The 115,343-nt window shown below is 36.8% G+C and carries 118 protein-coding genes, 1 riboswitch and 1 other annotated feature (2 of these 120 cut by a window edge); of the genes, 80 read left to right on the forward strand and 38 right to left on the reverse strand.

The annotated features are described in order from the left end of the window. The 4 genes from B9N79_RS16450 to B9N79_RS16460 all read left to right on the forward strand — a co-directional run. A protein-coding gene (locus B9N79_RS16450; RefSeq protein WP_048896693.1) for a helix-turn-helix domain-containing protein crosses the window boundary here: on the forward strand, nt 1-778 show its 3' portion. Its footprint begins 95 nt before the window's first position; 778 of the gene's 873 nt are visible here — the last part of the coding sequence; the start codon falls outside the window, past its left edge; the stop codon is at nt 776-778. 76 nt (nt 779-854) lie between these two features. Further along, the gene (locus B9N79_RS26195; RefSeq protein WP_156134354.1) at nt 855-992 is read left to right on the forward strand and encodes a hypothetical protein; all 138 of its coding nucleotides are present in this window, start codon (nt 855-857) and stop codon (nt 990-992) included. A gap of 66 nt (nt 993-1,058) precedes the next feature. Then, nucleotides 1,059-1,499: a GNAT family N-acetyltransferase gene (locus tag B9N79_RS16455; protein WP_040057206.1), complete on the forward strand. Its 441-nt coding sequence runs from the start codon at nt 1,059-1,061 to the stop codon at nt 1,497-1,499. Between the two features lie 150 nt (nt 1,500-1,649). Further along, complete coding sequence (locus B9N79_RS16460; RefSeq protein ID WP_019393946.1) at nt 1,650-1,991, forward strand: DUF1516 family protein; 342 nt, start codon at nt 1,650-1,652, stop codon at nt 1,989-1,991. 37 nt (nt 1,992-2,028) lie between these two features. Here B9N79_RS16460 and B9N79_RS16465 read toward each other — a convergent pair whose 3' ends face one another. Beyond that, entirely contained in the window at nt 2,029-2,931 is a 903-nt protein-coding gene (locus B9N79_RS16465) for an aldo/keto reductase (RefSeq protein ID WP_040057205.1), read from the reverse strand. A gap of 226 nt (nt 2,932-3,157) precedes the next feature. Here B9N79_RS16465 and B9N79_RS16470 point away from each other — a divergent pair, with 226 nt between their 5' ends. Then, nucleotides 3,158-4,045, forward strand: coding sequence for a cation diffusion facilitator family transporter (locus tag B9N79_RS16470; RefSeq protein WP_040057204.1), 888 nt, complete (start codon nt 3,158-3,160; stop codon nt 4,043-4,045). Between the two features lie 28 nt (nt 4,046-4,073). Here the strand turns inward: B9N79_RS16470 and B9N79_RS16475 are convergent, their stop codons facing one another. Then, the gene (locus B9N79_RS16475) at nt 4,074-4,394 is read right to left on the reverse strand and encodes an ArsR/SmtB family transcription factor (RefSeq protein ID WP_019393943.1); all 321 of its coding nucleotides are present in this window, start codon (nt 4,392-4,394) and stop codon (nt 4,074-4,076) included. 146 nt (nt 4,395-4,540) lie between these two features. Here B9N79_RS16475 and B9N79_RS16480 point away from each other — a divergent pair, with 146 nt between their 5' ends. Together B9N79_RS16480 and crcB are read left to right on the forward strand one after the other, a co-directional pair. After that, nucleotides 4,541-4,918, forward strand: a complete 378-nt coding sequence (locus tag B9N79_RS16480; RefSeq protein ID WP_040057203.1) for a fluoride efflux transporter FluC — start codon at nt 4,541-4,543, stop codon at nt 4,916-4,918. Then, complete coding sequence (gene crcB, locus B9N79_RS16485; protein WP_040057202.1) at nt 4,915-5,277, forward strand: fluoride efflux transporter CrcB; 363 nt, start codon at nt 4,915-4,917, stop codon at nt 5,275-5,277. Before B9N79_RS16480 ends, crcB begins: the two co-directional genes overlap by 4 nt. 26 nt (nt 5,278-5,303) lie before the next feature. On the opposite strand, the gene B9N79_RS16490 is transcribed toward crcB, so the two are convergent. Beyond that, a complete protein-coding gene (locus tag B9N79_RS16490; protein ID WP_040057201.1) occupies nt 5,304-5,801 on the reverse strand; it encodes a GNAT family N-acetyltransferase in 498 nt (165 codons plus the stop codon). Between the two features lie 138 nt (nt 5,802-5,939). Between B9N79_RS16490 and B9N79_RS16495 the strand changes: the two genes are divergently transcribed. The 9 genes from B9N79_RS16495 to B9N79_RS16535 all read left to right on the forward strand — a co-directional run bounded on the left by B9N79_RS16495 (nt 5,940) and on the right by B9N79_RS16535 (nt 14,884). After that, the gene (locus B9N79_RS16495) at nt 5,940-6,782 is read left to right on the forward strand and encodes an SPFH domain-containing protein (protein ID WP_085118695.1); all 843 of its coding nucleotides are present in this window, start codon (nt 5,940-5,942) and stop codon (nt 6,780-6,782) included. A 4-nt stretch (nt 6,783-6,786) separates the two neighbouring features. Next, the gene (locus B9N79_RS16500) at nt 6,787-6,957 is read left to right on the forward strand and encodes a type II toxin-antitoxin system antitoxin (protein WP_019393938.1); all 171 of its coding nucleotides are present in this window, start codon (nt 6,787-6,789) and stop codon (nt 6,955-6,957) included. Between the two features lie 49 nt (nt 6,958-7,006). Continuing rightward, nucleotides 7,007-7,114: riboswitch (TPP riboswitch) on the forward strand. 78 nt (nt 7,115-7,192) lie between these two features. Next, nucleotides 7,193-7,813 carry a thiazole tautomerase TenI gene (gene tenI, locus B9N79_RS16505; RefSeq protein WP_040057199.1) on the forward strand — a complete coding sequence of 207 codons (621 nt, stop codon included), beginning with the start codon at nt 7,193-7,195 and terminating at the stop codon, nt 7,811-7,813. After that, nucleotides 7,800-8,927 (forward strand): glycine oxidase ThiO, encoded by a 1,128-nt coding sequence (gene thiO, locus B9N79_RS16510; RefSeq protein ID WP_158512786.1) that lies wholly within the window; start codon nt 7,800-7,802, stop codon nt 8,925-8,927. Before tenI ends, thiO begins: the two co-directional genes overlap by 14 nt. Before the next feature lie 3 nt (nt 8,928-8,930). Beyond that, entirely contained in the window at nt 8,931-9,134 is a 204-nt protein-coding gene (gene thiS / locus B9N79_RS16515; RefSeq protein WP_019393935.1) for a sulfur carrier protein ThiS, read from the forward strand. Between the two features lie 2 nt (nt 9,135-9,136). Next, nucleotides 9,137-9,904 carry a thiazole synthase gene (locus B9N79_RS16520; protein WP_019393934.1) on the forward strand — a complete coding sequence of 256 codons (768 nt, stop codon included), beginning with the start codon at nt 9,137-9,139 and terminating at the stop codon, nt 9,902-9,904. Next, complete coding sequence (locus tag B9N79_RS16525; RefSeq protein WP_019393933.1) at nt 9,904-10,923, forward strand: thiazole biosynthesis adenylyltransferase ThiF; 1,020 nt, start codon at nt 9,904-9,906, stop codon at nt 10,921-10,923. Before B9N79_RS16520 ends, B9N79_RS16525 begins: the two co-directional genes overlap by 1 nt. A gap of 209 nt (nt 10,924-11,132) precedes the next feature. Then, the gene (locus B9N79_RS16530; protein WP_046216703.1) at nt 11,133-12,884 is read left to right on the forward strand and encodes an ABC transporter ATP-binding protein; all 1,752 of its coding nucleotides are present in this window, start codon (nt 11,133-11,135) and stop codon (nt 12,882-12,884) included. Continuing rightward, the gene (locus B9N79_RS16535) at nt 12,881-14,884 is read left to right on the forward strand and encodes an ABC transporter ATP-binding protein (protein WP_046216704.1); all 2,004 of its coding nucleotides are present in this window, start codon (nt 12,881-12,883) and stop codon (nt 14,882-14,884) included. The genes B9N79_RS16530 and B9N79_RS16535 overlap by 4 nt, the downstream gene beginning before the upstream one ends. A gap of 30 nt (nt 14,885-14,914) precedes the next feature. On the opposite strand, the gene B9N79_RS16540 is transcribed toward B9N79_RS16535, so the two are convergent. Next, nucleotides 14,915-15,538: an NAD(P)-dependent oxidoreductase gene (locus tag B9N79_RS16540; RefSeq protein ID WP_019393930.1), complete on the reverse strand. Its 624-nt coding sequence runs from the start codon at nt 15,536-15,538 to the stop codon at nt 14,915-14,917. 287 nt (nt 15,539-15,825) lie between these two features. After that, a complete protein-coding gene (locus tag B9N79_RS16545; protein WP_019393929.1) occupies nt 15,826-16,041 on the reverse strand; it encodes an alpha/beta-type small acid-soluble spore protein in 216 nt (71 codons plus the stop codon). A gap of 266 nt (nt 16,042-16,307) precedes the next feature. On the opposite strand from B9N79_RS16545, the gene B9N79_RS16550 reads away from it, so the two are divergent. Continuing rightward, a complete protein-coding gene (locus tag B9N79_RS16550) occupies nt 16,308-16,526 on the forward strand; it encodes a hypothetical protein (protein WP_019393928.1) in 219 nt (72 codons plus the stop codon). Between the two features lie 365 nt (nt 16,527-16,891). Here the strand turns inward: B9N79_RS16550 and B9N79_RS16555 are convergent, their stop codons facing one another. The 4 genes from B9N79_RS16555 to B9N79_RS16570 are packed head-to-tail and all read right to left on the reverse strand — an operon-like array spanning nt 16,892 to nt 21,795. After that, entirely contained in the window at nt 16,892-18,055 is a 1,164-nt protein-coding gene (locus tag B9N79_RS16555; RefSeq protein WP_040057194.1) for a YheC/YheD family endospore coat-associated protein, read from the reverse strand. Beyond that, on the reverse strand, nt 18,052-19,383 hold the full coding sequence (locus B9N79_RS16560) for a YheC/YheD family endospore coat-associated protein (RefSeq protein WP_040057193.1): 1,332 nt from the start codon (nt 19,381-19,383) through the stop codon (nt 18,052-18,054). The genes B9N79_RS16555 and B9N79_RS16560 overlap by 4 nt, the downstream gene beginning before the upstream one ends. After that, on the reverse strand, nt 19,376-20,449 hold the full coding sequence (locus B9N79_RS16565) for a YheC/YheD family endospore coat-associated protein (RefSeq protein ID WP_019393925.1): 1,074 nt from the start codon (nt 20,447-20,449) through the stop codon (nt 19,376-19,378). Before B9N79_RS16565 ends, B9N79_RS16560 begins: the two co-directional genes overlap by 8 nt. A gap of 17 nt (nt 20,450-20,466) precedes the next feature. Beyond that, nucleotides 20,467-21,795: a YheC/YheD family endospore coat-associated protein gene (locus tag B9N79_RS16570; protein WP_019393924.1), complete on the reverse strand. Its 1,329-nt coding sequence runs from the start codon at nt 21,793-21,795 to the stop codon at nt 20,467-20,469. 215 nt (nt 21,796-22,010) lie between these two features. Here B9N79_RS16570 and B9N79_RS16575 point away from each other — a divergent pair, with 215 nt between their 5' ends. From B9N79_RS16575 to B9N79_RS16585, 3 genes are all read left to right on the forward strand, one after another. Beyond that, complete coding sequence (locus B9N79_RS16575) at nt 22,011-22,376, forward strand: YlbF/YmcA family competence regulator (RefSeq protein WP_019393923.1); 366 nt, start codon at nt 22,011-22,013, stop codon at nt 22,374-22,376. A 118-nt stretch (nt 22,377-22,494) separates the two neighbouring features. Further along, nucleotides 22,495-23,370: a Cof-type HAD-IIB family hydrolase gene (locus B9N79_RS16580; protein ID WP_026009688.1), complete on the forward strand. Its 876-nt coding sequence runs from the start codon at nt 22,495-22,497 to the stop codon at nt 23,368-23,370. 102 nt (nt 23,371-23,472) lie between these two features. Then, the gene (locus tag B9N79_RS16585; protein WP_040057192.1) at nt 23,473-24,972 is read left to right on the forward strand and encodes a coproporphyrinogen III oxidase; all 1,500 of its coding nucleotides are present in this window, start codon (nt 23,473-23,475) and stop codon (nt 24,970-24,972) included. A gap of 30 nt (nt 24,973-25,002) precedes the next feature. On the opposite strand, the gene B9N79_RS16590 is transcribed toward B9N79_RS16585, so the two are convergent. Continuing rightward, nucleotides 25,003-25,188: a YhzD family protein gene (locus B9N79_RS16590; RefSeq protein ID WP_019393920.1), complete on the reverse strand. Its 186-nt coding sequence runs from the start codon at nt 25,186-25,188 to the stop codon at nt 25,003-25,005. A gap of 256 nt (nt 25,189-25,444) precedes the next feature. Here B9N79_RS16590 and B9N79_RS16595 point away from each other — a divergent pair, with 256 nt between their 5' ends. Then, complete coding sequence (locus B9N79_RS16595; RefSeq protein ID WP_019393919.1) at nt 25,445-26,419, forward strand: 3'-5' exoribonuclease YhaM family protein; 975 nt, start codon at nt 25,445-25,447, stop codon at nt 26,417-26,419. Nucleotides 26,420-26,518: 99 nt separating this feature from the next. Beyond that, the gene (locus B9N79_RS16600) at nt 26,519-26,707 is read left to right on the forward strand and encodes a sporulation YhaL family protein (RefSeq protein WP_019393918.1); all 189 of its coding nucleotides are present in this window, start codon (nt 26,519-26,521) and stop codon (nt 26,705-26,707) included. 42 nt (nt 26,708-26,749) lie between these two features. On the opposite strand, the gene B9N79_RS16605 is transcribed toward B9N79_RS16600, so the two are convergent. Then, nucleotides 26,750-27,628 (reverse strand): peptidylprolyl isomerase, encoded by an 879-nt coding sequence (locus tag B9N79_RS16605; protein ID WP_019393917.1) that lies wholly within the window; start codon nt 27,626-27,628, stop codon nt 26,750-26,752. A 238-nt stretch (nt 27,629-27,866) separates the two neighbouring features. Here B9N79_RS16605 and B9N79_RS16610 point away from each other — a divergent pair, with 238 nt between their 5' ends. Beyond that, a complete protein-coding gene (locus B9N79_RS16610) occupies nt 27,867-27,950 on the forward strand; it encodes a YjcZ family sporulation protein (RefSeq protein ID WP_019393916.1) in 84 nt (27 codons plus the stop codon). A 123-nt stretch (nt 27,951-28,073) separates the two neighbouring features. Here B9N79_RS16610 and B9N79_RS16615 read toward each other — a convergent pair whose 3' ends face one another. Then, nucleotides 28,074-28,253, reverse strand: a complete 180-nt coding sequence (locus B9N79_RS16615) for a hypothetical protein (protein WP_040057191.1) — start codon at nt 28,251-28,253, stop codon at nt 28,074-28,076. A gap of 347 nt (nt 28,254-28,600) precedes the next feature. On the opposite strand from B9N79_RS16615, the gene B9N79_RS16620 reads away from it, so the two are divergent. Further along, on the forward strand, nt 28,601-28,942 hold the full coding sequence (locus tag B9N79_RS16620) for a DUF1878 family protein (RefSeq protein ID WP_019393914.1): 342 nt from the start codon (nt 28,601-28,603) through the stop codon (nt 28,940-28,942). Here the strand turns inward: B9N79_RS16620 and B9N79_RS16625 are convergent. Together B9N79_RS16625 and B9N79_RS16630 are read right to left on the reverse strand one after the other, a co-directional pair. Beyond that, nucleotides 28,936-29,532, reverse strand: coding sequence for an HTH-type transcriptional regulator Hpr (locus B9N79_RS16625; RefSeq protein ID WP_040057190.1), 597 nt, complete (start codon nt 29,530-29,532; stop codon nt 28,936-28,938). The genes B9N79_RS16620 and B9N79_RS16625 overlap by 7 nt on opposite strands. A gap of 288 nt (nt 29,533-29,820) precedes the next feature. Continuing rightward, complete coding sequence (locus B9N79_RS16630) at nt 29,821-30,204, reverse strand: YtxH domain-containing protein (protein WP_040057189.1); 384 nt, start codon at nt 30,202-30,204, stop codon at nt 29,821-29,823. Nucleotides 30,205-30,295: 91 nt separating this feature from the next. Between B9N79_RS16630 and yhzF the strand changes: the two genes are divergently transcribed. Then, nucleotides 30,296-30,487, forward strand: coding sequence for a membrane protein YhzF (gene yhzF, locus B9N79_RS16635; protein WP_046216708.1), 192 nt, complete (start codon nt 30,296-30,298; stop codon nt 30,485-30,487). Between the two features lie 67 nt (nt 30,488-30,554). On the opposite strand, the gene B9N79_RS16640 is transcribed toward yhzF, so the two are convergent. The 3 genes from B9N79_RS16640 to B9N79_RS16650 all read right to left on the reverse strand — a co-directional run bounded on the left by B9N79_RS16640 (nt 30,555) and on the right by B9N79_RS16650 (nt 32,848). Continuing rightward, nucleotides 30,555-31,079 carry a tryptophan transporter gene (locus tag B9N79_RS16640; protein ID WP_040057188.1) on the reverse strand — a complete coding sequence of 175 codons (525 nt, stop codon included), beginning with the start codon at nt 31,077-31,079 and terminating at the stop codon, nt 30,555-30,557. A 96-nt stretch (nt 31,080-31,175) separates the two neighbouring features. Next, entirely contained in the window at nt 31,176-32,273 is a 1,098-nt protein-coding gene (gene serC, locus B9N79_RS16645) for a 3-phosphoserine/phosphohydroxythreonine transaminase (RefSeq protein WP_046216709.1), read from the reverse strand. A 140-nt stretch (nt 32,274-32,413) separates the two neighbouring features. Further along, the gene (locus B9N79_RS16650; RefSeq protein ID WP_019393908.1) at nt 32,414-32,848 is read right to left on the reverse strand and encodes an HIT family protein; all 435 of its coding nucleotides are present in this window, start codon (nt 32,846-32,848) and stop codon (nt 32,414-32,416) included. Nucleotides 32,849-33,464: 616 nt separating this feature from the next. Here B9N79_RS16650 and B9N79_RS16655 point away from each other — a divergent pair. The 3 genes from B9N79_RS16655 to B9N79_RS16665 all read left to right on the forward strand — a co-directional run bounded on the left by B9N79_RS16655 (nt 33,465) and on the right by B9N79_RS16665 (nt 36,221). Then, the gene (locus B9N79_RS16655) at nt 33,465-34,208 is read left to right on the forward strand and encodes an ABC transporter ATP-binding protein (RefSeq protein WP_040057187.1); all 744 of its coding nucleotides are present in this window, start codon (nt 33,465-33,467) and stop codon (nt 34,206-34,208) included. Then, nucleotides 34,201-35,418, forward strand: a complete 1,218-nt coding sequence (locus B9N79_RS16660; protein WP_040057186.1) for an ABC transporter permease — start codon at nt 34,201-34,203, stop codon at nt 35,416-35,418. Before B9N79_RS16655 ends, B9N79_RS16660 begins: the two co-directional genes overlap by 8 nt. Nucleotides 35,419-35,501: 83 nt before the next feature. Continuing rightward, nucleotides 35,502-36,221: an EcsC family protein gene (locus B9N79_RS16665; protein ID WP_046216710.1), complete on the forward strand. Its 720-nt coding sequence runs from the start codon at nt 35,502-35,504 to the stop codon at nt 36,219-36,221. Between the two features lie 20 nt (nt 36,222-36,241). Here the strand turns inward: B9N79_RS16665 and B9N79_RS16670 are convergent, their stop codons facing one another. Next, nucleotides 36,242-37,627 (reverse strand): hypothetical protein, encoded by a 1,386-nt coding sequence (locus tag B9N79_RS16670; RefSeq protein WP_040057184.1) that lies wholly within the window; start codon nt 37,625-37,627, stop codon nt 36,242-36,244. A gap of 103 nt (nt 37,628-37,730) precedes the next feature. Next, nucleotides 37,731-38,240 (reverse strand): antibiotic biosynthesis monooxygenase family protein, encoded by a 510-nt coding sequence (locus tag B9N79_RS16675; RefSeq protein WP_040057183.1) that lies wholly within the window; start codon nt 38,238-38,240, stop codon nt 37,731-37,733. Between the two features lie 225 nt (nt 38,241-38,465). On the opposite strand from B9N79_RS16675, the gene B9N79_RS16680 reads away from it, so the two are divergent. The 4 genes from B9N79_RS16680 to hemY all read left to right on the forward strand — a co-directional run bounded on the left by B9N79_RS16680 (nt 38,466) and on the right by hemY (nt 44,409). Next, a complete protein-coding gene (locus B9N79_RS16680) occupies nt 38,466-40,598 on the forward strand; it encodes a transglycosylase domain-containing protein (protein WP_040057182.1) in 2,133 nt (710 codons plus the stop codon). Between the two features lie 147 nt (nt 40,599-40,745). Beyond that, nucleotides 40,746-41,771 carry a uroporphyrinogen decarboxylase gene (gene hemE, locus B9N79_RS16685; RefSeq protein ID WP_040057181.1) on the forward strand — a complete coding sequence of 342 codons (1,026 nt, stop codon included), beginning with the start codon at nt 40,746-40,748 and terminating at the stop codon, nt 41,769-41,771. 114 nt (nt 41,772-41,885) lie between these two features. Beyond that, a complete protein-coding gene (hemH, locus tag B9N79_RS16690) occupies nt 41,886-42,821 on the forward strand; it encodes a ferrochelatase (RefSeq protein ID WP_085118698.1) in 936 nt (311 codons plus the stop codon). 151 nt (nt 42,822-42,972) lie between these two features. Beyond that, nucleotides 42,973-44,409 (forward strand): protoporphyrinogen oxidase, encoded by a 1,437-nt coding sequence (gene hemY, locus B9N79_RS16695; protein ID WP_040057179.1) that lies wholly within the window; start codon nt 42,973-42,975, stop codon nt 44,407-44,409. Between the two features lie 38 nt (nt 44,410-44,447). Here hemY and yhfH read toward each other — a convergent pair whose 3' ends face one another. Continuing rightward, the gene (gene yhfH / locus B9N79_RS16700; RefSeq protein WP_082023562.1) at nt 44,448-44,576 is read right to left on the reverse strand and encodes a protein YhfH; all 129 of its coding nucleotides are present in this window, start codon (nt 44,574-44,576) and stop codon (nt 44,448-44,450) included. A 222-nt stretch (nt 44,577-44,798) separates the two neighbouring features. Here yhfH and B9N79_RS16705 point away from each other — a divergent pair, with 222 nt between their 5' ends. The 5 genes from B9N79_RS16705 to aceA all read left to right on the forward strand — a co-directional run bounded on the left by B9N79_RS16705 (nt 44,799) and on the right by aceA (nt 51,100). Continuing rightward, the gene (locus tag B9N79_RS16705; protein WP_040057178.1) at nt 44,799-45,533 is read left to right on the forward strand and encodes an MBL fold metallo-hydrolase; all 735 of its coding nucleotides are present in this window, start codon (nt 44,799-44,801) and stop codon (nt 45,531-45,533) included. Nucleotides 45,534-45,550: 17 nt separating this feature from the next. Next, a complete protein-coding gene (lplA, locus tag B9N79_RS16710; RefSeq protein WP_026009685.1) occupies nt 45,551-46,540 on the forward strand; it encodes a lipoate--protein ligase in 990 nt (329 codons plus the stop codon). Between the two features lie 145 nt (nt 46,541-46,685). Continuing rightward, complete coding sequence (locus B9N79_RS16715; protein WP_046216711.1) at nt 46,686-48,242, forward strand: long-chain-fatty-acid--CoA ligase; 1,557 nt, start codon at nt 46,686-46,688, stop codon at nt 48,240-48,242. Nucleotides 48,243-48,374: 132 nt separating this feature from the next. After that, nucleotides 48,375-49,622: a M48 family metallopeptidase gene (locus B9N79_RS16720; protein ID WP_040057176.1), complete on the forward strand. Its 1,248-nt coding sequence runs from the start codon at nt 48,375-48,377 to the stop codon at nt 49,620-49,622. Between the two features lie 194 nt (nt 49,623-49,816). Then, complete coding sequence (gene aceA, locus B9N79_RS16725; protein ID WP_040057175.1) at nt 49,817-51,100, forward strand: isocitrate lyase; 1,284 nt, start codon at nt 49,817-49,819, stop codon at nt 51,098-51,100. An 87-nt stretch (nt 51,101-51,187) separates the two neighbouring features. Here aceA and B9N79_RS16730 read toward each other — a convergent pair whose 3' ends face one another. Continuing rightward, on the reverse strand, nt 51,188-51,433 hold the full coding sequence (locus B9N79_RS16730; RefSeq protein WP_231573095.1) for an IDEAL domain-containing protein: 246 nt from the start codon (nt 51,431-51,433) through the stop codon (nt 51,188-51,190). Between the two features lie 234 nt (nt 51,434-51,667). On the opposite strand from B9N79_RS16730, the gene B9N79_RS16735 reads away from it, so the two are divergent. The 8 genes from B9N79_RS16735 to B9N79_RS16770 all read left to right on the forward strand — a co-directional run bounded on the left by B9N79_RS16735 (nt 51,668) and on the right by B9N79_RS16770 (nt 66,490). Further along, nucleotides 51,668-52,306, forward strand: coding sequence for a TVP38/TMEM64 family protein (locus B9N79_RS16735; protein WP_019393891.1), 639 nt, complete (start codon nt 51,668-51,670; stop codon nt 52,304-52,306). A gap of 236 nt (nt 52,307-52,542) precedes the next feature. Beyond that, nucleotides 52,543-53,445: an intracellular short-chain-length polyhydroxyalkanoate depolymerase gene (gene phaZ, locus B9N79_RS16740; protein WP_019393890.1), complete on the forward strand. Its 903-nt coding sequence runs from the start codon at nt 52,543-52,545 to the stop codon at nt 53,443-53,445. Between the two features lie 6 nt (nt 53,446-53,451). After that, entirely contained in the window at nt 53,452-54,192 is a 741-nt protein-coding gene (fabG, locus tag B9N79_RS16745) for a 3-oxoacyl-ACP reductase FabG (RefSeq protein ID WP_048896694.1), read from the forward strand. A 206-nt stretch (nt 54,193-54,398) separates the two neighbouring features. After that, nucleotides 54,399-57,866: a helicase-exonuclease AddAB subunit AddB gene (gene addB / locus B9N79_RS16750; protein ID WP_048896695.1), complete on the forward strand. Its 3,468-nt coding sequence runs from the start codon at nt 54,399-54,401 to the stop codon at nt 57,864-57,866. Beyond that, nucleotides 57,863-61,573, forward strand: a complete 3,711-nt coding sequence (gene addA, locus B9N79_RS16755; RefSeq protein WP_040057172.1) for a helicase-exonuclease AddAB subunit AddA — start codon at nt 57,863-57,865, stop codon at nt 61,571-61,573. The genes addB and addA overlap by 4 nt, the downstream gene beginning before the upstream one ends. A 45-nt stretch (nt 61,574-61,618) precedes the next feature. Next, nucleotides 61,619-62,779 carry an exonuclease SbcCD subunit D gene (locus B9N79_RS16760; protein ID WP_048896696.1) on the forward strand — a complete coding sequence of 387 codons (1,161 nt, stop codon included), beginning with the start codon at nt 61,619-61,621 and terminating at the stop codon, nt 62,777-62,779. Then, complete coding sequence (locus B9N79_RS16765; RefSeq protein WP_046216712.1) at nt 62,776-66,159, forward strand: AAA family ATPase; 3,384 nt, start codon at nt 62,776-62,778, stop codon at nt 66,157-66,159. The genes B9N79_RS16760 and B9N79_RS16765 overlap by 4 nt, the downstream gene beginning before the upstream one ends. Before the next feature lie 22 nt (nt 66,160-66,181). Then, on the forward strand, nt 66,182-66,490 hold the full coding sequence (locus B9N79_RS16770) for an HNH endonuclease (RefSeq protein ID WP_019393883.1): 309 nt from the start codon (nt 66,182-66,184) through the stop codon (nt 66,488-66,490). A gap of 24 nt (nt 66,491-66,514) precedes the next feature. Here the strand turns inward: B9N79_RS16770 and B9N79_RS16775 are convergent, their stop codons facing one another. The 6 genes from B9N79_RS16775 to B9N79_RS16800 all read right to left on the reverse strand — a co-directional run bounded on the left by B9N79_RS16775 (nt 66,515) and on the right by B9N79_RS16800 (nt 68,491). Further along, on the reverse strand, nt 66,515-66,736 hold the full coding sequence (locus B9N79_RS16775) for a spore germination protein (RefSeq protein WP_019393882.1): 222 nt from the start codon (nt 66,734-66,736) through the stop codon (nt 66,515-66,517). Between the two features lies 1 nt (nt 66,737). Beyond that, nucleotides 66,738-67,133, reverse strand: coding sequence for a spore germination protein GerPE (locus B9N79_RS16780; RefSeq protein WP_040057169.1), 396 nt, complete (start codon nt 67,131-67,133; stop codon nt 66,738-66,740). Between the two features lie 12 nt (nt 67,134-67,145). Further along, entirely contained in the window at nt 67,146-67,322 is a 177-nt protein-coding gene (locus B9N79_RS16785) for a spore gernimation protein GerPD (protein ID WP_026009683.1), read from the reverse strand. Further along, nucleotides 67,322-67,933 carry a spore germination protein GerPC gene (gene gerPC, locus B9N79_RS16790; protein ID WP_040057168.1) on the reverse strand — a complete coding sequence of 204 codons (612 nt, stop codon included), beginning with the start codon at nt 67,931-67,933 and terminating at the stop codon, nt 67,322-67,324. Before gerPC ends, B9N79_RS16785 begins: the two co-directional genes overlap by 1 nt. A gap of 84 nt (nt 67,934-68,017) precedes the next feature. Then, nucleotides 68,018-68,257 carry a spore germination protein GerPB gene (locus tag B9N79_RS16795; RefSeq protein WP_019393878.1) on the reverse strand — a complete coding sequence of 80 codons (240 nt, stop codon included), beginning with the start codon at nt 68,255-68,257 and terminating at the stop codon, nt 68,018-68,020. A 12-nt stretch (nt 68,258-68,269) separates the two neighbouring features. Next, nucleotides 68,270-68,491: a spore germination protein gene (locus B9N79_RS16800; protein ID WP_019393877.1), complete on the reverse strand. Its 222-nt coding sequence runs from the start codon at nt 68,489-68,491 to the stop codon at nt 68,270-68,272. A gap of 176 nt (nt 68,492-68,667) precedes the next feature. Between B9N79_RS16800 and B9N79_RS16805 the strand changes: the two genes are divergently transcribed. Further along, nucleotides 68,668-69,831 (forward strand): DUF418 domain-containing protein, encoded by a 1,164-nt coding sequence (locus B9N79_RS16805; protein ID WP_040057167.1) that lies wholly within the window; start codon nt 68,668-68,670, stop codon nt 69,829-69,831. A 55-nt stretch (nt 69,832-69,886) separates the two neighbouring features. Continuing rightward, nucleotides 69,887-70,771 (forward strand): fumarylacetoacetate hydrolase family protein, encoded by an 885-nt coding sequence (locus B9N79_RS16810; RefSeq protein WP_040057166.1) that lies wholly within the window; start codon nt 69,887-69,889, stop codon nt 70,769-70,771. 38 nt (nt 70,772-70,809) lie between these two features. On the opposite strand, the gene B9N79_RS16815 is transcribed toward B9N79_RS16810, so the two are convergent. Next, nucleotides 70,810-71,373, reverse strand: coding sequence for a DUF2777 family protein (locus tag B9N79_RS16815; protein WP_040057165.1), 564 nt, complete (start codon nt 71,371-71,373; stop codon nt 70,810-70,812). A 193-nt stretch (nt 71,374-71,566) separates the two neighbouring features. Here B9N79_RS16815 and asnB point away from each other — a divergent pair, with 193 nt between their 5' ends. The 5 genes from asnB (at nt 71,567) to B9N79_RS16840 (ending at nt 77,308) form a co-directional block, all read left to right on the forward strand. Next, on the forward strand, nt 71,567-73,411 hold the full coding sequence (gene asnB / locus B9N79_RS16820; protein ID WP_040057164.1) for an asparagine synthase (glutamine-hydrolyzing): 1,845 nt from the start codon (nt 71,567-71,569) through the stop codon (nt 73,409-73,411). Between the two features lie 501 nt (nt 73,412-73,912). Next, a complete protein-coding gene (locus B9N79_RS16825; protein WP_019393872.1) occupies nt 73,913-75,076 on the forward strand; it encodes an ABC transporter ATP-binding protein in 1,164 nt (387 codons plus the stop codon). Further along, nucleotides 75,077-75,718: an ABC transporter permease gene (locus B9N79_RS16830; protein ID WP_019393871.1), complete on the forward strand. Its 642-nt coding sequence runs from the start codon at nt 75,077-75,079 to the stop codon at nt 75,716-75,718. A gap of 41 nt (nt 75,719-75,759) precedes the next feature. Then, nucleotides 75,760-76,659, forward strand: coding sequence for a glycine betaine ABC transporter substrate-binding protein (locus B9N79_RS16835; protein WP_019393870.1), 900 nt, complete (start codon nt 75,760-75,762; stop codon nt 76,657-76,659). Nucleotides 76,660-76,663: 4 nt separating this feature from the next. Beyond that, nucleotides 76,664-77,308 (forward strand): ABC transporter permease, encoded by a 645-nt coding sequence (locus tag B9N79_RS16840; protein ID WP_182928750.1) that lies wholly within the window; start codon nt 76,664-76,666, stop codon nt 77,306-77,308. A gap of 33 nt (nt 77,309-77,341) precedes the next feature. On the opposite strand, the gene B9N79_RS16845 is transcribed toward B9N79_RS16840, so the two are convergent. The 4 genes from B9N79_RS16845 to B9N79_RS16855 all read right to left on the reverse strand — a co-directional run bounded on the left by B9N79_RS16845 (nt 77,342) and on the right by B9N79_RS16855 (nt 80,058). Further along, complete coding sequence (locus B9N79_RS16845) at nt 77,342-78,202, reverse strand: SDR family oxidoreductase (RefSeq protein WP_040057163.1); 861 nt, start codon at nt 78,200-78,202, stop codon at nt 77,342-77,344. An 80-nt stretch (nt 78,203-78,282) separates the two neighbouring features. After that, a complete protein-coding gene (locus B9N79_RS16850) occupies nt 78,283-78,774 on the reverse strand; it encodes a YajQ family cyclic di-GMP-binding protein (RefSeq protein WP_019393867.1) in 492 nt (163 codons plus the stop codon). A 212-nt stretch (nt 78,775-78,986) separates the two neighbouring features. Continuing rightward, nucleotides 78,987-79,118, reverse strand: coding sequence for a DUF3941 domain-containing protein (locus B9N79_RS25860; RefSeq protein WP_019393866.1), 132 nt, complete (start codon nt 79,116-79,118; stop codon nt 78,987-78,989). 49 nt (nt 79,119-79,167) lie between these two features. Then, on the reverse strand, nt 79,168-80,058 hold the full coding sequence (locus B9N79_RS16855) for a DegV family protein (protein ID WP_019393865.1): 891 nt from the start codon (nt 80,056-80,058) through the stop codon (nt 79,168-79,170). A 223-nt stretch (nt 80,059-80,281) separates the two neighbouring features. Here B9N79_RS16855 and B9N79_RS16860 point away from each other — a divergent pair, with 223 nt between their 5' ends. Beyond that, nucleotides 80,282-81,127, forward strand: a complete 846-nt coding sequence (locus B9N79_RS16860; protein WP_040057162.1) for a YitT family protein — start codon at nt 80,282-80,284, stop codon at nt 81,125-81,127. Between the two features lie 42 nt (nt 81,128-81,169). Here B9N79_RS16860 and B9N79_RS16865 read toward each other — a convergent pair whose 3' ends face one another. The 3 genes from B9N79_RS16865 to B9N79_RS16870 form a co-directional block, all read right to left on the reverse strand. Continuing rightward, nucleotides 81,170-81,652: a hypothetical protein gene (locus tag B9N79_RS16865; protein ID WP_019393863.1), complete on the reverse strand. Its 483-nt coding sequence runs from the start codon at nt 81,650-81,652 to the stop codon at nt 81,170-81,172. After that, nucleotides 81,652-81,798: a hypothetical protein gene (locus tag B9N79_RS26200; protein ID WP_019393862.1), complete on the reverse strand. Its 147-nt coding sequence runs from the start codon at nt 81,796-81,798 to the stop codon at nt 81,652-81,654. The genes B9N79_RS16865 and B9N79_RS26200 overlap by 1 nt, the downstream gene beginning before the upstream one ends. Before the next feature lie 105 nt (nt 81,799-81,903). Beyond that, nucleotides 81,904-82,713, reverse strand: coding sequence for a Cof-type HAD-IIB family hydrolase (locus B9N79_RS16870; protein WP_040057161.1), 810 nt, complete (start codon nt 82,711-82,713; stop codon nt 81,904-81,906). Between the two features lie 213 nt (nt 82,714-82,926). On the opposite strand from B9N79_RS16870, the gene B9N79_RS16875 reads away from it, so the two are divergent. The 13 genes from B9N79_RS16875 to clpB all read left to right on the forward strand — a co-directional run bounded on the left by B9N79_RS16875 (nt 82,927) and on the right by clpB (nt 99,353). Then, entirely contained in the window at nt 82,927-83,232 is a 306-nt protein-coding gene (locus tag B9N79_RS16875; RefSeq protein WP_019393860.1) for a metal-sulfur cluster assembly factor, read from the forward strand. Nucleotides 83,233-83,302: 70 nt separating this feature from the next. Further along, nucleotides 83,303-84,550, forward strand: a complete 1,248-nt coding sequence (locus B9N79_RS16880) for a molybdopterin molybdotransferase MoeA (RefSeq protein WP_085118701.1) — start codon at nt 83,303-83,305, stop codon at nt 84,548-84,550. 426 nt (nt 84,551-84,976) lie between these two features. Further along, nucleotides 84,977-86,044, forward strand: a complete 1,068-nt coding sequence (argC, locus tag B9N79_RS16885; RefSeq protein WP_082023560.1) for an N-acetyl-gamma-glutamyl-phosphate reductase — start codon at nt 84,977-84,979, stop codon at nt 86,042-86,044. Nucleotides 86,045-86,075: 31 nt separating this feature from the next. Beyond that, entirely contained in the window at nt 86,076-87,308 is a 1,233-nt protein-coding gene (gene argJ / locus B9N79_RS16890; protein WP_040057159.1) for a bifunctional ornithine acetyltransferase/N-acetylglutamate synthase, read from the forward strand. Next, nucleotides 87,271-88,113, forward strand: a complete 843-nt coding sequence (gene argB, locus B9N79_RS16895) for an acetylglutamate kinase (protein WP_082023559.1) — start codon at nt 87,271-87,273, stop codon at nt 88,111-88,113. Before argJ ends, argB begins: the two co-directional genes overlap by 38 nt. Further along, nucleotides 88,088-89,248 carry an acetylornithine transaminase gene (locus B9N79_RS16900; protein WP_040057158.1) on the forward strand — a complete coding sequence of 387 codons (1,161 nt, stop codon included), beginning with the start codon at nt 88,088-88,090 and terminating at the stop codon, nt 89,246-89,248. Before argB ends, B9N79_RS16900 begins: the two co-directional genes overlap by 26 nt. A gap of 105 nt (nt 89,249-89,353) precedes the next feature. Further along, nucleotides 89,354-90,424, forward strand: a complete 1,071-nt coding sequence (locus B9N79_RS16905) for a carbamoyl phosphate synthase small subunit (protein WP_040057157.1) — start codon at nt 89,354-89,356, stop codon at nt 90,422-90,424. Next, complete coding sequence (locus tag B9N79_RS16910) at nt 90,417-93,533, forward strand: carbamoyl-phosphate synthase (glutamine-hydrolyzing) large subunit (protein ID WP_046216715.1); 3,117 nt, start codon at nt 90,417-90,419, stop codon at nt 93,531-93,533. The genes B9N79_RS16905 and B9N79_RS16910 overlap by 8 nt, the downstream gene beginning before the upstream one ends. Continuing rightward, on the forward strand, nt 93,533-94,486 hold the full coding sequence (gene argF, locus B9N79_RS16915) for an ornithine carbamoyltransferase (RefSeq protein ID WP_040057155.1): 954 nt from the start codon (nt 93,533-93,535) through the stop codon (nt 94,484-94,486). Before B9N79_RS16910 ends, argF begins: the two co-directional genes overlap by 1 nt. Nucleotides 94,487-94,611: 125 nt before the next feature. Next, on the forward strand, nt 94,612-95,262 hold the full coding sequence (locus B9N79_RS16920) for an SDR family oxidoreductase (protein ID WP_046216716.1): 651 nt from the start codon (nt 94,612-94,614) through the stop codon (nt 95,260-95,262). Between the two features lie 107 nt (nt 95,263-95,369). Continuing rightward, entirely contained in the window at nt 95,370-95,549 is a 180-nt protein-coding gene (locus B9N79_RS16925; protein ID WP_019393850.1) for a YjzC family protein, read from the forward strand. Nucleotides 95,550-95,629: 80 nt separating this feature from the next. After that, nucleotides 95,630-96,670 (forward strand): nicotinate-nucleotide--dimethylbenzimidazole phosphoribosyltransferase, encoded by a 1,041-nt coding sequence (cobT, locus tag B9N79_RS16930; protein ID WP_082023558.1) that lies wholly within the window; start codon nt 95,630-95,632, stop codon nt 96,668-96,670. Nucleotides 96,671-96,758: 88 nt separating this feature from the next. Then, a complete protein-coding gene (gene clpB, locus B9N79_RS16935; protein ID WP_040057153.1) occupies nt 96,759-99,353 on the forward strand; it encodes an ATP-dependent chaperone ClpB in 2,595 nt (864 codons plus the stop codon). A gap of 24 nt (nt 99,354-99,377) precedes the next feature. Here clpB and B9N79_RS16940 read toward each other — a convergent pair whose 3' ends face one another. Beyond that, nucleotides 99,378-99,581, reverse strand: a complete 204-nt coding sequence (locus tag B9N79_RS16940; protein WP_019393847.1) for a YjzD family protein — start codon at nt 99,579-99,581, stop codon at nt 99,378-99,380. Nucleotides 99,582-99,825: 244 nt separating this feature from the next. Between B9N79_RS16940 and B9N79_RS16945 the strand changes: the two genes are divergently transcribed. The 4 genes from B9N79_RS16945 (at nt 99,826) to B9N79_RS16960 (ending at nt 102,846) form a co-directional block, all read left to right on the forward strand. After that, nucleotides 99,826-100,560, forward strand: coding sequence for an alpha/beta fold hydrolase (locus tag B9N79_RS16945; protein WP_019393846.1), 735 nt, complete (start codon nt 99,826-99,828; stop codon nt 100,558-100,560). A 112-nt stretch (nt 100,561-100,672) separates the two neighbouring features. Then, nucleotides 100,673-101,521 (forward strand): NAD-dependent epimerase/dehydratase family protein, encoded by an 849-nt coding sequence (locus B9N79_RS16950; RefSeq protein WP_048896697.1) that lies wholly within the window; start codon nt 100,673-100,675, stop codon nt 101,519-101,521. A 113-nt stretch (nt 101,522-101,634) separates the two neighbouring features. Beyond that, nucleotides 101,635-102,591, forward strand: a complete 957-nt coding sequence (locus B9N79_RS16955; protein ID WP_040057152.1) for a BMP family ABC transporter substrate-binding protein — start codon at nt 101,635-101,637, stop codon at nt 102,589-102,591. 63 nt (nt 102,592-102,654) lie between these two features. Then, nucleotides 102,655-102,846 carry a ComZ family protein gene (locus tag B9N79_RS16960; RefSeq protein WP_019393843.1) on the forward strand — a complete coding sequence of 64 codons (192 nt, stop codon included), beginning with the start codon at nt 102,655-102,657 and terminating at the stop codon, nt 102,844-102,846. A 47-nt stretch (nt 102,847-102,893) separates the two neighbouring features. Here B9N79_RS16960 and B9N79_RS16965 read toward each other — a convergent pair whose 3' ends face one another. Beyond that, nucleotides 102,894-103,157 carry a hypothetical protein gene (locus tag B9N79_RS16965; RefSeq protein WP_019393842.1) on the reverse strand — a complete coding sequence of 88 codons (264 nt, stop codon included), beginning with the start codon at nt 103,155-103,157 and terminating at the stop codon, nt 102,894-102,896. Nucleotides 103,158-103,495: 338 nt separating this feature from the next. Between B9N79_RS16965 and B9N79_RS16970 the strand changes: the two genes are divergently transcribed. From B9N79_RS16970 to B9N79_RS16985, 4 genes are all read left to right on the forward strand, one after another. Continuing rightward, nucleotides 103,496-104,434, forward strand: a complete 939-nt coding sequence (locus tag B9N79_RS16970; RefSeq protein WP_019393841.1) for a beta-ketoacyl-ACP synthase III — start codon at nt 103,496-103,498, stop codon at nt 104,432-104,434. Nucleotides 104,435-104,493: 59 nt separating this feature from the next. After that, nucleotides 104,494-105,729, forward strand: a complete 1,236-nt coding sequence (gene fabF, locus B9N79_RS16975; protein ID WP_019393840.1) for a beta-ketoacyl-ACP synthase II — start codon at nt 104,494-104,496, stop codon at nt 105,727-105,729. Nucleotides 105,730-105,837: 108 nt separating this feature from the next. After that, nucleotides 105,838-106,620: a DUF2268 domain-containing putative Zn-dependent protease gene (locus B9N79_RS16980; RefSeq protein WP_019393839.1), complete on the forward strand. Its 783-nt coding sequence runs from the start codon at nt 105,838-105,840 to the stop codon at nt 106,618-106,620. 254 nt (nt 106,621-106,874) lie between these two features. Further along, the gene (locus tag B9N79_RS16985; protein ID WP_019393838.1) at nt 106,875-107,624 is read left to right on the forward strand and encodes a YjbA family protein; all 750 of its coding nucleotides are present in this window, start codon (nt 106,875-106,877) and stop codon (nt 107,622-107,624) included. Nucleotides 107,625-107,649: 25 nt separating this feature from the next. Here B9N79_RS16985 and trpS read toward each other — a convergent pair whose 3' ends face one another. After that, nucleotides 107,650-108,636: a tryptophan--tRNA ligase gene (trpS, locus tag B9N79_RS16990; protein WP_040057151.1), complete on the reverse strand. Its 987-nt coding sequence runs from the start codon at nt 108,634-108,636 to the stop codon at nt 107,650-107,652. 56 nt (nt 108,637-108,692) lie between these two features. Beyond that, nucleotides 108,693-108,895: a binding site (T-box leader), on the reverse strand. Nucleotides 108,896-109,436: 541 nt separating this feature from the next. Here trpS and B9N79_RS16995 point away from each other — a divergent pair. From B9N79_RS16995 to B9N79_RS17020, 6 genes are all read left to right on the forward strand, one after another. Beyond that, entirely contained in the window at nt 109,437-111,062 is a 1,626-nt protein-coding gene (locus B9N79_RS16995; protein ID WP_040057252.1) for a peptide ABC transporter substrate-binding protein, read from the forward strand. 103 nt (nt 111,063-111,165) lie between these two features. Further along, nucleotides 111,166-112,101 (forward strand): ABC transporter permease, encoded by a 936-nt coding sequence (locus B9N79_RS17000; RefSeq protein WP_019393835.1) that lies wholly within the window; start codon nt 111,166-111,168, stop codon nt 112,099-112,101. 3 nt (nt 112,102-112,104) lie between these two features. Then, nucleotides 112,105-113,022 (forward strand): ABC transporter permease, encoded by a 918-nt coding sequence (locus B9N79_RS17005; protein ID WP_019393834.1) that lies wholly within the window; start codon nt 112,105-112,107, stop codon nt 113,020-113,022. Between the two features lie 13 nt (nt 113,023-113,035). Continuing rightward, nucleotides 113,036-114,112: an ABC transporter ATP-binding protein gene (locus B9N79_RS17010; RefSeq protein ID WP_040057150.1), complete on the forward strand. Its 1,077-nt coding sequence runs from the start codon at nt 113,036-113,038 to the stop codon at nt 114,110-114,112. After that, nucleotides 114,096-115,037: an ABC transporter ATP-binding protein gene (locus B9N79_RS17015; RefSeq protein WP_094041285.1), complete on the forward strand. Its 942-nt coding sequence runs from the start codon at nt 114,096-114,098 to the stop codon at nt 115,035-115,037. The genes B9N79_RS17010 and B9N79_RS17015 overlap by 17 nt, the downstream gene beginning before the upstream one ends. A gap of 156 nt (nt 115,038-115,193) precedes the next feature. Beyond that, a protein-coding gene (locus tag B9N79_RS17020) for a GNAT family N-acetyltransferase (RefSeq protein ID WP_040057148.1) crosses the window boundary here: on the forward strand, nt 115,194-115,343 show its beginning. Its footprint extends 423 nt past the window's final position; 150 of the gene's 573 nt are visible here — the first part of the coding sequence; the start codon lies at nt 115,194-115,196; the stop codon falls past the right edge of the window.

Here is a 115,343-nt window from a genome sequence, read left to right on the forward strand (position 1 = left end):
ACAAGTAAGTAAGTTTGAAAAAGGAGAAGGCATCCCCTCTAGTATCATTTTATATCGTCTCTCTCAAAGGTTAGGGGCGCCGATGGAATACTTTTTTGAAGAGAATTTAGAAGAGTATATTCAACCTGTTAAGAAACTTATTCGGTATTATGTGGATGAGATGAATTATAAAATGGTTTTTGACATTATTACAAAAGAAAAAAGAACTGAAATGTATAAATGTGATTTAAATTATCAACAGTTCTTAATTTGGCATGAAGGTATCTGCCGGCAGCATATGTTCCGTAACTTTAGAAAGGCTAAAGATTTGTTATTAGAGGCTATAGATCTTTCGGGAGCTACTAAAGTTTCTCCCTCTAATAGGAAAACTGAAATATTAAATAGCTTAGCTATTATACATGGTCATAAGGGAGATCTAGATACAGCGATCCATTTTCATAATCAGGCAATTAAAGAATGGGAAAGTCTAGATCATGTTGATGATCCTACAGTTTATCAAAAGCTTTTATTCAATGAAGCTAAAACTTTAGGAGAAGCGAGAGAATATGAGAAGTCACTTGAAAGAGCTGAAAAGGGACTTGAAGTCTGTCTACAAAACAACTCTTTGTACATTTTTGCGGAGTTACTCTATGAAAAGGGAGAAGCACTCCGTAACCTAGGAGAAAGTGCAGAGGCTTTAAAACTATATCGTCAGTCTGAAAATGTTCTACGATTACAAGAGAACTTATCATTAGCTGATATGGTTCGTGACGATATAAGAGAACTTTATGGAGAATAATGTTTCAAATTTAAATTAGGATAGTTTGAGTACTTTTAGTTTTAAATAGATATTAAAAGAAGAAAGGGAGAGTTTCATGATTAAGAAAATTGTATATGCAGCCTTTTTTACAGCATTTGCTGCTAGTATTATAGTAGGAGGAATTTTAGACACTAACCTTTTAGGAGTAGTAGATCAAAATATTTTTACATTACAAATGCAATACCGTCATTAGAATAATCTGAAAAGAGAGGAGAATTTCCTCTCTTTTTTATACTTACATTTCTACGGAGGATTCATCATGTCTTTTACCTTAAAACCATTCAACAACCTAACCCCAAAGGAACTTTATGCAATTTTAAAAGTACGTATCGACGTTTTCGTTGTGGAACAGAACTGCTTGTATCATGAAGCAGATGATAAAGATCAAGAGTGTTACCACTTATTTAAAGAAGAAGATGGGATTATTGCTGCCTATGTGCGAATTTTACCGAGAGGCGTCTCATATAAGGAAGCATCAATTGGACGAGTGCTTGTTCATAAGGATTTTAGGGGGATTGGCTTAGGATATGAGATTATGGAAAGAGCTCTTAGATTTTTAGAAGAAGAGCTTTGTGAAACAACGATAAAAATTCAGGCTCAAGCTCATCTAGAGAAATTCTATGGAAGCTTTGGGTTCCAAGCCATTACATTACCATATGATGATGAGGGGATTCCTCACGTTGATATGATTAAAAAGTAGATGAATTTCTACTTCTTTTAAAAAGAGTTTAATTCTTGAACAGTTTGTAAAAAATATTATAAAAGCATTGTCACTAGGTAGAAACCTCTATAAAATTAAAATGAACCTAATGTAAAAGTAAAACTTAAGAGAGAGTTGGGGGGAGAAAACGTGGATTTATGGGAAATCTTTTTTAAAGCACACCAAGGATCTTGGGGAGTGCTTGTTGTACTTTATCTTATAAGCTATATCTTTAGTAAACAGAAAATCACACATATGATTTTACGTTTATTTTACGTAATCATGCTTGTATCAGGTATTGGAATGCTTGCACTTGGCGCATTACAAACCGTATTTATCGTAAAACTTGTTATTGCAGTTCTTGCAATTGGACTAATGGAAATGACGATTTTAAGAAAGAGAAGAAATGAACCAACAGGTGCTTTCTTTATTTTATTGATTGTTCTTGTTGCAGTTCTTGTATCAATAGGATATGGATATATTCGCTTCTAAAAAAGCTAGCTTAGCAATCGCTAAGCTAGCTTTTTTATTAAGGCACTTCATGTCCCATTGAGCTTTGTAAGATTTCAAACCATTGCTCAGTTGAAATAGAATAATTTAGAGCATCTACAGCGTTATGAATCCGTTCTTTCTTGCCTGAGCCGACAATTGGCATAATGCGGGCAGGGTGAGCAAGAAGCCATGAGTAGATGACTTTATCAATCTCTGCGATTCCAAGCTCTTCTCCGACTTTTTTTAGAGTAGCGTGAAGACGGAGTGATTTTTCATCTTGTTCAGTAAAAATGCTTCCACCACCAAGCGGTGACCATGCCATTGGAGGAATCCGTTTTTCTTGACAAAGATTAAGCGTTCCATCTAGAAAGTTTTCTAAGTTGGAAGGAGACAGTTCAAGCTGGTTTGTAACAAGTGGAAAGTCAAGGTAAGATTCCAGCATACGAAACTGATGATTTTTAAAGTTTGAAACCCCAAAATGACGCACTTTTCCTTCACGATGAAGAGTCGAAAAAGCTTCAGCAACTTCTTCTGGATTCATAAATGGATCTGGTCTATGAATGAGTAACAAGTCAATATAGTCTGTTTTAAGGGCTTTCAATGAGTTGTGAGCAGATAATAAAATGTGCTCATAACTTGTATTATAATAATGTGAAGTGTGTTGAGGGCGTTGCTTTGATGGTAAGACAATACCGCACTTTGTGACAAGCTCTATCTTGTCTCGAAGAGAAGGTTTAAGAGAAAGGGCTTCCCCAAATCTTTCTTCACAAAGGTAACTTCCATAAATGTCTGCATGATCAAACGTTGTAATACCTTCATTTAAGCAATATTCAATGAGTTCGAGTGTTTCTTTTGATGAGTATTTCCAATCTTCTAACCGCCATAATCCATGAATAATACGAGAAAATGATAAATTTTCAGCAATTTGTATCCTCTCCATAGCTATTCCTCCTTAGCAAGACTCTTTTTTTATTATCTCTGAATCCTTGTTTTCTGACAAATGAAAACTTGTGGACAATATGTTTAACGAAAAAGTGAAAAAGTGAAAAGAATAAATGTGTATGTATCCTTTTCAAGAGAGAGAGAATAGAAACTTGAAGAAGGCAGAAAAAAATGTAATAATTAATATATGAGCATATAATCATATAAAGAAAGGAGAGAGAAATATGGGGCATGATCATAGTCATCGTCATACGAATAACAAGAAAGCGTTAACGTTTTCCTTTTTCCTCATTTCTTTTTATCTAGTAGTAGAAGTAATTGGTGGGATCATGACAAATAGCCTTGCTTTACTTTCTGATGCTGGCCATATGCTAAGTGATGCTGTCTCCTTAGGACTTAGTTTATTTGCGATTAAGATGGGGGAGAAAAAAGCAACAAATACAAAAACATACGGATATAAACGATTTGAAATATTAGTTGCTTTTTTAAATGGCCTTGCTCTTATTTTTATTTCACTTTATATTCTTTGGGAAGCTTTTCATCGTCTTTTAACTTCTCCTGAAGTGATGAGTACAGGAATGATCATCATTTCATCAGTGGGGCTTGTTGTAAACATTGTAGCGGCCTTTCTGTTAATGAAAGGAGATCATCATGATAATTTGAATGTAAGAAGCGCATTTTTGCACGTTTTAGGAGACTTGCTCGGATCAATTGGAGCGATTGTAGCAGCTGTCCTTATTTTACTATTTGGATGGAACTGGGCAGACCCTGTTGCAAGTATTATCGTTGCTTTCCTTGTTATTGTCAGTGGGATAAGAGTGACGAGAGATTCTTTTCATGTCCTAATGGAAGGAACGCCGTCAAACTTAAATACTGAAAAAATTAAAGAGAAATTGCTAACAATAGATGGAATTAAAGGAGTACAAGATCTTCATATATGGTCAATTTCTTCAGATTTTCCTGCTTTGAGCTGTCATATCGTAGTAGAAGATTTTAATCGGTATGAGCAAATTATGACAGAAGTTAAACATATATTGAGTCATGCTTTTCATATTGAACATACGACAATTCAAGTTGATAAACATCAAGATATGTGTGGTCACTGCCATTAAAAAAGAGAGGAATAATGTCCTCTCTTTTTTAATGGTGCTGTGCATGTTCAATTGCTTGTTGTAGCAAATCAATAACGTGTTTGTCATCATGTGAATAGTAAAGGGTTGTTCCTTCACGCCGGAACTTAACTAAGCGTAAGTTTTTTAAAAATCGAAGCTGATGGGAAACTGTAGATTGAAGCAGCGATAGTTTTGCAGCGATATCTGACACAGAGTGTTCGCCTTGAAAAAGTAGATGTAGTATCCGTAGGCGGGTTGGATCTGATAAAGCCTTGAATGTTTGGGATACGATAAAAAGCGTTTCTTCATCAATATCCAAATGAGTTTGTTCTTGCTCATGTTCGCTCATCGTTTTCGCTCCTTTATTAATCTCTTCTTTATTATAAGAAAAGAATGGCAAAGGAACAAACGAAAAAGAAGAAATGTGGATGGTTTACAAAGAAAATAAAAAAGAGGACAATAAAAAATGAAATAACAGAAAGAACGTGATACATATTGAAAAATTCTATAGCTGTAGCTGTTGGAGGGGCTTTAGGGGCATATTTGCGATTTGTTACAACTCTTTGGATCCCACACAGCAGCTTTCCATATCACACACTTTTTCAAAATATAGTTGGAAGTTTTGTATTAGGAGCGCTGACAGCTTATTTTAGTTTGCGAACACGAAGAGAGTGGATTAAGGTAGGGCTTGGCACAGGGGTTTGTGGTGGGTTTACAACATTCTCTACCTTGGCTTTTGATGCCGTCTTTTTAAAAAGTACAGAGGCGTTTCTTCTTTACATTAGCATTTCTCTTGGATTTGGTCTTCTTGCTGTCTTTTTAGGTACTAGGTTTGTAAGAACGTTTGTGAAGGAACGAGGTGTAAGGAAGTGAGTGCCCTTTTTGTTATAGTTGGAGGAAGCATTGGTGCACTTTGTCGCTACTGGCTTGGTCTTATTTTTCTAGCCTGGACTAAAAAATCAAAGATGCCATTATCAATGCTTATCGTGAATGCGCTTGGAGGACTAGGACTTGGCGTATTTTATCATTTTGCTTTTCCTTCATCTTCAACAAGCTCTCTCTATCTTTTGGTAGGAACAGGGTTTTTTGGAGCATTTACGACTTTTTCAACATTTAGTGTTGAGGCAATGGAGCTTCTTCAAAAGAAAGCATACTGTTTGTTTTTTGGTTATATTTTGCTTTCTTTTGCAGGAACAATTGGACTTTTTTATTTAGGATATTACGGCATGTAAAAAGAGCGGGGAAATTCCGCTCTTTTTTAGTGTGAAAGAAATTTATCATATCCATAAAATTCATCTTCTTTTCCTTCAAAGTACATTTCTCCAATCTTTTGAAAGCCTTTGCGTTCAAAGAGCTTTTGCGCTGGCTTATTTAAAGAAGATGTATCTGTTTTTAAATAGGAAATGCCTTGCTCTCTTGCAAGATGTTCGAAGAAGTCCATAAAAGTAGAAGCAACGCCTTTTCCTCTTACTTCCGGATTTACAAGAAGACGGTGCAAGACAAGTGCCTTTTCATCTGAGCGCCATTTTATTTGTTTGTACGGTTTTCCCTCAACCATATCAATCGTCGCTGAGCCAGCAATTTTCCCTTGTTCTTCTTGAACGTACAGAGTGCCGCTACGAATATCTTCTCTAAAAGATTCTTCCGTCGGGTAGGTTTCATCCCACTGGTTGTTTCCTTGAGCATTCATCATTTTAATGGATTGCTTTGCTAATGATGCAATTTCAGGGATATCTGTTAGCTGTCCTTTCCGCACTTATCATCACCTCCGATATTAGGATAACCAAATAAGGGAGGAAACAAAAAAGATTTGCTCAATGATCTAATTTACAATTATATACAAAAGTGATATCATAATGATATAAATTGAATATTAATAAAAAGGAGTGTTGAAATGAAGGAAAAGAAAGCATTTTATATGAATGGATATCTAGGGGTAGTTGTCATTCTTCTTCTTTTAGCTTTTGCTGTTGTTTCATTTGCTGAAGAAAATGTAATTCTTGCTGTTCTTCTTGTTATTGTAGGGGCGGTACTAGCTACAGGCATTACGATTGTGCAGCCAAATCAGTCAAAAGTGATTATCTTTTTTGAAGATTATTTGGGTTCGATTCGTGATAGTGGATTATTCATGACGATTCCTTTTAGTACGAGAAGAACCATTTCTCTGCGCGTACGAAACTTTAATAGCAAGCGTTTAAAAGTAAATGATGTAGAAGGAAATCCAATTGAAATTGCTGCTGTTATCGTATTTAAAGTTGTTGATGCAGCTAAAGCAGTATTTGATGTTGATCAATATGAAGAATTTGTTGAAATTCAAAGTGAAACCGCAATACGTCATGTTGCCACAAAATATCCGTATGATACATTTACAACAGAAGAAATTACGCTTCGTGGGAATGCTGATGAAGTGTCAAAAGAAATGGCGCGAGAGCTTCAGGAGCGTTTAGCTGTTGCGGGTGTTGAAGTAATTGAAACAAGATTAACTCACCTTGCTTATTCAACGGAAATTGCTAGTGCAATGTTACAGCGTCAGCAAGCTTCAGCTATTTTATCAGCTCGTAAGAAAATTGTTGAAGGTGCTGTTTCAATGGCTCAAATGGCTGTTGAACAGCTTGATCGAGATCACGTTTTAGAGCTTGACGAAGAGCGGAAAGTTAATATGGTCAATAATTTAATGGTAGCGATTATCTCAGATAGAGGAACGCAGCCAGTCATTAATACAGGTAGTCTTTACTAGTTTTATGGCTAAGAAAAAAAACTTTCCGCTGCGAATTGACCCAGAACTTCATAAAATCCTTGAGCGCTGGGCGCAGGATGAGTTTCGAAGCGTGAATGGCCACATTGAATTTTTGTTACGTGAAGCAGTAAAACGCGCTGGAAGATTAAAAAATAATGAACACAAAAAAGAATAGGCTTGTCATTTCTTAGTAGTTTGTTATAATGAAGGAAAATTATATAAAACATCATCACTAGGGGTGCTATTGTGAATAGCTGAGACGGAAATACATTTCTGAACTCTTTGAACCGGATCTGGTTTGTACCAGCGTAGGGAAGTGTGGCAAACGTTTTTTAATAATCTAAAAATGTTTATTCAAACCATCCTTACGCTTGTATGGGTGGTTTTTAGTTTTCTAAAGAGGTGAAATTGTGGCATTTTTATATGCAGTAACATCTGGAGAACAACCTTTCGAGAAGATAATTCGAAATATTAAATCTATTGATTCATACGTAGAACTTATTCAAATTAGAGAAAAGAAAAAGACAGCTCAGGAGCTTAATGATCTTATTGATTCCATACTAAAGCAGGGAATATCTCCAGCTAAATTAATTGTGAATGATCGCGTTGATATAGCTTTAGTAAGAGGATTAAGGGGAGTTCATCTTGCTTACCATAGCTTAAGTGTTAAAGATGTGAAGAAAGCTTTTCCACACCTTTATGTTGGGAAGTCTGTCCATTCGCTAGAAGAAGCAAAGCAAAGTGAACAGGATGGAGCTGATTACGTTGTTTTCGGTCATTTATATGAAACCTCTTCAAAAAAAGGAAAAAAGCCTCACGGTGTACAGGAACTAGCTCAGATTGTTGAAGAACTATCTATCCCTGTTATTGGAATTGGAGGCATTAATATAAGCAACATAGGAGAAGTGAAAGAAACGAATGCTGCAGGCATTGCCCTTATGTCCGGTTTGTTTCAAACAGAAGCTCCAGGTGAAACAGCTAGAGCTTGCTGGAATTTATTAAATGGGAGCGAACACTGTGAAAGAGTATGATGTAATAGTCATTGGAGGCGGTGTGATAGGCTGTTCTATTGCATATGAGCTTGCCAAACAACACAAAAAAGTCGCTGTTGTGGAGCAGGGAGAAATAAGCAGTGGTGCCTCACGAGCTGCTGCGGGTATTTTAGGAGCACAAGCTGAAGTTGATGAAGAAGGTCCTCTCTTGCAATTTGCGCTAAGTAGCCGAAAACTTTTTAAAACTCGTGTAAACGAACTGAGAGAACTAACGGGAATTGATGCAGAGCTTATCGAAAAAGGAGTATTAAAAGTAGCAACGACAGAGGACGGATTCGAAGAATTGAAGAGGAAATTTAACACCTATAAAAAATGGGATCCGTCTGTTGAATGGTTAACAACAAGTGAACTGAAAAAAAGAGAAACAATGCTTTCTTCAACAATTAAAGGTGGGATTTTCTTACCGAATGACGGGCAGCTTAATGCTTTTAAATATACAAAAGCTCTTGCATATGGCACAGCTGTTTATGGAGGAAATCTCTATGAACACTGTCACGTTTCTCAGATTATTGAAGAAAATGGGTCTGTTAAAGGAGTTATTACGTCACAAGGTACTTTTGCAGCTTCATCTGTTGTTGTCACAACAGGAGCATGGACAAGCAAGCTACTCCCATATGTAACAGAGAAAAATGTTTATCCTGTTAAAGGAGAGTGTATGCTTTTTAAATCAAACAAACCGCTACTTCAGCGCACCATTTATACACCAGAAGCTTTCTACATTGTCCCAAAAGCAGGAGGAAAACTTCTAGTCGGCGCAACAAGAACACCGCATACATTCGATAGAGCTGTTACGTTCGGGGGGATGAGCAAGCTTTTTGAAAAAGCGAAAGAGCTAATTCCTGAACTTTCTCACTCTGTTTTCTTAAAATCGTGGACAGGTCTGCGGCCTCAAACAGATGATGGATGGCCTTACTTAGGGGAGAGTCCTTATATGAAAGGTTGTTTTTTAGCATATGGGCATTACCGAAACGGGATTTTACTCAGTGCCAAAACAGGAGAATTAATGAGAGATCTTATTAACGGTACTCAGCCAAAAGAGCGCTTTTTTAACGCTTTCTCACCAGAAAGAGCTTACTCTTTGAAAGGAGGATAACAGATGAACTGCAAGATAAACGGTGAAAATATTAAGGTAGAGCCACATATTAGTAATGTTTATGAACTTTTAGCAGCATATGGAATGGAAAACAAAATATTAGTTGTAGAGAAAAATGGGACAATCTTAGAAAAAGAAGAGCACATAAACGAAAATATTCAAGATGGAGACACATTTGAAATTGTGTCATTTGTTGGAGGAGGATAATAATGTTAAAAATCGGTTCTTATTCATTTCAATCACGTTTACTATTAGGTACAGGAAAGTTTCCAAACTATGAGATTCAGAAAAAAGCAGTTGAGGCTTCAGAAACAGAGATTTTGACATTTGCAGTTAGAAGAATGAATATCTTTGATCAGTCACAACCAGATTTGCTAGAAGAGCTTAACGTTAAGAATTATACACTATTACCGAACACAGCGGGAGCGAAAACAGCTGAGGAAGCTGTTCGAATTGCTAAACTAGCCAAAGCTTCTGGGCTTTGTGATATGGTAAAGGTAGAAGTAATCGGTTGTGACAAAACGCTTCTTCCAGATCCTGTAGAAACATTAAAAGCAAGCGAAGAGCTTTTAAAAGAAGGATTTACTGTGCTACCATACACTTCAGATGATGTTGTATTAGCAAGAAAGTTAGAGGAATTAGGAGTACATGCTATTATGCCAGCAGCAGCTCCAATTGGTTCAGGACAAGGAATCCTTAATGAGCTGAACTTAAGTTTTATTATTGAACAAGCAAATGTACCTGTTATTGTAGATGCAGGGATTGGTACAGCTTCTCATGCAGCACGCGCAATGGAACTAGGTGCAGATGGAGTTCTTTTAAATACGGCTGTATCAGGAGCTAATGATCCAGTTTTGATGGCAGAAGCAATGAGAGATAGTATTATAGCTGGGCACAAAGCATTCAGAGCAGGTCGTATTCCAGCGAAGCGATATGCTACAGCGAGTAGCCCAAAGGAAGGGATGACAGTTAGTTAATGACTCGTTACTCAAGACAAGAGCTTTTTGCTCCAATTGGAAAGAAAGGACAAGGGAATATTGCGAAAAAACATGTGCTTATGATTGGAGCAGGAGCACTTGGTACTGGCAATGCAGAAGCACTAGTACGAGCAGGTATTCGTAAACTCACCATTGTTGACCGAGATTACGTAGAATGGAGTAATCTTCAGCGTCAACAGCTTTATACAGAGCAGGATGCGAAAGAGCAAACGCCAAAAGCTATTGCTGCTAAAAAGCGATTAGAACAAATTAATAGTGAAGTAGAAATAGAAGCACATACGATTGATGTTACTTCCCTTGAATTAGAAAGTCTCTTAAAACAAGATTCTGTTGATTTAATTATGGATGCTACAGATAACTTTGATATTCGCTTTATTATTAATGATATGGCACAACGTGAAAATATTCCGTGGATTTATGGAGCATGTGTTGGAAGTTATGGTCTTTCATATACTATTTTACCTGGAAAGACTCCTTGTCTACATTGTTTAATGAAGACTGTCCCGCTTGGCGGTGCAACATGTGATACAGTTGGAATTATAGCTCCTGCTGTTATGATGGTTACGGCTTATCAAGTGGCAGAGGCAATGAAGATTCTTGTAGAAGATTTTGAAGTCGTTAATCGTAAACTTGTTTCATTTGATTTATGGAAAAATCAGCAAACAGCTATTTCCGTTGACAAGCTAAAAAGGGATGACTGCCCGTCTTGTGGTATATCTCCACTCTATCCACATCTGAAGTATGAAAATCAGCTTAAAACAGCTGTACTTTGTGGGAGAGACACAGTTCAGATTCGTGTACCGAAAAGAGAAGAAATAGACTTAATGAGAATTGAGAAAGAATTGAGTTCAACACATACCGTAAAGCGAAATCCATTTTTACTTTCTTTTGAAGAGGGAGACATTCGCATTGTCCTTTTTAAAGATGGACGCGTATTTTTACACGGTTTAAAGGATATTAAAGAAGCAAAGAAAGTTTATCACCGTTATTTTGGATAGATTAATTGACTAAAAATTGAAAAAAATCTAGAATAAAGCTATCTTATATTTAGAAAACGATTTTAGTATAGAAGAGATAAAAGCCATCATCTTCTCATACAATAATAAAGTCGTTTTCTTTTGAAAGATAGGTAAGGACATCGCTATAAAAGACGATGTCTTTTTTTATGGCAGATATTATCCATAAAATAACAGGGAGGAGAGAAGGCATGTTTTCAGTTTTAGGTAAACTATCATGGTTTTTTAAAAAGTATTGGAAAAGGTATACAAGCGTCCTGCTCTTGCTACTTTTAGCAAGTATTTTAGATGTCCTGCCGCCTAAAATACTTGGAGTCGTAATTGATAGCATTGGCGCAGGCACGTTAACCTCTCCCTTTTTAGAAAATAGGATTTTCTTTCTAACAGCGATTGCCATTATCGTTTATATCATTACCTACATTTGGATGCGTCAGCTTTTTGGAGGTGCTAATATTCTTGAGCGCGTTTCACGAACTAAGCTGATGAACCATTTTTTAAAGATGTCTCCTCCTTTTTATGAGCGTAACCGAACAGGAGATTTAATGGCGAGAGCAACAAACGATGTGAAAGCAGTTGCTGCAACAGCTGGATATGGAATTTTAACACTTATTGATTCAACCGTTTTTATGCTTACAGTTCTTGTCATGATGAGTGTAACAATTAGTTGGAAGCTTACAATTGCTGCTGTTCTTCCTTTACCGATTATGGCTTTTTGTATTAGTAAACTCGGTACAAAAATTCATCATCGCTTTATTAGAGCACAAGATGCTTTTGGAAAAATGAATGACAAAGTTCTTGAAGCTGTAGAAGGAGTACGGGTCGTTCGAGCTTATGTTCAAGAAGAACATGAAATAAAGAAATTTCATGAAATGACAGAGGAAGTTTACAACCGAAATCGCGAAGTAGCTCAAATTGATGCCCTTTTGGCCCCACTTGTGAAAATTTTAGTTGGTGTAAGCTATTTAATTGGGCTTGGATATGGAACATATCTTGTCTTTCATAGAGAATTAACACTAGGGGAGCTTGTTTCGTTCAATGTTTATCTTGGAATGATGATTTGGCCCATGTTTGCCATTGGAGAACTCATTAACATAATGGAGCGCGGAAATGCGTCCGTTGATCGTGTAAATCAAATTCTTCAGCAGAAAGAAGATATAAAAAATAATGCTATTCTTCAGCATGTAGAAGTGCCAGCTCCAATTGAATATAAGCATTTATCTTTTTCTTACCCTACATCACCAAAACCTGTTTTAAACAATATCTCATTTACGGTCTATAAAGGAGAAACGATTGGGATTGTTGGTCGAACCGGAAGTGGGAAAACAGCGCTTATTCAACAGCTTCTGCGTCAATATCCGCTTGGCTCAGGAGATCTTTTAATAGGAAATGTACCAATTCAGCATATTGCTTTAGAACGTTTGCAAAGTTGGATTGGATATGTCCCACAGGAGCATGTCCTGTTTTCAAAAACAGTAAAAGAGAACCTCTTGCTTAGTAAAGAGACGGCAAGCGATGAGGAGGTAGAAGAAGCAATAAAATTGGCTGCTTTTGATAAAGATATCCCGTTTTTAAGCAAAGGACTTAATACGCTTGTTGGCGAAAAAGGCGTGGCGCTTTCAGGAGGGCAAAAACAGCGTTTATCAATTGCAAGAGCTCTTTTACGTAATCCTCAAATTCTCATTTTAGATGATTCTTTATCTGCTGTTGATGCAAAGACAGAAGAACAAATTATTCGCAATCTAACGAAGAAACGAAAAGGAAAAACAACATTTATCATTACGCATCGTTTATCAGCAGTTGAGCATGCTGATCATATTTTAGTGCTTGAAGATGGGCGTATTAACCAGGAAGGAACACATAAGGAACTGAAACAACGAGAAGGATGGTACAGAGAGCAGCACATAAGGCAGTATTTAAAAGAAGAAAGTGAGGTGAAAGGATGAAAACAACAAGTCGTTTATGGAACTATGCGTTAACACAAAAGAAACTTATTATACTTTCTCTGCTCATGTTAATTGTAGCAGTTTCCTGTGAGCTTTGCGGTCCATTTCTAGCTAAACGAATGATTGATTATCATATCTTAGGAATTGAAAATGGGTGGGTCGAAGTAGATGAAAAAGATGGAGCGGTTCACTATAATGATGCATGGTATGAAAGGCGGGACAGAGTTCAACAGTACAAAAATAGTGACGTTGCAGAAGTCCTATTAGTTGGGCACACTTATTACTTTGTTCCTGAAGAAGTTCAAAAAGGTGGCGCTCGCTCTGTTGAAGATGGAATCTTAACAGTAAAGAGTGATAAGAAAGAGAGTCAATATAAAGCCGAAAAGTTAACAGGAAATGAAGTCCTTTCTTTTTATAAGGAAGAAACAAAACCAATTGTTTTGTTAATGGGCGTGTACTTTTTCCTTCTTGTTGTAGCATCTGTACTCCACTTTGGTCAGCGCTACTATTTGCAGGTTAGTTCCCATCGCATCATTCAAAAGATGAGAGAAGACGTCTTCTTTCATGCTCAGAAACTTCCTGTATCGTATTTTGACCGTTTTCCAGCAGGACAAATCGTTTCACGCATTACAAATGATACAGAAGCAATTAGGGAACTTTATGTGACCGTTCTCGCCACGTTTGTAACAAGCATCGTCTATATTATAGGAGTTTTTGTTGCGCTGTTTATTTTAGATCCGAAACTAGCTTTTGCCTGTTTTGTTATCTTTCCTATTCTTTTCATTTGGGTTGTTCTTTATCGTAAGTTTGCTTCTCTCTACAATTACCGAATTCGCACAAGAATTAGTGAACTGAATGGGTCTATTAATGAATCAATTAACGGAATGACTATCATTAGAACCTTTGGAAAACAAATGATGTTTCAAAAAGAATTTGAGAATATTAATAGAGATCATTTTACTTATCAAAACAAACTCAACTCTTTAAATGCCTTAACATCGTATAATCTTGTGGGCTTTTTACGAAATATTACGTTCGTTCTTATTATCTGGTATTTTGGAGGAGGATCTATTAATGGAGGAAGCATCATAACAATTGGAATTTTATATGCTTTTGTTGATTATATTAATCGCCTCTTTGAGCCTCTTACAGATATTGTTAATCAGCTTTCGAATTTAGAGCAAGCCCGTGTTTCTGCCTCGCGTGTGTTCGAATTTTTAACAGAAGAAGCGGAGAAGTATGAAGTTGGAAAAAGAAAGAAGTTTGTAGGAGAAGTAGCTTTTCATAACATTTCATTTGGCTATAAGGAAGGAGAGGAAGTGCTACATAACATTACGTTTAAAGCACAGCCAGGAGAAACAGTGGCGCTTGTTGGACACACTGGATCAGGTAAAAGCTCTATGATGAATATCCTTTTCCGCTTTTATGATGTTCAAAAAGGGAAAATTACCATTGATGGAGAGGATATATCAACGATCTCGAAACAAGAACTTCGAAAAAACATGGCTATTGTTTTACAAGACCCCTTTTTATTCAGCGGAACAGTTAAGGGAAACATCACGCTTAATGAACAAAATATTGATGATAAAAAAGCCTTTCTTGCTATTAAAGCTGTAGGGGGAGAAGGCATTGTACGAAAGCTAAAAGGCGGAATGAATGCACCTGTCACAGAGAGGGGGACGATGTTTTCAACAGGAGAAAGACAGCTTCTATCATTTGCTCGCGCTCTTGCTTTTAATCCGTCTATCCTAGTTCTCGATGAAGCAACAGCAAATATTGATACTGAAACAGAAAGCGTTATTCAGCATGGACTTGACGTATTAAAGGAAGGAAGAACAACGTTTATTATTGCTCATAGACTTTCAACAATTAAAGAAGCAGATCAGATTCTTGTTTTAGATAAAGGAAAGATTGTAGAGCATGGAAATCATGAAGAACTGATGAAAAAAAGAGGCATCTATTATGGGATGTATAAAACACAAAAAGGAGAAGCAAGTTAAAAAAAGGAAAGCCCATTGGCTTTCCTTTTTTTAATAGCAAATACCAACACGGCAGTAAGGGTAATTGCTTTCTAATAGCTCGTTATAAACAAATTTCGCTGTATCACCTGCTGTAATGAGCTTTCCGTCTTTTGGTAGCATGTTCTTCTCAGCTCGAATTACTTGGTCTGTTTCGTCTCCATCTGGAAGATATGTTGGACAAACAATAGTCCACTTTAAAGAAGTATCAGCGAGAGCTTTATATACTTTTAGATGTTCTTCAGCTGCTCGAGTTGTTTTCCGTTTTGATTCACTTGATTGGAACCGATACAAAGCAGGTTGCAAGCGAGATTGTAATATCCCTGCTGTCCCAACTGTAACAATCTTAGAAATATCATATTCATACATTGCTTCAATAATATGAGGTATTGCAACACTTAATGTTGTAGCACCATCTGTATTAAGCGCACTTAATATAGCATGAGTATCTCTTATTGTATTTTTTACATCTTGACTATTTTTAGCATCGCCTTTCACTATTGTAAGAGACTTATGAGCTTGTTTTATGCGATTTTCATCTCGAACAAGTGCAGTAACTTCATGTCCTTCTTCAATAAGTTTATTGAGCAGGGAAGAACCAACTCGACCAGTTGCTCCGAATAAGGCAACTTTCATTTTATTCACCTCTTTGACTTAAATTTAATGTTTGTCAGCTTATCATACAGCCAAGAAGAATGATGTAAAAGAAAAGGCTCTTTTCTAGAAGTAAAATGTTTATTATGTATACTGATGTCGAATCTACACTAAGATTGTACTACTTTGTTACTTTTTTGTACATTTTTAGGGGGACTGAAAATTGACGATTAACGGTAAATCCAATATAAGTAAAAACAAAAGGAGCCCTAAGCAACCTTAGGGCTCCATATCCAATATCATTCATTTGTAGAGGGAAATCTTTAGATTTATTTGTAGCTTCCACCAAGTTGTTGCTCAGCCATTTGTACTAAGCGTTTTGTGATTTCGCCACCAACAGATCCGTTAGCACGAGAAGTTGTGTCTGCACCTAATTGTACGCCAAATTCGCTAGCGATTTCATACTTCATTTGTTCAAGAGCTAATTCTGCACCAGGTACAACCAGTTGATTAGTATTGTTGTTACGAGTTTGGTTTTGTGGCATTATTACTCATCTCCTTAAATTTGTTTAAAATGGTTGGGTTCACTGGAATTGAACCAGTCTAATAGAGGAACCAACTTCCTGTAACCCAGTGTGTAAATGTTTGTTTCTGTAAGTTTGTACTCCTATTATGAGAGACTATAAACAATACTATGCATATCTTTTATTTGGTAAATATTACAATAATGAAAAGGGTGAATTTTACTAAGAGTAATGTGAAACATTTTCGAACATATTAGAGGTAAATAAGGAATTGTGAGGAGAAAATGATGTGTCCACTTTGTAATGGATTTAAAGAATGTGATTATATTTGTTCAACATGTGGTCATCTTTTAAAAGACATGGGAAGAATAACAGATTATTTAGATGAATACAGCGCATACGTAGACTTTGATGATACTAAAAATGTTGATGGAAAAGTAAGTCATGCGTGCTGTCATCTTCTTTATTGTGAAAATTGTAATCATGAACAAAAGGTATTTCTTTAGGTTAAAGTACACTTTACATTAAACAAATCATACTTCCAGATAGGAGATAACTTCTTAGTATTGTTTACATTTGGGGGATAACGCTAAGCTTGTCCTTAATAAGGTAAGAAATATTTCTTCACTCAGAACATGTCTTGCAAAATAAAAAGAAATGTTTTTATCAATTACAGTATTATTCTATGTTTGGTTATTGTTGTATATATAGGCACAAGAAAGAGGAATATCCTGCTTTCTACAACTTTTATACGTTTGGCATACTGTTTGTAAATATGCTTTGATTTTAAAGTTGTTATCTATGTATAGGCTAAAAGAGAAAAAATTCTCTTTTAGCTTTTGTTATCTAGCATAAAGATGAAGAGAAAAAACTATAAAAATGAAAGTTCGATAAATAAATTGTGCAAGTTTTCTGCACCTTTTGTTCGGATGTGTTCTTCATCAAAAATCATCGGTTTTGCATTTAGTTCAAGTACATAATACCGATTGTCAGGTGTTTTTAACATATCGATTGAAAATTCTCCAACAAAAGGGTGATGTTTTATAAGCTGTTCTCCACAGTAGTGAGCAATCTCCTCTACTTGCTTTATGTTAATCTCTTGGTGAATATCTTCAAATGGAATAATTTTCCCGCCTTTTGGAACGTGAGTTGTCAAAGATTGAGTTCCAGCTTGCCTAACGCCAATTCCACTTATAAGGAACTTATTAGCCGATCGGTGCATAAGAAGGCGGAGGTCATATCGTTTGTCTTGAAAAGAAGCCGAAGGAAGTGCTTTTTGCAGAATGACTTTGTTATGTTTATGAGCAAGTTCTTTTTCGTGAAAATCGTTAAAAGTTTGATATGTTCGTGTTTCGATAAAGTCTTCAACAATATAGACATTTTCTTTTATCTCTACTACGAAAATTCCTTTTCCCTTTCGGCCGTGAATTGGTTTTACGTAAATTTTCTTATGTGTTTTTAAAAAATGTTGTGCTTCTCGCTTTGATGTAAAGAACAAAGTAGGAGGAATATGACGTTTTAAAAAAGGATGAGAACTTAAAATATCATGCATATCTTCCTTTGAAAAAAACGCTTTATTGAAGAATGGAATGTTATATTTCTTTAAAGTTTTAAATAAGCGCTGAACCGTTTTTTTCTGCTCATATTTTCTAGAAGAAATACGGTTATATACAACGTCAGGGAGCGGCACTTTTACTTTTTTCCATTTTTCTTGATAGAGAATATAGCCAGAAATAGATTCGTCTTTAAAAGACTCGGCAGTGAAGAAGAATGGAAATGCACGACTGTTAGTGAGAACGGTATGAAGATGAAGAAAATATTCATATGGTACTTCTTTGTTTGTTTTAAGTTGGCGAGGCGAGATTAGAATACCGATAAGAGGACCGAGACGATTTTGATACAATTTAACAGAAAAAGAGTAGGAAAAAGGGTCACCATCATATGCTTTTTGTAAAAACTTTTTACCAAATAAAAGAGAAGAAGCTTCTTTGTGGAAAAAGCATTCTTTCTCTTTATTATAATAGAGAAAAGTCATAGGATTACAGCCTCTGTTCTTTCCAAAGATTCCTTCGTTAAGAAAATAGCAAAAGAGTACAGCATTTGACGTGTTTTTACGTCTTGCTCATGAAGGATAGGATACTTAAAAATAGAACGCCCTGGTCGCGAATTTGCTTCGAAAAGATATAATTCTTCATTTGCATCCATTCCAAAATCAAACCCAATCTCCCCAATCGTTCCATCTAACGTTTTTTGAAGATGTTTGCTAAGCGTTAAAGCAGCTTCTGTAAGTTTCTTCTCGACCGCTTCAGTGCGTTCTTTAAAAACGTCTTCTAGTCTTTTTACATAGCCACCATTTCTAAGATGTGTTGTGATCGCATCTTCTCCACTTACTTTAATTGCTATTGCTGTAACTTCCCACTTTCCATCCTCATTTCGGTTTGTATGAACTCGAAAATCAAAAGGGCTATTATTGTAAGATAATAATGACATTTTCTTCTGAATAATATAAGGTTGTGTCAATTTATGTTTTTTTAAGAAGTTAGTGAGCTTTTGAAAAGAAGAAAAAACTTCGTTTTGACCTAAATCCTTACTTTCACAATGATATCCTTCACTTGTTGCTTCAATAACAAACATTCCTTTTCCTAAGCTTCCATGAATAGGTTTTACATATACATGGCCATAAGAGCTAAGCATTACTTTTAAATCAGAAGGGGTTGAAAAAAGCCTTGTTGGCAAGAGCCATCGACTCTCTAATTTTCCTAACGATTGATACGTATCCCATTTGTTAAAAAAGGTCGGGTTAAACCAAGGAATATCATATTCTTTTTGAAGTTTTTCTTTTACTTTAAGAAGTGTATTGTCTTTTTCAATTTTACGATTTGGAAGGCGATCATATATAACATTTGGAAATGGAACCTTATGTTTGATCCATCCGTTTCTACTGTAGAAGTATCCTGTTACAGTTCCATCAGTGAAATCTAAATCAGAATGGCGAAAAATAAAAGCAGAACACCCTTTTTCCTTTGCACTTGTTAAGAGTTTGGCAAAAAACAGTGAACGTTGAGCAACTGGACGAAGCATAGAAGAGGTGAATCCAGCTGTGAAAATACCAACGAGAGGGCCGATATATAGAACATGATCTTTCACAAAGAGATGAAGCGTTACTTTTAATTTCGGGAAGGACAAAGCTGTTGCAAGATCTTGTGAAATTAATAAAGTAGGTTTTTCATGAAAATGAATTTGACATGATACCATTTTTGTTCCGTATGCAATTCTTTTAATATTGTTCTTTTTAAACCGTATAGGAGCATACACGATTTGTGAGGAAGCTGTTGTAAGATGAATGTCTACTTTTTCAGGCACGCTGCTCAACTCCTTTTCGCTGTTCTAGAAAGCGTATATAAGCAAATGGTCTATCATAAATTTGCTCAAGTTCTTTTTTTGTTAAAATTGAAGAAATTTTTCTGCCTGGTTTTGAATTTATATCAATTACAAAGAGGTGACCATCTTTTGTAAATGCAATATCAATTCCAAGTTCAAAAAGAGGGCCAAAAGCATAATCAAGCGTCTTAGGCAAAGTTTCCACAATATCTTCTAATGCTTTTTGCACAGATAGCCTAGTTTTATGGTCGTAAAGGTAGAGGCTGTCAATGAAAGACGAAATCTTTCCACCTTGACTTAAGTTTGTTAACAGCGTTCCTTTTTTGCCTTTTCGAATAGCTCTCACACTCTCAATCCAGGTCTCATTCTTTTTCTGTACAAGAAGGCGTATATCAGATGGTGAACCGCTCCATTGCATATTGAGGTATGGTTGAATAAGGTAACTTTCTGTAAGGAGTTTTCCGTATAGCCAACTTATAAACTCATCATGGGCTGAAAAAGAATTCACGTTCACTTTGCCACTATGTTGCGTATAAACGTGAATTTTCTCTTGGAGTGTAATAAACAAAATCCCTCTTCCGCCGCTTCCACAAATCGGTTTTAACACAATCTCTCGGTCCGTTTTCAATCTCTCATATACATCAGCCGGTGTGTTAGGAAATGTTGTATATGGAATGTGAAAAGAGAGGCTTTGATGCTGCTGTAAAGTGCTGAAAACCTTCTTTTTATTTGGGAGACCATAGCCAAGAAATAATATATCATGTTGATTTTTTAGCATTCTCATGTTTCGTTTAGCTCTCTTTGAACTTCTGTCATTTTTATAAAAGCATCTGTCATAAAGATAAGAGGGGATAGGAAATACGTCTTCAACAAAATCATGTTCTGAATTGTCATAGCGAAGTCCATGAACATTTTGGTCTTCTACCGAATAGCTGTCAGGCGTAAAGCGATAAAAGGTGATGTTGTGAAGATGAGCACGTTTAGCAAGCTTATAGGCGTAGTCTTTTTCTTGTTGAAGAGATAATGTGATAAAACCTAATGAAGTCATTGTCTTCACTCCTTTTACTAAAAACCGCTTAACCTGCAGCAGTAACGCACAAGTGCTTTTGTAGATGGTCTTGTTTGGCCGTTTTCGGTTAGAAAAAAGCGCTTGGAAGGCTTTGTGTTTACTTCAATAAGCCAAAGCGATCCATCTTCATCAAGTGCTAAATCAAGACCGAATTCTCCATACAACCCTTCATTTTGGGCGCAGAGGCAGTGACAAATTTCAAGTGAAAGTTCGCGTAGAAGTTCAAGTAGATGTTTCATTTCACGATGAGGATAAAAGGTTTGTAAAAGGTCTTTAATTGGCATAAGATCTCCACCCTGTGAAAGGTTGGAAACAAAGCTGCTTTTTTTAGAAACACGAGCTACCATTGAAGTAATACCCCATTTATCTTCTTGTTTTCTATGACACAAGATTCGAAAGTCAAATGGTCGGTTATCAAGCTTTTTTAATGAAAGAGTTTCTTGAAGTAAATAGTTTCTCTTCTTGAATTTTGGATATAAATTTTTATATAACTTAGTGAAATTATCATATATTTCTCTTTCACCTGTTTCAGCACAATCAACAAGGTATGTGCCGCTTCTTTCTTGTACTTTAAAAATCTTCTTCCCTTGACTTCCATTAATAGGTTTTAAAAATAGAGACCGATGAGCACTAAGAGCGTTCATCAAATCCTCTTTATTTTGAAGATAATAAGTCATAGGAAGGAAAGGTGTTAAATGCTCATATTGTGATAAATGCTCATGTACAAACCATTTGTCAAGAAAGCGATGATTGAAAAAAGGAATGCCCAGGGATGAGGTGTCTTCTTCAAATTTTTCAAATACTGCTTCATTTTCTTTTTTTCGACTATGAACTCTATTGTGTATAACATTTGGAAGGGGAACATGGTCATATTCAAAATCTTCATCTTTTATTACATAGCCAAAGCATTCTTGACTGTTCCAATGTTTAAACGTAGTTACAAAAAACAACCCACCTATTTCACAGCAATAATCGTGCATTTCTTTACAAAAGTCGGATAGAGAAGGCGGAATAGATCCTTCCTTTGATAAGTTGGTCACAACTGTAATAACAGGACCAAAGAAAATCTCTTCATTGATAATTTTTATTTGAAGAGAGAGAGAATTAATTGGCAAACGAAGCATTGTAAAAAGGGAAGAAGAGAAATAGACCGTATCCTCTTTGCTTTCAAAAACAGCCACCTTTGCTTTTGCTTTCTGCTTTCCTACGTAAACGTTTGTATAGTTAGATAGCTGCTGTTGTTGTGCAATATGGCTTGGTATCCAAACCGTATTTTGAAGCTCTTTTGTTGATGATAATTGAATCGCTACAGTTATTGGTTTCATTGTCAATCCTCATTTAAAAAGAAATTAGGCGAATGTTGATATATCGTATGAATAAAACAAACTATCGGTGAGAAGAAGAAAGGAAAAAGAAGCAATTTCCTTTCTTGTTTTCACTGTTTAGTGGGAAAAAAACCTCAAAGGCTGAAATGTATAAAATAGTTTGTTATAGTAGAGAAGGTAAACAAAAGCCTAAACTAAGGTAGGAGGATTTTTTTATGACTAATGTATACGATGTAGCGTACGAATTAGAAAAAGCAGTACGTGAGAGTGACGATTACAAAAACTTGAAAAAATTATATGATGAAGTGAACGCAGACGAATCAGCAAAACGTCTTTTCGATAACTTCCGTAACATGCAACTTGAATTGCAACAAAAGCAAATGACTGGCCAAGAAATTTCTGAAGAAGAAGTTCAAAAAGCTCAGCAGACTGTTGCAATCATTCAACAGCATGAAGCAATTTCAAAATTAATGGAAGCAGAACAACGCATGAGTGTTCTTGTTCAAGAGCTAAACAAAGTTATTATGAAGCCACTTGAAGAGCTTTATGGTAATCCAGAAGATTCAAATTCTGTTCAATAATAGAAAAGAGGAGTCGCAGAAGCGGCTCCTCTTTTCTTATGAAGCATAAACGCGCCATATACATCATATTCATTACTAATCAGTCAGCAAGCAGACACCGAGGAAAGAAGGAGATGTAGTGATGTATCGCTTATTAGCATTGAATATTGATGGAACGATTTTGAACAATCAAGGACGTTTGACAAAGGAAACTAAAGAAGCTATTGATTATGTTAAGGATAAAGGAGTCTACGTAACAGTTGTGACAAATCGTCATTTTTCATCCGCTAAAAAAATCGCTAAAACATTGCGTCTTCATAAAAATCAACTCATAACTCACAGTGGAGCATTCATTGCTTCAAATGTCGATAAACCAACATATGAGCGTAGAATATCTGAAAATAAAACGTTTAACCTTGTTCAAGTGCTTGAAAACTTTGATTGCCATACGAGAATTCTACATGAGAAATTTTCACTCGGAAACCGAGTGAAAATTCATAATCAAGTGATGGCCAAGGCTGTATTAAAAAGTAATGAACCACTTTTTTATCCTATTCAATTTGTAGAATCACTAGGGGAAACACTTCGAGACAATCCAGTTTCTGCACCTAAAATCGAGCTTTATTTTCAAAGTCAGTATGAAAAAGAACAGGCAGAGCGTACGATTGCGTCGGCTTTTGATATTGAATGGATTTCATATCCAAATGAGCCTCGAGCATATATAGTTGAGAAAGGGACTTCAAAAGAACATGGGGTCTATTATGTTGCAACACAGCTAGGCATCTCGCTTGAAGACGTTGTAGCAATTGGAAACTGCTATGATGATCTTGGTCTTGTAGAGTCTGTGGGCCTTGGAGTAGCAATGGGGAATGCACCAGATAAGGTAAAAAAGGCTGCAGGGTGGATAACGCGTTCAAATAATGAGAATGGAGTTGCTTACATGGTAAAAGAATTGTTCCGTAAGCAACCCCGTATTGGCTATCTAGAGAAGATTGCTTCTCTTGATAAGCATTGACCTTTCATAGCTCTTTCGCTAAACTGAAAGAAGCTTAATAAAGAGAGCAGAAGTGGTGCATATTGTACCACTTTTTTCTATCTATAATGAAAGGTGATTACTTTGAACATTTTAATTAAAGGCCTTAATGATGAGCGTTTTGGGCGTCCATTGCAACTTATTAGCGACTTGTTTTTCGAAGAAAGTTTTGTAACATTTGAAGAAGAAAAAGAAGCTGAGTATAAGATTCATTTTGCCATTAAAACAGATGACAAAGTGAGCGTAGAAGGAACAATCTCTGAAAATGGAAATGAAAAAGCTTTTTCTGCTTCTTTTGAAAATAAATTTGAAGAAGAAAGCGAAAAAGAGCATTTTAAAATGGTAAAACGAGCTGTTTCTTATGTATATTTAATGCTTTTGCAGCATGTTACAGAAATTGAACAGCCGTGGGGAATTCTAACAGGAATTCGTCCAACAAAACTTTTACATAACAAGCTTCGAGAAGGGATGACAAAAGAACAGGCACATGAAGAGCTGAGACGAGACTATCTCATCACAGATGAAAAAATTCAGCTTATGCAACGTATTGTGGATCGCCAGCTTTCTATTGTGCCTGATTTATATGCATTAAAAAAGGAAGTAAGTATTTATATCGGTATTCCGTTTTGCCCAACAAAGTGTGCCTACTGTACGTTTCCGGCGTATGCGATTAACGGCCGTCAAGGATCTGTTGATTCTTTTTTAGGTGGTCTTCATTATGAGATGAGAAAAGTGGGCGCATGGCTTACAGAACAGAATATTCCCATTACAACCATTTATTATGGTGGAGGAACACCAACGAGTATTACCGCTCGTGAAATGGACATGCTTTATGAAGAAATGTATGAAGCGTTCCCCAACTTAAAATCCGTTCGTGAAGTAACTGTTGAAGCAGGAAGACCTGATACTATTTCAGAAGATAAGCTCGATGTGTTAAATAAATGGAATATTGATCGAATCAGTATTAATCCACAGTCATATACACAAGAGACGTTGAAAGCAATTGGACGTCATCATACAGTAGAGGAGACAATTGATAAGTTTCACCTTGCTCGCTCATTAGGAATGAAAAATATCAATATGGATTTAATTATTGGGCTTCCTGGAGAAGGAACAGCAGAGTTTCAACATACACTCGGGGAAACTAAAAAGCTTTTACCTGAATCTCTTACAGTTCACACACTATCGTTTAAAAGAGCTTCTGAAATGACCAAGAACAAGCAGCGCTATAGAGTAGCGGATCGGGATGAAATTACTGAGATGATGAAAATGGCAGAAAACTGGACAAACGAAAATGGATATGAGCCATATTACCTTTATCGTCAAAAAAATATTTTAGGAAATTTAGAAAACGTAGGCTATGCATTTAAAGGACAGGAAAGCATTTACAACATTATGATCATGGAAGAACAGCAGTCCATTATCGGCCTTGGCTGTGGGGCATCAAGTAAATTTGTTGATCCTACTACAGGGAAAATTACAAGGTTTGCAAATCCAAAAGATCCAAAATCATATAATGACAGCTATGAGCATTATACAAATGAAAAAATTCGTTTGCTTCACGAACTCTTTGATAGAAAATAAGAAAAGTCCCTTCTTTATAGAGGGACTTTTTTAGCGATTAAATAGCACAAGTTTACCAAGAGATGAAACACATCGGTATGTTTTATGCTCATAGTTCAAGTCTTGAAGACGTAGGGCCCCTATTTTCTTCGCCTCTTTTTCATTTTCTGCCTCAAAGGTTTCATCAAGAAGCTTCTCACCAGAAGACTCATAAACGGTTAGTGTATAAGCTTTCATAACATTCCTCCTTTTTTCTTATGTATGTATTTTTACTTCCCGGTATGACGGGGTTAGTAAACTACCTGAAATGAGAGAGAAGTGAAAAAGTTGCTTATTTTTATTTTTGAAAAAGCTTTATTATTATTGTAGAAAATTTTTATTCAGCATGAAAGTTTAGAGGAACAATGCTAAAATGAAAGAAGATTTCTATTCGTTACCAGTTTCGATTATAGTAGAAGTGAAGGGAAAAGAATAAAGAAAGAAGGGGAATATTATGCAAACATCTCGCTTATTGGACATTGATAAATCAACAAAAGGATTTGAGGGCTATGCACTTGTAAAAAATGCTTGGGACGCGACAAGTTCAAATGGTTCGCCTTATTTTAATATTACGCTTACGCAAAAAACGAAAACGATGGACTGCAAGCTCTGGGAAAATAAGTTTGCAGGGAAAAGTATTGAAGAACTTAAAGCACTATTTGTACCAGGGAAAATGGTTTATGTAAAAGGAAGCGTATCTGAATTTAGAGGCAATTTACAGATGGCGATTACGAATTTTAGAAAAGCGGAAGAGACGGAAGTAAACATAGGAGAATTTATTGAAACAGCTCCTGAATCATTGGAAGATTTGCAAAATGAATATGAAGCATTTTTAGCAGAAATCCATCATCCTGTGATCCGAACGCTTTGTACAGATCTTTATGAAGAAAATAAACAGCGCTTTCTTAACTTTCCAGCTGCAACGTCTCTTCATCATAGTTTTGTTGGAGGCCTTCTTTATCATACTGTTTCAATGCTTCGTCTTGGAAAAAGCATTGCCTCACAATATCCACAAGTAGATAAAGATATTTTATATGCCGGCATTGCGCTTCATGATTTAGGAAAAGTTGTTGAACTTTCAGATGCTGTTGCTCCGCAGTATACTTTAACAGGCAACTTCCTTGGCCACATTACAATTGTAGCGATCTTGATTGATCGTAAGCTACAGGAGTTAAAGGCTCAAGGAGAAATCACAAAAGAAGATGCTCAAAAAGTAATTGAACTTCAGCACGTAGTATTGGCTCACCACGGCAAGCTTGAATATGGTTCACCTGTTCTAGCACATACGTTAGAAGCAGAAATTATTCACCAAATTGATATGATGGATAGCCGGATTAATATGATTATTCATGGTTTGCATGATAAGCAAGAAGGAGAGATACATAAAATACATCCGATTGGTAATTATTATAAACCTTTTTCATCTTAAAACTAATCCTCCTTTGTCATATTTATGGACAATAGTACATATATGACTAGTAGCAGAGATTTTAGAAAAAGAACTGCTAAACAGGGCAGGAGGGATAAGATGATCTCATTACCATTTTGGATTTATATTGTTGTAGCCGGTATTTTCTTTAGTGGCTTCATGGCAATAAGAGCAGCTCGAAAAGATCACGAACAAGAGCAAGGATTTATTGCTCAAGAAGGTGAAGCATATATGGAAAGATTGAAGGAAGAAAAAGAAAGAAGAAAGACAATTTCATCATCAAGCTAAAAAGGATGAGCAATTATGCTCATCCTTTTTGTAGATAAAATATTATTTTTCACTTTCTTTAGAAGAGCTGTCTTCTAGATTAATTGCATCTTTTAAATCTTTGTCTTTCACTTCGACATTTTCTTCTTTTAGAATTTTATTAACGGCATTTTCCATATCACTTTCATCGATTTTAGAAAGTTTGACCTCTTGTTCAAGTTCATCTTTCATTTTATCGAAAGAAGGCACTTCTTTTTTATCGGTCAATTTAATAATGTGGTAGCCATATTGAGTTTTTACAGGATCACTAATTTCGCCCACTTTTAACTTTTGGGCTGCTTCTTCAAATTCAGCTACCATCTGTCCTGACTTAAAGTAGCCTAAATCACCGCCACTTTGAGCAGAACCATCTTGAGAATATTCTTTTGCAAGCTTAGCAAAATCTTCTCCATCTTTTAGTTTCTTCTCTACTTCTTGGGCTGTTTTTTCATCTTTGACAAGGATATGACTTGCCTTAAGCTCAGGCTTTTTCGCTTTATAAGCTTCTTTTAGTTCCTTATCTGTTACTTTAATGTCTGCTGTTGCAGCTTTCTTACGTAATAAGTTAATTTTGACCGCATTTCTAAATGTCTTCTCACCATTTTCAGACATAGCTGTTTCAACTGATTGAGCGCCATACGAATCTTTTAACGTCTCAATTTCATTATCAATTTCTTTTTTCGACACTTTGAATTTTGAACTTAATACTTTTTCATCGACAAGTTCGCGGATTGCTTGATCTCCAACTTGATCTTTCATCATTTCATAAAGATCGTTTTGTGTTATATTGCCAGCATCTGTTTCAACAATTGTTTTGGAATCTGCGGAGTTTCCGTCATTGCTACATGCTGCTAATCCTAAAATTGTGGCTGCTGCTGTGAGCGCAACAAAACTTTTCTTCATAAAATTATACACTCCTACTTTTTGATTTTATTTACAGTATGTCCAAAATATATATCCATTTTCTCATTGTATCGAAAGAAAATAAAAAAGAAAAGAAAAAGTGAAATCTTTTGTAAAGATATCCATTTTTTGGAGGTCAATTTCCTTGGATAAAATATGTGAAAATAGCTAAAATGCCCATCCCACTTTTTTTCATCATGCATAGAATACAGTATTAGCAAGCAAAGGAGGTGCTGTTATGGGTAACGCATATGGAAGTGGTTTTGCGTTAATTGTAGTATTGTTCATCCTTTTAATCATCGTTGGTGCTGCTTGGTTCTAAAATATTATGATGTAATACAATCATTTGTCCTCTCTTATTCGAGAGGACGTTTCTTAAAAGAAGAAAAAACGCATAAAAGGAGCTGCATTTCTGCACCTTCTTTTATGCGTTTTTTCTTGTGAATTATGTGTACAACAGTTCAACATATGACGAGACAAGTAGAATAGTGATCATCACATTAATGAAGCGAAACACTTTAGGCTGACGCTCTGCTGGAATTTCTTTTTGAATACAGAGCGAGTTCGTGAGCGCATTAATGTAGAATAAGATAATCACTGCGAAAACGATAAAAATCGTACCCATTTTCAAACATTCCCCCAAACCAAAGTTAAAAGCCTATATTAAAACTAATAGCATTGTTCGTAAAGCTTTTTTTATATATGCTAGCCGTATAATCATCCTTTTCTATCTTAACACTGTTAAGGAGTTTACAAAAGTTATCAGATTACAAAACTAGGATATCTTTGTAATATACCCTCTTTAGAATTGTCTTGAACAGTTAAATCCTTTACTATAAAAGGGAGCACATAAATCGTAAGTTAGCTGGTCCATAAAGCGCTTGAAGATTAAAAGGAATGCTGTAAAATAAAGGTATAAAATAAACGGAGTTAGCTTTACATATCGTCTCAATTTGTCAAAGGAGCAGGGGTATGGAATCTTTGGAAAATCGTATTGAACGTTTGGAGTTATATTTAGAGCTATTGTTAAAAGTAACAGATCTTGAATCACAGCCGTTTTATAAGCTTGTGATAAGCAAAAATCTTAATAAGAAAGAACTTGCGGAAGTTTATTCAATTTGTGAAGAACTTGATAAGAAATATGAGGAGCAAAAGAAACAAGGACTTATTGACTTCGTTCCTTTGCTCACACAGTTCGTCGGACAACTACCTTATAAATTAAATCCACATGAGACAATTTATGCTTTACAACAACAAAAGCTGTATCCTGGTCTTATGGACAAACTAGCAAGCTTAGTTAGAAGGGTCTATTGAACAACCGCTTTTTCGATTTCAACAATATTTTCTTTTTTTCTTAACTTTCCATCTTTTTCGTCCATTTCTTCATCAATGTTATGGAAAGAGTGTTCAAAAATTTCCATGAAGTCATCTCCATACACTTTACGTACGATTGTCATAAGCTCAATAAATTCAGGGAATTTTCCGTAACATTCTTGAAGGGGAAGAGCACCTTGGAAAAGCGTACTTTCAGTCGGGTTGTAGTTTTCCATTAAATTTGTCAAAATGCCGTTTCCTTCATCTGTTAACTCAATATACGTATTTCTTTTATCATTTTCCCTTTTTGAAAATTGTAGTAATCCTCTTTCTTCTAACTTCTTTGAAAAGTTAAATGCAGTTGATACATGCATAACGCCAAACTTAGCAATCTCTGAGATTGAAGCACCTTTAAGATTGTATGCAATCCACAGGATATGATGCTCGTTAATGTTCAAATCATACGGTTTGATCCATTGCTGCCAATCTTTTTCGACCGCTTTCCATAGAGCTTTGCTAAGCTGTGCCATGCGTTGGCTGAACACTAAAGCTTCCTTCATTGTGAATTCTTTCTCATTTTGTAATTTCATCTCTCCACCCACTTTTCAATCAACTTTTTATTTATATTCTATTATGCCAATAAAATAATAAATTATAAAGATATAAATTTGCAAAAAAACAAAATTTTTTAAAAAAAGGAGTTAAAATTGCTTTAGAGAGGTATGACCTCTATAGAGAGCAGGCATGTAAGCGCAAACAAGGAATGAATATTCATGACATTAAATGAATATTCATTCCTTGTTACAATATGTTGAGAAAACTTTTCTAAGCAATGAATAAAAAAATGACAAGCTTGTTAGCTTGTCATAAAAAGATAGTTAACTGCTTTGAGTTTCCTTTTTTTGTTGATTTCCGAGTTTATCTTCTAAGCCTTTTATATTTTGCTCAATTTCAGCTAGGTGGCTCTGAATTGAGCGCTGATGGGGGGCAATATCTTCCTGGAAATTTGTAATTGATGCTTTTGCTTCCGGCGCAAGCTGTGAAAACGTTTCTTTGCTTTCCTTTACAACATGTTGAATCGCATTTTTTACATTTAAAGCATTTTCCTTAATGTCTTTCAGCTGAACTTTAAGCGTGTCACGAGAATCTGCTACACGCAGCTTCATGTCTTTACTTGAACATGGAGTTGTTAATAATGCAATTGTTCCTGCTGTGACACTTCCAAATAAAATTCCTAACGAAAATGATGCTGCTTTTTTCATTTTTACACGCTCCTTATCCTTGTTCAACATAAGAGAAACATGCCTTGCATACCTTTAGAATAAACGAATTGTAGTGAAGGGAAGTAGGAGCATGGCATGGATAATCTTTTGTTTATTCTTAACAAGTTTTCTTTTGTTCGCCATTACAGGAAAGAGGTTTATGGATCTGAAGAAATCAGCTTCATATCCTCCCAAACGAGTTCTTAGAAAACGACTTGCTGCTGAGGGAGGAACAGCACTTACAGTTTTCCTGCTGGCACTCTTACTATATTATGTAACCTAAATAAGCCTGTTTAAACATTTAGTGGTTTAAAAAGAGCCTAGGTTTTATAAAACCTAGGCTCTTTTCATTAAGACATCTGAGAAGTAATCTTAGAGCGTTTAACAATGGTTTGCACAATTGGGTAAATTACAATCATAGCAAACGTATTAACAGCTGTTGCGGGTAGTACAACGGCTGCCACGAGCCCAAAGAACTGTGCTGCTGAGAAAGATCCTAGTGCAAGAGCAGCTGCTAGGAAAACTATCCCTGAAACAATTGTTCCAATAGCTGTTAAAACGGCTGTTGATACGACAGACTGTTTGTAGCGACGAACAGCTAAAAATAATCCTAAAAATAAGAACGCTGTTAAAGGTTTGTCAATCATATTTGCAACCTGCCCATTTGGAAACGAAGTTGTTAAAGCTGCGATTGCTCCCGTAGCAATAGCAAGAACAAAAACATTTCTTGCTTGGGGAAAAAGCATAATGCCTAAAAACATCATTGTTAACATCATGTCAGGTTTCATACCTAAAAAAATAGGTGGAATAACGGCATGCAGTACAGCACCCATCCCGACTAATAAAGCTAGTGATACTAATACTTTTGTATTCATTTCTCATCTCTCCTCTACTCATCTCTAAAGCTTCTAAACTAAATACCTAACTATCTTTTATTATAACAAAAACGTGCAAGGTTACAATAAAAGGAACTATTTTACTGATTGAAGGTGTGCTTCACGATAAGACTTCATAAATTGGGCTAATGCTTGGCATGTTTCAATTGGTACTGCATTATAGATAGAAGCGCGACATCCGCCAATAGAGCGATGTCCATTTAGTCCAATAAATCCTTCTGCTTTTGCTTTTTGAAGGAAGTCTTTTGTTAATTCTTCATTAGGCATTGTGAACGTTACATTCATAAGGGAGCGGCTGTCTTTTCGTGCATGAGGTGTATAAAACTCAGGAAACTCATCCATTAAATCATAAAGAAGAGCAGCTTTTTCTTCGTTCCTTTTTTGGATGCCTTCAACACCGCCGTTTTGCTCAACCCATTCTAGTACGAGAGAAAGCATATAAATACCGAACGTTGGTGGTGTATTGAATAAAGAATTGGCTTTAATGTGTGTTGTATAATCAAGCATTGTTGGAAGTCCGCTATTTTGTTGATTGAGAAGGTCTTTGCGTAAGATCACAATTGTTACACCAGAAGGACCAAGGTTTTTTTGAGCTCCTCCATAAATAACAGCAAATTTAGATACGTCAACTTTCTTTGATAAGATGTCACTTGACATATCAGCAAAAACAGGAACATCTCCAAAGTTAGGGAAATCCTGCCACTGTGTACCATAGATTGTATTGTTCGTTGTAATATGAAGATACCCTGTGTTTTCAGGCAGCGTGTTTACACTTACTTCTGGAATATGTGTGAAAGAATCATCTTCTGTTGAAGCAACTACGACTGTTTCTCCGAAGTTTTGAGCTTCTTTAAGAGCCTTTTTAGACCATGAACCTGTCACAACATAAGCTCCAACTTTTCCTTCTTGAAGGAAGTTCATAGGAAGCATAGAAAATTGTAAGCTTGCTCCGCCTTGAAGGAAGAGGATTTCATGTGTATCTGGGATTTCCATTAATTTCTTTAGACGATCTTTTGCATCTGCTAGAACGTCTTCAAACTCTTTGCTTCGGTGGGAAAGTTCCATAACAGACATGCCTGTTCCTTTAAAATCAATTAATTCTTCTTGAGCTTTCTTTAATACATCAAGCGGTAAAGCAGATGGACCAGCATTAAAATTGTGTGCGCGTACCATAAGTAAACTCTCCTTTATGAAAAATAATAATTTCATCTTATCACAATTTGATGAAGATGGAGGACAATTCTAATAATTATTTAAAATAAAAAATACCCGAACTATATTGACTTTATTAATCAAATAATTCGGGTATTGAGTCATAAATTGATTTTATCCGTAATGTTTTGAGAGATTTCTTGTAAATCCTCATTAGAGTATTTTTCGCTATGTGTCTTCCATACCGCTCCAAAACCGTCTCCTTTACCATAGCGAGGAATAAGGTGAAGATGATAATGGAAAACGGTTTGTCCTGCAATTTCTTCATTGTTATTTAAAACATTGAGACCTTCTGCTGAAAAAGCTTCTTTAATACCTGTAGCAATACTAGGGACTGCTTCAAATAGATTTGATGCCACTTCAGGTGTTAAGTCAAAGATATTTCTTGTATGTACTTTTGGAATAACAAGCGTATGTCCCTTTGTTACTTGACTAAGATCTAAAAAAGCATACACATGTTCATTTTCGAATACTTTCGCACTTGGAATGTCTCCGTTGATAATTTTACAGAAGATACATTGATCATCATGCTTCATTCCTAAACAACACCTTTCTGACTGTTTTATACGATTATTTTATCATAAGAAAGTCAAAAAGAGAAAAAAACAAAGGGCAGGACCAACGGTTGAAGGTCCTGCCACTTTTGAAGAAGGAAAAGGTTTTAATACGTCAAATTCTTAGGGATACAAGCTACTTGGTAATCCGGTACTTGTCGTTCACAAACACCTCATTTAACAAGTTCTTTTTAACGTAGGTTAATTTCTTACCTGGCCTTTGATAAACACCTCATTTACAAAATAAATGTGTATATAAGTTAGAATCATGGATTCTGTCTCTATATACGATTATCTTGTTCATGTGTTAATCTTAACGATTATGCTCCATCACGACCATCCCCTTGTTTTATATCCGTATCTTTAAATACCTTATAGAACAAGTAAATTGTCCTTGATAAACACCTCATTCACCAATGTGATGAAAAAACTGTTTGTTTCCCTTCCTCGTTATATAGAATGTGCAGTTTAAAAAAAAATATGCAATCCATTCTTTTTTTTTTCAAAAAGGGAGATGAAATGTGCAAAAGAGTAAAATTTGATACTATAAAGAAGAAAGTATGAGCTATACTGTTTAGGGAAGGGAGCGAGTCTAATTATGACTGCACTGTTAAAACTTTCGAATGTAACAGGAGGATATACGAGGAATCCTGTATTAAAAGATATTTCTTTTGAGGTGAAAAAGGGAGAGCTCGTTGGATTAATCGGATTGAACGGAGCTGGAAAAAGTACAACAATCAAACATGTGATTGGTACAATGGAGCCGCGTGAAGGAACGATTTCTATTAATGGAAAAACATTAAAACAGGATATGGAAACATACAGATCACAGTTTACCTTTATCCCTGAGACACCTGTTTTATATGAAGAGTTAACGCTAGAAGAACATCTACGTTTAACAGCTATGGCTTATAACATTGATGAAAATACATATGAAAAGCGCTTGCCAGTTTTATTAAAAGAGTTCCGTATGGACAAGAAACTAAAGTGGTTTCCAGCTCATTTCTCAAAAGGAATGAAGCAAAAGGTTATGATCATGTGCGCTTTTTTAGTGCAGCCTTCACTTTATATTATTGATGAGCCTTTCTTGGGGCTTGATCCACTTGGTATTCAATCACTATTAGATTTAATGGTGGAAATGAAAGACCAAGGGGCAGCTATTTTAATGTCAACCCATATCTTAGCAACTGCTGAAAAATATTGTGATCGATTTATTATTTTACATAATGGAAAAGTACACGCATCAGGAACAATTGAAGAGCTTAGAACGCAATTTAGTATGCCAAAGGCAAGCCTTGATGAAATTTACGTAGCACTTACGAAGGAAGACGGCTATGAATGACATAAATGCGCTATGGAGACAAAGATTCAAAGAAAATGCTAAAGAAATTCGACGCTATGGACGCTATATTTTAAACGATCACTTAAAGTATATTTTAATCTTTTTTATTTTGATTGGAGCTTATTACTATCAGCAATTTCTTGAAGGTTTGCCAGAAAACTTTAATGGAGCCCCATTTATTGCAATTGTTGTTGCTTTCTTTTTAACAAGAGGCACAGTATATACGTTTTTTAAACATGGAGATTTAGTATTCTTGTTGCCAATGGAAAAGCGGCTTTCGTCATATATAAGAAATTCTTTTTGGTTAACATATATGATCCAGTTTTACATTTTATTAATTGTTGTCGGAGTGCTTGCACCTCTTTACTTGGCGATGGGGAACAATACATTTAAAAACGTACTGTTTATTTTGCTTATTCTAACGGTTGTGAAAGGCCTTAATTTATTTATGACATGGGCTATTTCACGTTATCCAGAGAAAGGGATTCATGTCTATAGCGTAGTGTTCCGCTATATTTTGAATGCTTTAGTTTCTTACTTTTTGTTTGTTGACGCCCATCCGCTTTTTTGGATTGCTACATTCTTCATTTTGCTCGTTTTAACAGTATACTTCTATAGTGATACAAAAAAGCGTCCTTTTTATTGGGAAGGTTTGATCTCTCTTGAGGAGAAGCGAATGATGCTTTTTTATAGACTAGCTAATTCATTTACAGATATTCCTAATGTTGGAGATGAACCAAAACGTCGTCGCTATTTAGATGTTTTAGTACAGTTTATACCTTATAAACAAAAGGAAACATATCACCATCTTTATGCGCGAACTTTCCTTAGAGCTGGAGGCTATTTAGGGCTTGTCATTCGATTAACGTTTGTTGGAGCCTTCTGTTTATATTTCTTGCCATTTACGATTGGAAATATTGTGACAGTTCTCCTTTTTGTATATATGACAGCTATTCAGCTTATGCCTTTATGGAAGCATCATCACTATAAAATTTGGATAAATCTTTATCCAATTAGTGAGACGGTTAAGGAGGCAACGTTTTTGCGTTTCTTCTTCGTTATTCTTGCTGGGCAAGCTTTTGCATTAAGTGTTTTACTTGCAGTTTTTCATACACCTTTAGCAGGAATACTTGCTTTTATTTCCTCTCTAATTGTGTTTTATTTGTTCACGTATCAGTATGTGAGAGCGAAGATGAGAAAAAAGCACTAAAACAATTGTTTTAGTGCTTTTTTTAAAGTAATGTGCTACTTACTGTCTTTTGAGTCGTATAGTAAACAAGGGGGGAGAAAAAGATGACTTATGAACAAGACGTTCTCTATATGGCAGAAATGTGGAAACATGAACTGAATAAAAAACCTTCAATGTTTGAAAGGGCGGCGAAAAGAGCACAAATAGGAATTTCCAACAAAATTCCAGAGCGCTTTCATCTTGTTGTTACAGAAGCAATGAAAAAGATGGTGAGTGCTGTTTTGACAGGTTCTGATTATACAACAAAGTTAAAAGAGCCACTCCCAGCATCTTTCCAAGAGCGAGAGGAGAAAGTAAAAGCAGCAATTAAGCGATATCAAACAACAGCATCGCTTGAAGGAGCGGGAACAGGAGCAGGGGGAATATTTTTAGGAATGGCAGATTTCCCACTTTTCTTATCTATCAAAATGAAGTGTTTGTTTCAAATTGCGCTTCTTTACGGACTTGATCTTAAAAAATATGAAGAACGAATTTACCTTCTTCACATCTTTCATCTTGCTTTTTGTCGCGATGATCATAAGAACAGTGTTTTACAAAATATTAAAGAGTGGGAAGAAAATCCTAAAAAGGAAATCGATTGGCGTACTTTTCAACAGGAGTATCGAGATTATCTAGATTTAGCCAAACTACTCCAACTTGCTCCAGGAGTAGGAGCTGTTGTTGGAGCTGTTGTAAACTACCGCCTTGTTGAACATTTAGGAGAGACAGCAATGAATGTATATCGCTTGCGCTTGCTGTCTTCAAAAAGGGAAGAAAAGATCTAGCGTAAATGCTAGATCTTTTTTTACATAAGGATAATTGCGACAATGGTTGTCACAACTAAGCCAATCCCCACAGGAAGAAGGTTGCGGCGAGCAAGCTCAAAAGGACTTACATTACAAATTGCCGCTGCAGGAATAAGGGCCCAAGGAATAATAGTGCCTCCGCCAACCCAGATTCCAGCTACTTGGCCAAGTGCAGTCAAGGTAGCAATGCTGCCATCAATAGAAGCTGCAAAAATCTTAGCAATAGATCCGACAAGAGAAATACCTGAAAATCCAGAGCCATCGAGTCCTGTAATAGCTCCTACTGCTGTTAAAGTAACCGCTGCAATTTCTTTCGTAAGCGGTACAGAAGCGGAGAGAGCAGCTCCAAGATCATTAACAATTCCATTGGAGTCCTGTGGTAAATAATTCCCTACAATCGTAGTAAACCCAGCATCTCCAAGATAGAAAAAGGCTGCAATTGGAATAACAGGACCAAATACTTTAAAACCGAATTGAAAACCATCAACAAGATAAGATGTGGTTTTCTCAAGTCCTTTTCTTTTATGACCTAAAAGGGCAATGGCTAGAAGGATAAAAAGTGCAGTACCGCCGACTAATGCTGTTGCATCACTTCCTTGAAGATTTAGCTTAAACATAAGAAAGATATCCATTATAAAGAGGAGTGGAATGATAGCGGCCATTATGTTATTTGTTTTCTTTGAGAGAAGCTGTTTGTGCGTTTGCGAATTATTAGCTGAAGGGAGTTCAACAGAAATCCTCCCTAATTTCAAATCACGCTTAAGCAGAAAAAAAGCAGTAAAAGTTGTTACAACACCCATTGTAATTACAAGTGGAACACTTGCTTGGATAACTTCATGAACAGAAATACCTGCAGCATCACCCGTAAGTTTTGGTGCTGCTTGAATAACGAAATCACCTGAAAGGGCAATACCGTGGCCAAAAAGGTTCATTGCAACAGCAACGCCCATTGCAGGTAAACCAACTCGAAGTGCTACAGGAAGCAAAATAGCTCCAATTAAAGCAACAGCAGGAGAGGGCCAGAAAAAGTAAGAAATGCTCATCATGAGAATTCCCGTGATCCAATAGGCGAGTGTGGGAGTTCTGATGAGTTTTGCAAAAGGAGAGATCATTGTATCGTGAATTCCTGTTGCAGTAAGCGATTTACTCATCGCAACAATAATGCAAATAATTAAAATGGTTGGTAAAAGTTCTGTAATAGCGTAAATAAAGCTATTAAATACATTACTAATAGCGTTTGGTAAAGAAGGATGGGCAATAAAAGAAACGAGAAATATTCCTACAATACATAAAATGGTTGTATCAAGTCTTTTGATCATAAATCCGATAATAAGAAAAATGAAGAGCACATATGTCCAGTGAATAAGCGTCAATCCCATATCCATCATTATGCCTCCTACGTCCTAACGTAATATAGCATATGTGATAGAGAAATTTTTGTGATAAACACCTACAAAAGAAGCCTCCCGAAAATTCGGAAGGCTTTTTTTATGCTTCTTTTACTCTGAATGATGTTATATAAGATGGTCTCGGAAAGACTTGTTTTTGCTGATCAAGTCCTTCAGACGTTCCTTGTTTCTTATGAGCAGTCTTAAAAGAATTGGATTCTTTCCAATCAAGAAAGCTTTTTTCATCTTCCCAGAGAGTAAAAATCACGTATGTGTCGCTATTTGTTGGACGCAGTACGCGTAAAGCTAAAAATCCAGGTTCTGTCTCAATTTTTCCTGCTCGGTTTTTGAAGCGGTGTTCAAAAAGAGGGCGCCCTTCTTCTGTAACAGGAATGTTGTTAAAAACAGCAAATCCATTTTTGACAACCTCTCCAACAGAATCTAGTACTTCGTAATTTCGTCCTTCTTTAAAAAAAGTGTCTCCTTCCGTTTCGTGAAGAAGAGCAGCATTGTCAGGAGAAACAAGTAAAAGCGTATTTTCCTGAAGATGTTCATTTGCAAGTTTACCTAAATAATTTTCAGTTCCATTTGTAATATAAACTTTCTTCATCAAATCACCTCTCACTATAGGTTTGCTTAGTTATGGAAAAAAATACAAAACTATGCATATGAAAGCTTTTCCAAACTCATATTAAAAGTATAGAATGTTTTCTCTTGTGGAGCAAAGAAAAAGATTAACCTTATATGGCTGGAGATTTCCAACACTTTCTATTATCATGAAGGAAGTGTTTTAGAACCCCCTAATGGGTTTTGGCACAAAGAAGAGGTGAAAATAATGTATAAGAAAGGAATTGTTGCAGGTGGAATCGTTGTTGGACTCCTGTTAGTAGGTGTTATCGGCTACTTCATTATTATTCTTTTAGGAGATTACATTATCGACGAGAAAAAGTTGGTTTTAAATTCTGCCACAACACTTGTGGATCAAAACGGCAAGGAAATTACGAAACTATACGTAGAAAACCGAGATCCTGTTCCAATTGAAGACATTCCAGACCATGTAAAGGAAGCATTTATTGCAACAGAAGATGTTCGTTTTTACGAGCATAATGGAATAGATTTAAAATCGATTTCAAGAGCGGTATATAAAAATATTTTAGCAGGAGGAAAAGCGGAAGGAGCAAGCACCATTACCCAGCAACTTGCTAAAAATGTGTTTCTATCAAATGAAAAAACATTCTTGCGTAAAGGAAAAGAAGCCATTATTGCCATGAATCTCGAAAATCGCTACAGCAAAGATAAGATTCTAGAAATGTATTTAAATCAAGTGTACTTAGGACAAGGAGCATATGGAGTGCAAGCAGCTTCACATGTTTACTTTAATAAAGACGTTTCAGAATTAACAGCAGACCAAAGTGCAGTTTTAGCTGCTATGCTTAAAGCACCAACAACATACTCTCCAATTCTAAATCCTGATAAAAGTTTAGAAAGACGCAATGTCGTTCTTGGACTTATGGAGAAGTCCGGATATTTATCAGCGAAGGAAACGGTACGGCTTCAAGGGAAAACGCTCGGAACAGATGTTGTGACACGTGCAAAAGAGCCTAGCTATTTTACGTATTTTGATATGGTGATGGAAGAAGCCAAAGATAGGTATTCTTTATCAAATGAAGAACTTCTAAGAGGTGGCTATGAAATTACAGTACCGTTAAATACGAGCGTGCAAAAGAAAGCATATGAACTGTTTCAAGAAGGAAGCTATTTTCCAGGAACAGATGATAGCGTACAAGGCGCTTTTGTCCTTCTTGATAACAAAACAGGTGGAGTCACCGCTGCTATTGGAGGAAGAGATTATGTTCAAAAAGGCCTTAATCGTCTCAATATAAAGCGCCAACCAGGATCTACTTTTAAGCCGTTAGCGGTTTATGGACCTGCTCTTGAAGAGAAAAAATTTAAGCCATATTCACTTTTAAGAGATGAAGTTGTTTCATATAACGGCTATGAACCACATAATGCCCATGAAGAGTACCGAGGGAAAATCACTATGTATGATGCATTAAAAGATTCAGTTAATACATCTGCTGTGTGGACATTAAACAAACTTGGGGTACCAAAAAGTAAGGAATATTTAGAGAAACTCCATATGCCTATTGAAGATAACGGTCTTGCTATTGCGCTTGGTGGTTTAAGAGAGGGAGTAACACCTCTCCAAATTGCTTCAGCATATCAAACATTTGCTAATGGAGGCGTTCACGTTGAGCCTCATTTTATTACTAAAATTCAAACAGCAGACGGAGAAGCGGTGAAAAAAACTGAAAAAGTAAAAAAAGAAAGAGTATTTTCCAAACAAACATCGTGGTATATGACAAAAATGCTACAAGCAGTTGTGGAAGATGGAACAGCAACAGCCGGGACGTTCTCAGGAGCTCTTGCAGGAAAAACAGGTACAACAACCTTTCCAAATGTCAAGGGAGCCAATAAAGATGTTTGGTTTGCAGGATATACGCCACAGTATACAGGAACAGTGTGGATGGGATATGACAAGACAAACTCTTCTCATTATTTAACTGGAGGAAGCTCAAAGCCAACCATTCTTTTTAAAGACATTCTGTCACAGTCTTCTATTGAAACGAAAGAGTCATTTAAAAAACCTAAGAAAACAAAAGATTTAAAAGATCCGATTCGGTTAGAGAAAATCGATGACTTAACAGGTGATAAAGGCGTGTTTTCTTTAACACTAGAATGGACTCCTTCAGGAGATAAACGCGTTGTTTACTATATTTATGAAGAAAAAGAAGGCGAAACAAAGCTTGTTGGCAAAGTAAAAGGAAAGGGCAAATATGAAGTGGAAGGAGCTAATGTTTTTAGTTCTTCAACATTCTACGTTATACCTTATAACACACAAACGAAAGAACGTGGAGAGAAGTCAAATAAAGTATCTCCGTCTCTTTTTGGATTTCAAGCTTCCTGAATCGCACATCTTTTTGACAACTGAAGCTTCTAAGTATACAACCGTTATAAAAATCGGTATAGTGGCAAAAGGAGAAGAAAATTAGCCTCTTACGGATAAGAGGCTAATATACATACCGGATTATGGATAGGGAAGGTGAAGGAATTTATGAATGAAACATTTTTAAAAGCATGTCGAGGGGAAAAAACAGATCATGTTCCTGTATGGTATATGAGACAGGCAGGACGTTCACAGCCTGAATATCGAAAACTGAAAGAAAAGTATTCTCTCTTTGAAATTACACATCAACCAGAACTCGGTGCATATGTTACACGACTGCCTGTTGAACAATACGGAGTAGACGCTGCAATCCTTTATAAAGATATTATGTCACCGCTTCCAGCGATTGGTGTTGACGTTGATATTAAAACAGGTATTGGCCCTGTTATTAGTAATCCAATTCGTGCCTTACAGGACGTTGAAAACCTCGGAGAAATTCATCCAGAGGAAGATGTTCCTTATGTGTTAGAAACAATTAAGTTACTCACAACAGAACAGCTCGATGTTCCGCTTATTGGTTTTGCTGGAGCTCCTTTTACATTAGCAAGTTATATGATCGAAGGAGGCCCTTCTAAAAACTATAATAAAACAAAAGCAATGATGTATGCCGAACCAAAGATATGGTTTTCTCTAATGGATAAGCTTGCTAATATGACGATTACATATGTGAAGTCACAGATTAAGGCAGGAGCTAAAGCTATTCAAATTTTTGACTCATGGGTTGGAGCCTTAAATGTCCAAGATTACCGGACGTTTATTAAACCAACAATGGAAAAGATTTTTAGTTCGCTACGAAATGAAGGTGTTCCGCTTATTATGTTTGGTGTTGGAGCGAGTCATCTTGTTCACGAGTGGAATGATTTGCCGCTTGATGTTGTGGGTCTAGACTGGCGTTTATCTATTAACGAAGCTCGTGCACTTGGAGTAAATAAAACAGTACAAGGAAACTTAGATCCGGCGATTTTACTTGCTCCATGGCCTGTTATTGAAGAGCGTGTAAAAGCAATCTTAGATCAAGGAATGTTAACGCCAAACTATATTTTTAATTTAGGACATGGTGTATTCCCAGATGTAAATCCTGATACGCTTAAGCGACTAACTTCGTTCATTCATGAGTACTCGAGCCAAAAATAATGAAAAAAGCCACCTTATCTTTTGAAATTATGTCGTATTCATGGGAAAATAGATAATAGTTATTATTAAAAGATAATTATTTTAAAATATAGTGTTTTAATGAGGTGCAGAAAAATGGCAAAAAAAATGGGTTTACTTGTAATGGCTTACGGAACGCCTTACAAAGAGGAAGATATTGAACGTTATTATACTCACATTCGCAGAGGACGGAAACCAACTCCTGAAATGCTGCAGGATCTTACTGATCGCTATAAAGCAATCGGTGGAATTTCCCCGCTTGCTCGTATTACAGAAGAACAAGCGAAAAAGCTTGAAGAGCATTTAAATAGCATTCAAAAAGAAGTTGAGTTTACATCATATCTTGGTTTAAAACATATTGAACCTTTTGTTGAAGATGCAGTAGCTAAAATGCATGAAGATGGAATTGAAGAAGCAATCAGTCTTGTGCTCGCTCCTCACTACTCAAGCTATAGTGTGAAATCTTACAATGGACGGGCAGTAGAAGAAGCAGAAAAACTAGGAGGATTAAAAATTCACCCAGTTGAAAGCTGGTATGATGAGCCAAAATTCATCAACTATTGGGCGAAACGCATTAAAGATATTTTCAGTAATATGAGCGAGGAAGAACGAGAAAAGGCTGTATTAATTGTTTCGGCTCATAGCTTGCCAGAGAAAATTATCGCTGCAGGTGATCCTTATCCTGATCAACTTCGAAGAACAGCTGACCTTATCGCAACAGAAGCGGGAATTAAAAACTATGAGATTGGCTGGCAAAGCGAAGGAAATACGCCAGATCCTTGGCTTGGACCAGATGTGCAAGATTTAACTCGGGCGCTTTATGAAGAGAAAGGATATACATCCTTTGTTTATGCTCCTGTTGGATTTATAGCCGATCACCTTGAAGTTCTATACGACAATGATTATGAATGTAAAGTTGTGACAGATGAAATTGGTGGGAAATACTACAGACCAGCTATGCCAAACGCTCAAGATGAGTTTATTGATGGCTTAGCAACAGTTGTTTTAAACAAAGTAAAGCAACCAAAATAATTAAAAACCACAAACGGAGCTACGCATATATTTGCGTAGTTTCTTTTTGGGTGTCACGAAACTGTCATAACTGTCCGGTTACAGAAGTTCGCAAATATGTTAGAAATAATTTAGACTACAAATAATACAATAACAATAAAAAAGAAAGCAGATGATACAATTGAGCGAAAAACGCCAAAAAGTTGTAATTATCGGTGGCGGAATTACCGGCATTACAGCTGCTTATTATTTGCAGAAAGAGATTAAAGATAAAAAACTACCGATAGATTATCGTTTAATAGAGGCAAGTCATCGTCTAGGTGGAAAAATTCAGACGATGAAGCGAGATGGTTTCACAATTGAAAGAGGTCCTGATTCCTTTTTAGCGAGAAAGCAAAGTGCAGCAAGACTCGTAAAAGAAGTAGGTCTTGGAGAAGAACTTACAAATAACTCTACAGGTCAATCTTACGTTTTAGCAAGGGAGAAGCTGCACCCTATTCCACAAGGAGCTGTAATGGGCATTCCAACTGAAATTTCTCCGTTTCTTACAACCGGATTATTCAGTCCAATGGGAAAAGTAAGAGCTGCAGCAGATTTCATTCTACCTAAAACAAAAGAAAAAGGAGATCAGTCGCTTGGTCACTTTTTTAGACGTCGTTTAGGCAACGAAGTTGTGGAAAATTTAATTGAACCGCTTTTATCTGGTATATACGCAGGAGATATTGATCGACTAAGCCTTATGTCGACTTTTCCTCAGTTTTATCATGCAGAGCAAGAGCACCGAAGCCTTATTTTTGGAATGAAAAAAATCACAGATCTCCGTCAAAAGTCATCTTCACATGGTGGAAAAGCAAAAGGGCAGTTCTTAACACTAAAAACCGGTTTGCAATCTCTTGTGGATGCAGTCGAAGAACATTTAGAGCCTACTGCTGTTCAAAAAGGAGTTCGAGTAGATTCTATGCATGAGTCAGATGGTAAATTTCATCTTTCATTAAGTAACGGAGAGAAAATTACCGCAGATAGCGTTATTGTGACAACACCTCACTATGCTGCTCAATCACTTCTTCCTCAATGCTCTCTTTTACAGCCGCTAAAGGACATGCCTGCCACAAGCGTTGCAACAGTTGCAATGGCTTTTCCAAAAGAAGCTGTCAAACAAGACATTAATGGAACAGGGTTTGTTGTAGCTCGAAATGGTGACTATACTATAACAGCATGCACATGGACACATAAGAAATGGCCGCACACAACTCCAGAAGGTAAAGTATTGCTTCGTTGCTATGTTGGAAAAGCAGGTGATGAAGCTGTTGTAGATTTATCTGATGAAGAAATTGTACGGATTGTACTGGAAGATTTAAATCGAATTATGGATGTTGAAGGTCTTCCTGAGTTTTCTATTGTCTCACGCTGGAAACGAGCAATGCCTCAATATACAGTTGGCCATAAAAACACAATTGAAACAATTTATGATCAGCTTGAGCATACAATGCCAGGATTATTTTTAGCAGGCAGTTCTTATGAAGGACTAGGTTTGCCAGACTGTATTGATCAAGGTGAAGCAGCTGTTCAAAAGGTGCTTAATCTCCTACAGACACAACAAATTTCTTAAATATCAAATAAAAAAGGAAGGCTCTAAGCCTTCCTTTTTTATTTGATATTTAAACAGTTATTACACGTATTTCCATAACATTCATGCTGCTCTTCTATTGTATTTCCACAATCTCGGCATTTTTTAGGTGGTAAATTTCTGAAAAATTCTGTAATCTTTTCGATCATTTTAACTCCCCCTAACACGAATTTTGTTAATATCATTGTATTATAACAGAAAATAAAATGTCAACTGTTTTATAACAATATATAAAAATGATAAAATGACCTAGCCTGTAAATGAAGAAGCTTCTGAATAGGTAGAGCATAGTTTTTCGGGTATAATAGAATGGAAAATTTCTATTCCGTGTAACCTTTCAATACAGAAAATGAACAGGGGGCTTTAACGCAATGAAGGTAACAACAGTTGGATATTGGGGTGGTTATCCTGCTAAAGGAGAAGCAACAACCTCTTATTTATTTGAATACGATGGCTTTAATCTTCTTGTAGACTGCGGAAGCGGAGCATTAGCACAGCTTCAAAATTACATAGAACCATTTGAGCTTAATGCTGTTATCATTTCACACTATCATCATGATCACGTTGCAGATGTTGGTGTTTTACAATATGCCTTAAAGATTCAAGGGAGTCTTGGAAACAAACGCAATCCATTGCCGATTTATGGACATACTTATAATATGGATGGCTTTCATTCTTTAACAAGTGAAGGAGATACAGTTGGAAAAGAATATAATCCAGAAGAAGAATTACAAATTGGACCTTTTCACATTGAGTTTTTAAAAACAAAACATCCTGTTCCATGCTTTGCGATGAAAATTCAAGCGGAAGAAAAAACAGTGGTGTTTACAGCTGATTCAAGCTATCAAGACGAGTTTATTCCTTTTTCAACAAATGCTGACTTACTTATTTGTGAATGTAACTTTTATAAGGGGCAAAATGGAGAAGGTCCTGGTCATATGACAAGTGAAGAAGCTGGATTTATCGCAAAAGAAGCGAACGTTAAACACCTACTGCTCTCTCATCTCCCTCATTTTGGAGATATTAACTGTTTGAAAGAAGAAGCTCAAGAGTTATTTAAAGGAAATGTAGAGCTTGCTTATAGCGGATTCACATGGAATACATAAAAGGAGAAGATATTTGTATGCTTTATATTGACAATAACAATATTACAGATCCAAGAATTAACTTAGCTATTGAAGAGTACATTTTAAAACATTTAGATATCGAAGAAACGTACCTTCTATTTTACATTAATGAACCATCTATCATTATCGGGAAAAACCAGAACACAATCGAGGAGATTAATACTAAATATGTGGAGGAACAAGGCTTACATGTTGTTCGTCGTTTATCTGGTGGCGGTGCTGTGTATCATGATTTAGGAAACTTAAACTTTAGTTTTATTACAAAAGATGATGGAGAGAGCTTTCATAACTTTAAGAAGTTTACAGAGCCTGTAATTCAAGCCTTAGAAAAATTAGGTGTAGATGCAGAGCTTAGCGGTCGTAATGATATTATTGCCCAAGGACGAAAGATTTCCGGGAATGCCCAATTTTCAACAAAAGGACGTATGTTTAGTCATGGTACACTTCTTTTAGATTCAGAGATTGAAAATGTTGTTTCTGCATTAAAAGTGAAAAAAGATAAAATTGAATCAAAAGGAATCAAATCCATTAGAAGTCGAGTAGCGAATATAAGTGAATTTTTAGAGCAAAAATTAACAACGGAAGAATTTAAACAGCTTATTCTAAACTATATTTTCGATGGAGAAGAGAACATACAGCGCTATGAACTTACTGAAGAAGATTGGAAAAAAATTAACGAAATATCAAAAGAACGTTACCAAAACTGGGATTGGAACTACGGCAAATCACCAAAGTTCAACCTTCAACATTCAAACCGTTTTCCAGTTGGACAAATTGATGTTCGTCTTGAAGTGAAAAAAGGACAAGTTGAGCAATGTAAAATCTTTGGAGATTTCTTTGGAGTTGGAAATGTAGAGGAAATTGAAGAGAAGCTTACAGGGATCCGTTATGAGCGTCAGGAGGTTGCTAAAGCCCTCGATGATGTTGATATTAAACATTATTTTGGAAATGTAACAAAAGAGGAATTTATTGATCTTGTGTACTAAAAAGCTCAGAAGAAACATTTTGTTTCTTCTGAGCTTTTTTTATTTTGAAAATTAAGAAAATTAATTATAAAATAAAAAAAGTGGGGGATGAGTAACAGCAGGAGAGACCAAAGGGTAAGAACACTTATTTTAAGGGAGGGAGAAAATGAACATATTACAAAATTTAACGATGAAAACACAAGAAGATGGTGAGAAAACAGCTTACAAATATAAAGATTACATTGTTTCGTATAAGATGTTAGATGAACAAGCAACAAAGTTTGCCTCAGGCCTTCAAACGCTAGGAGTTCAAAAAGGTGAGCATGTAGCACTTCTTTTAAATAATTCATATCATTTTATTGTGTCACTATATGGAGTACTTCGAGCAGGGGCTGTTGCTGTGCCTATTAATCCACTTTATACGAAAAGTGAAATTCAATATATCTTACAAGACAGTGATGTAAAAACAGTGATTTCAATCAATAGTTTACTGAACTCCTTAGAGCGAGAACCTTACTTGAAGAATATTATTGTTTGTCCAACAGAAAAACTTGCAGAAGCTGACTCTTTTCATGTATCTAAACGGCTTAAGGGAAAGGTACATACGTTCACAGAAGTTCTGCATCTGCTTGAACGTACATTGCTTCCTATTCCAATCGATGGAGAAGATGTAGCAATGATTTTGTATACATCTGGAACAACTGGGAAACCAAAAGGAGCGATGCTGACCCATACTAATATCTACAGCAATGCGAGAGATACGTCCACATACTTAAATATAGCGAAGTCTGACCGTATTATCGCCGTTTTACCAATGTTCCATGTTTTCTGTTTAACAGTTTGTATTAACGCACCGCTTATAGCAGGTGCTACAATTTTGATTCTTCCAAAATTCAGTCCTTCTCAAGTCTTTTCGTATATTAGTACAGAAAAAGCAACCATCTTTGCAGGAGTACCAACAATGTATAACTTTCTTTGTCAATACGAAAATGGGACAAGAGAAGCATTAGAAAGTCTACGTCTGTGTGTTTCTGGAGGATCATCAATGCCTGGTGCTTTGCTACGCGAATTTGAAGAGAAGTTCCAAATATCGATTAGAGAAGGATATGGACTTTCAGAAGCTTCGCCTGTAACTTGTTTTAACCCTCCTAGGAGCACCATACAAAAGGAAGGATCTGTGGGAGTTAGTATTGTAAATGTGGAAAATAAAGTTGTAGATGGACAAGGTGAAGAAGTACCATTTGGGGAAATAGGCGAGCTTATTGTGAAAGGCCCCAATGTCATGAAAGGCTATTATAAGCTTGAAGAAGAAACAAGGCACATTATAAAAGATGGCTGGCTATATACAGGTGACTTAGCCCGTATGGATGAAGACGGATATATTTATATTGTTGATCGTAAAAAAGATTTAATTATTGTTGGTGGATATAATGTTTATCCAAGAGAAGTTGAAGAACGGTTGTACGAACATGAAGCTGTCGTTGAAGCCGCTGTTATAGGGGAAAAAGATGAGACGTATGGCGAAGTTGTAAAAGCGTATGTTGTAACGAAAAAGGTCGTGTCAGAAGAAGAGATTTTAGGATTTTGCAAAACACATCTTGCTCCATATAAAGTTCCACAGAATATTGTATTTTTAGATGAACTGCCTAAGAATACAACAGGAAAGATTTTGCGAAGAGCTTTAAAAAAGAAGCTTTCAGAAGAGGAAGCAACTCATTTATAATTCTACCCTTCAGCCTTCTCCACTTGGTGAAGGCTTTTTTTTATGGAAAAAGACAGAAAGGAGTTGTAGTTCTAAAATAGAAAAAAAGACTTAAACTAAATAATAGAAAGTTGGACAGGAAGGAGCATATTTGTGAAAAAAAAGTTTATTATTGTTTTTCTTTTTTTTATTGTTTACGGACTTGCTCTATGGGGGTATCTGTATGGAGCAAGTGCAGAGATTCCACATGAGCTACAAGGAACAAGCGTTGATCCACAAACGTTTATGACATCAAAAGAACTGCTGTTAAGCGAGGAATATTCCACAATCCGTAATTTCTTATCGCTTTTATCAGCACCATATGAATGGCTCATTCTGCTCTTTTTGCTCATGTGGGGGTGGTCAAAGACGTTCAATATTTGGGCGGAAAAAATAAGTAAACGCAATTTTATGCAAACGGTTATTTACCTCTTCTGGTTATCACTTGCAACACTTATTCTAAGTGCTCCATTACAATGGGTCCGCTATAAATTGTCATTAAAATACGGAATTTCTGTTCAATCTTTGCATGATTGGATCAAAGAACAAGTTATTGATTTTTGGTTTAATTATATCCTAATGATTATTATTATTCATGTGATCTATATGCTTATTCGTTATACAAAAAAACGATGGTGGTTCTATACGTGGATTTTATCAATTCCATTTACCTTATTTTTAACTTTTATTCAACCTGTTGTTATTGCTCCTCTTTATGATGATTTTTCTCCACTTCAAAATAAACAATTAGAAGAAAAGATTCTCCGCTTAGCAGACAAAGCAAATATCCCAGCAGACCATGTCTATGAGGTGGATAAATCTGAGGAAACAAATGCTCTTAATGCATATGTCACAGGAATTGGCTCTAACTCAAGAATTGTGTTATGGGACACAACCCTAGAACGTTTAACAGACAATGAAATTTTATTTATTATGGCACATGAAATGGGTCATTACACAATGAAGCATGTTTATTACGGATTGCTTGGATCGCTCGTTTTGTCGCTTGTTGGATTGTATCTTGTACACAAAATAATCGGGAGTTTGTATATGCGCTATAAGAAGAAAATAGAGATTTCTTCTCTTGGTTCGCTTGCAACCGTTCCTTTACTTCTTCTCATTATTTCGATGCTTAGTTTTGCTGCAAGTCCGTTAACAAACTATGTATCACGCGTTCACGAGAAGAAAGCAGATGAGTATGCTATCGAACTTATTGAAGATAAAGAAGCGGCAGTAAGTTCGTTTCAAAAGCTTTCAAAAGCAGGTCTTAGTCAAGTTAATCCACCATCTCTTGTGAAGTTTTTTCAGTACACACATCCTCCAATGTTAGAGAGAATGCAATATATTCAACAACACAAATAAGTATGATAAATTTTGAAAAATAAAAGAAGCTATAAACAGTAAAAAATTTCAAAAAAGTAGTTCCGTTTTTTAATCTATTGTTATATAATAATTAACGTAAATACAAACTGTAGTATAACAGAAGATGAACAGCTTTTTGTTTTAGAATGTCGTCAATGCTTTTATGAAAAATTCATCAATAAGGGGATGAAGAAATGAAAGATTTACGCGTACAAAAATTAGAACAAAGCTGGAAAAACGATAAAAGATGGGAAGGTATTACACGCCCATATTCAGCAGAAGATGTTATTAAGCTTAGAGGATCGATTGATATTGAATATACGCTCGCAAAGAACGGAGCCGAAAAACTTTGGAAAGGTCTCCATGAAGAACAATTTATTAATGCTTTAGGAGCTTTGACAGGAAATCAAGCTGTACAGCAAGTAAAAGCAGGATTGAAAGCTATTTACTTAAGCGGCTGGCAAGTTGCCGCTGATGCAAACCTTTCAGGACATATGTATCCAGATCAGAGTTTATATCCAGCAAACAGTGTACCAAGTGTTGTGAAGAGAATTAACCAAGCTCTTCAGCGTGCAGATCAAATTCAGCATCTTGAAGGAGAAGGGGAAATTGATTACTTTGCTCCTATCGTAGCAGATGCAGAAGCAGGATTTGGTGGTCAGTTAAACGTTTTTGAATTGATGAAAGGAATGATTGAGTCTGGAGCATCAGGGGTTCATTTTGAAGACCAACTTTCATCAGAAAAGAAATGTGGCCACCTTGGTGGAAAAGTACTCCTTCCAACTCAAACAGCTGTGAAAAATTTAATAGCAGCGCGTTTAGCAGCAGATGTGATGGGAGTACCAACGCTTGTTATTGCACGCACAGATGCAGATGCAGCTGATTTGATTACGAGTGATATTGACCCTGTTGACCAGAAATTTATTGCGAGCGAAGAAAGAACACCAGAAGGTTTCTATCGCACAAAAGCAGGTATTGATCAAGCAATTGCTAGGGGCTTAGCATATGCTCCATATGCTGACTTAGTATGGTGCGAAACATCTGAACCAAGTTTAGAACAAGCGGAAAAATTTGCAAAAGCAATACATGAGGAATTCCCAGGTAAGATGCTTGCTTACAATTGTTCGCCATCTTTCAACTGGAAGAAGAAATTAGATCAAGAAACAATTGAAGAGTTTCAGCGTGAAATCGCAAAAATGGGCTACAAGTTCCAATTTGTTACTCTTGCAGGATTCCATTCTTTAAATCACAGCATGTTTGAGTTAGCGCGAAAATATAAAACGCGCGGTATGGGAGCCTATTCAGAGCTTCAACAAGCAGAATTTGCAAGTGAAAAACATGGCTATAGTGCAACAAGACATCAGCGCGAAGTTGGCACAGGATATTTTGATCAAGTATCTCAGATTGTTACAGGTGGTACGTCTTCAACAACAGCTTTAAAAGGCTCAACAGAAGAATCACAGTTTACTGAAGCATAAAAAAGAGGAGAAGCGCTTACGCTTCTCCTCTTTTTTATTTGAAGATAGATATAAAAAAACCCTTCAAGAAATGAAGGGCTTTACATGCTATGTTGTGCTTTTCATAAGGGCTGCATATTTCTCGGCTAACTTGTAGAACGTTTGCTGATCACCTGTGTCTAAAGCGTTATTAATCTCTGTTTCCAAAATCTCTTTTTTGCGTTTGAAAAGGGAATCATCAATAACCATTTGGATGTACATCTGTAACAGGTTTTCGTCCTTTCTGTTTCTCCGTGAATGGGCTAGCGACTTCATCATCTCAGTGTAAGAATTTTCGTTTTTAATGAGAATCACCCCTGCGCCTTTTTTTTAGTATATAAACGAAAAAGCGAAAATACAACTAGAATTTATAATTTTTAAAAAATTTATTTGTTCTGTACTGTAACAGAGCAACCAAGCCTTTTATTTTGATAATCTTTACCCCATTAAAAAAGACTTAAAACAGGCTTATGTCCTTAAAAGAGGACAAACTGTACAAGAAAATCTATAATGGGATAAAATAAGAACAAGGATAAAAGTTATGAAGAGATGGAGGAAGCTTGGGCATTGAATGAAGTAGAGCATTTTTTTACACTAGAGAACATTTTAGACTTGCTTAATAAATATCAGTCATTTGGTCTTTTACCTGGTATTTTGCTACCCTTCCTTGAAGCTTTTATTCCAATCTTGCCGCTGTTTGTTTTTGTTGTAGCTAATTCGGCGGCATTTGGACTGTGGCTAGGGTTTCTTATATCTTGGCTCGGAGCAGTAGGAGGAGCACTTTGCGTATTTTTACTTGTCAGGAAATATGGACAGCGACGCATTTTCAATTTTCTACATCGCCATCAGCAAGTGCGCCGCGTCATGGATTGGCTCGAGCGTCACGGCTTTGGTCCTTTGTTTATTATGCTATGCTTTCCTTTTACTCCTTCAGCAGCCATCAATGTCGTTGCAGGGCTATCCCGTGTTAGTATGGCTCAGTTTGCCTTAGCCGTTATGGCGGGGAAAATGGTTATGATTTTTGCGATAAGCTATATTGGAGAAGATATCGGATCATTTTTTAGAGAGCCTCTTAAAACAGTTATTGTACTTGCTGTTATCGTAATCCTGTGGATTGTAGGAAAGCGAATTGAAATTCATCTAAATACGAAAACAGGCTATAAGCAACGAAAGCGAGAAAGAGGATAAAATACTTGTAAAATATTAAGCCCTGAAGGAACTGTCCTATGACAGTTCCTTTTGTTTGAAAAATAAATTAAATTAATCTTGCAATCATGAAAAGGAAGAATATTGAATAATGTAAAAGTAGAAGGTCTTCTGCAGAAAAAATAAAGCTTTAGTTATTAAAACTAGTTCAAACGGCGAGGGAAAGGGTAAACAAAAGTATAAACCTATTAACTATATGGGAATATAGGGGGATGCTTATGAAGAAAGTGCTACTGAAAAAGACAACGCTTTCGAATGGAGAAACATTAGGATACCGAGAGCGGGAAGGAGGATCGGTTCCTTTATTACTCATCCATGGAAATATGACATCATCGAAGCATTTTGATACCTTTTTAGAAAAAGCGGATGAAAAATATAAGATTTATGCGCTTGATCTAAGAGGATTTGGTGAATCCACTTATAATACACGAGTTGAAGATATACGTGACTTTGCGAAAGATGTAAAACTTTTTGTTGATCAAATTCACCTGAAAGATTTTGCACTTCTTGGGTGGTCACTTGGTGGAGGAGTTTGCTTACAGTATGCGGCACTTTATCCAGATGACTGTCATCATCTTATTTTAATATCATCTGTCTCGACTAGAGGATATCCACTTTATGAGATGGACGAGTTAGGAAGGCCTAATGTAAATCACCGTCTTTCAACTAGAGAAGAAGTTGAGGGAGATAGTCGGATTGCTCCAATGGTAACAGCTTATGAGACGAAAAACTATCCCTTTCTCCGAGCTGTATGGGATTCGCTTGTTTATGTATATGAGAAACCGGAAGAAGAACGATATCAATCCTATTTAGAAGATATGACAACACAGCGCAATTTAGCAGACGTTTATTATAGCTTAAATTCCTTCAATTTAAGTAACGATCATAACGGGCTTAAGGAAGGAAGTAATGAAGTTCAAAACATTCAAATACCTGTTTTAATCCTTTATGGAGACAAGGATTATGTTATCACACAAAAAATGACAAGGGAAATTACTGTTGACCTAGGTGAATTTGGCACATATGTGGAATTAAATAAGTGTGGACATTCTCCACTTGTCGATGCACTTGATCAAGTTCTCCATGAAATGAATCACTTTCTAAATAAAAAAGAGGGGTGAATAAGAATGAGATTAGAAAACAAAGTAGCGATCATTACAGGAGCAGCAAGTGGGTTAGGATTTGAATCAGCCAAGCGTTTTATGGAAGAAGGAGCAAAGGTAGCACTCGCTGATTTTGATGAAAAAGTTGGGAATGAGAGTGTTGAAGAACTTCAAGGAAAAGGCGGTATTGTCGAGTTTTTTAAAGTAGACGTCGCAAACCGTGATTCCGTAGACTCCATGGTAAAAAACGTAGTCGACAAGTTTGGAACAGTGGACATTTTGATTAATAATGCAGGTATTACAAGAGACGCTATGTTAACAAAGATGTCTGTGGAAAATTTTCAGAAAGTTATTGATGTGAACTTAACAGGTGTTTTCCATTGTACTCAAGCTGTTGTGCCATATATGATTGAAAAAGGAAAAGGAAAAATCATTAGCACTTCATCTGTATCAGGGGTGTATGGAAACATTGGGCAAACAAACTACGCTGCATCCAAAGCAGCTGTTGTTGGAATGACCAAAACATGGGCAAAAGAACTTGCTCGAAAAGGAATTAATGTGAATGCTGTTGTGCCTGGATTTATCGCAACAAATATGGTTAAGAGCATGCCCGAAAAGGTCATTAATAATCTTGTGAAAACAATTCCAGCTCAAGAGCTTGGAAAACCTGAAGACATTGCAAATGCGTATCTTTATCTTGCTTCTGATGAAGCAAGATATGTTCACGGAACAGCCCTGCACGTTGATGGTGGGATTATGATGTAGTGGAATTAAAAAAATTGGTTAAGGAAGTGCCTTTTTTAAGGCACTTTTTTTGTTTTAAAATGAAAACAGAAGAAATTGTTAAAGAAAAAAATTCATTCATTAGCAAAAACCGAACGGATGTTTTGTAATGGCTTCGATGTTATAATAAAGAAAAAAAGCCGGTTACAAATTACATAATCAGCTTAGAGGAAGGTAGGAGGAGAACAATGGCACTTCAATTTATAATTGGTCGGTCTGGAAGTGGAAAAACATCGTATTGTTTGGATCAAATTCGTTCAGAGCTCCGTTCAGATCCACTTGGAGATCCTATTATTTACTTAGTTCCGGAACAAATGACGTTCCAATCTGATTACAATCTGATTTCAACTAAAGGATTAGCTGGAATGATTAGAGCGCAAGTATTAAGTTTTACACGTCTCTCGTGGAAAGTATTACAAGAAGTAGGAGGCATGACGCGTTTACATCTTGATGATACAGGAATTCATATGTTGCTTCGTCGGATTATCGAAGAAAAGAGAGAGGAGCTGTCTATTTTTAAAAATGCTGCTGAGAAGCAAGGGTTTGTAGATAAGCTTGAAAGTATGATTATTGAACTTAAAAGATATTGCTTAGAACCAGAAGCGTTAACAGAATTAGTCCAGGAAACAAAAGAGGAGGAAGGGGCACTAGGGGAGAAACTTCAAGACTTGCTTGTCATTTATAAGAGCTTTGAAGAATACTTGTTTACAAAATACGTAGATTCGGAAGACTATTTGCAACTTTTAACAGAAAAGCTTCCTTATTCTTCTTATGTGAAAAATGCAACTGTTTATGTTGATGGCTTTTATACTTTTACTCCTCAAGAGCTTAACATTCTATTTTCTTTAATGAAGGAAGCCAAAGATGTGAAGATTTGTTTAACAGGAGAGAAGGAAAGCTCTTATCTCTTTAGAACAACAGCTGAAACATATCAAACGCTAAAAAACGGAGCAGTTGAAGAAAGCATTGAAATTATGGATTCCCTTGTTTTAAAAGGTGGGGTAAGATACAACGATTCTTCCCCACTTCGTCATCTTGAACAATTTTTTGAGCATCGCCCTGTCCCAACTTTCGAGCAAGAAGTAGACGATATTAAGCTTTTTCCAAGCGCAAATAGGCGAGCTGAAATAGAAGGTGTTGCACGAGAAATACGTAAGATGGTTTCACAAGGAACGTACAGATATCGAGATATTGCTGTTATTATTCGTAATCCAAATGAATACGAAGACACGATAAGAGCGCTTTTTGAAGACTATGACATTCCGCACTTTATTGACCAAAAACGAGCAATGGCCCATCATCCGCTTATCGAGTTAGTGCGTTCAAGCCTTGAGATAGCAGGAGGTTCATGGCGGTATGAACCTATTTTTAGAGCAATTAAAACAGACCTGCTTTTTCCCCTCGACACTTCTCTTAATGAGATAAGAGAAGAGATGGACAAGCTTGAGAACTATGTACTCTCTTATGGTATTCAAGGTTCTAGGTGGACAAGTGAGGAAAAATGGACCTATAGACGTTATCGTTCCCTTGAAGATGTAAAAACAGGACAAACAGACGAAGAAAGAGAGATAGAACAAAAGTTAAATGAATTAAGAGACATTGTTGTTCATCCTATCCATTCATTGCAAAAAAGTTTAAAGAAAGCAAAAACAGGTTTTGAATATGGAAAAGCAATCTATGAGTTTCTTCTTTCTTTAAATATCCCTGAAAAGATGGAGAAGCTTAGAGAAGAAGCAAATGAAAATGGAGACTTACAGCGTGCTGATGAGCATCATCAAGTATGGAAAGCAGTTATTCACTTACTGGATCAATTTGTAGAAATGATGGGAGAACAAAAGCTATCTTTTACACTCTTTAGCTCTATTTTAGATACGGGATTTGATAGCTTGAAATTTGCGCTTGTTCCTCAATCAATTGACCAAGTGATGGCAGCGAACTTTGAGCGTTCTCGTTTAACAAATATAAAAGCTGTTTTCGTTATTGGAGCAAATGACGGGGTTATTCCAGCTCTTCCTGTAGAAGACAGCCTTTTATCAGATTCTGAACGTGAAAACTTGCAGCGGATAGGTGCTTCTCTTGCTCCAAGTACAAGGGATCAGCTTTTTGATGAAGATTTCCTAATTTATCTTGCTTTTGTTTTACCAAAAGAGCGTCTCTACATTAGCTATCCTCTTGCAAACGAAGAAGGGAAAACGTTGCTTCCATCAAGGGTTATCAATCATTTGCGTGAAATGTTCCCGCTTTTAAAGGAAGAGTGGCTTGCAGCAAATCCAGCAGAGCTTTCTGAAGACGATCAGCTTGCTTATATTCAGAGTCCCTATACCTCCCTTGCAAACTTAGCATATCAATTACAAGCGTGGAGGAATGGCTACCCGATTAGCCCAATATGGTGGGATGTTTATAATTATTTTATAAAAGATGAAAATTATCATTTATACAGCCGCCAAGTTTTAAGCAGTTTATTCTATAAAAATGAAGCTAAAATGCTTTCAAAAGGAATTACTAAAAAACTTTATGGCAAAAAAATTAAAACAAGCGTTTCACGTATGGAAAAATTTAATGCATGTCCATACTCTCACTTTGCGGCGCATGGGCTAAAATTAAAAGAACGACGTGTTTTTAAACTCAATGCTCCTGATATCGGTGAACTGTTTCATGGCGCGTTAAAGTTAATCTCAGAGAGATTACAGCATGAAGGAAAAGAGTGGAGTGAGCTTACAAGGCAGGAATGTCAGGAGCTTGCTGCATTTAGCGTTGGCGAGCTTTCCTTAAATTTGCAAAATGAGATTTTATTAAGTTCGTATCGTCATCGGTACTTAAAACGAAAACTTCAGCAAACAGTAGAGCGAGCAACCATTATTTTAAGTGATCATGCAAAAGCAAGCGGATTTGCACCGATCGGACTTGAGCTTGCCTTTGGTCCGAAAGAAACGTTACCATCACTTCCGATTACATTACCAAATGGAACAAAGATGGAACTCGTTGGCCGAATTGACAGGGTCGACAAAGCGATGAGTTCAAAAGGCCTTCTTCTTCGGATTATTGACTATAAATCAAGCGACAGAGATATTGACTTAGTTGAAGTTTATTATGGGCTTTCCCTTCAAATGCTTGCTTATTTAGATGTTGTTATCACGTATGCTGCGAAATGGCTTGGTAAAGAAGCATTGCCAGCAGGTGTCCTTTATTTCCATGTACACAATCCATTTGTGAACAGTACAAAACTTCTTAAAGAAGATGAAATTGAAGAGGAGCTATTCAAAAAGTTCAAGATGAAAGGCCTTCTTCTTGGTGAAGAGGAGTCTATTAAATTAATGGACACAACACTTGAATCAGGCCATTCAAAAATTGTATCAGCAGGTTTGAAGAAGACGGGCGGGTTTTATTCAAATTCTTCTATTGCAAGTGAACAAGAATTTGAGACAATTCGGAACTATATTCGTCAACAATTTGAAGCATCTGGAACAAGTATTACAGAAGGAAAAATCGATATTTCTCCGTACAAATTAAAAGATCGTACGCCGTGTGAGTTTTGCTCTTACAAATCTGTGTGTCAGTTTGACCAAGCATTTGAAGAAAATAGCTACCGAGAGCTTAAGAAAGAGCAAGATAAAATTGTGTTAGAACGTATGAAAGAAGAAGGTGAAACAAAATGACAGATCTAAGAGAGAAGCCAGTAAACAGTCAGTGGACAGATGACCAGTGGAAGGCAATCGTTGCTACTGGTCAAGACACGCTTGTGGCAGCGGCTGCTGGTTCTGGAAAAACAGCTGTTCTAGTTGAGCGTATCATTGGAAAATTGATAGACGAGAGCTCTCCTATTGACGTTGATCAACTTCTAGTTGTAACTTTTACAAATGCATCTGCAGCAGAAATGAAACATCGAATTGGAGAAGCATTGGAGAAAGAGCTAAAAAAAGCTCCATCTTCACTCCATCTTCGTCGTCAGCTGAATTTATTAAACAAGGCTTCCATTTCAACTCTTCATTCGTTCTGTTTGAACGTTATTCGTAATTATTACTATAAGATTGATATTGATCCTGGCTTTCGAATCGCAGATGATACAGAAGCAGAACTTCTACGTGATGAAGCGCTTCAGGAACTTTTTGAGGACTATTACAGCCGTGAAGATAATCTTCAATTTTTAGATGTTGTTGATCGTTATACGAGTGACCGAAGTGATGCTGAAATTCAAGAGATTGTCCGAAAGATGTATGAGTTTTCTCAATCAACTCCGTCACCGGCAATGTTTTTAGATGAACTGCTTTTACAGTATAAAGTAAACGAAAATACGAGAATTAGTGATTTATCATTTATGCCTTTTTTAATGAATGAAGTAAGGAAACAGCTTCATAGTGTTGAAGATTTATTGAATCAAGGATTAGCCTTAACAAAGAAACCAGATGGACCGGCCCCACGAAGTGTAAATTTCGAGGAAGATCTTGAACAGCTTCAAAAAATTCAAAGCGGGGCAGCTTTATCTTTTGAAGAAGCACATGAAGCAATGAGAAATCTAACCTTTTCGCGCTTGAAACCATGCAAAAAAGGAGAATATGATCAAAATCTTGTTGATCAGAGTAGCGATATTCGCAAAGCAGCAAAAGAAAAACTAGAGAAGCTACATTCTGAGTTATTTTCTCGACCACTAACAGCTTATATAGACGATATGCTAGATATGAAGCCTGTTATTGAAGTATTAACAGAGCTCGTAAAGGAATTTAGCAAACGTTATAGTCTTAAAAAACGTGAGAAAGGGCTCGTTGATTTTGGCGACCTTGAACATTATTGTCTTGCTATTTTAACAGAAGAAAGAGATGGAGAAATTGAGCGTTCCGCAATTGCTAAACAGTATGCTTCACAGTTTCATGAAGTCCTTGTTGATGAATATCAAGATACAAATATGGTGCAAGAAACAATCATCAAGCTAGTAACAAGAGACGAAGAGAGTACAGGGAATTTATTTATGGTAGGGGACGTTAAGCAATCTATTTATCGTTTCAGACTTGCTGAGCCATTTCTATTTCTTAATAAATATAAGCGATTTACAAAAGATGGTCGAACAGGTGGATTAAGAATTGATCTTAATAAAAACTTCCGAAGTCGAAGTGAAGTTCTTGATGCTACAAACTATCTCTTCTATCAGATTATGGATGAAGGTGTTGGAGAAATTTCTTATGACAGCGATGCAGAGCTGAAAAAAGGAGCTTCGTATCCGTCAGATGAGAACATGGCAACAGAGCTTCATCTTATTGAAAAGAACGGTGCAGATGTTCCTGTACAGGAGGGGGAATTTTCGACTGAAGAGCTTGAAACCTCTCAGCTTGAAGCACGTTTGATGGCTGGGAAAATTAAAGAGATGGTTCAAAATCGTTTTCAAGTTTACGACGCTAAAAAAGGAATAACAAGAAATGTAACATACCGCGATTTTGTCATTTTACTTCGCTCTATGACATGGGCACCTCAAATCTTAGAAGAATTTAAAGAACAAGGTGTCCCACTTTATGCTAATCTTTCTAAAGGTTATTTTGAAGCAACAGAAGTAACGATTATGCTGTCTCTTTTAAAAGTCATCGATAACCCATATCAAGATATTCCGCTTGCTTCCGTTCTTCGTTCGCCACTTGTACGATTAAATGATGAAGAACTTGCTTCAATTCGCCTTTATGATGAGAAGGGGACGTACTATGAAGCATTAAAAGCGTATCTGAAAGAAGCTTCAGCAGAAGACGAGAAATACAAAGATGTTGAACATTTTTATCACTGTCTTTTGAAATGGAGAAAAGAAGCTCGTCAGCGCCCGCTGTACACATTAATTTGGAATCTGTATAGAGAAACAGGCTTCTTCGAATTTGTCGGTGGATTACCGGGAGGAAAACAAAGACAGGCCAACTTGAATGCCCTTTATGACAGAGCGCGGCAGTATGAATCAACTTCTTTCCGTGGTCTTTTCCGCTTCTTGCGTTTTATTGAACGCATGCAGGAGCGTGGAGATGATTTAGGCACAGCTCGTGCTCTTGGAGAACAGGAAGATGTTGTGCGCCTTATGACTATTCATAGCAGTAAAGGGCTCGAGTTTCCAATCGTTTTTCTAGCGGGAATTGGTCGGTCATTTAACTTAATGGATGTTAATAAATCTTATTTGTTTCATAAAGAGTTAGGATTTGGTTCAAAGCGAATTAACCCTCGCTTGCGTGTAGCATATCCAACCCTTATTCAACAAGCAATGAAACGCAAAATTAGAAGAGAGAGTATTGCAGAAGAAATGCGGGTACTTTATGTTGCTCTTACGCGTGCAAAAGAAAAGCTGATTTTAGTTGGAACAACAAGTGATAAAGAGAAGCTTGTGAACAAATGGGAAAGTGTTTTTTACCATGAGGATGTTCTTTTGCAATCAGCTGTTAGAGAAGAAGCAAAATCCTATCTTGAGTGGATTATCCCTTCGCTCATTCGCCACAGAGATTTTGAGAGCTTTGCGCATAACCAACCAGCTTCAAATCAAGAGCTTTATAACCATCCATCAAAATGGGAACTAAATGTTGTCCCTTCTTTCTCTCTACAGGAAAGTGAAAAAAAGAAAGAAGAAGAAGATAAAGATCTTGTCGAAGCAATCAAAAACAGCCAACAGGTTAAAATACAAAGCCCGTATAGAGAAGAAATTGAGCGACGATTAGGATGGAGGTACGCTTATCAACAAGCTTCTAAAACAAAATCAAAACAATCTGTCTCAGAGCTTAAACGCCAAAGTCAGCTTCTTGATGAAGAAGAACAAACAAAAGGATTTCAAAAGCCTATTACAGAACGTCCACTCTTTTTGCAAGCTAAAAAGTTAACAAGTGCTGAGAAAGGAACGGCTATGCATACAGTTATGCAGCATATTCCGTTAAAAACAGATGTAACTGAAGCTTCTCTTCGTGAACTTTGTTCTTCTTTAATTACAAGAGAAATTTTAACAGAAAAAGAAGCATCATCGATTAATATTAATGGATTACTTGGTTTCTTTGACAGTGAGGTTGGACAGCGTCTGCAGCAGGCTCCTTCTGTTTACCGAGAAATGCCGTTCAGTTTCTCTGCGAAGGCATCAGAGCTTGAACAAAACTGGGAAGGAAAAGAAGAACCCGTGCTTATTCAAGGAATTATTGACTGTTTGTTCAGAGACGAAAAGGGAGTCGTTTTATTAGATTTTAAGACAGATGATATTGCGAACCGTTTTCAAGGCGACTTTGAAAAAGCAAGAGATACACTTCTGAGCAGATATAAAACACAACTGAATCTTTATACACGAGCAGTTGAAGAAATTGGCTCCATCCATATTAGTGAACGATACCTTTATTTCTTTGACGGAGGTCATTTTTTATCATTATAAAAAGAGAAGAGATTTTTCTTCTCTTTTTTCAAAAGGAGTATGAACATGAGAATTTTGCATACAGCAGACTGGCATCTTGGGCGTACATTAGAAGGAAGAAGCCGTCTTGAAGAACAGGAACAGTTCTTAGCTGAATTAGTAGAGGTTGTGAAAGATCAAAAAATTGATGCCATTTTAATGGCAGGAGATGTTTTTGATACAGTAAATCCGCCTGCAACAGCTGAAGGAATGTTTTATGATAGCGTGGCAAAATTGTCACAGCAGGGAGCATGTCCAATCATTACAATAGCAGGGAACCATGACAGTCCAAATCGGTTAAGTGCTTCTTCTCCACTTGCGGGAGTTCAAAACATTCATCTATTTGGCTACCCCGTGAACAATATTGTCAAGGTTCCAGTTGGAGGGGAAATGCTTGAAGTTGCGGCTTTACCGTATCCCTCTGAATCTCGTCTTAACGAACTTCTGTCAGAGAATAGTGATGAAAAAGAGATCAGAAACTCTTATGATGCTAGAATTCAAGGGATTTTCAGCAATCTTGCAAGTCAGTTTACAAAAGGTGCTGTACACATGGCAATGAGCCATATTCATGTTGCAGGGGGAAGTGCTAGTGATTCAGAGCGACCAATTGAAGTTGGAGGAGCATATACAGTAGCGGCAACAAGTTTGCCGGAAGAAGCTCAGTATGTTGCACTTGGACATCTTCATCGCCCGCAAAATGTTGGCAGAGCGAAAACACTTGCCCGTTATTCTGGATCACCTCTTGCCTACAGTTTTTCAGAAGCAGGGTATACGAAGTCCCTATCTATTATTGATGTTGTGCCCTATGGGAAAGCAGAGCTGACAGAAATTCCTATCAACAGCGGGAAACCGCTTGTAAGATGGAAAGCTAAGCATGGAATACAAGAAATTTATCAATGGTTTGAAGAGGGAAAAGATGCTAACGCTTGGATTGACCTTGAAATTCATTTAACAGATGCTCTTTCAATGGAAGAAATCCACCGTTTACGAAAAGAGCATAACGGTATCATTCATATCCGCCCTGTATTTCATTATGAAGAAACACAGTCAGAGGAAGAAAAGGTAAAAGACATTCCGATTGATGAAGCATTCCGTCGATTTTATGAACAACAAACAGGAGGCGGGACTCCTGATAGTCGATTAATGGAGCTGTTTTTAAGCCTTGTTCATGAGGAGGAAGAGGAGTGAAGCCAATAACGTTAAAAATCCAAGGGCTCCACAGCTTTCGCCAGATACAAATGATTCAGTTTGACGAGCTTTGTGAAGGCGGAGTTTTTGGGATTTTCGGACCAACTGGAAGTGGAAAATCTTCGATATTAGATGCAATGACGCTTGCTTTGTACGGGAAAGTAGAAAGAGCAGCAAATAATACGCACGGTATTTTAAATCATGGAGAAGATGAGCTTAAAGTCGCGTTCACTTTTTGCTTGGAAAATGCAGAAGGCATGCAAACGTATACTGTTGAACGAAATTTCAAGCGAAGTGACGAGTGGAGAGTAAAGTCAACAACAAGTCGCCTTATTGAAGAAGGAGACGAACGAGTTGTTTTGGCAGACAAAATGAATGATGTCAATCAGTATATCAACTCCTTATTAGGTCTTACGATTGATGACTTTACACGAGCTGTAGTACTTCCACAAGGAAAGTTTGCTGAATTTCTGTCTTTAAAGGGAGCAGAACGTCGTCAAATGCTTCAAAGATTATTTAATTTAGAGAAATATGGAGACGAGCTTCTTCAGAAAATTAAGCGAAACCTTACAAATGCGAAACATGAACTTGATAAAATTTTAGCAGCACAAGCAGAACTTGGAGGAGCCACCGTTGAAAATGTAAAAGAAGCTGAACAAGAAGTGAAAAGTTGTGAACTTTTGCTTCAAAAGAGAGAACAAGAGCTTTTACATATTCAAAAGGAATATGAACACAAGCAAAAACTATGGGAATGGCAGAAAGAGAAAGAAGAGAATGAAGCAAAGTTAAAAGAGCTTAAAGAGGAAGAACCGGAGATAAAGAATTGTGAAGAGCATTTAAGTAAAGCGCTCAAAGCAGAGAGTTTGCGTCCGTATTTAGAAGAATGTGAAAATCTATTTTTACAGAAGCAAACAGCGGAAAAACAAAAAAATCAACGGGCAGGAAAATTAGAAGAAGTAAATCAAAAAGCAGCCTTGGCCAAAGAGGAATATGAACGAGCAAATAAAGAGCGAGAGCAAAGAGAACCTCTACTTCTTGCTCAACGCGAGAAGTATCAATATGCGGAAGAGCTAAATAAAGACGTTACAACTCTATCTGAAACAGTAAAGAACGCTCGCAAGCAACATGAGGAACTTTTGGAATCAGGAAGAGGTATTAAAGAGCAGTTTCAAAAGAGAGAAAGTTTATATAAGCGTGGAAAAGCAAAACAAAAAGAGCTGATGGAAGAACGAGAGAGGCTTAGTGTGTCTCCTTCTTATCGAATTAAAGTGCAATATGCTGTTCAAGAAAGTCGGGATATTGATAGCCTCAAGGTGCAACATGAAGAAAAAAAAGAACAGCATAATCAAATGAAGAAGAATCTTCAGCAGCTAGAACTTGAAATGAAGAGTTCTATAGAAAGCGAACAAAAAGTGAAAAAGCAGGCGATAGAGCAGTACGATCTTCTGCAACATACCTATAATCTTGTTTGTGAGCGAGAACGTGAAATTGAACGATTTATTGCTAGCGGGGAACACAAAATTGAGGAAATGCAGAGAAAGGTAGAAGAAGCAAATAAACAAAAGCTTGCATTAACACTTTCTGCACACCTTCATGATGGTAAGCCTTGTCCTGTATGTGGATCAACGACACATCCTTTACCAGCAACAGGAGAAGAGATGGAGGTAACTGATGGAAGAGAGATTGATTTATTAAGAAAAAACTTATCAAATTTACAAGAACGTAAATATATTTGTTCCTCCTTGAAATTAAAGCTTGAGCCGCTTGCTGAGAAATTACTTGACTGTTTTGGGGAGTTTGAACAAACCGAGCAAGAAGATATTCCGCCGCTTCTTACGAAAGATGAAACGTTAAAAGCTTGTATTGTAAAATTGCAAACAGAACTAAAAGGGCTTGAGCAAGATTATATTGGTCAAAAAGAGAAAATTGATCGCCTCGTAAAAATCGCAGGGGATGTCAGCGAGAAGAAGAATAAGCTATTGTTTGAGTCTGAGCAACAAAACAAGATGTTAATGGAACAAGCAAATTTTGTTCAGCAAATAGAAGAAGAAATGACTAAGGCGCAAAAAGAATGGCAAGAACGTTACAAAGAATTTGAGATTACTAGCATTTCAGCTATTCAACAACAACTTGAGCGTAACGATCAAAAACTGGCTGAGCTTAATGAGCGAATTGAAAAAAGTGTAGAATACCTGGAGGAAACAGAAAAAGCATTGGAGAAATTGCGTGAAGAGTGGAATGTTCACGAGCGAAAGGAAGTTGAGTTTTTCTCATTCTTGCAGAACAAAAAAGCGTCACTTTTAGAACAGCAGCAACGCTTAATACAAATCATTGGAGAAAATTCGCTAGAAGAGCTTCTTAATGGCATAAATAAAGAGATCCATTCTTTAAAAGAAAGAGAAGACGAAACATTGAAAAGGTGGCACCTTTTTAATAATGAACATCAAGAAGTAAAAGCTTCATATGAATCAATAGTCTCCTCACTCGCAGAGTTAAATGAACGATATGAAGAGAAAGAAAGTAAATGGAAAGCTAAGAGAAATAGCTCAGGCTTTCATTCTGATATAGATGTAAAAGAAATGTTAATAACAGAGGCGCAACAGCAGAAGATTCGTGAAGACGTAGAAGCATTTTGGGACAAACTAAAGAGCATCACAATAGCATTAGAAAATGTTACAAAATTGCTTGATAATCAAAGTATCACAGAACAATCTTTTAAAGAGACATCTTCTATTTTGGCTGATTTAAAGGAAAGTGTGAAAGAAGCAACAACAGAACTAGGTTCAGCAAGAGCTCTTTTAAAAGATTTGCAAGTAAGAAATGAACGATTGGGAAGTTTGGAAAAAGAGAGAGAAAAGATACAAGAAGAGCTCTCTCAGTATCAGAAGCTTCAAAGCGTATTTAAAGGAAATGCTTTTATTGAGTATATGGCTCAAGAGCAGCTTATTGCAATTAGCCGAGATGCATCAGAGCGATTAGGGTTTTTAACAAGACAGAGATATGCTCTTGAAGTAGATTCACAAGGAGGATTTGTTATTCGAGATGATGCCAACGGGGGAGTGAAGCGACCGATTTCAAGCTTGTCTGGTGGAGAGACATTTTTAACTTCTCTATCTTTAGCGCTTTCTCTTTCTGCAGGTATTCAGCTTCGAGGAGAATATCCATTGCAGTTCTTTTTCCTTGATGAAGGGTTCGGTACACTTGATAGCGAGCTTCTTGATACAGTTATTACAGCACTCGAAAAGCTTCAATCTAATGATCTTTCAATTGGAATCATTAGTCATGTTCAAGAGCTGCGTGCACGTCTGCCTAAGCGCCTTATTGTTGAGAAAGCAGATGATCTTGGCAATGGTACAAAAGTGAAAATCGAAACGCTTTAAAGGAGAAAGGAGCAGATATGGTGTGGCAAAATCAAAAGAAGAGCGACGAATTGGTCGATGTGAGCTTTGTGGAAGAGATGATGTTTATACAACTGTTCATCATTTAACTCCAAAGGAAATGGGAGGCACATTTGAACCAACAGCAAACCTTTGTATTCCTTGTCACAAGCAAATTCACGCTCTTTATACAAATGACGAGCTAGCAGTTCGATTGAATACAATTTCTGACTTACAGCAGGATGAAAAGATTAGTAAGTTTATTAAGTGGATTAGAAAGCAGCCGTCATCACGCCTCCCAAGAACACGCAAGTCTAATAGTAGAAAAGCATAAAAACAGGCCGTTGAGGCCTGTTTTTTATGCATTTCCTGCTACAGTTTGGTCTGCAATATCCGGGTCGAACGTATTTGTAGCAGATCCGCCTGTGTTTGTGTTAATAAGGTTTCCTGTATTTCCAGATCCTGATCCATAAGCAACTTTTGAAGTGTCTTTAGGTGAAACATAAAAGGTATCTCCAAATGTAACAACGCCACCGCCGCCAATGCTTACAATTTGTACAGGTCCAACAAGTGCTGGCATGCTATCCCTCCTCTCTTTCTTCCTGCTCTTTCTCTCGACGATCACTTAGAAGCTGTCTAACATGTTTAACACGTGAATAACATTTTATATCATTTGTTGAGCCAATTTGAACAACAGAAGAAGTAGAAGCTCCAGTCACCCGAACAGATCCAACATGAATTATATTAGATTCGTTATATTTTACCGTTGGAATTCGTTTTAAAGTTAGTAGAGGATAGCTTCGTTTAAAAAGGGTATAATCATTAAAATTTCCTTCCCTACCCAAAAAAAGTTCTGCTTCACGTTGTATAGCGATTACTTTTGCCGAAGATCTAATATGTGCTGAATCTCCGATGTTAAAAATCGAGCTAGATGTTAAGGAATTCATTCGAAACCAATCTACTTTTGAAGTACGCATACTTTTTCTCCTTTATTGTAAAGAAAGAGGAACATAAGGACCGATAATAAGAGACTCTGGAGGTGTATCATAGGCAGAGGAAAGAGCTATGCTTTCAGTATCTCCAATCAAAAATACAGAGGAGGTAGATACACCAAGTACATGAACATTTCCAACAAGTAAGTCTCTATTTACAACCGTATAATTCATCATTTTTCTGCTCCTTTAAATGATTGAGGGAGATGTGTTAAAAAGGCATCGATTCCCCGTTTCATATCCTGAGTAATTTGAGTTTTTATACTTTCTTTTTTCTCTTCTCTTGGTTGCTCATCACCTCGTTGCTGTAGATGGAAAAGAATCCGTTCTTCAAGCTGCTTCTTTATATCTTCTGTAATGAAATCATAATAGGACTCATGTAAGTTGATTCCTTTCTCCCTAGCAAGGTCACGAATCCAATCATGGCCGTTTCCTTCTAATAAGGTGAGCGTCTCTTCATAAATTTCATCGCCTAACTCTTTTATATTTACATTCCGATTTGGTGGAGTTAAGTCACTCTGACTAATGTGGAAATCTTCAATCTGATGATCAGGAGAAAGTGGATTAAGTCCTATATTTAGCGTTCCTTCCAGTGTTTCAATTTTGAGTTGATCAAACTTGTATTCAATTCTGTCAATTTTAGTTGAAGGGGCCTCTTTTAACGAATTCATCTGTTTTTGGAGGGTTCCTATAGCTTGCTCAAGCTGCAAAATTCGCTGATTCTGTTGTTGAATTTGGGCCTGAAGTTGGTGGATATACGTTTGCGTCGTTCCTCCGTATTGCATAAAGAATCTCCTCCATTTCATATGAGTAAGCTGCTTTTATACATTATGCATGTGCCCAAAAGATGTGAAGGAGTTCTTCTCAATTCATACGTTCTTTTTTCTTCCTAAATTAAGAGGGACGCTTGGTGCTTCTGGCTCAACAAGATTTGTGGTCTCACCTGGTTTTACTGTTTCAGGAGCTTTCTCCGTGAAGCCACCTGTATTGTAAAGCTGCGCAAGAGAACGAATCATTCCAGCGCTTCCAATTTGAAAGACAGAAGAGTTACTAACGCTCGCAACCCGAATCGAATGGATGCAAATGCTTTGATTTACATAAAAATTCATACCTTCACCTCATTAAGCATTGGCAGCTATAGGTTGATCAATAAAGTCTTGATCCTGCGTATTCGTTGAACTGATTTTATTGTTAATCACCAATCCATCTCCAGTGCTAAAAGATCCTGCTCCAGCAAATGTTTTAGAATTTGCTGAAGGTGCGATCGTATAAACGTCTCCAATATGAAAAATACTTGCTGTTCCAACACTATTTACACTAACTGCTCCAACAATAGCTGGCATAAAAACACCCTTTGATTTTGAGTTATAGTGTATCGTATGTTAGGACGAAATATAAGGTGATAGCCTATTTATCCTTTTGTAATTGGAATAAATTTCTGACCTCTTTAAAGCTGATGATCTATGAAGTTTCAGCTATAATGGATGGCTAAGAGAGAAATGAATAAGGAAGTGAGAAAATGAATGGAATAAAAGACGAAAGAATAGCAACTGTTGACCTTTTGAGAGGGTTCGCTCTTTTAGGTATTCTACTTGTCAACATGCCTGGATTTTATTCACCTTCTATCTATATGGACTCCTTTGAAGATACACACTCAAAAATATATATGGCTATAGATATTTTAGGGCAGGGAAGTTTCTATCCTATTTTCGCTACTTTATTTGGTTTTGGATTCATGAAAATATTTCAAACTGCCTTTAAGAATAATGCTGCTTTTACTCCTTTACTTTTAAGAAGGTTATTTTTACTTTTGTGTATCGGATGTGTACATGCTTTTGTTATTTGGTATGGGGATATTTTAATTTTATATGCTGTGTGCGGTTTTTTTCTTCTTTTTTTTCAAGAAGCAAGAGGGAGAACTTTTCTTTATTGGGGAGGAGCTTTATTTATTATTCCAAGTATCATCATGATTCTTCTTCTTATCGTTGCTTCGTTCTCAAAAGCAGAGTCAAATGCTGTTGGCGTTGTGCAGCCGCTTATTGATAGTTCTATAAATGCATATAGAGATGGAAGCATTGCTGAGATTTTCTCTCAGCGGTTCCTTGATTGGTATTATATCAATAACATAGGGACGTTCCCGCTTCTGTTCTTATCTGTTTTTCCTTTCTTTCTCATCGGAGCCTTTTTAGCAAAAGAAAAAGGGTTTGAACGTATAAAGGAAAACGTTCTTTTCATTAAATATGTATGTATGGTATGCTTTTTTGCTTTCCTACTTTTTAAGGTTCTTCCGTATTTGATTGGATTTAACGTCGCTACAGACTTTATGCAAGACAGCGTTGGTGGACCTTTAGGAGCCATCTTTTATATTACGCTGTTTATGCTGTATGGTGAAAAAATACCGCGGTTTATCGCGCAACCTTTACAATCAGCAGGAAGAATGGCACTCACAAATTATATGGCTCAATCTGTTGTATGTACGCTCCTATTTTATAATTATGGATTAGGTTTTTATGGTGACATAACAGTTATGCAAGGCGTTCTGTTAGCCCTTGGTTTCTTTGTTGTTCAATGCATTGGAAGTTCTATTATCCTGAAGAGATACTCTAGAGGTCCTTTGGAACACCTTCTGCGCTCCTTCACATATCGAGGAATGAAAAATGAAAAAAACGCAGTTGAAAAGTAGGAATATAGAAAGAAAGAGCGAATTGTTTAAAAGGTAGAAAGAGGAGGAATAAAAAATGAAATTTGTGACAGCTAGACTACATGATGATGAATTTATTGGCATGATCCAAGGAGAGAAAGTAATTCATATAAATAAAATTGCCAAAGAGCGTTTTCAGACAGATATTCCAACAAATATGATTTCATTTATTGAGCATTTTCATTATTTTGAGCATATTATTAAGGAAATTATCGAAGAAAAAGGGCACGATGCTTTTTCATATTCCATAGAGGAAACAGAGCTTCTTGCTCCAATTCCAAGACCGAGTAAAAATGTATTTTGTGTTGGAAAGAACTATCGTGATCATGCTATTGAAATGGGAAGTGAACAAGATATCCCGACGAACCTTATGATGTTTTCAAAGGCACCAACAGCTGTAGTAGGCCCTGATGCACCTATTTTACGTCATGAAGATGTAACAGATGAATTAGATTATGAGGGAGAGCTTGCTGTTATTATCGGAAAAAAAGGAAAAGCAATTTCTAAAGCTGATGCTCTTCATCACGTTTTTGGTTATACCATTTTGAATGATATTACAGCACGGGATTTGCAGTCAAAACATAAACAGTTTCTAATTGGAAAGAGTTTGGATACTTCGTGTCCGATGGGACCTTTTATTGTGCATAAATCAGAAATTGAGAATGCAGCGAATTTACATATTGAAACGAGAGTAAATGGAGAAATAAGACAAGATGGCAATACGGAACAGTTTATTTTTCCAATTGAAGAAATTATTGAAACATTATCAAAAGGAACAACACTTGAACCTGGCGACATTATTGCTACAGGAACGCCTGCTGGAGTTGGAAAAGGGTTTAATCCACCAATATTTCTATCTTCAGGAGACATCATTGAAATAACAGTTGAAGGTATTGGGACATTAAGAAATAAAGTGCAGTAACCAAAAAAGATCGTAAGAATTCTTCTTACGATCTTTTTCTATCCCAATTTTTTTAAATCAGATGATAAGAACTGCTCACCTGTATTGAGTGTAATCTCAAACCGGTCGTTTCCTTCACTACAATCAAAGTGGTGATGAACTGAACAGATTCTTTCTTCGTTATCAAAGATAAGGAAATTCACGCCGTTTCTTTCACCATCAGTAGGTAAGAAACATAAAGTGTTAAAGCAATAAATACAATCATAAAGAGAAAAAGAGAGATCATTCAATAGTTGGCTTAAGCGCATGAATGAGTGAGTTGAAAGCTCATCAATAAGAAGTTGATAAGCGTGTTGTAGTTTCTTTCCAACGCGTAGCTCTGCCCCATCTTGTAAAAAGCAAACTGTGTTGTTAATTTCAAATGAATTATCTTTTTTCCAACATGCTTTTTGCCAATGACCTTTCCAATATACCTCGCAAGATGAGCTAAGGATATCTTGGAGCATTGATGCTTCATCCTCTTCATCAAAAAAAATCCATTGTGAATCAATACACTCAAGCGTTCCTAAAATAAAGGAGCGTGGTTGCATTTCTAAGCACTGCGTTTTCGATAAATTTTTCATAGGCCACTCCTCCAAATGGTTTGTTGAAAATCCTATTACTATTCTTTGTTGTCTAATTTCCTATTTTCTATAACTATAAAACACAAAATTTTGAAGAAAAAGCGGATGGACAAATCAACCTCTTACTTTTTACGCATAAGATAGCACTATTGAAAAAGCTATGGACCACGATAAATGAAAGGGTGGGGAAAACATGTGTGGTATTACTGGTTGGATCGATTATAATCAGAACCTCCTGAAAAAGCGTGACACAATTGAAAAGATGACAAAAACACTTGAAAAAAGAGGTCCTGATGATACGAATACTTGGGTAAGAGAGCATGTATCTTTTGGACATAAGCGTCTTGTTGTAGTTGATCCAAGCGGCGGCATACAGCCAATGACAAGAGATAAAAAAGAAAATTCTTACACCATTTGCTATAATGGAGAACTTTATAATACAGAAGATATTCGTAAGGAACTTTTAAAGAGAGGCTATACATTTAGCGGCCATTCTGATACTGAGGTGCTTCTTCTTTCCTATGTAGAGTGGAGAGAGAAATGCGTTGAACATTTTAACGGTATTTTTGCTTTTGCCATTTGGGATGAAGAACAACAATCTCTTTTTATGGCTCGCGATAGACTTGGTGTAAAGCCGCTGTTTTACCGTGTATATAGAGGAGGGCTTCAATTTGCTTCAGAGCTAAAAGCTATTCTTGCTCATGAAGATGTAGAGGTAGAAATTACGTACGACGGATTAGCTGAAGTATTAGGTCTTGGTCCATCACATACGCCTGGCCATGGGATTTTTAAAGGGATTGACGAACTGCGTGCTGCACATGCTTTGACATTTAGTAGAGAAGGATTGAACATCTGGCGCTACTGGAATGTAAAAAGTGAAAAACATACTGATTCACTTGAAGAGACAGCAGAACATGTGCGAGAACTGTTTCAGGATGCTGTAACAAGACAGCTTGTTTCTGATGTTCCGGTTTGTACCTTTTTATCGGGGGGGATCGATTCAAGTGCTATTACAGCCATTGCTGCCAATGCTTTTCGGGAACAAGGCCAGTCCCTTCATACTTACTCAATTGACTATGAAGATAACGAGAAATTCTTTAAAGCATCAGAGTTCCAGCCAAACTCAGATGGGGCATACATTAAGAAGATGTCTGATGAATTTAAGACGATTCACCATAGCTGTGTGATTAATAATGAAGAGCTTGCTCATTATTTAGAAGAATCTGTGCTTGTTCGAGATATACCAGGTATGGCTGATATCGATTCTTCTCTTCTTTGGTTTTGTAAAGAAATTAAGAAAGACTTTGTTGTTGGTCTTTCAGGTGAATGCGCAGATGAAATTTTCGGTGGGTATCCGTGGTTCCATAAAACGCATGCTCTTTCTTCTGATAACTTTCCATGGATGCGCTCTGTTGATGCAAGGGTAGATCTTTTAAAAGACGAGTGGCAAAAAAAACTCTCGCTGAAGGAGTATGTAAAGAACGGCTATGAGCAATCCATTAAGGAAGTTCCCACTCTTGATGGGGAAAGTGAAGAAGAGGCAAATAGAAGAAACTTATTTTATTTGAATATGATTTGGTTTATGCCAACGCTTCTTGATCGAAAAGACCGTATGAGTATGGGAGCAAGTCTAGAAGTGCGCGTTCCATTTGCTGATCATCGTCTTGTAGAGTACGTATGGAACATTCCATGGGAGATGAAAACCGCAGGAGGATATGAGAAAGGAATTCTAAGAAAAGCGCTTGAAGGGATACTTCCAAACGAAGTTCTTTATCGCAAAAAAAGTCCATACCCTAAAACACATAATCCTTACTATACAAATATTGTGCAAAAATGGTTAAAAGATATTTTAAAAGATTCCAATTCACCTCTTTATGAGCTTTTTAATGCTGAAAAACTTAAGGCAATTGCAGATTCAAAAGGAAAAGAGTTTTCTGTTCCTTGGTTCGGGCAGCTTATGACAGGTCCACAGCTTCTAGCCCACCTTTGTCAGATTCATGTTTGGTTTGAGAACTATAATATTAAGATTGTGAAATAAAGCTAAAAACATAGTCTCCTTTTTGGAGAGACTATGTTTTTTTTATGCAACATTAGGGGTGGGGAGTAAAAAAGCAGGATTTATTTGGACAAGAAAGTTTTATTAGCTCGTGGGAATACGCTGGAAGAGCCTTATGAAAAGGGATTAACAAGCATAGCGCTATATCCATTAACATTCCGTCTTCCTCTCTAAGACTCTGCCCTTTTATACCGAGAAGTTCTTCTTGATGTTCGGAAGGAAAATTATCAAATTTTTAATGAGAAAGCTTTTGTAACTAAAGAAGATAAAAGTGAAATTTTAGCAACAATTAGTTAGAAGCCTTTGCCTATGAAGCAGGGCTTTTTTTAGAGAATTAGAAAAAAATAGCTGAATTTTAAAAAAAGAGGTTTACTCTATGTAGAATAAGGGTAAATGTTTAGTTCACCTGTGTAATTTAACGGATATTTTAGGTCTAAAAGGTGACAATCATGGAACAATAAACCTAAGAGGTGATGACAATCAATGATTCGACTAGAAAAAGTATTTAAAAGGTATAATGATGGATTTCAAGCCTTAAAGGATGTAAACCTAACGCTTGAAAGTGGGAAAATTCACGTGATTATTGGCCCGAGCGGGTGTGGCAAATCAACTACAATGAAGCATATTAACAGATTAATCACTCCATCAGAAGGGAAAATTTATATTGATGACGAGGATATTTCACAAGTGAACCCAGTTCAATTGCGCCGTAAGATTGGCTATGTTATTCAGAGCATCGGCTTATTTCCTCATATGACAATAGCAGATAATGTAGCTATTGTTCCTCGCTTATTAAAATGGGATGAAGATAAAATCTCAACGAAAGTAGATGAACTTCTTTCACTCGTTAACTTAGATCCACATACATATCGAGACCGTTATCCAAATGAACTAAGCGGAGGCCAGCAGCAACGTGTTGGGGTTGTTAGAGCTCTTGCCGCAGAACCTGATATCATTTTAATGGATGAACCATTCAGCGCTCTTGATCCAATTAGTCGTGAGCAGCTTCAAGATGAGCTTTCAAACCTTCAAGAAAATATAAAAAAGACGATTGTATTTGTTACTCATGATATGGATGAAGCAATTAAAATAGCTGACAATATTGTGTTGATGAAAGATGGAGAAGTTGTTCAGGTTGGCTCCCCAGATGAAATTCTGCGTCATCCTGCAAATGACTTTGTGAAAGAATTCATTGGTGAGAAGCGATTAAAAGCAAATGGAGGAGACTCAGCTTTTGATTTCGAAGGAGATGAACTTCCAACAGTTGAAGAAGTAATGATTCCAAAACCAGTAACAGCCTATCCTGAGAGAGGGCTTGCTTCTTCCTTGAAACTGATGGAGCAGAGAAAAGTAGATACGCTAATTGTTGTAGATAATCGTAAAAAATTACTTGGCTATGCTCCTATTTTGAATATTTTAAAACAGTATCGAGATGAAACGAAAACTCTAAAAGATGCAATGGAACCTTTTACTTATGTTGTTCATAAAAACACTCCATTTACTGTTGCACTTGATTATATGAGCGAGCATAATTTGCCTTATGTTCCTGTTGTAACAAAGGAAGGCATATTCCTTGGAGTTATTACAAGAGGGAGTATGGTAAAGCTGATGGCATCTGCTTACTCCGCAGAAGATGAGGTCATATAGATGGATACGTTAAAAGAATATGGAGTGTTTTTACAAACTAGGTATCCAGAAGTTTTGAGTCGGTTAGGAGAGCATCTTTTAATCGTTGTATTAGCCGTTATTGCGGGCTGTATTCTTTCTATTACTGTTGCTATTTTACTAACACGTATAAAAGAGGGAGTTATTAATTCATTAACGTTCGGACTTGCAAACATTTTTCAAACGGTTCCAACCATTGCCTTGCTTGCCATGTTAATTCCTCTTTTTGGAGTGGGTATGTACCCGGCTGTTTTTGCGCTTTTTCTTTATTCTATTCTCCCGCTATTACGGAATACATACTCAGGAATTAAGGAAGTTGATCAAAGTTTAATTGAATCCGCCAGAGGAATGGGGTTTAGTTCAATGCAAAGACTCTTTAAAGTTGAACTACCTTTATCTCTTCCATATATCTTGTCAGGCGTGCGTCTTACAACTGTATATATTATTAGCTGGACAACGCTCGCTGCACTTATTGGAGCAGGCGGTTTAGGGGATTTAATTGTTTCAGGAATGAGTACCAACAACAACTTTTTAATTTTTACAGGTACAATAAGCTCAGTTATCCTCGCCCTTGTTGTAGATTTTCTACTAAATTTCCTTGTGAAGAAAACACAAAGAGCCTAAATAATTTGGATTCGTTCATCTCAACAGCCAAGGAGGATATTATGAGGATATTAAGTAAACTAACAATCATTTGTGTTGTTTCACTTTTATTTTTATCATCTTGCAGTTCAAAAGATACGATTAAGATTGGAGCAGCAACGTTTACAGAAACAAAGATTGTTGCGCAAATTTATAAACAGCTTATTGAGGATAGAACAGATATTGAAGTAGACGTTATTCCAGATTTGCTTTCAACACCAATGATTTTAAAAGCAATGGATCGTGGAGATATTGATATGTCTTTAATGTATTCAGGTGTTATTTTCAGTAATTTCTTTCCGGTAAAATCAACAAAAGATCGTGATGAAGTATTAAAGATTGCAAAAGAAGGTTTTAATAAATATTACGATTTTAAATGGTTTGATCCATTAGGATGGGAAAATACATATGCCGTCACTGTTCGCAAAGAAGAGGCAGATGAGAAGAACCTACAAACCATTTCTGATCTAGAACCATATCAAGATAGTATGAAGCTTGGTGTTGATTCAAGTTGGAAGGAAAGAACAGAAGACGGATATCGCCCTTTTTCTAAATATTACGGTTTAAATTTCCAAAACTTATATGCAATGGATATCAATTTATTATATCAAGCTGTAGGTACGAAAGATGTGGATGTTGTTGTGGCCTATTCAACAGATCCACGCATTATTGAATACAATTTGAAAGTTTTAAAAGATGACAAAAGATTTTTCCCACCTTATGATGCTTCAATGGTTGCTCGTAACGCCATTTTAAAAGAGCATCCAGAAGTTGAAGGAATTATAGATGAGCTAACAGGAAAAATTGATGCCGAAACGATTACAAAATTAAGCTATGAAGTGGATATTAAAAATCGAAGTGAGCGTGATGTGGCAAAAGAATTTCTAACCGAGAGAGGTTTACTCGGGGATAAATCGGAGTGAGACAATGAATTTTATTAAAGAACTTTTTGGATATTGGGCAGATAATATTGATTTACTGCTTTTGTATACAGGAGAACATCTTCTAATGGTCATTATTGCTGTTGGCCTTGCTCTTATTGTCGGGACGCTGCTTGGCATTATTTGCTCTAGGTATAAAAGGGTAGCTCCTATTATTTTGACGCTTGCCAACGTTGTTCAAGTTATTCCAAGCTTAGCTTTATTAGCTGTTTTAATGCTATACTTTGGACTAGGATTTTACACGGTTGTCATCGGACTTTTCTTATATTCACTTCTTCCTATTATTAGAAATACGTATGTTGGGCTTGAAGAAGTTAATAAAACAACAGTTGAAGCAGGTCATGGAATTGGCATGACGTATTTTCAGATTCTAACAAAAGTACAGCTTCCTCTTTCAATGCCGTTTATTATGGCCGGGCTGCGTATTGCAGCGGTTATCGCTGTCGGTGTTGCTACACTTGCTCCAATTGTTGGTGGAGACGGGCTTGGAAGAGAAATCTTCTCAGGGATTAACTCCCGTAATACTATTCGTATTTATGCAGGAGCAATTCCGGCTTGTATTGTGGCTGTCATAGCTGATATTGTACTAGGAAAGCTTGAACGTAAAATGAAAATAAAAGTTACACGTTAAAAGAAGGCATAGCGAGAACGCTATGCCTTTTCATTACCCATTTACAGGAGTTCCCCCATTTACATGTAGCATTTGGCCTGTCATATAAGAAGAGCTGTCACTCGCAAGGAAGACGTAGCTTGGAGCAACCTCAGATGGCTGACCAGCCCGTTCCATTGGAGTGTTAGAGCCAAATGTTTCAACTTGCTTGCTATCAAAGGTAGAGGGAATAAGAGGGGTCCAAATAGGTCCTGGAGCAACGCCATTTACCCGTATTCCTTGGCCAACAAGAGAAGCAGCTAAAGAACGAGTAAACGAAACGATAGCTCCCTTTGTTGAAGAATAGTCAATAAGGGTTTCGTGTCCCTTGTAGGCTGTAACAGAAGCTGTATTAATAATAGTGCTGCCTTTTTTAAAATGTGGGAGAGCTTCTTTTGTTAGATAGAAAAAAGAAAAAATGTTTGTTGTGAATGTTCTATGAAGCTGTTCTTTTGTAATATCAAGCAAGCTTTTTTGTGGATGCTGTTCAGCAGCATTATTAACAAGTATATCGATTTTTCCATACTTTTTCATCGTCTCAGCTATAACAGTTTTACAAAATGATTCGTCTCCAACATCTCCTTGAAGAAGTAAACAATCGCCGTTCATTTCTTCAATTCTTTTCTTCGTTTCCTCTCCATCCTCTGTTTCACTTAAATATACAATAACAACTTTAGCTCCTTCTAAAGCGTAATGATAAGACACAGCTCGACCGATTCCGCTATCTCCACCGGTAATAACTGCAACTTTTCCGGCTAATTTATCAGAGGGCTTATAGTTTGGATCAATGGAAACAGGAAGGGGATTCATTTCATTTTCAATACCTGGTTGATGTTGCTGGTGCTGAGGGGGAAAAGTCTTTTTTTCATTCGTCATGACAGGGCTCCTTGTAAGTTTTACTTTAGTTTGAGCTTGTTTTTTCCTTGCTATACAAAAAAGAGCCCTTAAAAGGACTCTTAACGAAAGTTGATAAATTGAACATCAATAGGTAAATCAGCTTCACGAATAGCGTTCATAATTTGTTGAAGATCATCGCGACTTTTCCCGCTAATGCGTACTTGATCATCTTGTACTTGACTTTTTATTTTAAGCTTTGAATTTTTTACAATTGTATTAATCTTTTTAGCATTATCTTTATCAATGCCTTGGACAAGTGTTGCGCGCTGACGAACTGTTCCTCCTGAGGCATTTTCAACTTTGCCATAAGAGATATTGCGGGTTGGGACATTTCGTTTAATTAGTTTAGTAATTAGCACGTCTTTTAGCTGATCAAGTTTAAAATTATCATCCGAAATTAAGATAAGTTCCTCTCCATCAAGAGAGATATCGCTTTTGCTACCTTTAAAGTCATAACGATTTTTAATTTCTTTTAGCGCAATGTTGATTGCATTTGTTACTTCACTCAAATCTACTTGTGATACAACATCAAAAGAATTTTCTTTAGCCATAATAACCTCCACCATCTTTTTTGCTTTTTGAGCAAGTCTAATTGGGTTTATTATAGAAAAAATAAAGGATAGAGACAATCCTAAACCTAAAAAACTTTGCTTTTAAAAGCAAAGTTTTTTAGTCGTTATGATTCATCTTGTTGACAGACTACCCTTAAATTCGTTATAAAAAGCTATGATGATTCCATTTTTATGGAAAACAGAAACGAGTCTTAAAGGTGGTCAGGTTTCTTTGACTCTGCATGTTTTCCAAGCTTGCGATTACGTTCACGGAGAAGATTTTTTTCGTGAAGCTCAGCATTATGGTCTCTTGCTTTTTTATCGTTATCACTTGTTTTAGACAATGAAAACAGCTCCTTTCATCCTTAAAGCATTTCTATAGTACTACAGGTATTAGGATAACTCAGGATGTTTTCTTTTATCCGTTGCTTTCGCTTCATTTACAAAGAAAAGAGCGAGGGCACCAGGGCCAGCATGAGAACCAATTACAGCTCCAATAATTTCAATCATAAAAGATTGAGGCCCAAATTCTTGTACAATCATTTCTTTTAGCTCAATTGCAGCTTGCTCATCGTCACCATGACTAATCGCAATTGTTTGATTTGATAAGGTAGGAGCACGATGTTTCATATGTTCAACCATGCGTCGAAAAACCTTTTTTCGTCCGCGAATTTTTTCAAGAGGAATAAGTTTTCCGTCTTCCACATGAAGAAGAGGCTTAATATTTAGCAATCCGCCTACAAAAGCGGCTGTTTTACTAACGCGCCCTCCTTTAGCTAGTAAGGCAAGATCATCAACTGTAAAGATGTGTTCAATATTTTTGCAATAAAATTTTGCTTGTTCAATAACTTCTTTAAAGGATTTGGATTGTAAAATTTGTTGAGCGGTATAATAAACAGCAAGACCTTGACCAAGGGATGCACATTTGGAGTCAATAATTTCAAATTCAATGTTTGGATATGTAGTTAAAAGCTCCTCACGCACGCTGAGTGCGGTTAGGTATGTACCTGAAAGTGCTGATGAAAAAGCAATATAAAGCATAGGATCGCCTTTTTTGGCAAGAGGTTCTAATATTTCATAAAGCCTTGTTGGCGATGGTTGTGATGTTTTTGCTTCATCACCAAGTCGAATATGTTCATAAAGCTCTTCTGGATAGAGCGATTGAGAATCTTCATAGTCCACTCCATTAATATGAACGCGGAGTGGGATTGAGGTTATATTATATTGAGATAAAGTCTGTTGAGATAAGTCAGCCCCGCTATCTGTAATAAGCTGGATAGCCATTATTTCACCTTCCTAAAGTTAAGATAAAAAGTTTCTATTTTACGATAAAAATAAGTGTTGTTTGAATTTCTATTATAAAGATTAAATGGAAAAGTATCCATAGGACTTTACGCAATAAATGATACAAAGGGAATGCTTCTAAAGCCTTGTTTATTGTGAAAAAATCTTTCTAACTAGATATTAAGACATAAAAATCACTTTGCTGCTGAAAGAGAGGAATCTTATGATGCTGATTGAAATTCAGCGCCTTATCATTGTACTGATTGGAGCGTTGTTAAATGCATGTTCGTTAAATTTATTTCTAATCCCTGCTAACGTGTATGCAAGTGGCTTTACAGGGGCAGCTCAGCTTATTTCAAGCATTTTAACAGAATTTACAGCATTTAATATTTCTACAGGAACTCTTTTATTATTGTTGAACATACCTGTGGCTATCTTAGGATGGTTAAAAGTAGGCAAGTCATTTACTTTATATAGTTTTATAAGCGTTATAGGGTCAACATTCTTTCTTGCTATTGTACCTGTCTTAAATGTTTCAGAAGATCTTTTACTAAATGCTGTATTTGGTGGAGTTATTGCAGCAGTTGGGATGGGAATTACGTTAAAGTGGGGAGCATCTACAGGAGGCCTTGATATTGTTGCAATGATTTTATCTCGCATGAAAGATAGACCGATTGGCACGTACTTTTTTATTTTGAATGCTATTATCATTTTAACTGCTGGACTTTTATTTGGTTGGGAAAAGGCTCTTTATACGTTAGTAACGCTATATGTTTCAACAAGGGTTATTGACGCCATTCATACAAGACACGAAAAATTAACAGCCATGATTATTACGACCAAAACAGAAGATCTGAAAAAAGCTATCTATGCCAAAATGGTACGGGGTATTACAACTGTTCCTGCTAGAGGAGCTTTTACGAACAAAGAAAAAGAGATGATGATTATGGTTATTACACGGTATGAACTTTATGACTTAGAAAAAATCATTGAAGAGATCGATCCCGAAGCATTTACAAATATTATTGAGACAGCAGGGGTTTTTGGTTTTTTTAGAAGAGACAATTAAAAAGCTGAGGTCATGTGTATTATGACCTCAGCTTTTTTATCTTTATTTTTTATTGTTTGAACCTTTTAACTGACGAGAGAAGTTTTCTAACTCCTGTTTTTCTTGAGCATCTGCCTTTTGCATTGCTCCTGAAACAGTCTCATTCGCAATTTCTTCACTGTAGTTTTGATTACTCTTCATACTACTTCCATGTAGTGACTGCTGTGAGAAAGTGTCTAAATGCTTCTGTTCTACACTTGAAGCGCCTTCTTTAGCTTTATTGACTGTTTCACTTGTTATATCATACTGCCCGTTATGGCCTCGTGAGCTTTGAGAATGAGACCCTGAGAAGTTTTTCTGCAAGTTACTTAAATGGCTCTTCTCCACATTATCAATACCTTTGTGCGGATGACCGAGAATTTCTTCAGCCATCTCAATACTTTCTTGTGAAGGACGGCGTGTTGGCTGTTGAGCTTTTTTGCCATCTGCAGAATGTGAACGTTGCATAAATCTTTCCATAAGACTTCTTAAAAATGACTTTTCCATTACAGTTGTCCTCCTGTTGAAGAGGAATGAGCACGCGCTTGTTCAGCTTGTTCTAGCGTTAAGTGATAAGGAATACGTTCAGCATGTTTACTTACTGCGTCTGCACCTTGTTTTACAAAACGTTTTGATTTGTTGCTTCTGCCCATTCTTCATTCCCCCTTAAAAGTATACCCGCAAGTGACCCAACATTGGTTGGGGTCAGTTCTATTGTTTGCTCGGGAGAGAAAAATATAACGGAAAAAATTTGCCTACTATAGCTTTAAATGGTCAATCAAGAAATGAGCGATGCCTTCTTCTTCATTTGTTAAAGTAGAAGTGTTAGCTATTTCTTTTAATGAGGGAATAGCATTCCCCATTGCAACGCCAACTCCTGCAAATTTTATCATTTCGAAGTCATTATCTTCATCACCAAAGGCAATAATATGCTGTGTAGGAATGTTGTAATGTTCGGCAACCCTTTTTAAGCCAACAGCTTTATTAATTCCTTTTTTGACAATTTCTATAATGTGGAAAGGAGCTCCCCATCGTCTATGTTCAATAACTTCTGCATGAACGTCTGAAAGGTGTGAACGAATATCGTCTACTTGTGATTGATTTGCATGAATAAGAATAGAGGTTGGATCTTCTCGGAGAAACTTTCGTAAGTCGCCTCTTGTCACTTTAGGGTGGCCAAGTGCAAGTACATCTGTTAATTGTCTATCATCATAATGCACGTACATATCGTCCATAACTTCAGCTAAAATATTAGTGATTTCGTACTGTTCCATTGCTTCTACAATTTCGTGAAGTGTTTTGTGGTTCATTGGGCTATGATATGTTCCAAATGAATCGTCTTGTGGATGATGAACAAGCGCTCCATTAAAGTTCACAATAGGAGTGGTTAAGTCTAATTCCTTATAATACATCGTGCTTGAACGATAAGGACGTCCTGTTGCAATCATTACAATATGGCCTTGCTCCCTAGCGCTGGTAATGACTCTTTTTGTATAGGGGGTAATTTCTTTTTTATCTGTTAGTAGTGTTCCATCAAGGTCTAAAGCAATCAAATGTTTTTCTGGCATAAGAGCTCCTTTCTTATAAAGCTTGTCTTTTTTACTGTAACACAAGTATATGTAGAACAGTGGACGAAATGAACGTTTTAACAAGGATTTAACGCTTTTTCTACTTGTTGTGAGCGTAATTGGTTTCAATAGACTTCATTTGTCGTTATAATGGGAACATAAAAAGCCTAAAAAGTAAGACCGTAAAAGGCAAACTTTAAGGAGGTAGAAAAAATGGAAGCAAAACGTGAAGAAGTCATCATGGAAGCTCTTGAGAACGTAATTGATCCTGAGTTAGGCGTTGATATTGTAAACTTAGGTTTAGTTTATGGAGTTGAAGAAGATAAAGGTACAGTATTTGTTACAATGACATTAACCTCTATTGGCTGCCCACTTGCAGGCATGCTTTCAGACCAAGTGAAAACAGCTCTTGGGGCTGTCGAAGGAGTAGAAGACGTTGAAGTAAATATTGTCTTCGATCCACCTTGGTCAAAAGATCGTATGACTCGCTATGCAAAAATTGCGCTCGGCGTACAATAAAAAAAATCCCATTAGGTGTTTAACACACTAGTGGGATTTTTTTCTATACATAATAGGGGGGAGTTTATTAATGGTTGAGAGAAGAATACCAGTAAAAGTTGAAGAAGCTGTACATAAAGTGATGGAGTATATAAAACATGGAGATGTTGAGGAAGTATTATTGAAAGAAGCATGTGGAAGATATTTGGGAGAGAGCATCATTGCTACGCATCCTGTTCCACCATTCGACCGCTCACCTTACGACGGTTTTGCAATCCGTGCAGAGGATAGTAAATATGCGACAAGAGAAAATCCTGTTTCATTTAAAGTAGTAGAAACAATAGGAGCTGGAAAGGTCGCTTCAGCTCCCCTTCAGCCATTTCATGCTGTTCGCATTATGACAGGAGCTCAAATGCCGGAGGGAGCAGATGCAGTTGTTATGATTGAATTGACTCAATCGTATGTGGAAGAACAACAAACGTTTATGTCTATCAAACGATCATTCGAAGCTGGAGATAATATTTCATTTAAAGGAGAAGATGTACAAAAGGGAGAAGTGCTTGTTGAAAAAGGAACAAAGATTAATCCAGGCACTGTAGCTCTTTTAGCAACGTTTGGTTATTCACAATTACAAGTTATTCAAAAGCCAAGGATTGGAGTATTTGCAACAGGCACAGAACTTTTAAGTGTAAATCAGGAGTTAGAACCAGGAAAAATACGAAACAGCAATGCGCCAATGGTATGTGCTCAAATTGAACAAAGCGGTGGGGTAGCAATAGATTTAGGAATATTGGAAGATGATTTCGAAAAATGCTATAGGGCAGTAGAAGAAGCAATAAACTCCGTTGATTTTCTTATTACAACAGGTGGCGTATCTGTAGGTGATTTTGACTTTCTGCCAGCTATTTATGAAAAACTAGGTGCAACTGTACTCTTTAATAAAGTAGGCATGAGACCAGGAAGTGTCACAACGGTTGCTGAGCTTGATGGTAAGCTTCTTTTTGGCTTATCTGGAAATCCTTCTGCTTGCTACGTTGGGTTTGAGCTTTTTACATATCCAATCATCAAATCGTTTCTTCATAGTAAAAAACCTCACCACAGTGTTGTTAAGGCAACGCTTGGAAGTGATTTTTTAAAGGCGAACCCTTTTACTCGCTTTGTGAGAACAAGCATCGAATACACAAAAGAAGGATTTGTTGTAAATCCCGCTCGTCTCGATAAATCAAATGTTGTATCTTCACTTGCCTTTACAAATGGTTTAACAATCCTTCCAGGAGGAACAAAAGGATTTCAAAAGGGTCAGCAAGTAGATGTTTTATTAACTAAAGATACGAATTAATCAAAACGTGCCAGACTTGCTTGGCACGCTTTTTTTATGACATGTAAATCATTAAGAATAACAAGGTGCTGAAAAAAGAGGGTTTAACATATATTAAAAATTGGTATATAGAACGTTGAAGGAATAAAAAATAAAGAAAATTCTAAAAATATAGATTTTTTGTTTTTCTGATTTTAATTTTTGCTATCTTTTTTGAATAGTTATGGTATATAAATACATGGAGGTGAAAGGGTTTTTAATAAAAATGAGTTAAGATTCTAGTATTAAGACGAATTATGAAAAGAAAAAGTATTCCGAAATGAATTAAATATACAATTGACTTTATTTTTATGCAAAGTTATAATAACAATTAATTCAACTAAGTGTTCTATTCTTTAACATAAATTTAGAGGAAACAGAGCATGCGAACAAAGGAGCATATATAGAATGGATAGCGAAATTCAAGAAAACCAGAAAAAAGTGAAAGTTGGCATTGTTGGTGCTACAGGATATGGAGGCGTTGAGTTAATTCGTTTACTTGAAGGACACCCTGTGTTTCAAGTGGAAGCTGTTTACTCTTCTTCAAAAGAACAAAAAGAAGTTCGAGAGGAATACCCTCATCTTGCCCACTATAATTGGTTGCTTGAAAAAATTGACCCCGAAGAGATGGCAAAAAGCGTTGATCTTATATTTACAGCTACTCCATCAGGAATCTCAACAACGCTCGTACCACAGCTTATCGAAGCTGGAAACAGAGTCATAGATTTATCAGGAGATTTCCGATTGAAAGAAGAAGGCATGTATGAAAAGTGGTATGGGAAAACACCAGGTCCTAAGAAATACATAGATGAAGCGACATATGGACTTGTAGAGTGGTTTTCGGAAGAAGTGAAAGAGAGTACTTTTATTTCTAATCCTGGATGTTATCCAACTGCAACGCTTTTAGGTCTCATTCCGGTTGTGAAAGAGCGAATGATTCAGCCTCACTCAATTATTATTGATGCAAAATCGGGTCTTTCAGGAGCAGGTCGTTCGCTATCACGAACAGCTCACTACGCAGAAATTAATGAAAATATGAAAATATATAAAGTGAATAAACATCAGCATATTCCAGAGATTGAACAAACATTGCACAGATTTGATGACAATATTGGACACGTCACATTCAATCCGCACCTTGTCCCGATGACAAGAGGAATTATGTCGACAATATATGCAACAGTAAAAGATGCTACGACTCGTGAAGAACTTTATGATGTGTATAAAAAAGCATACGAAGGTTCAACGTTTGTAAGAGTTCGTCCTTTAGGTGAGTTCCCAGCAACGAAAGAAGTAAGTGGATCAAATTATTGTGACATTGGAATTGATTACGATGAAAGAACAAATCGGGTAACGATTGTTTCAGTCATTGACAACCTTGTAAAAGGAGCGGCAGGGCAAGCAATTGAAAATGCAAATATTTTAATGGGGCTAAAAGCAGAGACAGGTTTAGGCTTTCTACCTATGTACCCGTAATAGAATAGAAGGATTCAAGGAGGAGAAAACATTGCTACAAGTTCAGGTAGAACAGAAGATTTATAAATTAGAAGAGGGCTCGCTTTTAACTCCAAAAGGCTTTTCAGCCGGAGGTGTTCATGCAGGACTTCGTCATGCAAAAAAAGATGTTGGAGTTGTTGTAAGTGAGAAACCAGCAAGCTGCGCAGCTGTATATACGCAAAATGTATTTCAAGCAGCTCCACTAAAAGTAACGAGAGAAAGTATTGCAGAGGAACAGCTTTTACAAGCGATTATCGTTAATAGCGCTAATGCAAATGCTTGTACTGGTGAACAAGGATTGAAAGATGCATATGAAATGAGAAAGCTTACCGCACATAAGCTTTCTGTTCCTGAGCACTATGTAGCAGTCGCTTCGACAGGAGTAATCGGAGAAATGCTGCCGATGGAAAAGGTGCGAAACGGAATTCTTGATGTTACAACAAATCACGGAGTAAACGGAGCGGAAGATTTTCAAACGGCTATTCTAACAACAGATACGATAATGAAAAAGTCTTGTTATCAATTTGAAATTGATGGGAAAACAGTGACAATCGGTGGAGCTGCAAAAGGATCAGGTATGATTCATCCAAATATGGCCACAATGCTTGGCTTTGTAACAACAGATGCAAATATTGATAGTGAATTTCTACAAGGTGCTCTTCGTTCTATTACAGACAACAGTTTTAATCAAATTACAGTTGATGGAGATACGTCAACAAACGATATGGTCCTTGTATTGGCAAATGGTATGGCGGGAAATGAAGCATTAACAACAGAACATAAAGAATGGTCGACTTTCTATAATGCACTTCAGTTTGTTTGTGAAGATCTTGCTCGTCAAATTGCTAAAGATGGAGAAGGAGCAACAAAACTGATTGAAGTGAATGTTACAGGAGCAGCTACAAAAGAAGATGCAAACAAAGTGGCGAAATCTGTTATTGGTTCAAATCTTGTAAAGTCAGCTGTATTTGGATCTGATGCAAACTGGGGTCGAGTTCTTTGTGCAATAGGCTATTCTGGTGCAGATCTTAACCCTGAAACTGTTCATATTGCACTTGGACCAATTACAATGCTCGAAAACAGTACACCACAACCTTTTGATGAGGAAGAAGCAACAAAATACCTTGAGAATTCTACTGTTGTCATTCATGTGAATCTCCATAATGGAGAAGAAACTGGAAAAGCATGGGGGTGTGACTTAACGTATGACTATGTCAAAATCAATGCTAGCTACAGAACGTAAGGAAAGATCAGTTGTTGTTATAAAATGTGGAGGAAGCATTATTAATGAACTAACAGACGATTTTTTTCAAAGTCTTAGCGTGCTAAAACAAAATCATCATGTTGTAATTGTCCATGGCGGGGGACCGGATATTGCCGAGACTTTGAACGGCTTAAATATTCAAACCGAATTTGTAGAAGGCCTTCGAAAAACGTCTGACGAGGTACTTAACGTTGTTCAAATGGTGCTCGGAGGAAAAGTGAATAAAACATTTGTTACAAAACTTTTCAAAAATAAAATCAAAGCAGTCGGTCTTTCCGGATGCGATGGAGCTATTCTACAAGCAAGGCAAATTCAAGATGGAAAATTAGGATTTGTAGGAGAAGTTAGTCATGTTGAGAGCAACCTCCTTTATAGTCTTCTAGAGCAGGGATATGTTCCTGTCATCTCATCAATCGGAATGGATGAGAATGGTCAGCTTTTAAATGTAAATGCAGATGTTGCAGCAGGAGCTGTTGCCAAAGGATTACAAGCAGAGCGATTGCTTTTTATTACAGATGTAAAAGGTGTTTTAAAAGATGGAGAACTGCTAGAAACGTTAACAGTAAAAGAGGTTGAAAGACTTATTGATGAGCAAGTGATTACAGGAGGAATGATTCCGAAAGTAAAAACAGCTGTAAGTGCTTTGTCATCGTCGTTAGAGAATGTTTATATTGCAAGTGGCACATCTTCATTTTGTAACGAGCAAGGATTAATTGGAACATCTATAAAATATGACACAAAAAGTAAGGAGTGTAATGATGAGCGCGTTATTTCCAACATATAATCGATTAGAGCTTGAAATTGCACATGGAGAAGGAACGAAAGTAACTGATACAAATGGAAAAACATATCTTGACTTTATATCTGGAATTGCTGTTTGTAACTTAGGTCATCGTCCACCTTCTGTGCAAAAAGCGATCGAAGAGCAACTCGAAAAAGTTTGGCACGTTTCCAATCTTTTTCCGGTTTCTCTTCAAGAAGAAGTAGGAGAGCAGCTTGTTACTCATAGCTGCTGCGATGCTGCTTTTTTCTGTAACAGCGGAGCAGAAGCAAATGAAGCTGCAATTAAGCTAGCACGAAAGTACACTGGACGAACAAAAGTGATTACATTCAAGCAATCATTTCACGGTCGAACATTTGCCACAATGAGTGCAACAGGGCAAGGAAAAATTCAAGAAGGATTTGGCCCTCTTTTACAAGAATTTGTTTACCTCCCTTATAACGATAGCGAAGCTTTAGCGAGTGAAATCAATGAGAATGTTGCAGCTGTTATGCTAGAAGTTGTTCAAGGAGAGGGAGGCGTTCACGCTGCAAATGCTGAGTTTTTACAGAATGTACAAAAGCTTTGCAAAGAGAACGGTTCACTTTTTATTGTTGATGAAGTGCAAACAGGTATCGGAAGAACAGGAAAACCATTTGCCTATCAGCATTATGATATTGAACCAGATGTAATTACAATTGCAAAAGGGCTTGGAAATGGATTTCCAGTAGGAGCGATGCTTGGAAAGGGATTCCTCCGTGATACTTTTTCCGTTGGTTCACATGGTACAACATTTGGAGGAAATCCGCTGGCAATGGCAGCTGCAAAAGCTGTCTTGGCTCAGATTTTTGATGAGGGTTTCTTAACAGAAGTCAATAAAAAAGTAGATTATTTTACAGAGAAATTAGCTGAGAATCTTCAACATATTGAAGAAATTTGCGAAGTGAGAGGGAAAGGTTTTCTAATTGGAATTGAAACTTCTGTGAATCAAGGAGAGCTTTTAACAAAGCTTCGTGAAAGTGGATTATTAGCTCTACCTGCAGGACCACAGGTTTTAAGACTTCTTCCACCACTAACTGTCACAACAGAAGAACTGGACGAAGCCATTGAAAAGCTAGAAAAAGTATTTACTGAGATGACTACGACAGTAATACAGTAATGAAAAGAGTAAAAGGTTTGATTGTTCTTTACATCAGACCTTCTTTTTAGAATAAGCTTGTATAAAAATACTTGAAAAGAAATAATTATTCATGAGAGGTGCATTATGAAGGGCTATCTTCATTTAGAAAACGGAGAAACATTTACTGGAGAGCTAGCTAAAACATCAGCAAAGCAAAATGTAGGAGGCGAAATTGTCTTCTTCACCGGAATGACGGGCTATCAGGAAGTACTAACAGATCCTTCTTACAAAGATCAAATTATTGTGTTCACGTATCCGCTTATTGGCAATTATGGAATCAACAAAGAAGATTTTGAAAGTAAGAAGCCTCACGTGTCTGCTGTTGTGGTATATGAAAGTAAAACGAGTAAATACCATTATGAAGCTAATTACTCATTAGAGGAATATTTAAAAAAATGGGATATTCCACTTATTAAACACGTTGATACAAGAGCGGTTGTGAAGAGAATTCGTAGACAAGGAACAATGGGAGCAACGATTGCAACAGAAGCAGCTGTTGTGAATCCGTTAAAAGAAGGAAAGCAAATTCAAGCTGTATCTGTTGAACAGTTCGAAACAATTGGGGAAGGAAAGCGACACGTCGTGTTGATGGATTTTGGCTTTAAAAAATCTATTTTGGATTCTCTTCTGGAGAAAGATTGTAAAGTAACGATTGCTCCGTACAATACCACAAAAGAGCAAATTGAAGCCCTCAAGCCAGATGGAGTTGTGCTTTCTAATGGACCAGGAGATCCTGTTCAAATGAATCCACAACTTTCACATTTAAAGGAAATCGTATCATCATACCCAACCCTCGGCATTTGTATGGGTCATCAGCTTATCGGATTGACTTTTGGTGCATTAACTAAAAAACTTACATTTGGTCATCGTGGAGCAAATCAGCCTGTAATTGATTTGAAAACAAAGCGCGTCGTTATGACATCTCAAAATCATAGCTATGTTGTGGATGAACAAAGTCTAGAAAATACAGAACTACAAGTTCGCTTTAAAAATGTAAACGACAAATCTGTTGAAGGATTAGCACATAAGAAGTTACCTGTCATTTCGGTACAATATCATCCAGAAGCACATCCAGGACCAAGTGAAAGTAACTACATTTTTGATGAATTTTTAACACTTATGAAAGAAGCAGGGAGAGAGAAAGCATATGCCTAAAGATACAACATTAACCACAATACTAGTCATCGGTTCTGGTCCGATTGTAATTGGGCAAGCAGCAGAATTTGATTATTCAGGGGCTCAAGCTTGCTTATCTCTAAAAGAAGAAGGATACAGAGTTATTCTTTTAAATAACAATCCAGCTACAATTATGACTGATAATCATATTGCAGATAAAGTATATTTTGAGCCTTTAACAGTAAGCTCTGTTGAGAAAATTATTGAAAAAGAACAGCCAGAAGGTCTTCTTGCTACACTTGGAGGTCAAACAGGACTAAACTTAGCATTGAACCTTGATGAACAAGGAATTCCAGAGAAGTACGGAGTACGCCTCCTTGGAACGCCTATTGAATCTATTCAAAAAGGAGAGAGTCGTGAGAAATTCCGCGCCCTTATGAAAGAGTTAAATGAGCCTGTTCCTGAAAGTGAAATCGTAACAACGGTTGAAGAAGCAGTAGCGTTTTCTGAGAAAATTGACTTTCCTCTTATTGTAAGACCAGCTTATACGCTTGGAGGAACAGGAGGCGGAATTGCTCATACACTTCAAGATCTCAAAACACTAACAGAAAGTGGTCTTCGTGAAAGTGCTATTTCACAGTGCTTAATAGAGAAAAGCATTGCGGGGTTTAAAGAAGTAGAATATGAAGTTATGCGTGATTACAAAAATACGTGTATTACGGTTTGTAATATGGAAAATATCGACCCTGTTGGCGTTCATACAGGTGATTCTGTTGTTGTTGCTCCGTCTCAAACGCTCACAGATGTGGAGTATCACATGCTTCGTACTGCATCAATTAAAATCATCTCAGCACTTGGAATTGTAGGAGGCTGTAATATTCAGTTTGCTCTTGATCCAAATAGCAAGCAGTACTATCTCATTGAGGTGAACCCACGTGTGAGTCGCTCTTCAGCACTTGCTTCAAAAGCAACAGGATATCCAATTGCCAAAATTGCAGCAAAACTCTCTGTTGGTTACAGCTTAGATGAAATCTTAAATCCTGTAACAGGAACAACATATGCAAGCTTTGAACCTGCTCTTGATTATGTAGTAACAAAAGTACCTCGTTTTCCGTTTGATAAATTTATGGAAGCAGACCGTTCACTTGGAACACAAATGAAAGCAACAGGAGAAGTAATGGCAATTGACCGTAACTTTGAACGAAGCTTCCAAAAAGCCCTTTACTCACTTGAAATGGATAATGATGGAATGGTCCTTCCTTCTCTTGCACATAAAAGTGAAGATGAGCTTGTTGAGCTTATCTTAGCTCAAACAGATGAGCGCCTATTCGGTATTATTGAACTATTGCGTCGCGGTTTTGATGGGAATAGAATTCATGAATTAACAAAAATTGATTTATTTTTCATTGATCATTTCCACCATCTTGTTCAGTTAGAGGAACAGCTTACAGAGACAACGCTCGAAAAAGTTGAAGAAGATTTGTTTAAACTTGCAAAAGAAAAAGGATTTTCAGACGCAATGCTTGCCCATGTGTGGGATACAACTGAATCTGTTGTACGAGCAAAACGTAAGGAAAAAGGAATCATACCAAGCTACAAAATGGTCGATACATGTGCAGCAGAGTTTGCTTCTGAAACAGCCTACTATTATTCAAGCTATTTTGGCGAAACAGAAACAATCCCTTCTTCAAAGAAAAAAATTGCTATCATTGGTTCAGGTCCTATCCGTATTGGTCAAGGAGTTGAATTTGACTACAGCTCTGTTCACGGGGTATTGGCACTTGAAAAAGCAGGATATGAAACAATTTTAATTAACAATAACCCAGAGACAGTAAGTACAGACTTTGAACTTGCTGATCGCTTATACTTTGAACCATTGACTGTTGAAGATGTATTAAATGTGTTAGAAGCAGAAGGGACAATGGATGTTATTGTTCAATATGGTGGTCAGACAGCTATTTCCCTTGTGGATGGGTTAACAGAAGCTGGCGTTTCTATTCTTGGCGTTGGTAAAGAAGTAATTGATGCACTCGAAGATCGTGACCAGTTTTATAAGCTTCTTCAAAAACTAAATATTCCACATATTCAAGGGGAAATGGCAGCAAATGAAGAAGAGCTTGTTCATAAGGCAAAGCAAATTGGATTCCCTGTCCTGATTCGCCCATCTTTTGTAATTGGCGGAAGAGGAATGATGACAATCTATAATGAAGAAGAGCTTGAAAAGTGTTTGGCTAAAGTTCATCCAACACATTATCCAATTTTGATCGATCGTTATTTGAAAACAACAGAAGTTGAAATTGATGCGGTATGTGATGGAGAAAATGTTGTGATTCCAACAATTGTAGAGCATGTTGAAAAAGCAGGTGTCCACTCTGGTGATAGCTATGCATGGTTGCCGGCTCAAAGTTTATCAGAAAAAGAAAAAGCATACATTGTAGATTATGCAGAGAAAATTTCAAAAGAAGTCGGTTATAAGGGGATTATGAACATTCAATATATTGTGCAAGATGGAACTGTTTATGTATTGGAAGTAAATCCACGAGCAAGTCGAACAGTACCACTTGTAAGTAAAGTTACAGGCGTTTCCCTTATTTCACTTTCAACAGATGTATTGCTCGGGAAATTATTGACGGATCTTTGTGAAGAAACAGGATTATTGTCCGATATTCCATATAAAGTGCTAAAATTCCCTGTCTTTTCGACAACGAAAATCTCTGGCGTTGATCCGCATGTTGGACCTGAAATGAAGTCAACAGGTGAAGGAGTTGCCATCGCAGCTACTGCAGAAGAAGCAGCATATAAAGTGTTTAAAAGCTATCTTGAGATTCATGATAAGGGCACAGAAATTTATGTGGACAGCAGTGATATTCCAGAGCTTCTTACTCAGAAAGCGAAAGAAGCAGGTGTCAAGCTTGTAACAGAAGGCGCTATAGAAGATTGGGCTAAAGGAGAGTCCGCTCTATTATTTTTAAGCTTAAAGGATATTTCAGAAGGAAAAGAGAATCGTTTAAAAGCTTTAAAACATGGCTTGTTTGTTATGAATGAGTTAGAGACGTGCTTTGTCTTTTTGCAAGGATATAGTCATCAAAACTATACAGTGCAGTCGCTTCAAGAATGGCAAAATGAGAGAGAAGAGGTTGGTGCATAATGAATTCTTTACAAGCAAACGAAGTAAATGTAAAAGGAAAAAGCTTATTAACATTACTCGACTGGTCAAAGGAAGAAATTGAAGCAGTTTTACAAAAAGGGGTTGAGCTCAAAAAAGAGCGTAAAGAAGGAGAGTTGAATACATCTCTTAATGGTCAAACCCTTGGTCTTATTTTTGAAAAGTCTTCAACACGTACAAGAGTATCGTTTGAAGCTGGGATGATGCAGCTTGGTGGAAATGCGCTTTATCTAAATGGGCAAGATTTACAAATTGGTAGAGGAGAAAGCATTCACGATACAGCTAAAGTGCTCTCAGAATTCATTGATGCTATTATGATTAGAACGTTTGAGCATAGCAAGGTAGAAGAACTTGCAAAGTATGGTTCAATTCCTGTAATTAACGGTCTTACAGACGAGTTTCATCCATGCCAAGCTCTTGCTGATTTGATGACGATTTATGAAGAAAAAGGTACATTGAAGGGATTAAAAGTAGCTTATATTGGGGATGGCAATAATGTAGCTCACTCTTTAATGATTGCATGTGCCAAAGTAGGGGCTCATTTTTCAATTGCTTGTCCAAAAGGCTATGAGCCTAAAGAGTGGATTGTGAACGAAGCACGAAAAATTGCTGAACAACAAGACGCAAATATCAATATTGTAGAGAACCCTGTTGAAGCTGTCCAAGATTCAGATGCAGTTTACACAGATGTGTGGACAAGTATGGGGCAAGAAGCTGAAAATGATATTCGCTTAAAAGCTTTTTCAAACTATCAAGTAAACGATGAGCTTGTGAAGCATGCTAAAGATGACTACTTGTTCCTTCATTGTCTTCCTGCACATCGGGAAGAAGAAGTAACAGCTTCAGTAATTGATGGAGACAACTCTTACGTTTTTCAGCAAGCTGGAAATAGAATGCACGTTCAGAAAGCTCTGTTACAGCTTATTCTTGGCTAAAAAGGATTTCAAGCAGCACACTTTAAAGTGTGCTGCTTTTTTGTTTAAGGATAGAAAGAGTCGGGAACTTCAACACTAGAAAGAAGGACAAATTAATTTTGTGGGTAGAGAGGATGAAAAGATCAATGAATGTACTTATTGTTGGAGCAAACGGTACTACAGGAAATATTCTTGTCGAAAAACTAGGAAAAAGCGGTGAACACAAAGCAGTTGCCATGGTTCGAAAAGAGGAACAAAAAGCCAAAATGGAGCAACTAGGAGCAGATGAGATTGTGATTGCTGATCTTGAAAAAGATATAGAACATGCTGTAAAAGGAATGGATGCCGTCATTTTTGCAGCGGGATCAGGTTCAAAAACCGGTCGGGATAAGACATATGCTGTTGATCAAGAGGGAGCGAAGCAACTTGTAGATCAAGCGGAAAAGCATGGAGTAAAACGTTTTGTTATGTTGAGTTCCATGGGAGCCGGAAATCCAGATGCTACATCAGACCAGAATATGAAAGCTTATCTTGAAGCAAAAGGCTCTGCTGATGAGCATCTACAGAAATCTAGTCTATCCTATGTAATTGTGCGTCCTGGACCCCTTTCTAATGATGAGGAAAATGGCCAAATTGAAGCAAAAGAAAAAATTGAAGATATGAAAGACCGCTCCATTCCGAGAGCAGATGTTGCAAACGTGTTGATTGAATCTTTAACAAACGAGCATGTAACAAATAAAACATTTGAGATTTTATCTGGTGAACGTCGTATAGAGGAAGCACTTGAAAACATGTAGAAAACGGCCGATATGGCCGTTTTTTCTATGGAAGTTTTTAATAGGTAGTAATGAAGCTTAGAAAGGGTATATTAAGAGGGCGGAAAAGCTTATAAGGAGGTTTTACAATGGGTCAAAATCGACACTTTACACCAGGACAAAAAGCTCCTAACAATGGCCGATATATTGAAATCGGTGAGACAGGAAGCAATGTAAACAATCCGAAGCAATTGAAGCTTAAAGCAGGCGATCGTTTCCCTGAAACGTCAAACGATGACCGTCACTGGACATATATGAGAAAACCATAACAGTTGGAGCTCGCTTTTATTTTTTAAAGCGAGCTCTGCCTTTTTCGTTTAAAATGGAAGTGAAAGGGGTACGTATAAATATGTTAAACAATACAGTAAAAAACATTACAGAAGTTGATGTACATAAAAGGGAAGAAGCAACCAAACGTGTAGACACGCTTATTAAGCCATTAAAAAGTTTAGGAAGACTTGAAGAGCTCTACATACAGCTTGCAAGCATTACTGGAACTCTACATCCAAAAGTAGATAAAAAAGTTGTGCTCGTAATGGCTGGAGATCACGGCGTATTTTCAGAAGGAGTAACAGCTTTTCCTCAGTCTATTACTGCTTTGCAGACAGAGCTTTTTACTAAGGGAGTTACAGGAGTTTGTGCTTTAGCAAGACAAGCTAGAGCAGAAGTTATTGTAGCAGATGTAGGCGTTGCAGCGGATATCAATCATCCACTTATTCGAAACTATAAAATTGCTTATGGAACAGGAAATATTAGAAGGGAAGCTGCCATGACAAGACAGAAAGCAGTAGCGGCACTTGAGGTCGGTATTCGTCTTGCTAATGAGCAAATTGATCAAGGGAAAAACTTGCTTGGCACAGGAGAAATGGGGATTGCTAACACAACTCCAAGTGCCGCCATTGTATCTCTTTTTACAGGGAAAGATCCAGAGGAAGTAACAGGGGTAGGAGCAAACCTTCCAACAGCAAAGTTGTCACATAAAGCCCTTGTCATTAAAGAAGCAATTCAACGACATAAGCCTAATAAAACTGATGGGGTGGACGTTTTAGCGAAGATTGGCGGATTTGAAATTGGGGCAATGGCCGGAGTTATGTTAGCTGGTGCAGCGCGGAAAATTCCTGTTGTTGTGGATGGATTTATTTCAACATCAGCAGCCCTTATTGCTCATGCTATTGAGCCTAAAGTTCTTCCTTATTTAATTCCTGCTCATTTATCAATGGAGCAAGGAGCAAAAGCAGCAGCCGAGTTTTTAGGATTTAAACCTTTGTTAGAACTAGGACTTTGTCTTGGAGAAGGAAGCGGTGCAGCTCTTTCTTTTAACATTATTGAAGCAGCAACATTTATGAATGAAGATATGATGACTTTTGAAGAAGCAGGTATGAAAATCTAAGCATTCGAGTTGTTCTAAAAGGAAAAAATTTATATACTATTACTAAAGGTCAAAGAAAGTCAAATTAGTGAAATGGTGTGTGATTTAAATGGATATGAATTCAATGACAGGGAAAGTGCAGGAGGCCATTCAGCGTGCGCAAAATCTTGTAATTGAAAAACATCATCAGCAAATTGATCTTATTCATATGCTATCGGCTCTTTTAGAAGACAGAGAAGGAATAGCGCAGCGCATATTGGAAAAATTGAATATTTCAGTAACGGACTTTAGAACTGATGTTGAAAAAGCTGTTGAGCGGAAACCTGTTATAACAGGATCAGGAGCCCAAGGGGGGTCCATTTATATTACGAGCTCTTTTTCGGCTCTTTTACAACGAGCAGAAAAGAAAGCGGAAGCTTTTAAAGATGCCTACATTTCAGTAGAACATATTGTACTTTCATTAGCAGAAGACGAACAGAAAGAAATTAAAGACTTATTTTCAAAATATAACCTAACTGAAAAAGAAATTTTACAAGTTGTGAAAGCAATAAGAGGTGATTCCCACGTGAATAGTCAAAATCCTGAAAGCACATATGAAGTGCTTGAGAAATACGGACGTGATCTTGTTCAAGAAGTACGTGAAGGGAAAGTTGACCCTGTCATTGGAAGAGATGCAGAAATTCGTCGTGTTATCCGGATTTTATCCAGAAAAACGAAAAATAATCCTGTGCTTATTGGGGAACCTGGAGTAGGGAAAACAGCGATTGTGGAAGGATTAGCGCAGAGAATTGTACGCAAGGATGTACCTGAGGGGCTTAAAGATAAAACGATCTTTTCCCTTGATCTTGGAGCGCTTGTTGCAGGGGCAAAGTTTAGAGGGGAGTTTGAGGAAAGACTAAAAGCTGTTCTTCAAGAAATTAAGAAAAGCGATGGTCGTATTTTACTTTTCATTGATGAGCTTCATACAATTGTTGGAGCTGGTAAAACAGAGGGGGCAATGGATGCTGGTAATCTCCTTAAGCCAATGCTTGCTCGTGGTGAACTTCACTGTATTGGAGCGACAACTCTTGATGAGTATCGTCAATATATCGAAAAAGATGCTGCACTTGAACGAAGATTTCAACAAGTTCAAGTAGCAGAGCCAACTGTTGAAGATACGATTTCAATTTTACGCGGATTAAAAGAACGTTTTGAAATTCATCACGGAGTCAATATTCACGATAGAGCGCTTGTTGAAGCAGCAACGCTTTCAGATCGTTATATTTCAGACCGTTTTTTACCTGATAAAGCCATTGATTTAATTGATGAAGCATGTGCAACAATTCGTACAGAAATTGATTCAATGCCTGCTGAGCTTGATGAAGTAACCCGACGCATTATGCAGCTTGAAATTGAAAAGGCAGCTTTAAGTAAAGAAAAAGATAGCATAAGCCAAGAACGTCTCAGCATTCTGGAAAAAGAGCTAGCAGACTTAGAAGAATCATCTAAATCAATGCGTCTTCAATGGGAAAAGGAAAAGGGAGATATTGAGTCACTTCAAGAAGTAAGAGAGCGTCTTGAAAAAGCTCGCCGTGATCTAGGGGAAGCTGAAGGAGCTTACAATTTAGAAAAAGCAGCAGAGCTGAGACATGGCCAAATCCCTCAGCTTGAAAAAGAACTAGCGTCTCTTGAAAAACAAATGAGTGAAAGAGAAGAACACAGCTTGCTCCGGGAGGAAGTAACGGAAGAAGAAATTGCCGAGATAGTAGGAAGATGGACTGGAATTCCAGTTGTTAAGCTTGTTGAAGGAGAAAGAGAGAAACTGCTTCGCTTAGAATCTATCCTAGAAGAGCGTGTAGTGGGACAAAGTGAAGCTATCGAACTTGTCACAGACGCAGTACTACGTGCAAGAGCTGGTGTGAAAGACCCTAGTAAACCAATTGGTTCTTTTATCTTTTTAGGGCCAACAGGGGTAGGAAAAACAGAGCTTGCAAAAGCGCTTGCTCAAAGCTTGTTTGACAGTGAAGACCAAATGGTTCGCATTGATATGTCAGAGTATATGGAAAAGCACGCTGTTTCCCGTTTAATCGGAGCTCCTCCTGGATATGTGGGATATGAAGAAGGTGGACAATTAACAGAAGCAGTGCGTCGTAAGCCTTATTCTGTTATTTTGCTTGATGAAATTGAAAAAGCTCATCCAGAAGTATTTAATGTTTTATTACAAATGCTTGATGATGGGCGTATAACAGATTCTCGCGGAAAAACCGTTGATTTTAAAAATACAGTAATTATTATGACATCAAATATTGGATCACATTACCTTCTAGAAGGATTAGAAGACGGTAAGCTGACAGAAAGCGCACGTGGAAGCGTTATGAATGAGCTTCAAGCCCATTTTAGACCAGAGTTTTTAAATCGTATTGATGAAACAATTTTATTTAAGCCACTTACTGTACGTGAAATTACAGGGATTGTAGATAAAATGTTAAAGGAGCTTAGCGAACGATTGCAAAATCGTCAAATTTCTGTTGAATTAACAGATGAAGCTAAGCAGTATGTAGCGAAAGAAGGATTTGATCCTGTATATGGAGCAAGACCTCTCAAACGTTTTATTCAAAAGAATATTGAAACCAAAATTGCACGTGAAATCATTAAAGGAACTATTCAAGATAATGATCATATCGTTTTCGATATGCAAGACGGCGAATTTTTCATTACAAAATAAAAAGCAGAGGATTAATCCTCTGCTTTATTCTTTACCAAGTTCTACTTTTCTTTTTTCTTCTTCACCAGTGCCAAGTGCTTCTCCTAGGATAATAACTAGTACTGTTACAGCAACAGATAAAATAGAAGCAACGGTAAAATTATATGTACCACCTTGCATCGAATTTACAACATATGCTGTCATGTTTACTAATAAAAAGCTCCAAAATAAAGATACGATAACTCTCAATTCCTCACCTCATTCTCCCTGCTTTTGCTCCTATTGTACCACAGCCTTTAGAGGATTATCATTGTAAAGAAAAAAACTTTTTGAACATTTTAAAACAGATGAAAAAGAAAACAGATACTAAAAAAATGCGGAGACTAGGCGCTCTACCCTATCATTTCTCTTGTTTTCTCATAGACTGTTCATAGCGAGAGAACATTTTGCTTTCTTGTTAAAGTTAGAGAGTAACTATTCGGGGGACAACATTATGAATTGCCGTTACTTTATGCTTGAAAATCAATGGAACGTTATTCATCTTCCTGAAAAGCCAAATGGATTTGGTATTTTAATTTTAGGGGACAGCAACCATTTTGTAGAAGGTTCAACTAGTTTATGGACTCAGCATAAGGGGAGAGAACGGCTGGTAGACTGCTTACTTGAAAAAGGATACACAGTGTTTTATTCAAACTTGTTTGGAGCAAATTGGGGAAGTATAAAAGCTTTTCGTTTAGCAAGACAGCTTTATCATCTTGTTATACGTCAGGAGATTTTAAATCGAAAAATCCATTTATTAGCAGAAGGGATGGGAGGGCTTCTTGCTCTTCAATTGATGGAAGAAATGTCTGAGGAGATTCGATCTACTGCTTTTCTCAATCCTTGTTTAGATTTTGAGCTTTACTATAAGCAGGCTCAAAAACATCCTTTTTTCTTAAAGCGTCTTGAAAAAGAGTATCGTGAAGCACATAATCTAACACGTTCCACGACGCGTGAGGCAATGGAAAATCATGTGCGGCTTGAATATTATCAAAACGAAGTGCCAGCCAAAATTTGGGCCGATGTACGAAATTCTTCTCCGTATTCTGTTGAGCATAGTAAGCAATATGAAAAATTGAAAGGTGAGCAAGGAGGAAATGTAGAAATTTCTTTTTACTTGCCTGAGAAACAGTATTTATTTTCAAAAGCGCTTTGTTCATTCTATAAGAGCTGGGAACAAGAACTATAAAGAGTAAGAAGACCTTTTTAAAAAAGGTCTTCTTTTAGTGGAAATAAATAAGTATTGCAAAGCTTATTTCACGCATACGATACAGTATCATAATTAGAGAAGGAGCCTTCATATGAAAAAGGTAGCTATTATTGGTGCAAATAGATTTTTAGGTTTTCATTTAACAAAAATCTTCTTAGAGCAAGGTACAGAAGTTTATGGATATATCCATGATGGTCATCCTGCAGAAGGAATTGTGCGAAAAGAAATGTCCTTTATGTATGGCCGTAATGCAAACTTTACAGAAGTAACAGAACTTTCTAGAATTTTTGAAGATCGAAATATTGAAGCAGTGTATTTTACTTACATAGATGGAGGAGATCTTTATAGACGTTCATTTTTAAGAGGTAAAATGGTTGAAGCTTATGATGCATTAAAACAGACTATCTCTTTTTGTAAACGCCAGCATATTCCCCTCATTTTTCCATCATCTCTAGAGGTTTTCGGAGATCATCAGCAAACTGTTGAGAAAACCACGCTTCCAGAACCGACAACAGCAGCTGGTAAGCTATATTATGAGTTTGAAAAAAAACTTCAACATCACTGTAACCAAAAAAGTTGTTATATCGTACGATGTGCCACACTTTATGGGCCATTACAGCCTATGTCAATGGTTTTTCAGCAATCTTTCCTTGGAAATCAAATCTCTAAAATTTCGGAAGACAAACGAGATCTATTATATGTAGAAGACGTTGCATTAGAACTTAGTGATGAGAGTAAGCTAAATAAATTGGATCCTCTTTCCCATTTTATCTCTGGTCAAAAGAGACAATGGCAAAAAGCAGCATCCTTAGTTGGAATAAAAGGAGACAAAAATAGTCCTCATATCTTTTGTCAGGGCCATCATATTGCCCATACAAAAGTTGAGGAAGGAATTGAGAAACAGAGAAAGAGTACAGAGTTACTGTTTCTGGAAAAGTAATAAAACCTTTTATCTAATGGAGGAAATAGGTTTTTACAAAGGGTTATCAAAGTTGTAGAATATAGGAGAACTAAACATTTGACTCGAGGCAGTGAAAGGTGTAAATGAGAGAAATGAATAACAAGAAGAAAGGTTTAGGGCTTCTATGCCTTCTTTTTTTGCTTTTAACAGGGTGTGACAATAAGCCACATAAAATCGAAAAAGTGGGTTTGCTTATCCCAAGTACTGTGAATGATCAAGTATGGGGGACGAAAGGTTATACAGGACTTGTGGGTATTCAATCTGAGTTTGGTGTTGATATTTTTTATAAAGAAAAAATAGATTCAGAGAGTGTCATAGAAGAAGCGGTAGAAGAATTTCATAAAAGAGGCGTCAATTTAGTCTTTGGACATGGTGATATTTATACGCCTGTCTTTAATAAGCTTGGAAAAAAGTATCCTGATATGCATTTTGTAGGGTTTAATGGAGATGCAAAAGAGGATAATGTAACAAGTTTGAATTTTAGCGCTTATGCTATGGGTTTTTTTGGTGGCATGGTAGCGGGAAAGATGACGGAGACAAATCAAGTAGGAATCATTGCCGCGTACGCATGGCAGCCAGAGGTAAAAGGGTTTGCTGATGGAGCTGCTTTTCAGAATAAGAAAGTAAATGTTGATATTCGCTATGTTCATAGCTGGGACGATGTGCAAGCAGCATCGCATATTCTTAACAATATGCTTCAAAAAAATGTTGATGTTGTATATCCAGCAGGGGATGGCTATAATGTTCCACTTATTGAAGAATTGAAAGAAAGAAACCTTTATTCAATTGGATTTATCTCTGATCAGAGCCATTTTGGTGGAAATACGGTATTAACAAGTACTGTTCAGGATGTTGCTCATCTTTATGTTGTCGCAGCTGAGAAGTTTGATAAAGGCGAGCTGCAGTCAGGGAATGCTTACTTTGATTTCCAAGATGGAGTTGTTTCAATGGGGGAATTTAGTCAGAATATAGATGAGTCGTTTCGAGAAAAAATACAGCGAGATATTGAAACTTATCAAAAGACAGGAAAGTTACCAAATGAAAAGTAGCGTTTCTTCTTTTTTTTCGTTAAGATAGAAACAGTAACGTTAAATAGAAAAGAGGAACATAAGATGGATGAAAAAGGTATGCAGTTCATGCAAATTGCAATGAAGTATCTTCCAGAGGCAAAGCAGCTCTTAGATGAAACAGGAGCAGAGCTTACCGCCGAACATCTTCAGCCGTTTATGTCATTGCTTACAAAAGTGATGAATGAAGCATATGAGCTTGGTAAACAAGATGCACTAAATTCTGAAGAAGCATAAAAAAAGCAGCTAAGAGTATCCTCTTAGCTGTTTTTTTCTTAGAACGTTTACTTGTTTAACCACTTTAGAAAAAGAGGAGAAATTTCTTTTAAAAGAGGCTTCACACGTTCTAAAGAAGCCATAATTTCAAACATTTGCTCAAAAAGTTCCATATTCTCATAGGTTTCAAAATAATTTGTTTCTTCAGCTTCTACTTTTTGGATTTCTTCGAATTCAAAATCTTGTTCTTCAGTCTCTTTTTCTTCTTCCTTTGTTGTTGCTCTATAACCGAACATAAGCTTAGAGAAATGGTCCATTTCACGGTCTGCCAAACCTTTCCCCTCCCTTTGACTAAATTACCCAATCCTCAATTATTACTATATGATAGGAACTTAGAAAGGTTTAGGGCAAATAACTATAAATACTAAACTTTTTGAGAGAGTTGTATAGAATGAAGTGGACAAATACACTAAAATAATTTAAAATTAGTACCAAGTCATAATAATTGATATTAAATTACAATGCTATTTTGCTCAGTTCAGTCTCAGGGGGACGAGAACAAAGCGATTTTTTTATGTCTTAAAAGTTTTATTGTATAATAGAGAGCGTGTAAAAAATAAATGATAGTAAATGATAAATAAAAGAGTTTTCTTTTAAAGGAGTTGCTCATATGAATGCAGGAATAATTGGAATGGGGCGCTATTTACCAGAAAAAATCCTCACAAACCATGATCTTGAAAAAATGGTGGATACATCTGATGAATGGATTCGCACAAGAACAGGAATTGAACAGCGTAGAATTGTAGCAGAAAATGAAAAAACATCGGATATGGCTTATCATGCTTCAGTAAGAGCTCTAGAGGACGCAGGTATCACAGCGGAAGAGCTTGATATGATTATTGTATCAACTGTAACACCAGATCAGCCATTCCCAACAGTTTCTTGTATGATTCAAGAGCGACTTGGTGCAACTCGTGCAGCAGCGTTAGATATTAGTGCTGCTTGTGCAGGGTTTATGTACGGTGTGATTACTGCAAAACAATTTATTGAAACAAATGCGTACAAAAATATTCTTGTTATCGGAGCTGAGACGCTTTCCTCTATTACTGATTGGAATGATCGTAATACGGCTGTTTTGTTTGGAGATGGAGCAGGGGCAGCTGTGATTGGACCAGTATCAGAAGGAAGAGGAATTTTATCTTTTGAGCTTGGAGCAGATGGAACAGGCGGAAAACACCTTTATCAAAAACAAAAAGATTTTATTTTTATGAACGGTAGAGAAGTATTCAAATTCGCCGTTCGTCAAATGGGAGAATCTGCAGTAAATGTAATTGAAAAAGCAGGCTTATCAAAAGAAGATGTGGACTTTTTAGTTCCACACCAAGCAAATATTCGCATTATGGAATCTGCTCGTCAGCGTCTTGATCTTCCTGAGGAGAAGATGTCTAAGACTGTGAACCTTTACGGAAATACATCAGCAGCTTCTATTCCGATTTCTCTTGTTGAAGAGCTAGAACAAGGGAAGATTAAAGATGATGATGTGTTAGTTATGGTTGGTTTTGGCGGTGGATTAACATGGGGCGCGATTGCTATGCGTTGGGGAAGATAAGCTTTTTATAAAAAATTCTTTATTTTAAGGTTTGAAATGAAAGAAAAGGAGATGTCTACATGAAACGTCGTGTTGTTGTTACGGGTGTTGGGGCTTTAACACCACTAGGGAATGATGCTAAAACATCATGGGAAAATGCTATTAAAGGTGTATCAGGAATTGGAGAACTAACAAGAGTTGATAAAGAAGAGTTCTCTGCAAAAGTAGCGGCGGAAGTAAAAGACTTTGAAGTTGAAAAATATATGGATCGTCGTGAAGCTCGAAAGATGGATCGCTTTACTCAATATGCTGTTGCTGCTTCACTTATGGCGGTTGAAGATGCAAAACTTGAAATTACAGAAGAGATTGCTCCAAACGTTGGAGTATGGATTGGTTCTGGTATCGGTGGAATGGAAACATTTGAAAACCAGTTCACAACATTAACAGAAAAAGGCGCGCGCCGTGTGAGTCCTTTCTTTGTACCAATGATGATTCCAGATATGGCAGCAGGCCAAGTATCAATTGCTCTTGGAGCAAAAGGATTTAACTCTTGTACTGTTACAGCTTGTGCTACAGGAACAAACTCTATTGGAGATGCATTCAAAGTTATTCAACGTGGTGATGCTGATGCAATGGTTACAGGAGGAACAGAAGCGCCAATTACAAGAATGTCACTAGCTGGTTTCTGTGCAAACAAAGCTTTATCAACAAATCCAGACCCAAAAACAGCTTGCCGTCCGTTTGATAGTGACCGCGATGGTTTTATCATGGGAGAAGGTGCTGGAATTCTTGTGCTAGAAGAGCTTGAGCATGCACTTGCTCGCGGTGCTCACATTTATGCTGAAATTGTTGGTTATGGTGCGACAGGAGATGCGCATCATATCACTGCTCCAGCTCCAGGCGGAGAAGGCGGAGCTCGCGCAATGCGTATGGCTCTCGAAAATGCAGGATTGAAACCTGAAGATATTGATTATATTAACGCACACGGTACAAGTACAGAGTATAACGATAAATATGAAACAATGGCAATTAAAGAAGTGTTTGGTGAACATGCTAAAAAACTTGCCATTAGCTCAACAAAATCAATGACAGGTCACTTACTTGGAGCTGCTGGTGGAATTGAAGCAATCTTTAGTGTAAAAACGATTGAAGATAGCATTATCCCACCAACAATTAACTATCAAACTCCTGATGAAGACTGTGATTTAGACTACGTACCAAATGAAGCTCGTTCTCAAGAAGTGAACGCAGTATTAAGTAACTCACTTGGTTTTGGTGGTCACAATGCAACTCTTATCTTTAAAAAATATCAATAAAGGCTAGACTTCAAAGTGCTCTTTCAACATTAAATGAAAGAGCGCTTTTTTGTGCATTTTCCTTTTCCCCGCATATGATGTCATAAAAGCATAAAGGAGACTTAAAATATGCAGGTTATGAAGATGTACGAATGGGAAAAGGAGCAAGTAGTTTCAAAGCTCATCCCTTTTTTTAAAGGATATGACAACCAGCACATCTTACCTCTTTTACAGAGGAATGGAATGCTTCCCATTCCTCAGTGGGAAAAGGAAAAGATACGTCCTATTTTTTCAAAAGAAGTGCTTTTATGTATTAAGAAAACGTATAAGGAATTGCAAAAAGAATGGGAAGGCCCAAACGTTCCTCTTTTTCTTGCACCACTAGACGTAATGAAGAAAAAAATGGTTCGCACTCAGCGTGGAAAATCAGGATTAGCCTTTAATGATAAGGTGTTTCTTTTCTTGAGCGAAAGTTTACCTTTAAAAGAGATTCAGGCAGTTCTTGTACACGAATATCACCACGTATGTCGATTACACAAAATAAATAAAAAAGAAGAAAACTATACACTCATTGATTCTATTATAATGGAAGGACTTGCAGAGTCTGCTGTTCAAGAATACGTTGGAGAAGACTATGTTTCTTCTTGGACTTCATACTATACAGAAAAACAGGCTCATCATCTGTTTAAAAAGGTAATTAAACCTTCTCTACATGTAAAAAGAAGAGAGCGAGCTCATGATCAATTGCTTGTTGGAGGGGGATTTATGCCAAGGATGGTTGGGTACCATGTTGGTTTTCAAATTGTTCAAACTCTACTTTCAAACCAATCTTACAAAATGAAGGATTTATTTTTTTTAGACGGGCAGAGCATACTAGAAAAGTCAAAGTGGGCTGAGGAAAACTTTTCATAAAACTTTAAAAACAGCGTTTTATAGGAGAGTAGAGGGGGGAATTTTATTACAAAGGTAGTAAGTAAGTTGTGGTCTTGTTAAGATTACCTTTCTTATGGAAAGCATCTTCTTAAACCTTTAAAATACATTTCTTCTCTTTCATATATCGAAAAATGTAGAGGAATGTTGGATAAAATATGTGTTGAAATAGAATAAAAAGAGTTTTCTATGCCTATACTGATTTTTAATAAACAGTGATAAAGCGAGGGATAAAAATGCTATATCTTCATGACGTATGGGTCAATTGGTTTGAGGGTGAAGAAAATGGTTACAATGTATGTTCATTTCATGAATGGAGAAAAGAAGATACTGTAGAGTTGTTAGATCAGGCTCCGCTTCTTAAAATTAATTCTCTGCTTTTTGATTACATTGAAAACGATTTAGCCGAGCTTCCAGAGCAGCTTCTATCTGATATCTATCAAAAAGCATATATCAGAAAAAATCATGAACGCATTCAAATGGACTATTGTTTTATTGTAACAGATGGAAAAAATATTTTAGCTATTGATACAATGGGATATCAAATTCCAATTCGCAAAAGTCGTCTTATTCCAAGGCAAGAGCAAATTGTTTATGAGATGGTGAAAGATGAAAATGAACTTTTCTTTCAATTCGATAAAGAGCAGCTCTTAAAAAAGGAACATCATATTTTATCGCCGTCTCCTATATTAATGAATGGCTTAACACGAAAAGAAAGACAGCTTAAGCAACTTCTTTTTATGGCTTTAGATCAATTACATACATCAAAGAATACAGCTCAGCTTCGCTACTGGTACACAGAGTGGAATCCAAGTGAGTATGAAGTAATTCAAACAATGGCTTTTAACGAAGTGTGGGAGCGACTTTACGAAGAAACAAAAGAAGGATGGTCAGGACGACACCTTTTACTATGTGAACGACTTGTAAAAGGACAGCCATTCTTTGAAAAACTGTGGGAAATGGAACAAGAATCAAAGGTAAATTAAAAAAAGGCTGCACTTGCAGCCTTTTTTAGCGTTTGCGTCCAATCCCCATTGCATTACGCATTTTTCTAAGCATTTTATTTGCTGTTTTGTTCGCTTTTTCAGCACCTTGATCTAAAATGTCATCAAGTTCTTTTGAATCAATAAGTTCGTAATAGCGTTTCTGGATAGGAGCAAGAGCGTCAATTACGACTTGTGCTAAATCACTTTTGAACTCCCCGTAGTTTTTCCCTTCATATTGGGCTTCCAGTTCTGCAATTGTTTTATTCCCAAGGATAGAATAGATGCCAAGTAAATTTGAAATGCCTGGTTTTTCTTCGCGATTATATTTTACGATTCCTTCTGAGTCTGTTACAGCACTTTTAATTTTTTTCTCAATTTGCTTTGGCTCATCAAGCAACGTAATAAAAGCTTTTTGGTTTGGATCTGATTTGCTCATTTTTCTAGTTGGATCTGCTAATGACATAACGCGTGCACCTACTTTAGGAATACGCGGTTCTGGAATTGTGAAGATATCATTGTGTTTTCTATTAAACCGCTCTGCTAAATCACGTGTTAATTCAATATGCTGCTTTTGGTCTTCACCAACAGGTACAACATCTGTTCCATAAAGTAAGATATCTGCAGCCATCAATGGCGGATATGTGAGTAGTCCTGCAGAAACGGCTTCTTTTCCAGCGGATTTATCTTTGAACTGTGTCATTCTTTCAAGTTCTCCAATATAAGCGACGCATTGTAGCAACCATCCTGCTTCAGTATGTGCTGGAACTTCTGATTGAATAAACAGCGTTGATTTTGTTGGATCAATCCCCACTGATACGTAAAGAGCTGCTAAACTGCGGATATTTTTGCGCAGTGCTAGACGATCCTGAGGAACTGTAATTGCATGCTGATCAACAATACAAAAATAACAGTTATACTCCTCTTGTAAGTCTACAAAATGTTTCATTGCTCCAATGTAGTTCCCTAATGTAACGGAACCGCTCGGCTGAATGCCTGAAAAAATAGTTTCCATTTGTTTTTCATCCTTTCTTTATTGAACGCTAAAAAACCGATTCATCTCTAGTAAATACTAGGGACGAATCGGTTCGCGGTACCACCCTACTTGCTTTTAAAAAGCCAGCTCGTATTCAGTAACGTTGAATAATACGTCTAAGCTTTGCACTTAGAAGCTCAAAAGTCCATTCCATATGAGTAACTGTTTGTTCACACCAACCACAAACTCTCTGAAAAAGTCACATTCCATATGTACTATTCTTTCTCATTGCCTGATATTAAATCTCTGCTTCTATTATACATAAATGATTCGAATTCTCCAAACTCCAAAATGATAAAATTTTTGTGTAATATTATCTCCCATACTATATGCGAAAAGCTTTTTAGATAAAGTCATTTCGGATTCCTAAACATTGTGAATTAGCTATATGTTGGTTGTTTCACAAGAGCGGTATAGAGTTTAGCTGGTAATTTCTATCTGACAACTTCTTTTTTTTTATGAAAATTATAGAAAATTAGTATTGCAATAAATTTTTAAACTATTTATAATAAACGTAATCCACAGAAATTTTACAAGTTCATTACAACATTTTAATTTTCAGAAAAGAACAAATAAATGGTCAATTCATCCTTATGAACGCGATGTTATAAAACATTACATAATAAAATGAATAATGAGCCATTCATCTTTTATCTACTAAAAGAACTACTAATTAATACTGTCCCTATTCTGAAAATTTAGATTAGTAGGAACTTATGCGTGTGGTTGCTGACAAATAGAAAAAGGGGGAAACGATCGTGCAAAAGAAACGATGGGCAATGCTTACAAGTTTACTACTTGTTTTTACACTTGTCTTGAGCGCATGTGGATTCGGTAGTAAAGAATCTTCAAGCGGTGGAGACGGAGGTGATGGTGGTTCTAAGGACACGTTGAAGATTAATATCGGAACTGAGCCATTTTCACTACATCCTGGTTTAGCAAATGATAATGTATCAAGTAACGTTTTATTACAAACATTTGAAGGGCTAACGCGCATTGGAAAAGATGGAAAACCTGAAAACGCAATGGCTGAAAAAATTGAAACGAGTGAAGACAAGAAAACATATACTTTCACAATTCGCGATGATGCGAAATGGTCAAACGGAGATCCTGTAACAGCAGGAGATTTCGAATATGCTTGGAAATGGGCATTAGACCCGAACAACCAATCACAATATGCTTATCAGCTTTATTATATTAAAGGAGCAGAAGAAGCAAATACAAAAGGTGGAAGCCTTGATGACGTTGGCGTAAAAGCAGTTAACGACAAAACATTACAAGTTGAGCTTGTAAACCCAACACCGTTCTTTGAATCGTTAACAGCGTTCTACACGTATTACCCAGTGAACAAAAAAGTAGCTGAAGCAAATCCTGAATGGTACACAAATGCTGGTGAGAACTATGTATCAAACGGACCATTCAAAATGACGAAATGGAAGCATGGCGGTTCTATTACAGTAGAGAAGAACGATCAATATTGGGACAAGGATTCTGTAAAGTTGAAAAAGATTACAATGGCAATGGTTAAAGACGCTCAAACAAACTTAAATATGTTCAAAAAAGGTGAAATTGATTGGGCTGGTCTTCCGTTTGAATCTCTTCCAACAGAAGCGATTCCTAGTTTAGAGAAAGATGGTTCATTGAACGTTGAACCAATTGCCTCTGTATATGTGTATAAGTTTAATACAGAACAAAAACCATTCGACAATGTTAATATCCGTAAAGCACTAACTTACGCAATTAACCGTCAAGCAATTGTAGAAGAAATAACACAGGCAGGACAACTTCCAGCAATGGCGCTTGTACCGCCAACAATGGAAGGTTTTAAAGATAATGAAAAAGGCTATTTCAAAGATCATGATGTGAAAAAAGCAAAAGAATATCTTGAAAAAGGTTTAAAAGAAATGGGTCTTAAAGACGCATCAGAACTTCCGAAAATTAACCTTTCTTACAACACAGATGACGCACATGCTAAAATTGCGCAAGCAGTCCAAGAAATGTGGAAAAAAGAGCTTGGTGTTAACGTTGAGCTAGATAACTCAGAGTGGAACGTATACATTGATAAACTTCATAGCGGAAACTATCAAATTGGTCGTTTAGGCTGGCTTGCGGACTTCAACGATTCCATTAACTTCCTTGAGCTTTATCGCGATAAAGAAGGCGGAAACAATGATACGAATTGGGAAAATCCAGAATACAAAAAGCTTCTAATTGACTCTGCGCAAGAAACAGATCCGAAAAAGCGTGAACAAATGCTAAAAGACGCTGAAAAAATTATTATGGATGAGTTACCAATTGCACCAATCTATTTCTATACAAACCCATGGCTGCAAGATGAAAACTTAAAAGGAGCTGTCTTATCAGGACTTGGTGATGTACAGTTCAAATGGGCTTACTTTGAATAAAAAGTAATTTCATATGAAGACGGAAAGTATATGAGAGTCGTGTTCTCATATACTTTTCTGTCTGAAAAACGCAAAATTTGTCAAACCGTGGAGGTGTAGTGCTTTGTTAAGATACATTGGAAAAAGACTAGTTTATATTCTTATTACACTATGGATTATTGTGACAGCTACGTTTTTCCTTATGCAAGCAGCACCAGGGGGACCGTTTTCCGGAGAGAAAAAGCTTCCACCTGAGATTGAAGCAAACTTAAATGCACATTATGGTCTAGATCAGCCGCTTTATAAGCAATATTTTGATTACTTAGTTTCAGTAGCACAGTGGGATTTTGGTCCATCATTTAAATATAAAGGTCAGACAGTAAATGACCTCATTAATTCAGGATTTCCAATTTCTTTTACATTAGGAATGGAAGCGATTCTACTTGCTTTAGCGCTAGGAGTGCTATTAGGAGTTATTGGAGCATTAAATCATAATAAATGGCCGGATTATACGGTAGCTGTTATTGCTGTACTTGGAATATCTATCCCAAGCTTTATTATGGCAGCTGCTCTTCAGTATATCTTTGCCATGAAGCTAGGTTTATTCCCTGTTGCACAGTGGGAGTCATGGGCACATACATTTTTACCAACACTAGCCCTTGCTGCAACCCCGATGGCATTTATTGCTCGACTTACTCGTTCTAGCATGATTGAAGTACTAGGAAGCGATTATATCCGCACAGCAAAAGCAAAAGGATTAAGTAGAGCAAGAGTAACCATTACGCACGGCATTCGTAATGCAATGCTTCCGGTTATTACGTATATGGGACCTATGACTGCTGGAGTATTAACAGGAAGTTTTGTTATTGAAGATATCTTTGGAATACCGGGTCTTGGGGCTCACTTCGTTAACAGTATTACAAACCGTGATTATACAGTAATCATGGGCGTTACCGTCTTCTTCGGTGTCATCTTACTATTATGTGTATTACTTGTTGATATTCTATACGGATTTATTGATCCGCGTATTAAAATCTCCAAAGCGAAGAAAGGAGCTTAACTCATGCAACAAATTCCAAAAGAGATGTTTGAACCTGTATCTACTAATCATAATGAGGCTGAGAAAATTTCGAAGCCGAGTCTATCATTTTGGAAAGACGCTTTTCTTCGCTATCGAGAGAACAAGCTTGCGATGTTTGGCACAGTGCTGATTATTCTTCTCTTAGTAATGGCTATCTTTGCTCCAATATTTTCAAAATATGACTATGAAACAACAAATTTATTAAATACAAATCAACCTCCTTCAAGTGAGCACTGGTTTGGAACGGATGACCTTGGACGAGATATTTTCGTCAGAACATGGGAAGGTGCACGTATTTCTCTTTTCATCGGCCTTGCTGCTGCTTTTATTGACTTAATTATTGGGGTGATTTGGGGAAGTATTGCAGGTTTTCGCGGTGGGAAAACCGATGAAGCAATGATGCGGATTGCAGATATTTTATGGGCAATTCCTTATCTTTTAATGGTTGTTCTTTTAATGGTTATTTTGGATAAAGGACTGCTTCCAATGATTATTGCAATGTCGATTACAGGATGGATTAATATGGCTCGTATTGTACGCGGGCAAGTGCTCCAATTAAAAAACCAAGAGTTTGTGCTTGCTTCTCAAACATTAGGGGCAAAAACAAGTCGCCTATTGTTTAAACACCTTATTCCAAACTCAATGGGTCCTATTCTTGTAACAATGACGTTAACGATTCCAAGCGCTATTTTCACAGAAGCATTTCTAAGCTATCTTGGCCTTGGGGTTCCAGCTCCATTAGCAAGTTGGGGAACAATGGCAACAGAAGGAGTACCAGCCCTTGAATACTATCCATGGCGTTTGCTTTTCCCAGCCACGTTTATTTGCTTAACGATTTTTGCATTTAACGTAATTGGAGACGGACTGCGTGATGCGTTAGATCCAAAACAAAGAAAATAAGGGAGGGTGAAAGATGTCACATTTACTAGAAGTGAAAAACTTATCAGTATCATTTAAAACATACGGTGGGGAAGTCCAAGCGATTCGAGGCGTGAATTTTCATTTGGATAAAGGTGAAACACTTGCGATTGTAGGGGAATCTGGATCAGGGAAAAGTGTAACATCACAAACAATTATGAAACTCATCCCAATGCCTCCTGGTTTTATTAAAAATGGGGAGATATTGCTTGATGGAGATGATATCGTTCCAAAAACAGAAAAACAAATGCAGGCTATCCGTGGAAAAGATATTGGGATGATTTTTCAGGACCCAATGACAGCTCTTAACCCAACAATGAAAGTTGGAAAACAAATTACAGAAGTTCTTTTCAAACATGAAAAAATCTCAAAAGAGGATGCAAAAAAGCGTGCAATTGAGCTATTAGAGCTTGTTGGGATACCAATGCCTGAAAAACGAGTCAATCAATATCCTCATGAATTCAGCGGTGGAATGAGACAGCGCGTTGTTATCGCCATTGCGCTTGCTGCAAAACCGAAGTTGTTGATTGCAGATGAGCCAACAACAGCACTTGATGTAACAATTCAAGCTCAGATTTTAGAGCTTATGAAAGATTTACAAAAGAAAATTGACACAGCTATTATTTTCATCACGCATGATCTTGGAGTTGTTGCTAACGTAGCAGACAGAGTAGCGGTTATGTATGCAGGGCAAATTGTTGAAACAGGAACAGTCGATGAGATTTTCTATAATCCAAAGCATCCATACACATGGGGGCTGCTTGCTTCAATGCCAAGTCTTGATAACGATGCGCAAACAGAGCTTCTAGCTATTCCTGGCACACCTCCAGACTTGATTAACCCGCCAAAAGGAGATGCTTTTGCGCTAAGAAGTTCATATGCGATGAAAATTGATTTTGAACAAGAACCACCAATGTTCAAAGTGTCAGACACGCACTATGCAAAGACATGGCTTTTACATCCAGACGCACCAAAAGTTGAACCACCACTTGCTGTTCAAAAACGCATTAAAGCACTTAATACAAGTTACGATAACCCAGTGTTAATTGAGGAAGGTGAGCAAAATGGCTGAGAAACTGCTTGAAATTCAAAATTTAAAACAGCATTTCCCATCTTCCAAAGGAACGGTAAAGGCTGTTGACGGGATTACATTTGATATTTATAAAGGTGAAACACTTGGACTTGTAGGAGAGTCTGGGTGCGGGAAATCAACAACAGGCAGAAGTATTATTAGACTTTATAATGCAACAGATGGAAAAGTTCTTTATGAAGGAAATGATGTTCACGATAAAAAATCACGCTCAGAGTTATTACAGTTCAACCGAAAAATGCAAATGATTTTTCAAGATCCTTATGCATCTCTTAATCCACGTATGACCGTTGGCGATATTATTGCCGAAGGCATCGATATCCATGGTTTAGCGAAAAATCGAAAAGATCGTATGGAAAGAGTATATAGTCTTCTGAATACAGTTGGATTAAATAGAGAACATGCAAACCGCTACCCGCATGAATTTAGCGGTGGACAACGTCAAAGAATTGGTATTGCACGAGCGCTTGCTGTTGAACCTGAGTTTATTATTGCAGATGAACCAATCTCAGCTCTTGATGTATCAATTCAAGCTCAAGTTGTAAACTTATTGAAAAAACTGCAGCGCGAGCGTGGACTAACCTATTTGTTTATCGCTCATGATTTATCAATGGTCAAATATATTAGTGATCGAATTGCAGTAATGTACTTTGGGAAAATCGTTGAGCTTGCAACAAGTGAAGAGCTTTATCGTAATCCAATACATCCATATACAAAAGCCCTTTTATCAGCTATTCCGCTTCCAGATCCTGATTTTGAACGAAAGCGTGTAAGACAATCATATGACGTGACAGTACATGACTATACAAATGAAACACCTTCACTTCAAGAAGTTGCTGATGGTCATTTTGTTTATTGTTCAGAGTCAGAGCTTATTCAATATCAAAAAGATTATTATAAAAGTTAGCGAGCATACTCTTTTAGAGTTTGCTCTTTTTTAGATTTCAAAGAAGTTTAGGTTTTCTTCTTCACGGGTATGGGAAGAATGGTTATAGAGCGACTCACTTTTTAATTTGGATAAAAGGGAGAACGCTAAAAAATAAGGGAGGACTACTATAAGACAATGAATTGGTATGAGAAACTGAGCGAATATTTTCCGGTGGAGGAAATGAAATCAAAGGACCATATTGAGGCACTGCTAAGTGAACAAGGAGATATTTATCACAAAGATGAAAGTTCAAACCACGTTTTAATGTATGTGGAATTTGATGAG

This window comes from Priestia filamentosa, assembly GCF_900177535.1.
In the GTDB taxonomy this organism is placed as follows: domain Bacteria; phylum Bacillota; class Bacilli; order Bacillales; family Bacillaceae_H; genus Bacillus_I; species Bacillus_I filamentosa.

What these genes read in the sequence shown, in the direction of transcription:
- B9N79_RS26195 (WP_156134354.1), top strand. Translation starts at nt 855, where the DNA reads ATGATTAAGAAAATTGTATATGCAGCCTTTTTTACAGCATTTGCTGCT.
- B9N79_RS16455 (WP_040057206.1), top strand. Translation starts at nt 1,059, where the DNA reads ATGTCTTTTACCTTAAAACCATTCAACAACCTAACCCCAAAGGAACTT.
- B9N79_RS16465 (WP_040057205.1), bottom strand. Translation starts at nt 2,931, where the DNA reads ATGGAGAGGATACAAATTGCTGAAAATTTATCATTTTCTCGTATTATT.
- B9N79_RS16470 (WP_040057204.1), top strand. Translation starts at nt 3,158, where the DNA reads ATGGGGCATGATCATAGTCATCGTCATACGAATAACAAGAAAGCGTTA.
- B9N79_RS16475 (WP_019393943.1), bottom strand. Translation starts at nt 4,394, where the DNA reads ATGAGCGAACATGAGCAAGAACAAACTCATTTGGATATTGATGAAGAA.
- B9N79_RS16495 (WP_085118695.1), top strand. Translation starts at nt 5,940, where the DNA reads ATGAAGGAAAAGAAAGCATTTTATATGAATGGATATCTAGGGGTAGTT.
- B9N79_RS16500 (WP_019393938.1), top strand. Translation starts at nt 6,787, where the DNA reads ATGGCTAAGAAAAAAAACTTTCCGCTGCGAATTGACCCAGAACTTCAT.
- thiS (WP_019393935.1), top strand. Translation starts at nt 8,931, where the DNA reads ATGAACTGCAAGATAAACGGTGAAAATATTAAGGTAGAGCCACATATT.
- B9N79_RS16520 (WP_019393934.1), top strand. Translation starts at nt 9,137, where the DNA reads ATGTTAAAAATCGGTTCTTATTCATTTCAATCACGTTTACTATTAGGT.
- B9N79_RS16525 (WP_019393933.1), top strand. Translation starts at nt 9,904, where the DNA reads ATGACTCGTTACTCAAGACAAGAGCTTTTTGCTCCAATTGGAAAGAAA.
- B9N79_RS16530 (WP_046216703.1), top strand. Translation starts at nt 11,133, where the DNA reads ATGTTTTCAGTTTTAGGTAAACTATCATGGTTTTTTAAAAAGTATTGG.
- B9N79_RS16535 (WP_046216704.1), top strand. Translation starts at nt 12,881, where the DNA reads ATGAAAACAACAAGTCGTTTATGGAACTATGCGTTAACACAAAAGAAA.
- B9N79_RS16540 (WP_019393930.1), bottom strand. Translation starts at nt 15,538, where the DNA reads ATGAAAGTTGCCTTATTCGGAGCAACTGGTCGAGTTGGTTCTTCCCTG.
- B9N79_RS16545 (WP_019393929.1), bottom strand. Translation starts at nt 16,041, where the DNA reads ATGCCACAAAACCAAACTCGTAACAACAATACTAATCAACTGGTTGTA.
- B9N79_RS16550 (WP_019393928.1), top strand. Translation starts at nt 16,308, where the DNA reads ATGTGTCCACTTTGTAATGGATTTAAAGAATGTGATTATATTTGTTCA.
- B9N79_RS16555 (WP_040057194.1), bottom strand. Translation starts at nt 18,055, where the DNA reads ATGACTTTTCTCTATTATAATAAAGAGAAAGAATGCTTTTTCCACAAA.
- B9N79_RS16565 (WP_019393925.1), bottom strand. Translation starts at nt 20,449, where the DNA reads ATGACTTCATTAGGTTTTATCACATTATCTCTTCAACAAGAAAAAGAC.
- B9N79_RS16570 (WP_019393924.1), bottom strand. Translation starts at nt 21,795, where the DNA reads ATGAAACCAATAACTGTAGCGATTCAATTATCATCAACAAAAGAGCTT.
- B9N79_RS16575 (WP_019393923.1), top strand. Translation starts at nt 22,011, where the DNA reads ATGACTAATGTATACGATGTAGCGTACGAATTAGAAAAAGCAGTACGT.
- B9N79_RS16590 (WP_019393920.1), bottom strand. Translation starts at nt 25,188, where the DNA reads ATGAAAGCTTATACACTAACCGTTTATGAGTCTTCTGGTGAGAAGCTT.
- B9N79_RS16595 (WP_019393919.1), top strand. Translation starts at nt 25,445, where the DNA reads ATGCAAACATCTCGCTTATTGGACATTGATAAATCAACAAAAGGATTT.
- B9N79_RS16600 (WP_019393918.1), top strand. Translation starts at nt 26,519, where the DNA reads ATGATCTCATTACCATTTTGGATTTATATTGTTGTAGCCGGTATTTTC.
- B9N79_RS16605 (WP_019393917.1), bottom strand. Translation starts at nt 27,628, where the DNA reads ATGAAGAAAAGTTTTGTTGCGCTCACAGCAGCAGCCACAATTTTAGGA.
- B9N79_RS16610 (WP_019393916.1), top strand. Translation starts at nt 27,867, where the DNA reads ATGGGTAACGCATATGGAAGTGGTTTTGCGTTAATTGTAGTATTGTTC.
- B9N79_RS16615 (WP_040057191.1), bottom strand. Translation starts at nt 28,253, where the DNA reads ATGGGTACGATTTTTATCGTTTTCGCAGTGATTATCTTATTCTACATT.
- B9N79_RS16620 (WP_019393914.1), top strand. Translation starts at nt 28,601, where the DNA reads ATGGAATCTTTGGAAAATCGTATTGAACGTTTGGAGTTATATTTAGAG.
- B9N79_RS16625 (WP_040057190.1), bottom strand. Translation starts at nt 29,532, where the DNA reads ATGAAATTACAAAATGAGAAAGAATTCACAATGAAGGAAGCTTTAGTG.
- B9N79_RS16630 (WP_040057189.1), bottom strand. Translation starts at nt 30,204, where the DNA reads ATGAAAAAAGCAGCATCATTTTCGTTAGGAATTTTATTTGGAAGTGTC.
- yhzF (WP_046216708.1), top strand. Translation starts at nt 30,296, where the DNA reads ATGGCATGGATAATCTTTTGTTTATTCTTAACAAGTTTTCTTTTGTTC.
- B9N79_RS16640 (WP_040057188.1), bottom strand. Translation starts at nt 31,079, where the DNA reads ATGAATACAAAAGTATTAGTATCACTAGCTTTATTAGTCGGGATGGGT.
- serC (WP_046216709.1), bottom strand. Translation starts at nt 32,273, where the DNA reads ATGGTACGCGCACACAATTTTAATGCTGGTCCATCTGCTTTACCGCTT.
- B9N79_RS16650 (WP_019393908.1), bottom strand. Translation starts at nt 32,848, where the DNA reads ATGAAGCATGATGATCAATGTATCTTCTGTAAAATTATCAACGGAGAC.
- B9N79_RS16655 (WP_040057187.1), top strand. Translation starts at nt 33,465, where the DNA reads ATGACTGCACTGTTAAAACTTTCGAATGTAACAGGAGGATATACGAGG.
- B9N79_RS16660 (WP_040057186.1), top strand. Translation starts at nt 34,201, where the DNA reads ATGAATGACATAAATGCGCTATGGAGACAAAGATTCAAAGAAAATGCT.
- B9N79_RS16665 (WP_046216710.1), top strand. Translation starts at nt 35,502, where the DNA reads ATGACTTATGAACAAGACGTTCTCTATATGGCAGAAATGTGGAAACAT.
- B9N79_RS16670 (WP_040057184.1), bottom strand. Translation starts at nt 37,627, where the DNA reads ATGGATATGGGATTGACGCTTATTCACTGGACATATGTGCTCTTCATT.
- B9N79_RS16675 (WP_040057183.1), bottom strand. Translation starts at nt 38,240, where the DNA reads ATGAAGAAAGTTTATATTACAAATGGAACTGAAAATTATTTAGGTAAA.
- B9N79_RS16680 (WP_040057182.1), top strand. Translation starts at nt 38,466, where the DNA reads ATGTATAAGAAAGGAATTGTTGCAGGTGGAATCGTTGTTGGACTCCTG.
- hemE (WP_040057181.1), top strand. Translation starts at nt 40,746, where the DNA reads ATGAATGAAACATTTTTAAAAGCATGTCGAGGGGAAAAAACAGATCAT.
- hemH (WP_085118698.1), top strand. Translation starts at nt 41,886, where the DNA reads ATGGCAAAAAAAATGGGTTTACTTGTAATGGCTTACGGAACGCCTTAC.
- hemY (WP_040057179.1), top strand. Translation starts at nt 42,973, where the DNA reads ATGATACAATTGAGCGAAAAACGCCAAAAAGTTGTAATTATCGGTGGC.
- yhfH (WP_082023562.1), bottom strand. Translation starts at nt 44,576, where the DNA reads ATGATCGAAAAGATTACAGAATTTTTCAGAAATTTACCACCTAAAAAA.
- B9N79_RS16705 (WP_040057178.1), top strand. Translation starts at nt 44,799, where the DNA reads ATGAAGGTAACAACAGTTGGATATTGGGGTGGTTATCCTGCTAAAGGA.
- lplA (WP_026009685.1), top strand. Translation starts at nt 45,551, where the DNA reads ATGCTTTATATTGACAATAACAATATTACAGATCCAAGAATTAACTTA.
- B9N79_RS16715 (WP_046216711.1), top strand. Translation starts at nt 46,686, where the DNA reads ATGAACATATTACAAAATTTAACGATGAAAACACAAGAAGATGGTGAG.
- aceA (WP_040057175.1), top strand. Translation starts at nt 49,817, where the DNA reads ATGAAAGATTTACGCGTACAAAAATTAGAACAAAGCTGGAAAAACGAT.
- B9N79_RS16735 (WP_019393891.1), top strand. Translation starts at nt 51,668, where the DNA reads ATGGAGGAAGCTTGGGCATTGAATGAAGTAGAGCATTTTTTTACACTA.
- phaZ (WP_019393890.1), top strand. Translation starts at nt 52,543, where the DNA reads ATGAAGAAAGTGCTACTGAAAAAGACAACGCTTTCGAATGGAGAAACA.
- fabG (WP_048896694.1), top strand. Translation starts at nt 53,452, where the DNA reads ATGAGATTAGAAAACAAAGTAGCGATCATTACAGGAGCAGCAAGTGGG.
- addB (WP_048896695.1), top strand. Translation starts at nt 54,399, where the DNA reads ATGGCACTTCAATTTATAATTGGTCGGTCTGGAAGTGGAAAAACATCG.
- addA (WP_040057172.1), top strand. Translation starts at nt 57,863, where the DNA reads ATGACAGATCTAAGAGAGAAGCCAGTAAACAGTCAGTGGACAGATGAC.
- B9N79_RS16760 (WP_048896696.1), top strand. Translation starts at nt 61,619, where the DNA reads ATGAGAATTTTGCATACAGCAGACTGGCATCTTGGGCGTACATTAGAA.
- B9N79_RS16775 (WP_019393882.1), bottom strand. Translation starts at nt 66,736, where the DNA reads ATGCCAGCACTTGTTGGACCTGTACAAATTGTAAGCATTGGCGGCGGT.
- B9N79_RS16780 (WP_040057169.1), bottom strand. Translation starts at nt 67,133, where the DNA reads ATGCGTACTTCAAAAGTAGATTGGTTTCGAATGAATTCCTTAACATCT.
- B9N79_RS16785 (WP_026009683.1), bottom strand. Translation starts at nt 67,322, where the DNA reads ATGAATTATACGGTTGTAAATAGAGACTTACTTGTTGGAAATGTTCAT.
- gerPC (WP_040057168.1), bottom strand. Translation starts at nt 67,933, where the DNA reads ATGCAATACGGAGGAACGACGCAAACGTATATCCACCAACTTCAGGCC.
- B9N79_RS16795 (WP_019393878.1), bottom strand. Translation starts at nt 68,257, where the DNA reads ATGAATTTTTATGTAAATCAAAGCATTTGCATCCATTCGATTCGGGTT.
- B9N79_RS16800 (WP_019393877.1), bottom strand. Translation starts at nt 68,491, where the DNA reads ATGCCAGCTATTGTTGGAGCAGTTAGTGTAAATAGTGTTGGAACAGCA.
- B9N79_RS16805 (WP_040057167.1), top strand. Translation starts at nt 68,668, where the DNA reads ATGAATGGAATAAAAGACGAAAGAATAGCAACTGTTGACCTTTTGAGA.
- B9N79_RS16810 (WP_040057166.1), top strand. Translation starts at nt 69,887, where the DNA reads ATGAAATTTGTGACAGCTAGACTACATGATGATGAATTTATTGGCATG.
- B9N79_RS16815 (WP_040057165.1), bottom strand. Translation starts at nt 71,373, where the DNA reads ATGAAAAATTTATCGAAAACGCAGTGCTTAGAAATGCAACCACGCTCC.
- asnB (WP_040057164.1), top strand. Translation starts at nt 71,567, where the DNA reads ATGTGTGGTATTACTGGTTGGATCGATTATAATCAGAACCTCCTGAAA.
- B9N79_RS16825 (WP_019393872.1), top strand. Translation starts at nt 73,913, where the DNA reads ATGATTCGACTAGAAAAAGTATTTAAAAGGTATAATGATGGATTTCAA.
- B9N79_RS16830 (WP_019393871.1), top strand. Translation starts at nt 75,077, where the DNA reads ATGGATACGTTAAAAGAATATGGAGTGTTTTTACAAACTAGGTATCCA.
- B9N79_RS16835 (WP_019393870.1), top strand. Translation starts at nt 75,760, where the DNA reads ATGAGGATATTAAGTAAACTAACAATCATTTGTGTTGTTTCACTTTTA.
- B9N79_RS16840 (WP_182928750.1), top strand. Translation starts at nt 76,664, where the DNA reads ATGAATTTTATTAAAGAACTTTTTGGATATTGGGCAGATAATATTGAT.
- B9N79_RS16845 (WP_040057163.1), bottom strand. Translation starts at nt 78,202, where the DNA reads ATGACGAATGAAAAAAAGACTTTTCCCCCTCAGCACCAGCAACATCAA.
- B9N79_RS16850 (WP_019393867.1), bottom strand. Translation starts at nt 78,774, where the DNA reads ATGGCTAAAGAAAATTCTTTTGATGTTGTATCACAAGTAGATTTGAGT.
- B9N79_RS16855 (WP_019393865.1), bottom strand. Translation starts at nt 80,058, where the DNA reads ATGGCTATCCAGCTTATTACAGATAGCGGGGCTGACTTATCTCAACAG.
- B9N79_RS16860 (WP_040057162.1), top strand. Translation starts at nt 80,282, where the DNA reads ATGATGCTGATTGAAATTCAGCGCCTTATCATTGTACTGATTGGAGCG.
- B9N79_RS16865 (WP_019393863.1), bottom strand. Translation starts at nt 81,652, where the DNA reads ATGGAAAAGTCATTTTTAAGAAGTCTTATGGAAAGATTTATGCAACGT.
- B9N79_RS26200 (WP_019393862.1), bottom strand. Translation starts at nt 81,798, where the DNA reads ATGGGCAGAAGCAACAAATCAAAACGTTTTGTAAAACAAGGTGCAGAC.
- B9N79_RS16870 (WP_040057161.1), bottom strand. Translation starts at nt 82,713, where the DNA reads ATGCCAGAAAAACATTTGATTGCTTTAGACCTTGATGGAACACTACTA.
- B9N79_RS16875 (WP_019393860.1), top strand. Translation starts at nt 82,927, where the DNA reads ATGGAAGCAAAACGTGAAGAAGTCATCATGGAAGCTCTTGAGAACGTA.
- B9N79_RS16880 (WP_085118701.1), top strand. Translation starts at nt 83,303, where the DNA reads ATGGTTGAGAGAAGAATACCAGTAAAAGTTGAAGAAGCTGTACATAAA.
- argC (WP_082023560.1), top strand. Translation starts at nt 84,977, where the DNA reads ATGGATAGCGAAATTCAAGAAAACCAGAAAAAAGTGAAAGTTGGCATT.
- argB (WP_082023559.1), top strand. Translation starts at nt 87,271, where the DNA reads ATGACTATGTCAAAATCAATGCTAGCTACAGAACGTAAGGAAAGATCA.
- B9N79_RS16900 (WP_040057158.1), top strand. Translation starts at nt 88,088, where the DNA reads ATGAGCGCGTTATTTCCAACATATAATCGATTAGAGCTTGAAATTGCA.
- B9N79_RS16905 (WP_040057157.1), top strand. Translation starts at nt 89,354, where the DNA reads ATGAAGGGCTATCTTCATTTAGAAAACGGAGAAACATTTACTGGAGAG.
- B9N79_RS16910 (WP_046216715.1), top strand. Translation starts at nt 90,417, where the DNA reads ATGCCTAAAGATACAACATTAACCACAATACTAGTCATCGGTTCTGGT.
- argF (WP_040057155.1), top strand. Translation starts at nt 93,533, where the DNA reads ATGAATTCTTTACAAGCAAACGAAGTAAATGTAAAAGGAAAAAGCTTA.
- B9N79_RS16920 (WP_046216716.1), top strand. Translation starts at nt 94,612, where the DNA reads ATGAATGTACTTATTGTTGGAGCAAACGGTACTACAGGAAATATTCTT.
- B9N79_RS16925 (WP_019393850.1), top strand. Translation starts at nt 95,370, where the DNA reads ATGGGTCAAAATCGACACTTTACACCAGGACAAAAAGCTCCTAACAAT.
- cobT (WP_082023558.1), top strand. Translation starts at nt 95,630, where the DNA reads ATGTTAAACAATACAGTAAAAAACATTACAGAAGTTGATGTACATAAA.
- clpB (WP_040057153.1), top strand. Translation starts at nt 96,759, where the DNA reads ATGGATATGAATTCAATGACAGGGAAAGTGCAGGAGGCCATTCAGCGT.
- B9N79_RS16945 (WP_019393846.1), top strand. Translation starts at nt 99,826, where the DNA reads ATGAATTGCCGTTACTTTATGCTTGAAAATCAATGGAACGTTATTCAT.
- B9N79_RS16950 (WP_048896697.1), top strand. Translation starts at nt 100,673, where the DNA reads ATGAAAAAGGTAGCTATTATTGGTGCAAATAGATTTTTAGGTTTTCAT.
- B9N79_RS16955 (WP_040057152.1), top strand. Translation starts at nt 101,635, where the DNA reads ATGAATAACAAGAAGAAAGGTTTAGGGCTTCTATGCCTTCTTTTTTTG.
- B9N79_RS16960 (WP_019393843.1), top strand. Translation starts at nt 102,655, where the DNA reads ATGGATGAAAAAGGTATGCAGTTCATGCAAATTGCAATGAAGTATCTT.
- B9N79_RS16970 (WP_019393841.1), top strand. Translation starts at nt 103,496, where the DNA reads ATGAATGCAGGAATAATTGGAATGGGGCGCTATTTACCAGAAAAAATC.
- fabF (WP_019393840.1), top strand. Translation starts at nt 104,494, where the DNA reads ATGAAACGTCGTGTTGTTGTTACGGGTGTTGGGGCTTTAACACCACTA.
- B9N79_RS16980 (WP_019393839.1), top strand. Translation starts at nt 105,838, where the DNA reads ATGCAGGTTATGAAGATGTACGAATGGGAAAAGGAGCAAGTAGTTTCA.
- B9N79_RS16985 (WP_019393838.1), top strand. Translation starts at nt 106,875, where the DNA reads ATGCTATATCTTCATGACGTATGGGTCAATTGGTTTGAGGGTGAAGAA.
- trpS (WP_040057151.1), bottom strand. Translation starts at nt 108,636, where the DNA reads ATGGAAACTATTTTTTCAGGCATTCAGCCGAGCGGTTCCGTTACATTA.
- B9N79_RS16995 (WP_040057252.1), top strand. Translation starts at nt 109,437, where the DNA reads ATGCTTACAAGTTTACTACTTGTTTTTACACTTGTCTTGAGCGCATGT.
- B9N79_RS17005 (WP_019393834.1), top strand. Translation starts at nt 112,105, where the DNA reads ATGCAACAAATTCCAAAAGAGATGTTTGAACCTGTATCTACTAATCAT.
- B9N79_RS17010 (WP_040057150.1), top strand. Translation starts at nt 113,036, where the DNA reads ATGTCACATTTACTAGAAGTGAAAAACTTATCAGTATCATTTAAAACA.